Annotated in this window: 100 protein-coding genes, 3 tRNA genes and 1 pseudogene (2 of these 104 running past the window's edge); 43 read left to right on the forward strand and 61 right to left on the reverse strand. The window is 72.7% G+C overall.

Annotated features, from left to right (window positions below):
• Window positions 1-1,879: the 5' portion of an iron uptake transporter permease EfeU gene (gene efeU / locus SCATT_RS14215; protein ID WP_014143765.1), read on the reverse strand. 179 nt of this gene lie to the left of the window's left edge; only the first 1,879 of its 2,058 coding nucleotides appear in the window; the start codon lies at window positions 1,877-1,879; its stop codon lies off the left edge, out of view.
• 240 nt (window positions 1,880-2,119) lie between these two features.
• A complete protein-coding gene (aspS, locus tag SCATT_RS14220) occupies window positions 2,120-3,910 on the reverse strand; it encodes an aspartate--tRNA ligase (protein ID WP_014143766.1) in 1,791 nt (596 codons plus the stop codon).
• 147 nt (window positions 3,911-4,057) lie between these two features.
• On the opposite strand from aspS, the gene SCATT_RS14225 reads away from it, so the two are divergent.
• Window positions 4,058-6,205 (forward strand): ATP-binding SpoIIE family protein phosphatase, encoded by a 2,148-nt coding sequence (locus SCATT_RS14225; protein ID WP_014143767.1) that lies wholly within the window; start codon window positions 4,058-4,060, stop codon window positions 6,203-6,205.
• A gap of 6 nt (window positions 6,206-6,211) precedes the next feature.
• Here SCATT_RS14225 and SCATT_RS14230 read toward each other — a convergent pair whose 3' ends face one another.
• Entirely contained in the window at window positions 6,212-7,162 is a 951-nt protein-coding gene (locus SCATT_RS14230) for a pirin family protein (protein WP_014143768.1), read from the reverse strand.
• A gap of 125 nt (window positions 7,163-7,287) precedes the next feature.
• Window positions 7,288-7,743, reverse strand: coding sequence for an SseB family protein (locus SCATT_RS14235; RefSeq protein WP_014143769.1), 456 nt, complete (start codon window positions 7,741-7,743; stop codon window positions 7,288-7,290).
• 161 nt (window positions 7,744-7,904) lie between these two features.
• On the opposite strand from SCATT_RS14235, the gene SCATT_RS14240 reads away from it, so the two are divergent.
• The 3 genes from SCATT_RS14240 (at window position 7,905) to SCATT_RS14250 (ending at window position 11,451) form a co-directional block, all read left to right on the forward strand.
• Entirely contained in the window at window positions 7,905-9,731 is a 1,827-nt protein-coding gene (locus tag SCATT_RS14240; protein WP_014143770.1) for an acyl-CoA dehydrogenase, read from the forward strand.
• A 101-nt stretch (window positions 9,732-9,832) separates the two neighbouring features.
• Window positions 9,833-11,128 (forward strand): M18 family aminopeptidase, encoded by a 1,296-nt coding sequence (locus tag SCATT_RS14245; RefSeq protein WP_014143771.1) that lies wholly within the window; start codon window positions 9,833-9,835, stop codon window positions 11,126-11,128.
• A 101-nt stretch (window positions 11,129-11,229) separates the two neighbouring features.
• A complete protein-coding gene (locus tag SCATT_RS14250; protein ID WP_014143772.1) occupies window positions 11,230-11,451 on the forward strand; it encodes a DUF6458 family protein in 222 nt (73 codons plus the stop codon).
• 43 nt (window positions 11,452-11,494) lie between these two features.
• Here the strand turns inward: SCATT_RS14250 and SCATT_RS14255 are convergent, their stop codons facing one another.
• Both SCATT_RS14255 and SCATT_RS14260 read right to left on the reverse strand, forming a co-directional pair.
• Window positions 11,495-11,785 carry a hypothetical protein gene (locus SCATT_RS14255; protein WP_014143773.1) on the reverse strand — a complete coding sequence of 97 codons (291 nt, stop codon included), beginning with the start codon at window positions 11,783-11,785 and terminating at the stop codon, window positions 11,495-11,497.
• Between the two features lie 45 nt (window positions 11,786-11,830).
• Entirely contained in the window at window positions 11,831-13,672 is a 1,842-nt protein-coding gene (locus tag SCATT_RS14260) for an NHL domain-containing thioredoxin family protein (RefSeq protein WP_014143774.1), read from the reverse strand.
• Window positions 13,673-13,762: 90 nt separating this feature from the next.
• Here SCATT_RS14260 and SCATT_RS14265 point away from each other — a divergent pair, with 90 nt between their 5' ends.
• From SCATT_RS14265 to SCATT_RS14275, 3 genes are all read left to right on the forward strand, one after another.
• Window positions 13,763-14,233 carry an NUDIX domain-containing protein gene (locus SCATT_RS14265; RefSeq protein ID WP_014143775.1) on the forward strand — a complete coding sequence of 157 codons (471 nt, stop codon included), beginning with the start codon at window positions 13,763-13,765 and terminating at the stop codon, window positions 14,231-14,233.
• 140 nt (window positions 14,234-14,373) lie between these two features.
• Window positions 14,374-14,943 (forward strand): GntR family transcriptional regulator, encoded by a 570-nt coding sequence (locus tag SCATT_RS14270; protein WP_014143776.1) that lies wholly within the window; start codon window positions 14,374-14,376, stop codon window positions 14,941-14,943.
• A 49-nt stretch (window positions 14,944-14,992) separates the two neighbouring features.
• A complete protein-coding gene (locus SCATT_RS14275; RefSeq protein ID WP_014143777.1) occupies window positions 14,993-15,487 on the forward strand; it encodes an LURP-one-related/scramblase family protein in 495 nt (164 codons plus the stop codon).
• A gap of 22 nt (window positions 15,488-15,509) precedes the next feature.
• Here the strand turns inward: SCATT_RS14275 and SCATT_RS14280 are convergent, their stop codons facing one another.
• A complete protein-coding gene (locus SCATT_RS14280) occupies window positions 15,510-16,310 on the reverse strand; it encodes a carbon-nitrogen family hydrolase (protein WP_014143778.1) in 801 nt (266 codons plus the stop codon).
• A 174-nt stretch (window positions 16,311-16,484) separates the two neighbouring features.
• On the opposite strand from SCATT_RS14280, the gene SCATT_RS14285 reads away from it, so the two are divergent.
• Window positions 16,485-17,309: a maleylpyruvate isomerase family mycothiol-dependent enzyme gene (locus SCATT_RS14285; RefSeq protein ID WP_014143779.1), complete on the forward strand. Its 825-nt coding sequence runs from the start codon at window positions 16,485-16,487 to the stop codon at window positions 17,307-17,309.
• 18 nt (window positions 17,310-17,327) lie between these two features.
• Here the strand turns inward: SCATT_RS14285 and SCATT_RS14290 are convergent, their stop codons facing one another.
• The 5 genes from SCATT_RS14290 to pdhA (SCATT_RS14310) form a co-directional block, all read right to left on the reverse strand.
• Window positions 17,328-18,653 (reverse strand): MFS transporter, encoded by a 1,326-nt coding sequence (locus SCATT_RS14290; RefSeq protein ID WP_014143780.1) that lies wholly within the window; start codon window positions 18,651-18,653, stop codon window positions 17,328-17,330.
• Window positions 18,650-19,291: a GntR family transcriptional regulator gene (locus tag SCATT_RS14295; protein WP_014143781.1), complete on the reverse strand. Its 642-nt coding sequence runs from the start codon at window positions 19,289-19,291 to the stop codon at window positions 18,650-18,652. Before SCATT_RS14295 ends, SCATT_RS14290 begins: the two co-directional genes overlap by 4 nt.
• Window positions 19,292-19,457: 166 nt before the next feature.
• Complete coding sequence (locus tag SCATT_RS14300; RefSeq protein ID WP_014143782.1) at window positions 19,458-20,858, reverse strand: dihydrolipoamide acetyltransferase family protein; 1,401 nt, start codon at window positions 20,856-20,858, stop codon at window positions 19,458-19,460.
• A gap of 21 nt (window positions 20,859-20,879) precedes the next feature.
• Window positions 20,880-21,854: an alpha-ketoacid dehydrogenase subunit beta gene (locus SCATT_RS14305; protein ID WP_014143783.1), complete on the reverse strand. Its 975-nt coding sequence runs from the start codon at window positions 21,852-21,854 to the stop codon at window positions 20,880-20,882.
• Entirely contained in the window at window positions 21,851-23,008 is a 1,158-nt protein-coding gene (pdhA, locus tag SCATT_RS14310; RefSeq protein ID WP_014143784.1) for a pyruvate dehydrogenase (acetyl-transferring) E1 component subunit alpha, read from the reverse strand. Before pdhA (SCATT_RS14310) ends, SCATT_RS14305 begins: the two co-directional genes overlap by 4 nt.
• Window positions 23,009-23,491: 483 nt before the next feature.
• Here pdhA (SCATT_RS14310) and SCATT_RS14315 point away from each other — a divergent pair, with 483 nt between their 5' ends.
• Complete coding sequence (locus SCATT_RS14315; RefSeq protein WP_014143786.1) at window positions 23,492-24,610, forward strand: phosphotransferase; 1,119 nt, start codon at window positions 23,492-23,494, stop codon at window positions 24,608-24,610.
• 100 nt (window positions 24,611-24,710) lie between these two features.
• Here the strand turns inward: SCATT_RS14315 and SCATT_RS14320 are convergent, their stop codons facing one another.
• Window positions 24,711-26,456 (reverse strand): protein kinase domain-containing protein, encoded by a 1,746-nt coding sequence (locus SCATT_RS14320; protein ID WP_014143787.1) that lies wholly within the window; start codon window positions 26,454-26,456, stop codon window positions 24,711-24,713.
• 401 nt (window positions 26,457-26,857) lie between these two features.
• Here SCATT_RS14320 and SCATT_RS14325 point away from each other — a divergent pair, with 401 nt between their 5' ends.
• Window positions 26,858-28,480 (forward strand): protein kinase domain-containing protein, encoded by a 1,623-nt coding sequence (locus SCATT_RS14325; RefSeq protein ID WP_014143788.1) that lies wholly within the window; start codon window positions 26,858-26,860, stop codon window positions 28,478-28,480.
• Window positions 28,481-28,558: 78 nt separating this feature from the next.
• Here SCATT_RS14325 and SCATT_RS14330 read toward each other — a convergent pair whose 3' ends face one another.
• The 8 genes and pseudogenes from SCATT_RS14330 to pdhA (SCATT_RS14365) form a co-directional block, all read right to left on the reverse strand.
• On the reverse strand, window positions 28,559-29,122 hold the full coding sequence (locus SCATT_RS14330) for a bacterial proteasome activator family protein (RefSeq protein WP_014143789.1): 564 nt from the start codon (window positions 29,120-29,122) through the stop codon (window positions 28,559-28,561).
• 137 nt (window positions 29,123-29,259) lie between these two features.
• Window positions 29,260-30,297, reverse strand: a complete 1,038-nt coding sequence (locus tag SCATT_RS40335; protein WP_157894832.1) for a hypothetical protein — start codon at window positions 30,295-30,297, stop codon at window positions 29,260-29,262.
• A 148-nt stretch (window positions 30,298-30,445) separates the two neighbouring features.
• Window positions 30,446-31,438 carry an NAD(P)H-quinone oxidoreductase gene (locus SCATT_RS14340; RefSeq protein ID WP_014143791.1) on the reverse strand — a complete coding sequence of 331 codons (993 nt, stop codon included), beginning with the start codon at window positions 31,436-31,438 and terminating at the stop codon, window positions 30,446-30,448.
• 48 nt (window positions 31,439-31,486) lie between these two features.
• Window positions 31,487-32,875 (reverse strand): molybdopterin molybdotransferase MoeA, encoded by a 1,389-nt coding sequence (locus SCATT_RS14345; RefSeq protein WP_407696614.1) that lies wholly within the window; start codon window positions 32,873-32,875, stop codon window positions 31,487-31,489.
• A 398-nt stretch (window positions 32,876-33,273) separates the two neighbouring features.
• Window positions 33,274-34,206: pseudogene (locus tag SCATT_RS14350) on the reverse strand (NTP transferase domain-containing protein); the annotation flags it as partial.
• 53 nt (window positions 34,207-34,259) lie between these two features.
• Window positions 34,260-35,627, reverse strand: coding sequence for a dihydrolipoamide acetyltransferase family protein (locus tag SCATT_RS14355; protein ID WP_014143794.1), 1,368 nt, complete (start codon window positions 35,625-35,627; stop codon window positions 34,260-34,262).
• Window positions 35,627-36,655 (reverse strand): alpha-ketoacid dehydrogenase subunit beta, encoded by a 1,029-nt coding sequence (locus SCATT_RS14360; protein ID WP_014143795.1) that lies wholly within the window; start codon window positions 36,653-36,655, stop codon window positions 35,627-35,629. Before SCATT_RS14360 ends, SCATT_RS14355 begins: the two co-directional genes overlap by 1 nt.
• Window positions 36,652-37,800 (reverse strand): pyruvate dehydrogenase (acetyl-transferring) E1 component subunit alpha, encoded by a 1,149-nt coding sequence (gene pdhA / locus SCATT_RS14365; RefSeq protein WP_014143796.1) that lies wholly within the window; start codon window positions 37,798-37,800, stop codon window positions 36,652-36,654. Before pdhA (SCATT_RS14365) ends, SCATT_RS14360 begins: the two co-directional genes overlap by 4 nt.
• Before the next feature lie 201 nt (window positions 37,801-38,001).
• On the opposite strand from pdhA (SCATT_RS14365), the gene SCATT_RS14370 reads away from it, so the two are divergent.
• Entirely contained in the window at window positions 38,002-38,484 is a 483-nt protein-coding gene (locus SCATT_RS14370) for an Lrp/AsnC family transcriptional regulator (RefSeq protein WP_014628085.1), read from the forward strand.
• Window positions 38,485-38,545: 61 nt separating this feature from the next.
• Here the strand turns inward: SCATT_RS14370 and SCATT_RS14375 are convergent, their stop codons facing one another.
• Together SCATT_RS14375 and SCATT_RS14380 are read right to left on the reverse strand one after the other, a co-directional pair.
• Window positions 38,546-39,136 (reverse strand): TetR/AcrR family transcriptional regulator, encoded by a 591-nt coding sequence (locus tag SCATT_RS14375; protein WP_014143798.1) that lies wholly within the window; start codon window positions 39,134-39,136, stop codon window positions 38,546-38,548.
• A 2-nt stretch (window positions 39,137-39,138) separates the two neighbouring features.
• Window positions 39,139-40,845, reverse strand: a complete 1,707-nt coding sequence (locus SCATT_RS14380) for a 3-hydroxyacyl-CoA dehydrogenase (protein ID WP_014143799.1) — start codon at window positions 40,843-40,845, stop codon at window positions 39,139-39,141.
• Window positions 40,846-41,050: 205 nt separating this feature from the next.
• Here SCATT_RS14380 and paaN point away from each other — a divergent pair, with 205 nt between their 5' ends.
• Window positions 41,051-42,760, forward strand: coding sequence for a phenylacetic acid degradation protein PaaN (paaN, locus tag SCATT_RS14385; RefSeq protein WP_014143800.1), 1,710 nt, complete (start codon window positions 41,051-41,053; stop codon window positions 42,758-42,760).
• A gap of 52 nt (window positions 42,761-42,812) precedes the next feature.
• On the opposite strand, the gene SCATT_RS14390 is transcribed toward paaN, so the two are convergent.
• Genes SCATT_RS14390 through SCATT_RS14400 form a run of 3 tightly spaced genes read right to left on the reverse strand, consistent with a single transcriptional unit; the run spans window position 42,813 to window position 45,645 of the window.
• Window positions 42,813-43,475, reverse strand: a complete 663-nt coding sequence (locus SCATT_RS14390; protein WP_014143801.1) for a TrmH family RNA methyltransferase — start codon at window positions 43,473-43,475, stop codon at window positions 42,813-42,815.
• Window positions 43,472-44,758, reverse strand: a complete 1,287-nt coding sequence (locus SCATT_RS14395) for an HTTM domain-containing protein (RefSeq protein ID WP_014143802.1) — start codon at window positions 44,756-44,758, stop codon at window positions 43,472-43,474. The genes SCATT_RS14390 and SCATT_RS14395 overlap by 4 nt, the downstream gene beginning before the upstream one ends.
• On the reverse strand, window positions 44,755-45,645 hold the full coding sequence (locus SCATT_RS14400) for a DUF5819 family protein (RefSeq protein ID WP_014143803.1): 891 nt from the start codon (window positions 45,643-45,645) through the stop codon (window positions 44,755-44,757). Before SCATT_RS14400 ends, SCATT_RS14395 begins: the two co-directional genes overlap by 4 nt.
• Window positions 45,646-45,842: 197 nt before the next feature.
• Here SCATT_RS14400 and paaA point away from each other — a divergent pair, with 197 nt between their 5' ends.
• From paaA to SCATT_RS14430, 6 genes are all read left to right on the forward strand, one after another.
• Window positions 45,843-46,814, forward strand: a complete 972-nt coding sequence (gene paaA, locus SCATT_RS14405; RefSeq protein WP_042507658.1) for a 1,2-phenylacetyl-CoA epoxidase subunit PaaA — start codon at window positions 45,843-45,845, stop codon at window positions 46,812-46,814.
• Window positions 46,811-47,095: a 1,2-phenylacetyl-CoA epoxidase subunit PaaB gene (gene paaB / locus SCATT_RS14410; RefSeq protein WP_014143805.1), complete on the forward strand. Its 285-nt coding sequence runs from the start codon at window positions 46,811-46,813 to the stop codon at window positions 47,093-47,095. Before paaA ends, paaB begins: the two co-directional genes overlap by 4 nt.
• Entirely contained in the window at window positions 47,092-47,823 is a 732-nt protein-coding gene (paaC, locus tag SCATT_RS14415; RefSeq protein ID WP_014143806.1) for a 1,2-phenylacetyl-CoA epoxidase subunit PaaC, read from the forward strand. The genes paaB and paaC overlap by 4 nt, the downstream gene beginning before the upstream one ends.
• The gene (gene paaD, locus SCATT_RS14420; protein ID WP_014143807.1) at window positions 47,820-48,365 is read left to right on the forward strand and encodes a 1,2-phenylacetyl-CoA epoxidase subunit PaaD; all 546 of its coding nucleotides are present in this window, start codon (window positions 47,820-47,822) and stop codon (window positions 48,363-48,365) included. The genes paaC and paaD overlap by 4 nt, the downstream gene beginning before the upstream one ends.
• The gene (locus SCATT_RS14425; protein WP_014143808.1) at window positions 48,365-49,558 is read left to right on the forward strand and encodes a 2Fe-2S iron-sulfur cluster-binding protein; all 1,194 of its coding nucleotides are present in this window, start codon (window positions 48,365-48,367) and stop codon (window positions 49,556-49,558) included. The genes paaD and SCATT_RS14425 overlap by 1 nt, the downstream gene beginning before the upstream one ends.
• Before the next feature lie 128 nt (window positions 49,559-49,686).
• Entirely contained in the window at window positions 49,687-50,838 is a 1,152-nt protein-coding gene (locus SCATT_RS14430; protein ID WP_014143809.1) for an acyl-CoA dehydrogenase family protein, read from the forward strand.
• A gap of 416 nt (window positions 50,839-51,254) precedes the next feature.
• Here the strand turns inward: SCATT_RS14430 and SCATT_RS14435 are convergent, their stop codons facing one another.
• Both SCATT_RS14435 and SCATT_RS14440 read right to left on the reverse strand, forming a co-directional pair.
• On the reverse strand, window positions 51,255-51,587 hold the full coding sequence (locus tag SCATT_RS14435; RefSeq protein WP_014143810.1) for a rhodanese-like domain-containing protein: 333 nt from the start codon (window positions 51,585-51,587) through the stop codon (window positions 51,255-51,257).
• A 133-nt stretch (window positions 51,588-51,720) separates the two neighbouring features.
• Window positions 51,721-52,764, reverse strand: coding sequence for a J domain-containing protein (locus SCATT_RS14440; protein ID WP_014628087.1), 1,044 nt, complete (start codon window positions 52,762-52,764; stop codon window positions 51,721-51,723).
• A 354-nt stretch (window positions 52,765-53,118) separates the two neighbouring features.
• Between SCATT_RS14440 and SCATT_RS14445 the strand changes: the two genes are divergently transcribed.
• Window positions 53,119-55,881, forward strand: coding sequence for a SpoIIE family protein phosphatase (locus SCATT_RS14445; protein WP_231905089.1), 2,763 nt, complete (start codon window positions 53,119-53,121; stop codon window positions 55,879-55,881).
• 58 nt (window positions 55,882-55,939) lie between these two features.
• Here the strand turns inward: SCATT_RS14445 and SCATT_RS14450 are convergent, their stop codons facing one another.
• Entirely contained in the window at window positions 55,940-57,133 is a 1,194-nt protein-coding gene (locus SCATT_RS14450; protein WP_014143812.1) for a membrane protein, read from the reverse strand.
• A 116-nt stretch (window positions 57,134-57,249) separates the two neighbouring features.
• Here SCATT_RS14450 and SCATT_RS14455 point away from each other — a divergent pair, with 116 nt between their 5' ends.
• Window positions 57,250-57,696: a MarR family winged helix-turn-helix transcriptional regulator gene (locus SCATT_RS14455; protein ID WP_014143813.1), complete on the forward strand. Its 447-nt coding sequence runs from the start codon at window positions 57,250-57,252 to the stop codon at window positions 57,694-57,696.
• Window positions 57,697-57,724: 28 nt separating this feature from the next.
• On the opposite strand, the gene SCATT_RS14460 is transcribed toward SCATT_RS14455, so the two are convergent.
• Window positions 57,725-58,087 (reverse strand): winged helix-turn-helix transcriptional regulator, encoded by a 363-nt coding sequence (locus SCATT_RS14460; protein WP_014143814.1) that lies wholly within the window; start codon window positions 58,085-58,087, stop codon window positions 57,725-57,727.
• A gap of 116 nt (window positions 58,088-58,203) precedes the next feature.
• Between SCATT_RS14460 and SCATT_RS14465 the strand changes: the two genes are divergently transcribed.
• Window positions 58,204-58,857 (forward strand): FMN-dependent NADH-azoreductase, encoded by a 654-nt coding sequence (locus tag SCATT_RS14465; protein ID WP_014143815.1) that lies wholly within the window; start codon window positions 58,204-58,206, stop codon window positions 58,855-58,857.
• A 47-nt stretch (window positions 58,858-58,904) separates the two neighbouring features.
• On the opposite strand, the gene SCATT_RS14470 is transcribed toward SCATT_RS14465, so the two are convergent.
• Window positions 58,905-59,411 carry a MarR family winged helix-turn-helix transcriptional regulator gene (locus tag SCATT_RS14470; protein WP_014143816.1) on the reverse strand — a complete coding sequence of 169 codons (507 nt, stop codon included), beginning with the start codon at window positions 59,409-59,411 and terminating at the stop codon, window positions 58,905-58,907.
• A 79-nt stretch (window positions 59,412-59,490) separates the two neighbouring features.
• Complete coding sequence (locus SCATT_RS40340; protein ID WP_265736695.1) at window positions 59,491-59,625, reverse strand: hypothetical protein; 135 nt, start codon at window positions 59,623-59,625, stop codon at window positions 59,491-59,493.
• On the opposite strand from SCATT_RS40340, the gene SCATT_RS14475 reads away from it, so the two are divergent.
• On the forward strand, window positions 59,612-61,540 hold the full coding sequence (locus SCATT_RS14475; RefSeq protein ID WP_014143817.1) for an MFS transporter: 1,929 nt from the start codon (window positions 59,612-59,614) through the stop codon (window positions 61,538-61,540). The genes SCATT_RS40340 and SCATT_RS14475 overlap by 14 nt on opposite strands.
• Window positions 61,541-61,780: 240 nt before the next feature.
• A complete protein-coding gene (locus SCATT_RS14480; RefSeq protein ID WP_014143818.1) occupies window positions 61,781-62,326 on the forward strand; it encodes a hypothetical protein in 546 nt (181 codons plus the stop codon).
• Window positions 62,327-62,372: 46 nt separating this feature from the next.
• On the opposite strand, the gene SCATT_RS14485 is transcribed toward SCATT_RS14480, so the two are convergent.
• Window positions 62,373-62,456 (reverse strand) — tRNA-Leu (locus SCATT_RS14485).
• 431 nt (window positions 62,457-62,887) lie between these two features.
• Here SCATT_RS14485 and SCATT_RS14490 point away from each other — a divergent pair.
• The 6 genes from SCATT_RS14490 (at window position 62,888) to pknB (ending at window position 70,997) form a co-directional block, all read left to right on the forward strand.
• A complete protein-coding gene (locus SCATT_RS14490; protein WP_014143819.1) occupies window positions 62,888-63,763 on the forward strand; it encodes an FhaA domain-containing protein in 876 nt (291 codons plus the stop codon).
• A 10-nt stretch (window positions 63,764-63,773) separates the two neighbouring features.
• Window positions 63,774-64,277: an FHA domain-containing protein FhaB/FipA gene (locus tag SCATT_RS14495; RefSeq protein ID WP_014143820.1), complete on the forward strand. Its 504-nt coding sequence runs from the start codon at window positions 63,774-63,776 to the stop codon at window positions 64,275-64,277.
• Window positions 64,278-64,373: 96 nt separating this feature from the next.
• Entirely contained in the window at window positions 64,374-65,882 is a 1,509-nt protein-coding gene (locus SCATT_RS14500; RefSeq protein ID WP_014143821.1) for a PP2C family protein-serine/threonine phosphatase, read from the forward strand.
• 20 nt (window positions 65,883-65,902) lie between these two features.
• Window positions 65,903-67,303 (forward strand): FtsW/RodA/SpoVE family cell cycle protein, encoded by a 1,401-nt coding sequence (locus SCATT_RS14505; RefSeq protein ID WP_014143822.1) that lies wholly within the window; start codon window positions 65,903-65,905, stop codon window positions 67,301-67,303.
• On the forward strand, window positions 67,300-68,754 hold the full coding sequence (locus SCATT_RS14510) for a peptidoglycan D,D-transpeptidase FtsI family protein (protein ID WP_014143823.1): 1,455 nt from the start codon (window positions 67,300-67,302) through the stop codon (window positions 68,752-68,754). Before SCATT_RS14505 ends, SCATT_RS14510 begins: the two co-directional genes overlap by 4 nt.
• A 221-nt stretch (window positions 68,755-68,975) precedes the next feature.
• Window positions 68,976-70,997, forward strand: a complete 2,022-nt coding sequence (pknB, locus tag SCATT_RS14515) for a Stk1 family PASTA domain-containing Ser/Thr kinase (protein WP_014143824.1) — start codon at window positions 68,976-68,978, stop codon at window positions 70,995-70,997.
• Window positions 70,998-71,073: 76 nt separating this feature from the next.
• Here pknB and SCATT_RS14520 read toward each other — a convergent pair whose 3' ends face one another.
• The 6 genes from SCATT_RS14520 to SCATT_RS14545 are packed head-to-tail and all read right to left on the reverse strand — an operon-like array spanning window position 71,074 to window position 75,518.
• Window positions 71,074-71,829 carry a class E sortase gene (locus tag SCATT_RS14520; protein WP_014143825.1) on the reverse strand — a complete coding sequence of 252 codons (756 nt, stop codon included), beginning with the start codon at window positions 71,827-71,829 and terminating at the stop codon, window positions 71,074-71,076.
• A 38-nt stretch (window positions 71,830-71,867) separates the two neighbouring features.
• A complete protein-coding gene (locus SCATT_RS14525) occupies window positions 71,868-73,154 on the reverse strand; it encodes a class E sortase (protein WP_014143826.1) in 1,287 nt (428 codons plus the stop codon).
• The gene (locus SCATT_RS14530; RefSeq protein WP_014143827.1) at window positions 73,151-73,789 is read right to left on the reverse strand and encodes an aminodeoxychorismate/anthranilate synthase component II; all 639 of its coding nucleotides are present in this window, start codon (window positions 73,787-73,789) and stop codon (window positions 73,151-73,153) included. The genes SCATT_RS14525 and SCATT_RS14530 overlap by 4 nt, the downstream gene beginning before the upstream one ends.
• Entirely contained in the window at window positions 73,789-73,962 is a 174-nt protein-coding gene (locus SCATT_RS39000; protein WP_014143828.1) for a hypothetical protein, read from the reverse strand. Before SCATT_RS39000 ends, SCATT_RS14530 begins: the two co-directional genes overlap by 1 nt.
• Before the next feature lie 58 nt (window positions 73,963-74,020).
• Window positions 74,021-74,713, reverse strand: coding sequence for a class E sortase (locus tag SCATT_RS14540; protein WP_014143829.1), 693 nt, complete (start codon window positions 74,711-74,713; stop codon window positions 74,021-74,023).
• 40 nt (window positions 74,714-74,753) lie between these two features.
• The gene (locus SCATT_RS14545) at window positions 74,754-75,518 is read right to left on the reverse strand and encodes a DUF881 domain-containing protein (RefSeq protein WP_014143830.1); all 765 of its coding nucleotides are present in this window, start codon (window positions 75,516-75,518) and stop codon (window positions 74,754-74,756) included.
• A 136-nt stretch (window positions 75,519-75,654) separates the two neighbouring features.
• Here SCATT_RS14545 and crgA point away from each other — a divergent pair, with 136 nt between their 5' ends.
• Window positions 75,655-75,909, forward strand: a complete 255-nt coding sequence (crgA, locus tag SCATT_RS14550) for a cell division protein CrgA (RefSeq protein WP_014143831.1) — start codon at window positions 75,655-75,657, stop codon at window positions 75,907-75,909.
• Between the two features lie 213 nt (window positions 75,910-76,122).
• Here the strand turns inward: crgA and SCATT_RS14555 are convergent, their stop codons facing one another.
• Together SCATT_RS14555 and SCATT_RS14560 are read right to left on the reverse strand one after the other, a co-directional pair.
• Entirely contained in the window at window positions 76,123-76,971 is an 849-nt protein-coding gene (locus SCATT_RS14555) for a rhomboid family intramembrane serine protease (protein ID WP_014143832.1), read from the reverse strand.
• 128 nt (window positions 76,972-77,099) lie between these two features.
• Entirely contained in the window at window positions 77,100-77,627 is a 528-nt protein-coding gene (locus SCATT_RS14560; RefSeq protein WP_014143833.1) for a peptidylprolyl isomerase, read from the reverse strand.
• A 301-nt stretch (window positions 77,628-77,928) separates the two neighbouring features.
• On the opposite strand from SCATT_RS14560, the gene SCATT_RS14565 reads away from it, so the two are divergent.
• Window positions 77,929-78,681 carry a DUF5324 family protein gene (locus SCATT_RS14565; protein ID WP_161271875.1) on the forward strand — a complete coding sequence of 251 codons (753 nt, stop codon included), beginning with the start codon at window positions 77,929-77,931 and terminating at the stop codon, window positions 78,679-78,681.
• A 22-nt stretch (window positions 78,682-78,703) separates the two neighbouring features.
• On the opposite strand, the gene SCATT_RS14570 is transcribed toward SCATT_RS14565, so the two are convergent.
• Window positions 78,704-82,123, reverse strand: coding sequence for an AfsR/SARP family transcriptional regulator (locus SCATT_RS14570; protein ID WP_197541055.1), 3,420 nt, complete (start codon window positions 82,121-82,123; stop codon window positions 78,704-78,706).
• Between the two features lie 26 nt (window positions 82,124-82,149).
• The gene (locus tag SCATT_RS14575) at window positions 82,150-83,511 is read right to left on the reverse strand and encodes a helix-turn-helix domain-containing protein (RefSeq protein WP_014143837.1); all 1,362 of its coding nucleotides are present in this window, start codon (window positions 83,509-83,511) and stop codon (window positions 82,150-82,152) included.
• Window positions 83,512-83,685: 174 nt separating this feature from the next.
• Between SCATT_RS14575 and SCATT_RS14580 the strand changes: the two genes are divergently transcribed.
• Window positions 83,686-84,405: a DUF4232 domain-containing protein gene (locus tag SCATT_RS14580; protein ID WP_014143838.1), complete on the forward strand. Its 720-nt coding sequence runs from the start codon at window positions 83,686-83,688 to the stop codon at window positions 84,403-84,405.
• A gap of 424 nt (window positions 84,406-84,829) precedes the next feature.
• Here the strand turns inward: SCATT_RS14580 and SCATT_RS39545 are convergent, their stop codons facing one another.
• Window positions 84,830-85,081 (reverse strand): hypothetical protein, encoded by a 252-nt coding sequence (locus SCATT_RS39545; protein ID WP_239013308.1) that lies wholly within the window; start codon window positions 85,079-85,081, stop codon window positions 84,830-84,832.
• A 515-nt stretch (window positions 85,082-85,596) separates the two neighbouring features.
• On the opposite strand from SCATT_RS39545, the gene SCATT_RS14590 reads away from it, so the two are divergent.
• Entirely contained in the window at window positions 85,597-87,186 is a 1,590-nt protein-coding gene (locus tag SCATT_RS14590) for a translation initiation factor 2 (RefSeq protein WP_014143840.1), read from the forward strand.
• On the opposite strand, the gene SCATT_RS14595 is transcribed toward SCATT_RS14590, so the two are convergent.
• From SCATT_RS14595 to dnaA, 13 genes are all read right to left on the reverse strand, one after another.
• Window positions 87,183-89,174: a tetratricopeptide repeat protein gene (locus SCATT_RS14595; protein WP_014143841.1), complete on the reverse strand. Its 1,992-nt coding sequence runs from the start codon at window positions 89,172-89,174 to the stop codon at window positions 87,183-87,185. The two genes, SCATT_RS14590 and SCATT_RS14595, sit on opposite strands and share 4 nt — an antisense overlap.
• Before the next feature lie 189 nt (window positions 89,175-89,363).
• Window positions 89,364-89,903, reverse strand: a complete 540-nt coding sequence (locus SCATT_RS14600) for a Uma2 family endonuclease (RefSeq protein ID WP_014143843.1) — start codon at window positions 89,901-89,903, stop codon at window positions 89,364-89,366.
• A 69-nt stretch (window positions 89,904-89,972) separates the two neighbouring features.
• Window positions 89,973-90,045 (reverse strand) — tRNA-Ala (locus tag SCATT_RS14605).
• Between the two features lie 239 nt (window positions 90,046-90,284).
• Window positions 90,285-90,425, reverse strand: a complete 141-nt coding sequence (locus SCATT_RS39005; RefSeq protein ID WP_014143844.1) for a DLW-39 family protein — start codon at window positions 90,423-90,425, stop codon at window positions 90,285-90,287.
• A gap of 153 nt (window positions 90,426-90,578) precedes the next feature.
• A tRNA-Ile gene (locus SCATT_RS14610) sits at window positions 90,579-90,652 on the reverse strand.
• An 83-nt stretch (window positions 90,653-90,735) separates the two neighbouring features.
• Window positions 90,736-91,464 carry a DUF3566 domain-containing protein gene (locus tag SCATT_RS14615; protein WP_106433126.1) on the reverse strand — a complete coding sequence of 243 codons (729 nt, stop codon included), beginning with the start codon at window positions 91,462-91,464 and terminating at the stop codon, window positions 90,736-90,738.
• A gap of 2 nt (window positions 91,465-91,466) precedes the next feature.
• Window positions 91,467-94,067: a DNA gyrase subunit A gene (gyrA, locus tag SCATT_RS14620; protein ID WP_014143846.1), complete on the reverse strand. Its 2,601-nt coding sequence runs from the start codon at window positions 94,065-94,067 to the stop codon at window positions 91,467-91,469.
• A gap of 46 nt (window positions 94,068-94,113) precedes the next feature.
• Window positions 94,114-96,159 (reverse strand): DNA topoisomerase (ATP-hydrolyzing) subunit B, encoded by a 2,046-nt coding sequence (gene gyrB, locus SCATT_RS14625; RefSeq protein WP_014628098.1) that lies wholly within the window; start codon window positions 96,157-96,159, stop codon window positions 94,114-94,116.
• A gap of 386 nt (window positions 96,160-96,545) precedes the next feature.
• The gene (locus SCATT_RS14630) at window positions 96,546-97,079 is read right to left on the reverse strand and encodes a DUF721 domain-containing protein (RefSeq protein WP_014143848.1); all 534 of its coding nucleotides are present in this window, start codon (window positions 97,077-97,079) and stop codon (window positions 96,546-96,548) included.
• A complete protein-coding gene (gene recF, locus SCATT_RS14635; RefSeq protein WP_041824747.1) occupies window positions 97,076-98,206 on the reverse strand; it encodes a DNA replication/repair protein RecF in 1,131 nt (376 codons plus the stop codon). Before recF ends, SCATT_RS14630 begins: the two co-directional genes overlap by 4 nt.
• Before the next feature lie 68 nt (window positions 98,207-98,274).
• Window positions 98,275-99,168: a phosphogluconate dehydrogenase (NAD(+)-dependent, decarboxylating) gene (gnd, locus tag SCATT_RS14640; RefSeq protein ID WP_014143850.1), complete on the reverse strand. Its 894-nt coding sequence runs from the start codon at window positions 99,166-99,168 to the stop codon at window positions 98,275-98,277.
• 152 nt (window positions 99,169-99,320) lie between these two features.
• Window positions 99,321-100,451 (reverse strand): DNA polymerase III subunit beta, encoded by a 1,131-nt coding sequence (dnaN, locus tag SCATT_RS14645; RefSeq protein ID WP_014143851.1) that lies wholly within the window; start codon window positions 100,449-100,451, stop codon window positions 99,321-99,323.
• A 916-nt stretch (window positions 100,452-101,367) separates the two neighbouring features.
• Window positions 101,368-103,221 (reverse strand): chromosomal replication initiator protein DnaA, encoded by a 1,854-nt coding sequence (dnaA, locus tag SCATT_RS14650; RefSeq protein ID WP_014628100.1) that lies wholly within the window; start codon window positions 103,219-103,221, stop codon window positions 101,368-101,370.
• Between the two features lie 556 nt (window positions 103,222-103,777).
• Here dnaA and rpmH point away from each other — a divergent pair.
• From rpmH to SCATT_RS14695, 10 genes are all read left to right on the forward strand, one after another.
• Window positions 103,778-103,915, forward strand: a complete 138-nt coding sequence (gene rpmH, locus SCATT_RS14655) for a 50S ribosomal protein L34 (protein ID WP_003956500.1) — start codon at window positions 103,778-103,780, stop codon at window positions 103,913-103,915.
• Window positions 103,916-103,931: 16 nt separating this feature from the next.
• Complete coding sequence (rnpA, locus tag SCATT_RS14660) at window positions 103,932-104,342, forward strand: ribonuclease P protein component (protein ID WP_014143854.1); 411 nt, start codon at window positions 103,932-103,934, stop codon at window positions 104,340-104,342.
• Entirely contained in the window at window positions 104,339-104,665 is a 327-nt protein-coding gene (yidD, locus tag SCATT_RS14665; protein WP_014143855.1) for a membrane protein insertion efficiency factor YidD, read from the forward strand. The genes rnpA and yidD overlap by 4 nt, the downstream gene beginning before the upstream one ends.
• A gap of 4 nt (window positions 104,666-104,669) precedes the next feature.
• The gene (gene yidC, locus SCATT_RS14670; RefSeq protein ID WP_014143856.1) at window positions 104,670-105,842 is read left to right on the forward strand and encodes a membrane protein insertase YidC; all 1,173 of its coding nucleotides are present in this window, start codon (window positions 104,670-104,672) and stop codon (window positions 105,840-105,842) included.
• Between the two features lie 39 nt (window positions 105,843-105,881).
• Complete coding sequence (locus tag SCATT_RS14675; protein ID WP_014143857.1) at window positions 105,882-106,391, forward strand: Jag family protein; 510 nt, start codon at window positions 105,882-105,884, stop codon at window positions 106,389-106,391.
• 197 nt (window positions 106,392-106,588) lie between these two features.
• Window positions 106,589-107,350: a 16S rRNA (guanine(527)-N(7))-methyltransferase RsmG gene (gene rsmG / locus SCATT_RS14680; protein WP_078590744.1), complete on the forward strand. Its 762-nt coding sequence runs from the start codon at window positions 106,589-106,591 to the stop codon at window positions 107,348-107,350.
• Window positions 107,351-107,632: 282 nt separating this feature from the next.
• Entirely contained in the window at window positions 107,633-108,724 is a 1,092-nt protein-coding gene (locus tag SCATT_RS14685; protein ID WP_078590746.1) for an AAA family ATPase, read from the forward strand.
• On the forward strand, window positions 108,721-109,857 hold the full coding sequence (locus SCATT_RS14690; RefSeq protein WP_041824753.1) for a ParB/RepB/Spo0J family partition protein: 1,137 nt from the start codon (window positions 108,721-108,723) through the stop codon (window positions 109,855-109,857). The genes SCATT_RS14685 and SCATT_RS14690 overlap by 4 nt, the downstream gene beginning before the upstream one ends.
• Before the next feature lie 174 nt (window positions 109,858-110,031).
• Window positions 110,032-110,184, forward strand: a complete 153-nt coding sequence (locus SCATT_RS38600; protein ID WP_157894833.1) for a hypothetical protein — start codon at window positions 110,032-110,034, stop codon at window positions 110,182-110,184.
• A 4-nt stretch (window positions 110,185-110,188) separates the two neighbouring features.
• Entirely contained in the window at window positions 110,189-110,806 is a 618-nt protein-coding gene (locus tag SCATT_RS14695; protein ID WP_014143862.1) for a GNAT family N-acetyltransferase, read from the forward strand.
• A gap of 92 nt (window positions 110,807-110,898) precedes the next feature.
• Here the strand turns inward: SCATT_RS14695 and trxA are convergent, their stop codons facing one another.
• From trxA to sigM, 4 genes are all read right to left on the reverse strand, one after another.
• Window positions 110,899-111,234 carry a thioredoxin gene (gene trxA, locus SCATT_RS14700; RefSeq protein ID WP_014143863.1) on the reverse strand — a complete coding sequence of 112 codons (336 nt, stop codon included), beginning with the start codon at window positions 111,232-111,234 and terminating at the stop codon, window positions 110,899-110,901.
• Window positions 111,235-111,283: 49 nt separating this feature from the next.
• Window positions 111,284-112,264 carry a thioredoxin-disulfide reductase gene (trxB, locus tag SCATT_RS14705; protein ID WP_014143864.1) on the reverse strand — a complete coding sequence of 327 codons (981 nt, stop codon included), beginning with the start codon at window positions 112,262-112,264 and terminating at the stop codon, window positions 111,284-111,286.
• Window positions 112,265-112,478: 214 nt separating this feature from the next.
• Window positions 112,479-113,357, reverse strand: coding sequence for an anti-sigma factor (locus SCATT_RS14710; RefSeq protein WP_014143865.1), 879 nt, complete (start codon window positions 113,355-113,357; stop codon window positions 112,479-112,481).
• On the reverse strand, window positions 113,354-113,964 hold the 3' portion of the coding sequence (sigM, locus tag SCATT_RS14715; protein WP_014143866.1) for an RNA polymerase sigma factor SigM. It continues 124 nt past the right edge of the window; the window shows 611 of its 735 coding nt (coding positions 125-735); its start codon lies off the right edge, out of view — the gene reads right to left on this strand; the stop codon is at window positions 113,354-113,356. Before sigM ends, SCATT_RS14710 begins: the two co-directional genes overlap by 4 nt.

Raw genomic sequence — 113,964 nt, forward strand, 5'->3', positions numbered from 1 at the left:
CGGTGGTCAGCAGGGCGGCGTCGCGCTTGGCGATCAACGGGCGCAGCACGGTGAGGAGTTCACGGGTGCCCGACAGGTTGGCCGCGGCGGTGGCCAGGTTGGTGCCGCTGCCCTCGTCGGTGTCGGCGGTCAGCTCGAACTGGAGGGTGTTCTCCAGGATCTCGTGGGTGCGCAGCGGCAGGTCGGAGACGTCGAAGTCCTGGCTGGGGAACGCCTTGCGCAGCCCCTTGACGTCGGCGGCGAGCTGGTCGGCGGGGGCGCCGAGGGAGTCGGCGGACTCGCCGTGCCACAGGCCGTACTCGATGCGGTGGAAGCCGGTGAAGCCCTTGTCGTGGACGCCGTCGGGCAGACCGTCGGCGCGGCCGTTGATCTTCTTGTCGAAGTCCTCGAAGGTGCCGTAGGCGGCGCCCAGCGAGGAGTACGTCAGATGGGCGGTGAGCCAGTCCTTCTTCGCGGCGTCGAGGTCGCCGGAGTGGATGTCGTCGGCGAGCTTGCCGGTCTGGCCGATGAGGGTGGCCAGGCCTGCGTCGACGTACCCCTTGTACGCCTTCAGCGGCTGCTGGAGGTCGTCCTCGGAGACCGGGGCGACCGGCCTGGTGTTGCCGGAGCCGCTGACCCGGACCGCGGCGGAGGTGGTGACCTTGCCGCCGGTGGGGACGCAGCGCCAGGCGTACTGGCCGCCGCCGATGGTGGCGACCAGGCCGCGGGTGGTGCCGGGGGCGAGGCCCTCGATCTCGCCGAAGACGGCGTTGGTGCCCGGGTCGATCAGGTAGACCTCGGAGGTCTTGTTCCCGGTGTTGTGCATCTGGAAGGTCTGGCGGCCGGGCTTGGGGGCGGTGAACCCCTTGCCGCAGTCGGTCTCGGAGACGGAGACGGTCTGCGCCCCGGCGGGCTTGGAGCCGCCCAGCGCGATCACGGTGCCGGCGACGACCACCGGGACGGCGACGACGGCGGCCGGGACGACCCAGGCCGGACGCCTGCGCGAAGCGGCCTCGGCGGACTTGCCGGCCTCGGCGGCCCCGGCGGTCTTCCCGGACTCGGCCGGCGCCGCGGCCGGCTTGGGCTTCGCCGTCCGCACCCCGCGGACGAAGAGCGTCATCACCACGGCCAGGTAGGCCACGTACGCGACCACCTGGAGCCAGGTCATCTGCGGGGTGAGGTTGAAGACGCCCTGGAGCAGCGTGCCCCACCAGGAGCTGGCGTCGACGCTGTCGCTGAAGTGCACCGCGAAGGCGTGGGCGCCGGGCAGGACGCCGCCTTCCTGGAGGTCGCGCAGGCCGTAGCCGAGGACCCCGGAGGCGATGACGATCAGCACGATGCCGGTGCAGGTGAAGAACTTGGTGAGGTTGATCTTCAGTACCCGGCGGTACAGGCCCCAGCAGAGCCCGGCGGCGATCACCAGGCCGACCGCGGCGCCGATCAGCGGGCCGGTGGACTCCCCGGCGGCGCGGGCGGTGGTCCACAGGAAGAGCGCGGTCTCCAGGCCCTCCCGGCCGACCGCCAGGAACGAGGTGACCACCAGCATCCCGGCGCCCATGGAGAGCGCGGCGGTGACCTTCTCGCGGATCTCGCTGGAGAGGTTGCGGGCCGAGCGGCGCATCCAGAAGACCATGGCGGTCACGAAGCCCACCGCGATGACGCTGAGCGCGCCGCCGAACGCCTCCTGGGCGGTGGCCGGCATGTTGGCGGCGCTGAAGGTGAGGACGGCACCGAAGCTCATGGCCACCGCGATGGCGGCCAGCACCCCGGTCCACACCTGGGGCAGCCGGGACTTCTGGTCGGCGCGGACGATGGTGGCGACCAGGATCGACACGATGAGGCCGGCTTCCAGCCCCTCTCTGAGGCCGATCAGAAAGCTGGGAAACGCGTCGTCCCACATGGTGACTGCTGTGTCCTCCCCGGCGCGCCCGCCCTGGTACATCCCTGTATGCCGCGAGGTTCACCGCGCGGACGCGCCGCACGCGTCCGCCGCAAACGGCAGTTAGCTTAGGCGAACCTTAGTAAACCCCTCAAGGGGTCGGACACCCGGGGCGCAACGCGACGCGCCGGGGCGGACGCGAAAAGGCCCCGCAATCCCATGGATTCCGGGGCCTTCGCGCCAGCTGTGTCCGGTATTGCCCTACTTGGCGGGGTCGGACTTGGCCTCCGGCTTGGCCGGGGGCTTGCGGATGCTGAGGTGAAGCTCACGCAGCCGGGCCTCGTCCACCTCGCTCGGGGCGCCCATCAGGAGGTCCTGGGCGGTCTGGTTGAGCGGGAAGGCGATGGTCTCGCGGATGTTGGGCTCGTCGGCCAGCAGCATCACGATGCGGTCGACACCCGGGGCGATGCCACCGTGCGGCGGGGCGCCGAAGTGGAACGCGCGCAGCATGCCGCCGAACTCGCTCTCCACCTGCTCGCGGCTGTACCCGGCGATCTCGAACGCCTTGTACATGATGGCCGGCTCGTGGTTCCGGATGGCGCCGGAGGAGAGCTCCACACCGTTGCACACGATGTCGTACTGCCAGGCCAGGATGTCCAGCGGGTCCTTGGTCTCCAGCGCCTCCAGGCCGCCCTGGGGCATGGAGAACGGGTTGTGGCTGAACTCGATCTGCCCGGTGTCCTCGTTGCGCTCGAACATCGGGAAGTCGACGATCCAGCAGAAGCGGAAGACGTCCTCCTCGAAGTGGCCGGCCCGCTTGGCGGCCTCGACGCGCACCGCGCCCATGATCTTGGAGACCTCGTCGAACTCGCCGGCCCCGAAGAAGATGGCGTACCCCGGCTTGGCCTCGACCGCGCCGAGCAGCGCCTTGGTGTCGTCCTCGGTGAGGAACTTGGCGATCGGGCCGGTGAGCGTCAGGTCCTCGCCGACGCGCAGCCAGGCCAGGCCCTTGGCGCCCTGGGTGGTGGCGAACTCACCCATCTGGTCGAAGAACTTGCGCGGCTGCTCCGCGGTGTCCGGCACCGCCAGCGCCCGCACGTGCTTGCCCGCGAACGCCTTGAAGCCGGAGTCGGCGAAGACCGCGCTGACGTCGGTCAGCTCCAGCTTGGCCCGCAGATCGGGCTTGTCCGAGCCGTACTTGAGCATCGCCTCGCGGAACGGGATGCGGGGGAACGGCGAGGTGACGTGGCGACCGCCGCCGAACTCCTCGAACAGCTCGGTCATCACCTTCTCGATGACCCCGAAGACGTCCTCCTGCTCGACGAAGCTCATCTCGACGTCGAGCTGGTAGAACTCGCCCGGCGAGCGGTCGGCGCGGCTGTCCTCGTCGCGGAAGCAGGGGGCGATCTGGAAGTAGCGGTCGAAGCCGGCGATCATCAGCAGCTGCTTGAACTGCTGCGGGGCCTGCGGCAGCGCGTAGAACTTGCCGGCGTGCACCCGCGAGGGGACCAGGAAGTCCCGGGCGCCCTCGGGGGAGGTGGCCGACAGGATCGGGGTCGCCATCTCGTTGAAGCCGAGCGCGGTCATCTTCTCCCGGATCGACCGGATGACCGCGGAGCGCAGCATGATGTTGCGGTGCATGCGGGCGCGCCGCAGGTCGAGGAAGCGGTTGGTGAGCCGCATCTCCTCGTTGGCGTTGTCCTCGGGGAAGACCGGGAACGGCAGCGGGTCGGCGGCGCCGAGCACCTCGAACGCGGTGACCTCGACCTCGACCTCACCGGTGGCCAGCTCGGGGTTGACGTTCTCGGCGCTGCGCGCGAGCACCCGGCCGTCCACCCGGATGACCGATTCCTTGGACTGGCCGCTGAGCGCCTCGTAGGCCGGGTTGTCCGGGTGGGCGATCAGCTGGACGACGCCGTAGTGGTCCCGCAGATCGACGAAGAGGATGCCGCCGAGGTTGCGCCGGTTGTGCAGCCAACCCGCGAGGCGCACCTCGTTGCCGACGTCGGCGGCGCGCAGCTCGCCGCAGGTGTGGGACCGGTACCGATGCATCGTCCATCCAAGGGGGCTCCGGGGGCGCGCCCCCGGGATAAGGAAACAGCAGACCCCCCACAGCGTACCTTGGCACCTCGCGCCCTCTATTGGTATGGACATGTCCTACGGGTGCTCACGCGAACGAATCACCATAAAGTAGGGCCGATGCAGACAGAGGGTGCTCCCCAGCCGCTCCGGGCCGAGGACGTGCTGACGGCCGTAGGCACCGGCCTTTGGCGTTGGGAGAACTCCAGCGGCACGGTCACCGTGGACCGCCGGGCCGCGGCGCTGCTGGGCATGGCGGACGGCGCCGGCACCGTCCCGGCCACCGCGGTCCGCGCCTGCCTGGCCCCCGAGGACATGGTCGACCTCACCGCGGCGGTGGACCTGGGGCTCGCCGAGGAACGGGTGGCCGAGGCCCGGCTGCGGGTGATCGGCGAGGACGGGCGGGTGGTACGGCGGCTGCACACCCGGCTGCACGGCGAGCCCCATCCGTCCGGCGGAGCGCACACCGTGGTCGGCACCCTGGCCGAGCTGCCCGAGGACGGCGCCCTGCACCAGGTCAGCGACGGCGGACGGCGGGCCCGGGAGGCGTTCCTGCTGGACGCCGGGCGGGCGCTGGCCGAGGCCGACAGCACCGCCGAGGTGCTGCGGGTGGCCGCCTCGCTCTCCATGCCCGGCTTCACCCCGGACGGCCAGGCGATCTTCGCCGTCCAGGGCGACCAGCTGGTGATGATCGGCCACCACGGGCACCGGCACGGCGGCGAGCGCCCGTTCCTCCAGATGCCGCTGGCCACCGACTACCCGGCCGCCGAGGTGGCCCGTACCGGCCGGGCGATCTACCTGCCCGCCCCGGAGGCGTACCGCGACCGCTTCCCGGCCACCTGGCCGCTGGTGGAGCCGCTGGGCCGCCGGTCGTGGGCCTTCCTGCCGCTGGTGGTGGCGGGGTCGACCACCGGCGCGTGGCTGGCCGCGTTCCGGGAGCCGGTGCGGTTCACCCCGGACGAGCGCTCGGTGCTCACCACGGTCGCCCGGATGCTGGCCCAGGCGCTGACCCGGGCCCACCTCCAGGAGTCCGAACGCGAGCTCTCCGACGGCCTGCAGCGCACCATGCTGCCCACCCACAAACCCGAGATCGCCGGGATGACGCTGGCCGCCCGCTACGTCCCCACCGGCGGCGGCCTCCAGATCGGCGGCGACTGGTACGACGTGATCGACCTGCCCTCCGGGCGCACCGCCCTGGTCATCGGGGACGTCCAGGGACACGACGTGCGGGCCGCCGGGCTCATGGGCCAGCTGCGCATCGCGCTGCGGGCGTACGCCTCCGAGGGGCACCGGCCGGACGCGGTGCTCTCCCGCGCCTCGCGCTTCCTGGCCGGGCTCAACGACGCCGCCGACGCCCCCCGGCCGGCCGGCGCCGAGGTGGCCGGGGGCCGGCCGCACGGCTTCGGCGACCGCTTCGCCACCTGCCTGTACGTGGAGGTGGACCCGGCCACCGGGAACCTGGACATCGCCCGGGCCGGCCATCCGGACCCGGCGATCCGGCTGGGCGACGGCACCACGATCGTCCGCCACACCCCGGGCGGGCTGCCGCTGGGCATCGACCCGGACGCCGACTACCCGACCACCACGCTGGCGCTCGACCCCGGCGAGGTGCTGCTGGTCTGCACCGACGGGCTGATCGAGACCGGCGGCCACGACCTGGACACCGGCTGGCGCCGGCTCACCGACGTCCTGGCGGCCACCCCGGCGGACGACCTGGAGACGCTGGCCGACGCGCTGGTGGCCGCGGTGCACGGACCCCCCTCGCACCACACCCCCGGCCCGCTCGCCGACCGCCGCGAGGACGACGTGGCGCTGCTCCTGCTGCGGTGCGGCGAGGCCCGGGCGGAGCTGGCCTACCCGCCCCGCCGTACCGCGCTCACCGTCGGCCAGGACCAGCCGCAGGCGATCCGCGGCGCCCGGCACGAGATCCGGGCGCTGATGCACGACTGGGCCGACCCCGACCAGGTGGACTCGGCGGTGCTGATGGTCTCCGAGATGCTCACCAACGTGCTGGTGCACACCGACGGGGACGCCGGTGTCACCGCCGAGGTGCTGGGCCGGCCGGGGTCACGGCGGCTGCGGGTGACGGTGGCCGACCGCAGCGACGAGATGCCGCACCGCCGCAGCCCCGGCGAGATGGCCTCCTCCGGGCGCGGCCTGATCCTCCTCGACGAGCTCTCCGACGCCTCCGGGGTGGACCCGGCGGGCCAGGGCAAGTCGATCTGGTTCGAGCTGTACGAGGCGGACGCGCCCGGCACCCCGCACTGACCGGCGTCAGTGGCCGGCCGGTACCGTGCCCAGCCGTCCGGCCCTGAAGTCCTCGAAGGCCTGGGCCAGTTCGGCGTGCGAGTTCATCACGAACGGGCCGTAGTGGAAGACCGGTTCCCGGATCGGCAGCCCGCCGAGCAGGACCACCTCGAAGTTGGCCGTCCGCGACTCCTGGGTCCGGTCGGCCCGGATGGTGACCGAGTCGCCCGCCCCGAAGACGACCGCCTGCCCCATCCGGAAGGGGCGCCCCTCCTCGCCGGCCGAACCGTGCCCGGCGAGCCCGTAGGCCAGGGCGTTGAACTCCGGCCGCCAGGGCAGGGTCACCCGGGCGCCGGGGCTGACGGAGACGTGGGTCATGGTGATCGGGGTGTGCGTCGCCCCCGGCCCGGCGTGGCCGCCGAGGTCGCCGGCGATCAGCCGGATCAGCGCGCCGCCGTCCTCGGAGGCCAGCAGCTTGACGGTGCCGCCGCGGATGTCCTGGTACTTCGGGGCGATCATCTTGTCCTTGCGCGGCAGGTTGACCCACAGCTGGAGCCCGTGGAAGAGGCCGCCGCTGACGACCAGCTCCTCCGGGGGCGCCTCGATGTGCAGCAGGCCCGACCCCGCCGTCATCCACTGGGTGTCGCCGTCGGTGATGACGCCGCCGCCGCCGTGCGAGTCCTGGTGGACGAAGGTGCCGTCGATCAGGTACGTCACGGTCTCGAAGCCGCGGTGCGGGTGCCACGGGGTGCCGCGCGGCTCCCCGGCCGCGTAGTCCACCTCGCCCATCTGGTCCATCATGATGAACGGGTCGAGGTGCTGGTGGTCGATGCCGGCGAAGGCACGGCGCACGGGGAAGCCCTCGCCCTCGAAGCCGGACGGGGCGGTCGTCACGGCGAGCACCGGACGGCCGGCCGCGTCGGCGGCGGCCGTCACACGCGGCAGGGTCAACGGATTTTCTACGGTCACGGCGGGCATCGCGGCCTCCTCGGGGTCGTCCGTGTCCAGTTTAGTTGAACAGTGAACGACTTGCCGGGCGAACGTATTCCGGGCCGCCACGCGTGTCGCGCGGCGGCCCGGAAACGGTCGGGGCGGAGTCGGCCTCAGCCGTACATGCGGCGCATGGCGAACTCCACCATCTCCTCGACCGCCTTGGCGTCGAAGACCATCCGGTGGTCGCCCTCCATGTCGAGGACGAAGCCGTAGCCGGTGGGGAGCAGGTCGAGCACCTCGGCGCCGGTGATCACGAAGTACTTGGACTCCTTGCCGGCGTAGGCGCGCAGCTCCTTGAGGGAGGTGAACATCGGGATCACCGGCTGCTGGGTGTTGTGCAGCGCGAGGAAGCCCGGGTTGTCGCCGCGCGGGCAGTAGACCTTGGAGTTGTGGAAGATCGTCTGGAAGTCCTCCGGCGACATGGCACCGGTGGTGAAGGCGCGCACCGCGTCCCCCAGCGAGGGCGGCGAGGGCTCGGGATAGAGCGGCGGCTGCGCACCGTAGGCTCCGGGCGTTCCGGCGGGCGGCGCGCCACCCGTGGCAGCGGTCTGGTCGTAGCCGTACACGGGCAACAGGGTAGCGAGCCGGAGGGAGTGCCGGGTCACAGTCGGGCGGTTGGGGGTTGCTTCTTATTACCGACGGGTAGCATCATCGGGTACTACTAATCAGTAGATTCTGCGAGGCATGCCCCTTCTGGGTCCCCTCCCGAGCTGACGGAGCCTTCGTCATGGGTCACTACAAGGCGAACCTGCGCGACATCGAGTTCAACCTGTTCGAGGTGCTCGGGCGCGACACGATCTACGGCACCGGCCCGTTCGCCGAGATGGACGTGGACACCGCGAAGAGCGTCCTCGCCGAGATCGCCCGGCTGGCCGAGAACGAGCTGGCCGCCTCGTACGCGGACGCCGACCGCAACCCGCCGGTGTTCGACCCGGAGACCAACACCGCGCCGGTCCCGGAGAGCTTCAAGAAGAGCTTCGCCGCCTACATGGACGCCGAGTGGTGGCGGCTGGGCATCCCGGAGGAGATCGGCGGCACCACGACGCCGCGCTCGCTGCTGTGGGGCTTCGCCGAAACGATCCTGGGCGCCAACCCGGCGGTGTGGATGTACGCCTCCGGCCCGGCCTTCGCCGGGGTCCTCTACGAGGAGGGCACCGAGGAGCAGCACAAGATCGCCCAGCGGATGACCGACAAGCTGTGGGGCTCCACCATGGTGCTCACCGAGCCGGACGCCGGCTCGGACGTGGGCGCCGGCCGCACCAAGGCGGTCCAGCAGCCCGACGGCTCCTGGCACATCGAGGGCGTGAAGCGCTTCATCACCTCCGGTGAGCACGACATGGCCGAGAACATCATCCACTTCGTGCTCGCCCGCCCCGAGGGCGCCGGCCCCGGCACCAAGGGGCTGAGCCTGTTCATCGTGCCCAAGTACGACTTCGACTGGGAGACCGGCGAACTCGGCGAGCGCAACGGCGTCTACGCCACCAACGTCGAGCACAAGATGGGCCTGAAGGCCTCCAACACCTGCGAGATGACCTTCGGCGCCAACCACCCGGCCAAGGGCTGGCTGCTGGGCGAGAAGCACGACGGCATCCGCCAGATGTTCAAGATCATCGAGTTCGCCCGGATGATGGTCGGCACCAAGGCCATCGCCACCCTGTCCACCGGCTACCTCAACGCGCTGGAGTACGCCAAGGAGCGGGTGCAGGGCGCCGACCTCGCCCAGTTCAGCGACAAGACCGCGCCGCGGGTGACCATCACCCACCACCCGGACGTGCGCCGCTCGCTGATGACCCAGAAGGCGTACGCCGAGGGCATGCGCTCGCTGGTCCTCTACACCGCCGCCGTGCAGGACGACATCCTGCTCAAGGAGGCGGCCGGCGAGGACGCCTCCGCCGCCCACGCCCTCAACGACCTGCTGCTGCCGATCGTCAAGGGCTACGGCTCGGAGAAGTCCTACGAGCAGCTCGCCCAGTCGCTGCAGACCCTGGGCGGCTCCGGGTACCTCCAGGAGTACCCGATCGAGCAGTACATCCGGGACGCCAAGATCGACACCCTCTACGAGGGCACCACCGCCATCCAGGGCCAGGACTTCTTCTTCCGGAAGATCGTCCGCAACCAGGGTGCCGCGCTCACCGTGCTGTCGGAGGAGATCAAGAAGTTCCTGGCCGACGCCACCGGCGGCGAGGAACTGGCCGGCGCCCGGGAGAAGCTGGCCAAGGCCGCCGTGGAGCTGGAGGCGATCGTCGGCGCCATGCTGACCGACCTGGCCGCCACCGAGCAGGACGTCAAGGCCATCTACAAGGTGGGCCAGAACACCACCCGGCTGCTGCTCGCCTCCGGTGACGTGGTCGTCGGCTACCTGCTGCTGCGCGGCGCCGCGGTGGCCGCGGAGAAGCTGGCCACCGCCTCCGAGAAGGACAAGGCGTTCTACCTGGGCAAGATCGCCGCCGCCAAGTTCTTCGCGGACAACGTGCTGCCGGGCGTGAGCCTCCAGCGCCGGCTCGCCCAGGCGGTCACCAACGAGCTGATGGAGCTGCCCGAAGAGTCGTTCTGACCCGGAACGGCCCGGCCGGTCCCGGACCGGCCGCGTCAACCGTCGCGGCGGCGGCCCGCTCCCCTCGGGGACGGGCCGCCGCCCGCTTCTATGCTGGGGTCATGAGCGATCACCCCGCCGCGTTCGACCGAGGCCACACCGACGACCTGATGGCGTTCGTCACCGCCGCCCCCACCCCGTACCACGCGGTCGCCGCGGTGGCCGCGCGGCTGGAGAAGGCGGGCTTCCGGCAGGTGGCCGAGACCGACGCGTGGGACGGCTCGACGGGCGGGAAGTACGTGCTGCGCGGCGGCGCGGTGGTCGCCTGGTACGTGCCCCAGGGCGCGGCGCCGCACACCCCGTTCCGGATCGTCGGCGCCCACACCGACTCGCCCAACCTGCGGGTCAAGCCCCGGCCGGACACCGGCGCGGCCGGCTGGCGCCAGGTGGCCGTGGAGATCTACGGCGGCCCGCTGCTCAACTCCTGGCTCGACCGCGACCTCGGCCTGGCCGGCCGGCTCACGCTGCGCGACGGCACCACCCGGCTGGTCGACGTCGACCGGCCGCTGCTGCGCGTCCCGCAGCTCGCCATCCACCTCGACCGGCAGGTCAACGACGGCCTCAAGCTCGACCGGCAGCGCCACACGCAGCCGATCTGGGGGCTGGGCGAGGTGACCGACGGCGACCTGATCTCCTTCGTCGCCGAGGAGGCCGGGACGTCCGCCGCCGAGGTGGCCGGCTGGGACCTGATGGCCCACGACGTGCAGCCCCCCGCCTACCTGGGCCGGGACCGCGAACTGCTGGCCGCGCCCCGGCTGGACAACCTGCTGTCGGTGCACGCCGCCACCGCCGCCCTCGCCTCGCTGGCCGGCACCGACCTGCCGTACATCCCGGTGCTGGCCGCCTTCGACCACGAGGAGAACGGCAGCCAGGCCGACACCGGGGCGGAGGGCCCGCTGCTCGGCAACGTGCTGGAGCGCTCGGTGCACGCCCGCGGCGGCTCCTACGAGGACCGGGCCCGCGCCTTCGCCGGCACCGTGTGCCTCTCCTCCGACACCGGGCACGCCGTCCACCCCAACTACCCGGAGCGCCACGACCCCGGCCACCACCCGATGCCCGGCGCCGGCCCGATCCTCAAGGTCAACGTCAACCAGCGGTACGCCACGGACGGTTCGGGGCGGGCGGTCTTCGCCGCCGCGTGCGAACGGGCCGGGGTGGCGTGGCAGTCGTTCGTCTCCAACAACGCCATGCCGTGCGGCACCACGATCGGCCCGATCACCGCCGCCCGGCTCGGCATCAGCACGGTGGACATCGGGGTGGCCATCCTGTCGATGCACTCCACCCGCGAACTGTGCGGCGCCGACGACCCGTTCCTGCTCGCCGCCGCCCTCAAGGCGTTCCTCGCCGACGGCTCCTGACCCCCGTCCCCCAACGCCTCGGCCACGCATGGCCGTTGGTGCCCCGGGTAGGCGCAAGCCACGAGCCCGGGACACGCCAACGACCTTACGGAGGCACCACGATGGGTATCGGTGGATGCATCGGTCTGATGGCGGTGGGGGCTATCCTCACCTTCGCCGTCGACTGGCACGTCAAGGGCGTCAACCTCGCCCTGGTCGGCCTCATCATGATGGGTGTCGGAGCGATCGGCCTCGCGGCCTACGTCAGCATCTTCAAGCGCCGCCGCGTCCAGCCGCCGAGCCCGGCGGCCCCGGTGGTGGACGTCGAGGAGCACCGGTTCTGACCGGCCCCGGCGCGCCCCGCCCCGCCGCCCGGCGGCTGCCGGATCAGCCCGGCTCGCCGGGCAGGCGGTCGCCGATCGCCTGGACGGCGGTGAGGACGGTGGCGAAGCCGCGGCGCACCTCTTCGCGCAGCTCCGCAAGCTCCCGTCCCTGTTCCACCTGCGTCTCCCGCAACGCGTTCAGCACCTGTCGGTTCGCGCGCAGTTCCGTGCGGAACTCCGCCACGTCACGGTCGTTCATGGCCGCCAGGGCACGGGTCGCCGCGTCCTCGCGCAAGGTCGTCACTTCGGCCTCCAGCGCTTCGAGACGCCGACGGAGCTCTTCGATGTCGGTCACACATTCAGCCTAACCGATTCGTGATCACGATGCGAAGTCATATGATCACTCAGCGTCCAGCCCTGCCAGCACCAGCGGCAACCGGCTCGCGCCGTCGGGGGTGACGCGGACCGGGACGCCCCAGTCCTGCTGGTGGACGTGGCAGGCGGGGTATTCGTTGGCCGGGTCGTCGTCGCAGGAGGCGGCCATGGCGGAGACGTGCAGGACGCCTTCGCCGACGGCGGGGTCGAGGACGAGGTCGCGGGTGAGGTCGGTGCCCTGGCCGGCGCCGGAGGTGAGGAGTTCCGGCGGGGTGGCGGAGACCAGCAGGCGGGTGGAGGGGCCGTAGCGCTCGTCGAGCTTCTGGCCGGTGGGGGCGGTGAAGACCACGTCGAGGCGGAGCGCGCCGGGGGCGACCTCGGTGGCCGGCCGCCGGGTGCGGTGGGCGGCGCCGGCCACCGCGACGGCCTCCTCCGGCAGCCGCAGCCGGGTCAGCCGGTGCCGGGCCGACTCGACCACCACGATGTCCTCCCCGACCAGCACCGCGTCCGACGGCTCGCGCAGATCCGTGGCGAGCGTGGACACCTCGTCGGCGGCCGGGTCGTAACGGCGCAGCGCGTGGTTGTAGGTGTCGCTGACCGCCACCGAGCCGTCGGGCAGCGCGGTGACCCCGATCGGGTGCTGGAGCAGCGCCTGGCCGGCCGGGCCGTCGCGGTGGCCGAAGTCGAAGAGCCCGGTGCCCACGGCGGTGCGCACCTCGTACCCGTCCTCGCCCCGGGTCACGTACCGCAGCGCCGAGGTCTCGGAGTCCGCGACCCACAGCCGGTCGCCGGCCGCGGCCAGGCCGGACGGCTGGGCGAACCACGCCTGACCGGCCGGGCCGTCCACCAGGCCCTCGTTGGTGGTGCCGGCGGCCACCGCCACCGTCGCGTCCGCCGGGTCGTACGTCCACAGCTGGTGGACGCCGGCCATGGCGATCCACACCCGGTCGTCGTACCAGGCGACGTCCCAGGGCGAGGAGAGGGCCACCTCGCGGGCCGGGCCGGCGACGGGCGAGCCCTGCCACCACTGGCGTCCGGTGCCGGCCACCGTGGTCACCTCGCCGCTCGCCAGGTCCACGCGGCGCAGCGCGTGGTTGACGGTGTCGGCGACGATCACCGACTCCCCGTCCGGGAGCAGGGCGAGCCCCTGGGGTTCGCTGAACCGGGCCCGGTCGGCGGGGCCGTCGGCGAGGCCGCGTTCGCCGCTGCCGATCCGCCGGACCACGGTCTCGCCGTCCGGCGCCAGCTCCACCAGGGCGTGCCGGGTGGAGTCGGAGACCAGCAGGTTCCCGGTGGGCAGCAGCAGCGCCTTGCCGGGGAAGCGCAGGTCGGTGGGGACGGGCTCGGGCGGCACGTAGGGGCCGTCGCCGCGGCGCAGCGTGCCCTTGGCGGCGTGCTCCGCCTCCAGCTCCTCCACCAGCGTGGCGATGGCGTGCGCGTGCCCCTCGCCGGCGTGCTGGGCGACCACGTAACCCTCGGGATCGATCACCACCAGCGTGGGCCACGCCCGTACCGCGTACTGCTTCCAGGTGGCCAGCTCCGGGTCGTCGAGCACCGGGTGGTGCACCCCGTACCGCTCCACCGCGTCGACCACCGCGGCGTGGTCGGCCTCGTGGACGAACTTCGGCGAGTGGACACCGATGATCACCACGGTGTCACGGTGCTTCTCCTCCAGCTCCCGCAACTCGTCCAGCACGTGCAGGCAGTTGATGCAGCAGAACGTCCAGAAGTCGAGGATCACGATGGACCCCCGCAACTCCCGCAGCGTCGGCTCACTGCCACCGGTGTTGAGCCAGCCACCCTTGCCGATCAGCTCAGGGGCACGGACACGGGCACGGGCACGCGGGGCGGAAGAGGCGTCGGTCATGGGATCAAGGGTGCCACCCCGCCCGCGGGTCCCCGGCGGGGCGTACGTGTGAGCAGGGCCACGGCCCCGCCGGTGCCGGAAGGGTGAGCGATGGCGCGGACCGAGTACTACGACGATCCGGAGGCTCCGGTGCCGAACAGCCTCGTGGTCGCCGCCTCGGCGGTGGTCACCGACGAGGCGGGGCGGATCCTGCTCCAGCGGCGCTCGGACAACGGGCTGTGGGCGCTTCCCGGCGGGAGCATGGACATGAGCGATTCCCTCCCGGGCACCGCCGTCCGGGAGGTGAAGGAGGAGACCGGCCTGGACGTCGAGATCACGGGACTCGTCGGCACGTACACCGACCCCCGCCACGTGATCGCGTACAGCGACGGAGAGGTGCGGCGCCAGTTCAACGTGTGCTTCACGGCACGGATCACCGGAGGCTCGCTCGCCGTCTCCGCCGAGTCCACGGACGTGAGGTTCGTGGTCCCCGACGAGATCGACGCGCTGCCCATGCACCACACCCAGCGGCTGCGACTGAGGCACTACCTGGAGCGCCGGGAGCGGCCTCATCTGGGCTGAGCCGGCGAGGGCGGGGTATCAACCGCTCACCAACGCCACGGTGAGCCCCCGGGGATCGGGGCGTCACACGCGTCCGATCTCCGGTCGGCCCACGCTGGGTTCGGTCGCGAGGCCGCGGCAAAGGGAGCGAGGAGAGGCGCATGCACAGCGAGAACCCGGGTGGACGGCGGCCCGAGCGGGGGTTCCGGCCGGTGCGGCGGGTCGGGGGCCGGCGGGTCGCGCGGGCGAACTGGGGGGCCGGGCGGTCGGTGTCGGCGGGGGAGGTCGAGGGGCGGGATCTCGTGGTGGACCGGGTGCGGGTCACCGAGGAGGCCGCCGCGGGACGGGTCGCCGGGGCGCTCGGGGTGGCCGTGGGGGAGCCGTTGTGCGTGCGTCGGCGGCGGTACGTGCTGGACGGCGAGGCCGTGCTGCTCGCCACGTCGTACCTGCCCGCCGCGCTGGTCGCCGGTACGGCGGTCACCGAGGACGACCCGGGCCCGGGTGGCGTCTACGCCCGGCTGGCCGAACTGGGGGAGGCGCCCGCGCGGTTCCGGGAGATCCGGTCGAGGATGCCGTCGCGGGAGGAGGCCGACGGGCTCGGCCTCGGGGCCGGGACGCCGGTCGTCCTCGTCCGCCGGACGGCGTTCACCGCGTCGGGGCGGGCGGTCGAGGTGAACGACATGGTCCTCGACTCGGCCGCGTACGTTCTGGAGTACGAATTCGACGCCTGACGTGAGGTCGACGGGTTCCAGAATCGGCGGGCGGGGAAGGACAGGGGCCATGAAGTACCTGGTGCGCGAGAAGATGTTCTCGATCGGCGACGACTTCTGGATCGAGGACGAGCACGGCGACCGGGCGTTCTACGTGGACGGGAAGGTGCTGCGGCTGCGGGAGACGCTGGTGGTCAAGGATCCGCACGGGCGGGAGTTGGCGGTCGTCCACAAGAAGATGCTCAGCGTGCGGGACGCGATGACGGTGGAGCGCGACGGCCGGGTGCTGGCCACGGTGCGCAAGAAGCTGTTCACGCCGTTCCGGGACGTGTACCGCGCGGAGTTGGCGTCCGGCGGGGAGCTGGAGATCCGCGGCGACATCGTCGACAAGGAGTACGACATCGAGTACGGCGACGAGCGCCTGGCGCGGATCTCCCGCAAGTGGTTCCGGCTGCGTGACACCTACGCGGTGCACGTGGAGCGGGACGACGCCGACCCGGTGCTGCTGATCGCGGTCGCGGTCTGCGTGGACCGGCTCGTCGAGCACGAACACGAACGCGGCTGACGGCGCACCGGGTTCACCCGGCTCACGGGGTCGGCAGGCCGAGCACCCGGTCGCGCAGGACGGGGAAGTCGGCGCGGGTGGTGGCGACCCGGGCCGGGTCGAGGTCGGCCGAGAGCACCTGCTCGGCCGGGCCGGCCTCGGCGACCACCTCGCCCCACGGGTCCACGATCACGCTGTACCCGGCCTGCTCCACCCCGGCGTGGGTGCCGGCGGTGCCGCAGGCGAGGACGTACGCCTGGGACTCCACGGCGCGGGCGCGGGCCAGCAGCGACCAGTGGGCGCGGCGCCGGGCGGGCCAGCCGGCCGGGACCACCAGCAGTTCGGCGCCGGCGTCCACCAGGAGCCGGAACTGCTCGGGGAAGCGCAGGTCGTAGCAGGTGGCCAGGCCCACCGTGGCGGGGCCCAGATCCTCGGTGACGATCTCGTGGCCGGCCGCCATCAGCGTCGCCTCGCCCTTGTCGAAGCCGAACCGGTGGATCTTGCGGTAGGCGCGGCGCAGGGTGCCGTCGGGGGCGAAGAGCAGGGAGGTGTTGTAGAGCGCCTCGGCGCCGGAGCCGTCCGTACCGCGTTCCACGACGGAGCCGGCGTGCAGCCAGACCCCGGCGTCCCGGGCCGCGGCCGACATGGCGGTGGCGGTCGGGCCGTCCAACGGCTCGGCGGAGGCGGCGAATTCGTCGAAGGCGAAGGCACCGACCGGCCACAGCTCCGGCAGCACGACCAGATCGGCACCGCGTTCGGCACGGACCAGCGCGGCCACCCGTTCGCGCCGCACTTGACCGGGTTCGTCCGGGTTCACATCGATCTGGATCAGGGAAACACGCACAGTAGCACCGTCCATGGATGACCAGCCTGACGACAGCTCTACGATCGTCACACGAAAGGACTGCCATGGTGGCAGCACACGGCGTAATTTTGGGCGAGGTGCGCCCGCCGCGCCGCCCGTGCGGCCATCGCACCGCACCGCCACGACCGCGCACCGATCCGTTCGAGGGGTTTCGTGACCGTCCACAGCACCTTGCAGCCCGCCATCGACGCCTGGACGCACTCCATCGAGGCGATCTCTGAGCTGGTCGCGCCGCTCACGGAGGGCGAATGGAACCGGCCGACCGAGTGCCCCGGCTGGTCGGTGCGGGACGTCGTCTCGCACATCATCGGCTTCGAGTCGGAGATCCTCGGCGATCCGCGGCCGATCCACACCCTGCCGCGTGACCTGTTCCACGTGAAGGACGACTTCAGCCGCTACTGCGAAGTCCAGGTCGACGTACGCCGCTGCCACACCGGCCCGGAGATGACGGCGGAGCTGGAGTACACCGTGATCCGGCGCTCGCGGCAGCTGCGCGACGAGAGCCGGCCGCCGCACACCGAGGTCGCCGGGCTGATGGGGCGCCGGGTCTCGCTGGAGACGCAGTTGACGATGCGCGCGTTCGACGTGTGGGTGCACGAGCAGGACCTGCGCCGGGCGCTGGACGCCCCGGGCAACCTGGACTCGCCGGGGGCCCACCTCACCCGTGACTTCCTGCTGCCGCAGATGCCCAAGGTGGTCGCCGGCCGGGCCGGGGCGCCCGCCGGGTCCACCATCGTGCTCGACGTGCACGGCCCGGTGGAGTTCATGCGCACGGTGCGGGTGGACGAGCAGGGGCGGGCCGTCATCGACGGCAGCGTCCCGCTCGGCCCGACGGCGACGGTGGCCACCGACTGGGAGACGTTCGTGCGGCTGGCCTGCGGCCGGGTACGTCCGGAGGCGGTGGCGGACCGGGTGAAGACCGAGGGCGACCAGGAGCTGGCCCACGCGGTGCTGGCGCATCTGGCGCTGACCCCGTGAGGCCGGGCCGGCGTCGGGTCAGGCGGCGCCGGCCTCCACGGTGTGCACCGTCTCCACCCGGCTGACGGTGATCGTCTCGCGTTCCCGGCGGGCCGCCTTGCCGCGCAGCCGCAGGATCTGCGCCAGGCCCAGCAGTTGGACGACGAAGACGGTGCAGAACGAGAGCCGGTAGTCGTCCCCGGTGGCGTCCAGCAGCACACCGATGGCGAGCAGGGTGACCATCGAGGCGGTGAAGCCGCCCATGTTGACGATGCCGGAGACGGTGCCGAGGCGTTCGGGCGGGTTGGCCGGGCGGGCGAAGTCGAAGCCGATCATCGAGGCGGGTCCGCAGGCGCCGAGCACCACGCACAACACCACCAGCAGCCACATCGGGGCGTGGCCGGGCCACGGCAGCACCACCGCCCACACCGCGGCGGTGGCCCCGATCACGCCCAGCGTCAACGGGGTGCGGGCACCGTGGTGACGGGAGATGACCTGGCCGAAGACCATGCCGAGCACCATGTTGGAGGCGACCACCACGGTCAGCAGCGTCCCGGCGTCGGCCCGCGAGAGCCCCTCGGACTCGACCAGGAACGGCATCCCCCACAACAGCAGGAAGACCATCCCGGAGAACTGGGTGGTGAAGTGGACCCACATGCCCAGCCGGGTGCCCGGTTCCCGCCAGGCGGCGGCGAGTTGACGGCGGACGGCGGCCGGGGCCATCGGCTGCGCGGGCGGGGCCCGGTGCCCCTCGGGGGCGTCCTTCATGAAGAGCAGGATCAGGACCAGGACGAGGGCGCCGCCGAGCGCCGTGCCGGTGAACGTCCGCGCCCACCCGGCCGAGTGCAGCAGCCGGGCCAGCAGCAGGGTGCTGACCAGGTTCCCGGCCATGCCGAACAGGGCGGCGCCCTGGGCTATCAACGGGCCGCGGCGGGCCGGGAACCAGCGCGAGCCCAGCCGCAGCACGCTGATGAAGGTCATCGCGTCCCCGCAGCCCAGCACCGCCCGGGCGGCCAGCGCGAGCCCGTAGGAGTGGCACAGCGCGAAGCCGAGCTGGCCGGCGGTGAGCAGCACCACCCCGACGCTCAGCACCCGCTTGGTGCCGAACCGGTCGACCAGCAGGCCGACGGGTATCTGCATCCCGGCGTAGACGAGCACCTGGAGGATGGAGAACGAGGAGAGCGCGGAGGCGCCGATGTGGAAGCGGTCGGCGGCGTCGATGCCGGCCACGCCGAGGCTGGAGCGGTGGACGACGGCGATGAAGTAGACCAGCACGCCGATGCCCCACACCACGCCGGCCCGCGGCCCGCCGGGCGGGTCGCCGGGGAGCCGCAGCGGGTGCCTGCCGGTGTCGGTGGCGCTCATGCGTCCCCCCTCACGATGGCCTTGACGCGGCTGACGTGCCGCTGGACGACGGCCGCCGCCGCCTCGCCGTCGCCGTCCCGCAGCGCGGCCAGGATCTCGGCGTGCTCGGCGATGTTGCGCGCGACGCGGTCGGGCTCGGCGTGCATCACCGCCACGCCCATCCGCAGCTGCCGGTCGCGGAGCTGGTCGTAGAGCTGGGCGAGGATGGCGTTGCCGGCGGCGCGGACGATGGCGGCGTGGAAGCAGCGGTCGGTACGGGCGGCGGCGGCCAGGTCGCCGGTGGCCGCGTGCGTCTCGTGCTCGGCGAGCAACTCCTCCAGCCGGGCGACGAGTCGGGGCCCGGCCGGGGCCACCTTGCGCACCGCGTGCAGCTCGACCAGGAGCCGGGTCTCCACCACGTCCGCGATCTCCTGCGCGGAGACCGGCAGCACCAGGGCGCCCTTCTTGGGGTAGAGCTTGATCAGCCCCTCGGCCTCCAGCCGCAGCAGCCCCTCGCGCACCGGGGTACGGGAGACCCCGACCGCCTCGGCGAGACCGCCCTCGGTCAGCAGGGTGCCGCCCTCGTACCGCCGGTCGAGTACGGCCTGTTTGACGTGCGCGTAGACCCGCTCGGCGGCGGGCGGGCTGCTGGCTCTCATGATGCGCACAGCATAGATACAACGCGTATCCGTGAGGAGGGCTCGTCCGGGATGTGGACGGCGTCCAGTGCAGGAAACGCGGTCGGCCCCGGGCACGCGGTCGGCCCCGGAAACGCCCCGGCCGGTCCGTCCCCCTCGGGGGACGGACCGGCCGGTCACGCGCGGCTCACGCCCAGGTCATCAGGCGCTTGGGCTGCTCCAGTACGGCGGCCACGTCCGCCAGCACCTTGGAACCCAGCTCGCCGTCGACCAGCCGGTGGTCGAAGGAGAGCGCCAGCGTGGTGACCTGGCGGGGCTTCACCTTGCCCTTGTGCACCCAGGGCTGCTCCTTGACCGCGCCGAAGGCGAGGATCGCGGACTCCCCCGGGTTGAGGATGGGCGTACCGGTGTCGACGCCGAAGACGCCGACGTTGGTGATGGTGAGGGTGCCGCCCTGCATGTCGGCCGGGGAGGTGCGGCCCTCGCGGGCGGTGGTCACCAGGTCGCCGAGGGCCGCCGCCAGTTGCGGCAGCGTCTTGTCGTGCGCGTCCTTGATGTTGGGGACGATCAGACCACGCGGGGTGGCCGCGGCGATGCCCAGGTTGACGTAGTGCTTGTGGACGATCTCCTGGCGTTCCTCGTCCCAGGCCGCGTTGATCTGCGGGTTGCGCTTGACGGCGACCAGCAGCGCCTTGGCGACCAGCAGCAGCGGGCTCACCTTCAGCCCGGCGAACGCCGGGTCGCCCTTGAGCTCCTGCACCAGCCGCATGGTGCGGGTGATGTCGAAGGTGACGAACTCGGTGACGTGCGGCGCGGTGAACGCGCTGGCCACCATGGCCTGCGCGGTCGCCTTGCGGACGCCCTTGACCGGCACCCGGGTCTCCCGCGCCCCCGGCTCGACGGCCGACGGCGCCGGGGCGGGCGCCTGCGGCACCTCGGCGGGCTCGGGCGCCTGCGCCCGCCCGGCCGGCTCGGGCCGCGCCGCCGCCCGGACGTCCTCGCGGGTCACCGTGCCGTCCGGCCCGGTCGGCACCACGGCGGCCAGGTCGACCCCGAGGTCCTTGGCGAGCTTGCGCACCGGCGGCTTGGCCAGCGGGCGGACCGCCTCCTGGCCGCCCGGCCCGGCGGCCTTGGTCACCACGTCGGGGACCACGGGGGCCGGGGCGCCCTGCGGCTGCTGCTTGCGCGGCCGGCGCTTGGTGGACGAGGCGGCCACCCCGTAGCCGACGAGCACCGCCTGCCGCTTGGGCTGGGCGGGCTCCGGCTCCGGCTCGGGCGCGGGCTCCGGCTCGGCCGGCTCCGGCGCCGACTCGGCGGGGGCGCCCGCGCCGGGCTCGGTGTCCACCACGATCACCGGGGTGCCCACGTCCACCGTGGTGCCCTCGGGGAAACGGATCTCCGAGACCACCCCGTCGAAGGGGATGGGGAGTTCGACGGCGGCCTTGGCGGTCTCCACCTCGCACACGGTCTGACCGTCGGTCACCGTGTCGCCCACCGTCACGTACCACTTGAGGATCTCGGCCTCGGTGAGCCCCTCGCCCACGTCGGGCATCCTGAACTCACGGAAGCGCTGACCGGTTGCGGTCATGGTCACAGCTCTCCTCGCCCTTCAGAAGGCCAGCGCGCGGTCGACGGCGTCCAGCACACGGTCCAGATTCGGCAGGTACTCCTCCTCCAACCGGGCCGGCGGGTACGGCGAGTGGAAACCGCCCACCCGCAGCACCGGCGCCTCCAGGTGGTAGAAGCACCGCTCGGTGACCCGGGCCGCGATCTCCGCGCCCGCGCCGAAGAACACCGGTGCCTCGTGCACCACCACCAGCCGGCGGGTGCGCTCCACCGACGCCTGGACGGCGTCGAAGTCCACCGGGGAGACCGAGCGCAGGTCGAGCACCTCGATGCTGCGGCCCTCCTCCTCGGCGGCAGCGGCGGCCTCCAGGCAGACCTTGACCATCGGGCCGTAGGCCGCCAGCGTCAGATCCGTGCCGGAGCGCACCACCCGGGCCTGGTGCAGCGGGCCGGGGATCGCCCCGGTGTCCACCTCGCCCTTGTCCCAGTAGCGCCGCTTGGGCTCGAAGAAGATCACCGGGTCGTCGGACTCGATCGCCTGCTGGAGCATCCAGTAGGCGTCCGAGGAGTTCGCCGGCGAGACCACCTTCAGACCCGCCACGTGCGCGAAGAGCGCCTCCGGCGACTCGCTGTGGTGCTCCACCGCGCCGATGCCGCCGCCGTAGGGGATGCGGATCACCACGGGGAGCTTGACCTTGCCCAGCGCCCGCGCGTGCATCTTCGCCAGCTGGGTGACGATCTGGTCGTAGGCGGGGAAGACGAAGCCGTCGAACTGGATCTCCACCACCGGCCGGTAGCCGCGCAGCGCCAGCCCGATCGCGGAGCCCACGATGCCGGACTCCGCCAGCGGGGTGTCGATCACCCGCTCCTCGCCGAAGTCCTTCTGCAGGCCGTCGGTGACCCGGAAGACCCCGCCGAGCTTGCCCACGTCCTCGCCCATGACCAGGACCTTGGGGTCGGACTCCAGCGCCTTGCGCAACGAGTCGTTGATGGCCTTCGCCAGCGTCATCACCGTCATCGGGCCGCCCCTTCCTGGGTGTGCGCGGAGCTGTCGAAGGAGTCCAGGTACGCGGCGAACTCCGCGCGCTCCTCGTCGACCAGCGGGTGGCCGTCGGCGTAGACGTGCTCGAAGATCGCCATCGGGTCGGGGTCGGGCATGGCGCGGACGCCGTCCCGCACCCGCTTGGCGAGCGCGTCGCTCTCCGCCTCGACCTCGGCGTAGAAGGCGTCGTCGGCGAAGCCCTCCTTGGTCAGGTAGGTCTTCAGCCGGGCGATCGGGTCCTTCGCCGCCCACTCGGCCCGCTCCTCGTCCAGCCGGTAGCGGGTGGCGTCGTCGGAGGTGGTGTGGGCGCCCATGCGGTAGGTGAACGCCTCCACCAGCATCGGTCCGCCACCGCCGCGGGCCCGCTCCAGGGCGGCCCGGGTGACCGCGAGCACGGCCAGCACGTCGTTGCCGTCCACCCGGACGCCGGGGAAGCCGAAGCCGGCGGCGCGCTGGTAGAGCGGCACCCGGGTCTGCTTCTCGGTCGGCTCCGAGATCGCCCATTGGTTGTTCTGGCAGAAGAAGACCACCGGCGCGTTGTAAACGGCGGCGAACGTGAATGCCTCGGCGACATCGCCCTGGCTGGAAGCGCCGTCACCGAAATACGCGATCACCGCGGAGTCGGCGCCGTCCTTGGCGACCCCCATCGCGTAACCGGCTGCGTGCAGCGTCTGCGACCCGATCACGATGGTGTAGAGCTGGAAATTGTTCTCGTTCGGGTCCCAGCCGCCGTTGTTCACCCCGCGGAACATCCCGAGCAGGTTCAGCGGGTCCACCCCGCGGCACCAGGCGACGCCGTGCTCACGGTAGGTGGGGAACACGTAGTCGTCGGGGCGGGTGGCCCGGCCGGAGCCGATCTGGGCCGCCTCCTGGCCCAGCAGCGAGGCCCACAGGCCCAGCTCGCCCTGGCGCTGCAAGGTGATCGCCTCGCCGTCGAAGCGGCGGCTGAGGACCATGTCGCGGTAGAGCCCGCGCAGCTCTTCGGGCGTCAGGTCGATGGAGTACTCGTCGTGCTCGACGCGCTCACCCTCCGGGGTCAGCAACTGCACGAGATCGGGCTTGCGCCCGGCTCCCCCTCGACGCTTCGCGCCGCCGCGGCTGCTGCGCGCGGCAGTGCTCTTCACGCTCACGTCTGCTCCTCCGTCTGTCCGGCCCCCGGGATCCACCGGTGGCCTTTGGCGGCTCACCCGGCTGGGCACGGGCGCACGGGGTGGGTGCGGCACGGCCGGGCCGGGCGGTGACAGCGTCCCGGCGACGGCCTGCAAAAGAAGACGTTACCCACAACTCCCGCAATAGCGCGAAGGGGCATCTACCTGCGGTTTTGCTTGGATTTCCTAGTAAGTGGCAAGAGGCTGGCAAGACCGCGGCACCGGGACAACCGCACGGTATCCCGATGTGCCCGAACGCGTAAGAGGGTTGGAGATCGAATTGTGCGCGCGGTCGCCCGGCACCCATTTCGATACCGGGCGGACGAAACGCCCCGATCCCGGCACGGAACGACACGTCGCAGCGCGTTGATCGTTTCGCGCGCCCCGGCGTACGCCTGGAGCGCACCCCGTATGAGCGACGCTGCGAATGCATCCGGTGACGCTGAGTGATCTACCATTCGCGGCGTGTCCCTTCGTAGTCCGGCGACCACGCGGCCCTCCGACCGTCTGCTCGGCACCCTGCTGCGCCGGTACGAGGGGGCGGGGACCCCGCTGTCGTGCGAACCGGTCGCCGAGGGGCTGCTCAACCGCGGCTACCGGGTGGCCACCACCCGCGGGCGCTTCTTCCTCAAGCACTACCTCGACAAGCACCACCTGGAAGAGGGCTACTGCGACACCTCGCACCCGGCCACCATCGCCCGCCAGCACCGCGCCACGCTGCGGCTGGTGGCGCTGGGGCTGCCGGTGGCCGCGCCGCTGACGGACGCCGACGGCCGCACGGTGGCGGTGGTGGACGGACGGCGGTACGCGCTCTACCCGTGGGTGGAGGGCCACCACCGGGCGGGTACCGAGCTGAGCGCCGCGCAGTGCGTCCGCCTCGGGGCGCTGCTCGGCCTGGTGCACACCGCGCTCGCCGAGGTGCTGCCCCGGTCCCGTCCGCCGTGCGTGGTGCGTCCGCGCAACGGGGGCGCGCGGGGCCCGGGGGGCGTGCCCTGCGTACGGCCGCACCCCAGCGCCCGCCCGCAGGACACCCACGCGCTCATCGGCGAGCTGCTGCGGCTGGTCCGGGCGCACCGGCCGCGCGACCGGTTCGACGAACTCGCCGAGTTCCGCCTGCTGGAACGGCGCGCCCTGCTGGAGCACCACGCGCACCGCCGCCCCGCCGACCCGGCCGTCCGGCTCACCGGCTGGGTGCACGGCGACTTCCACCCGCTGAACCTGCTCTACCGGGGCGCCGAACCCGCCGCCATCGTCGACTGGGACCGGCTCGGGGTGCAGCCCCGCGCCGAGGAGGCGGTCCGGGCCGCGGCCATCTTCTTCCTGCGCGGCGGCGACGGCTCGCTGGACCTGGCCAAGGTCCGCGCCTACGCCCGCGCCTACCGGCGGACCGCCGGGGTGGGCGGCGCCGAGCTGGCCGCCGCCGTCCACCGGGTGTGGTGGGAACGGCTCAACGACTTCTGGATGCTGCGCTGGCGCTACGAGCGGCACGACCACCGCGCCGACCCGCTCTTCCCCGCCACGGCCGGCCTGGCGGTGTGGTGGACCCGGGAGTACCAGGCGGTGCTGGCGGCGTTCACCGAGTGACACCGGTGCCCGGACGCTCCCGCTCCGGTGTCACCCGAAGCGGCCCCGCACCGCGCGGGTGACGGACGAAGGGGCACGCGGCCCGTCCGTCCGTCACGTGTCAGCCGTTGCTCCCGGCCAGCGTGCCCTGACCGGCGTTCCCCGCCGAGCTGCCGACGGTCGATCCCGCGTTGCCGGAACCGTTGGACGCCCCGCTGTTGCCCGCGGAGGAACCGGTGGACGTGCCGCTGTTGCCCGCGGAGGAACCGGTGGACGTGCCGCTGTTGCCCGCGGAGGAACCGGTGGTCGTCCCGCTGTTGCCCGCGGAGGAACCGGTGGACGTTCCCGTGTTGCTCGAACCGGTGGTGGTGCCGCCGTTGTGCTGGCCGCCGTCGGCCGGCGGGTTGGAGGGGCTGTTGCCGGAGGTGGGCGGCGGGGAGCTGGGCTCGCGGCTGTGGTGGCCGTTGCTCGGCGGCTGGTTGTTCCAGCTGCTGCCGCCCTCGTCGCCGCTGTTCTGGTCACCGGTGGTCGGCTGGTCGCCGGCCGAGTCGCTCGCGCTGGGCTCGGTGCTCGGCGAGGAGCTGGACGACACGCTCGGGGAGACGGAGGTCGCCGGCGCCTGCTCGTGCTTCTTGGGGTTGGCCGCGGACACCGCGAACCAGACGCCGAGCGTGATCGCCACCAGCGCGGCCAGCACCAGCAGCACGGTGTTGCGGCCCCGGTTGCTGCCGCCCCGGCCGCCGCGCGGACCGCCGTCGTGGTAACCGCCGTCGCCCTCGGCGCCGCCCGGCCCCAGCAGCGTCGGCGGACGCATCTGCGCGGTCTGGCCGGCCGCCGCGTGCGGCAGCGCCGTGGTGGCCGCGGCGGCGCCGGGCAGCACGGTGGTGGCCGCCTGGACGTCCACGTAACCGGTGTCCCAGTTGCCCGTCCAGCCGCCGCGCTCGCCCAGCATGCGCAGCGCGTAGTGGAGCACGCCGAGCATCTCCTCGGCGCTCTGGAAGCGGTCGTCCGGGTCCTTGGCCAGCGACCGCAGCACCAGCCCGTCCAGCTCCGGCGGCACCCGCCCGTTGACCTGCGACGGGACCTGCGGGTTGTCCTGGACGTGCTGGTAGACCACCGACAGCGGGGTCTCACCGGTGAACGGCGGGCGCAGCGTCAGCAGCTCGTACAGCAGGCAGCCGGTGGCGTACAGGTCGCTGCGGTGGTCGACGGTCTTGCCGAGCGCCTGCTCCGGGGAGAGGTACTGCGGGGTGCCCATCACCATGCCGGTCTGGGTCATGGTGTTGGAGGCGCCGTGCAGGGCGCGGGCGATGCCGAAGTCCATCACCTTGACGTTGCCCGCGTCGGTGATGATCACGTTGGCGGGCTTGATGTCGCGGTGCACGATGCCGTGCTGGTGGCTGTAGGCCAGCGCCTCCAGCACCCCGGAGACGATGACCAGCGCCTGGTCGACCGGGGGTGCCTCGGACTCCAGCAGCAGGTCGCGGATGGTGCGCCCCTCGCACAGCTCCATGACGATGTAGGGGACGACGTTGCCGCCGATCCGGTCCTCGCCGGAGTCGTAGACGGCGACCACCGCGTGGTGGTTGAGCCCGGCCACGGACTGCGCCTCACGCGTGAAGCGCTTCTTGGAGACCGGGTCCTCGGCGAGGTCGCTGCGGAGCAGCTTGACCGCCACGGTACGCCCGAGGCGCACGTCCTCGGCCGCGAAGACCTCGGCCATGCCACCGCGCCCGAGGCGCCTGGTGAGCCGGTAGCGCCCGTCGCCGATCACCGCGCCCACGCCCAGCAGTTCCACCGAGTCGTACGATCGGGCCCGGTGAGCCGAGGACTCCTCAGGGTCGCCGGAGCCCCGCGTCTGGTCCATCAGTCCTCGCCGTCGCTCATCGCCTCGTACAGGTGCCGGTCCCTGTGCCAGTTCCTCGGTACAGCCTCGCACCGGATTCAGGGGTGGTACGAAGATGCACGCTACCGCGTCTTCGGCCACGGCAGGGAAGCCGAGGACCGGACAACCCCGCCCGTAAGGCGCTCACCTGCGCAAACCAAGCGGCGCCCGGATGCGGACGGAAAGCGCCGCGAACACGATGGCGCCGGGCCGCGCGCCGGTGCTTCACAGTTCCGAAACGGTTTGCCGGTCATCCGGTGACGGAACGGTCATGCAACTTGACGGCGGTGCCCTGACCGGCAGACTTGGCGGGCAGGCTGAAGATCGGTGTCTTGTGCGCACGGTTCCGCGACGGTCCGGTGCGCCCGAGGGGAAGCGGTTACATGAGCGGGGACGCGCCGGGCGGCTTCTCGGGCGCTACGGTGGGCGGTGGCCGCTACCGGCTGCGCAGCCTGCTCGGCGAGGGCGGGATGGCCTCCGTCCACTACGGCTACGACACCGTGCTGGAACGCCCGGTGGCGGTGAAGACCCTCCACAGCGAGCTGGGCCGCGAGGCGTCCTTCCGGGAACGCTTCCGCCGCGAGGCGATGGCCGTCGCCCGGCTCAACCACACCAACATCGTCTCGGTCTACGACTCCGGCGAGGACGAGTTCGACGGGCGCTCGGTGCCGTTCATCGTCATGGAGCTGGTGGACGGCAAGCCGCTGCGCCAGGTGCTCGACGAGGACGTGGCGCGGTACGGCGCGATGCCGGCCGAGAAGGCGCTGAAGATCACCGGTGACGTGCTCGCCGCGCTCTCGGCCAGCCACGAGATGGGCCTGGTCCACCGGGACATCAAGCCCGGCAACGTGATGCTGACCAAGCGCGGCGTGGTCAAGGTCATGGACTTCGGCATCGCCCGCGCCCTCCAGTCGGGGGCGGCCTCGATGACCCAGACCGGGATGGTGGTGGGCACCCCGCAGTACCTGTCGCCGGAGCAGGCCCTCGGGCGCGGCGTGGACGCCCGCTCCGACCTGTACTCGGTCGGCTGCATGCTCTTCGAGCTGGTCACCGGGGGGCTGCCGTTCGACGGCGACTCCCCGCTGTCCATCGCCTACCAGCACGTGCAGGAGGAGCCGCCGGTCGCCTCGTCGGTCAACCGGTCGCTGCCGGCCGCGGTGGACGCGCTGATCTCCCGGGCGCTGCGGAAGAACCCGGACGAGCGCTTCCCCAGCGCGGACGCGATGCAGGAGGAGTGCGAGCGGATCGCGGCGGCGCTCAAGGGCGGGGCCACGCCGCTGGTGATATCCGAGGGCCCGCGGGCGCACCACGGCACCCCGACGCCCGCCGCCCCGTTCGCCGGATTCCCCCCGGCCACGCCGACCGTGCCGTCGGCCGAGGTGCCCGCCCCGGCGCCGTACCCGGCCCCGCCGGGAGGGTACGGCCATCCGCAGCCCGGCTACCCGCAACCCGCCCAGCCCGGACCCGGTTACCGGACGCCGCCGCCCGCCCCGGGTCCCGGGGGGTACCCGACCGCACCGGTGGCCGGTCCGCGGTCCGGTGCCGGGTCCGGTCCCCGGTCCAGGGGGCTCCGCCTGCCGCTGGTCCTCGTCGGCGCCGTGGTGATCATCGTCGCCGCCGCCGTGATCGCGGCCGTCTCCTTCCTCGTCCCCGGCAAGAAGGCCGTCGCCCAGGACCCGGTGCGCAGCGCCACGTCGTCGGCCGGCGGCGACGACCAGGTCAAGCAGGGCGACCCCAGCCGCACCATCGAACAGGCGCAGTGCGCCAACCCCACCAAGAGCTTCACCACACCGGGCAAAGTGATCATCCCGGACTTCAGCCACCTGTACATCGACTCGGTGCTGGAGTGCCTGGACGCCGGGCACTGGGCCTACACCCTGAAGTCCACCAACGAACACCTGTGGGGCAAGGGCGTGGTGATCGCCCAGTCGCCGCTGCCCAACACCGACTTCAACCCGGACGGCAAGATCACGCTGTGGGTCTCCACCGGCAGGTCGTCGCAGTAGCCGGCGGACGACGCGGAACGTGGAAGGGCCGCCACCCGTGACGGGTGGCGGCCCTTCGCGTCACCGCGATCGGCTCGGTTACAGGTACGGACCGCTGCGGACGGCACCGGGGTGCTCGACGCCGTCCTCCTCACGGCCACCGGCCATCCCGGCGGGCAGCGCGCGGCGCATCTGCTCCAGCTGGGCGCGGGCCGCCATCTGCTGGGCGAAGAGCGCGGTCTGGATGCCGTGGAAGAGCCCTTCCAGCCAGCCGACCAACTGGGCCTGGGCGATGCGCAGTTCGGCCTCGCTCGGCACGTTCTCCTCGGTGAACGGCAAGGAGAGCCGCTCCAGCTCCTCGACCAGCTCGGGGGCGAGCCCCTGCTCCAGCTCCTTGACCGAGCTGGCGTGGATCTCCTTCAGGCGCACCCGGCTCGCCTCGTCCAGAGGTGCCGCGCGCACTTCTTCGAGCAGCTGCTTGATCATGCTGCCGATGCGCATGACCTTGGCGGGCTGCTCGACCATCTCGGTTACCGGCAGCTCCCGGGCCTCGCCGTCCTCGCCGCCGTTCCGGCTGCCGCCGCCAAGGGCCATTCCGTCCGGGCCGACGACCAGGACGTGCGGGCTCTCGGCTTGCGACCGTTCGTTCATCGGCATCTCCATGCGGCCATTGTCTCGTACACCTGACTCATCAAGGGTGTGCCCCGGGCAACCGGTGATCCACCCTCCGGTACGCCGGTGGACGCCCCCGCGCGCGAGCCCCGCGCGCCCCGCGCGGAGGCCGCCGGGAGCGGGACGGGTCAGGGGCGGCGCAACCGCAGGGCCATGGCGCCGATGCCCAGGCCGAGCAGGGCGAGCCCGGTGCCGAAGGGCAGCAGGCTGACCGGACGGCGCCGGGGCAGGGCCGCCTCCGCCCGCCCCTCGGCGGTGGCCGTCCCGGACTCGGGCGCCGCCGTACGCGGCTCGGCCGCCCCGCCCCCGGGGACGGGCTCGCGGGGGCGGGGCGGGGCGGTGGGGCCGGGGAGGGCGGGCTGCGGTTCCGCCGGGGCCGGCCGGACCACCCGGCCTTCCAGGGCGTCCGCGCCGGGGCCGCCGGGGGCGCCGTGCTCCCGGGCCGGACGGTGGTGGCGCCCGGTCACCGCGGCGGGGTCGTGCGGCTGCCGGCCGGTCCGGGCGGCCCCGTCGGCCGGAGGCTCCCGCCGCTGGTGGGGGCGGTGCGGAACGAGGTCGTCGTCAGGCGCCCGCTGCTCCCGGTCCGGCGCGTCGTACCGGGGGTCGTACCGGCCGTCGTCCGGATCGGCGCCGGGGTCGACGTCCGGGAGGATGACCGGGTCCTGGTCGGGGTCGGTGGGCGGATCGTCGACGGCCCCGGCGGCGTGGTGGTGGGGCATCCGTGGCGTGGCGGGGCGCGCGGGACGCCCCGGACGCGCCAGGTGCCGCGCGTGCTCCGGCCGCACCGCCGGCACGGCCGCCGCCAGCAACTCCGCCTCGTCCGCCCCGCGCCCGGGGTGGCTGCGCCCCTCCCCGGCCCGGTTCCCGGCGAGCCCGGCGTAGCCGCCGGTCAGGGCGCGGTCGGTGTGCTCGCGGTGGGCGGCGCGGGAGCCGTGCGTCCGGGGCGCCGCGAAGGCGCGTCCCGGAACCGGCTCCGGGGTCCGCTCCGGCACCGCCGCCCAGCTGCGCGGGGCCGGCCACGCCGTCACGGCCAGGGTGAGCAGCACCCCGATGACCGCGGCCAGCAGCCCGAGGTACCCGGCGGCGAGCCCGCCCCGGCAGGACCGGCACGGCCCCCGGAAGCGACACGAGCAACGCGTTCCGGACGCGGTCGCTGTCGTCCTCACGGCCACCACCACCGCCTTCCCGGGGGACGGGTCGTCCTGTGCCACGTGTGCTGGCAGCGTCACACGTGGTGACGGAGCCGGCATCCGGGAAGCGGCGTTCGGGGGAGGGGGAGGAGGCGGGGGGCGGCGAGGGTCAGCGGTCAGCGGGTCAGCGGTCAGCGGGCCAGCGGGTCAGGACGACCTTGCCGACGTGGTCACTGGCCTCCACCACCCGGTGGGCGTCGGCCGCCCGCGGCAACGGCAGGGTGCGGTCGACGACCGGCCGCACCCGGCCCTCCTCCACCAGCGGCCACACGTGCTCGCGTACGGCGGCCACGATCGCCGCCTTCTCCGCCAGCGGACGGCCGCGCAGCGAGGTGGCGGCGATCGCGGCGCGCTTGGCGAGCAGCTTGCCGAGGTCGAGTTCGGCCTTGCTGCCGCCCTGGAGGCCGATGACGGCCAGGCGGCCGTTGACGGCGAGCGCGTCGACGTTGGCGGCCAGGTACTTCGCCCCGATGATGTCGAAGATCACGTCGGCTCCGGCGCCGTCGGTGGCCTCGCGGATCTCGGCGACGAAGTCCTGTTCGCGGTAGTTGATCAGGATGTCGGCGCCGAGTTCGCGGCAGCGTTCCAGCTTGTCGGCGCTGCCCGCGGTGACCGCGACCCGGGCGCCGACCGCCTTGGCGAGCTGGATGGCCATCGTTCCGATGCCGCTGGCGCCGCCGTGCACCAGCAGGGTCTCGTCCGGACGCAGGTGGGCCACCATGAACACGTTGGACCAGATGGTGCAGACCACCTCCGGCAGCGCGGCGGCCCGCGTCAGGTCCACCCCGCGCGGCACCGGCAGCAACTGGCCGGCCGGGACGGCGACCTGCTCGGCGTAACCGCCGCCGGCCAGCAGCGCGCACACCTCGTCGCCCACGGCCCACCCCGACACGCCCTCGCCGAGCCGGGTGATCCGTCCCGCGCACTCCAGCCCCGGGTACTCGGGGGCGCCCGGCGGGGGCGGGTAGAAGCCCTGGCGTTGCAGGAGATCGGCCCGGTTGACGGCGCTGGCGGCCACCTCGACCACCACTTCGCCCGGACCGGGTACGGGGTCGGGCACCTCGGCCCAGACCAACGCGTCGGGACCGCCGAACTCGGGAATCGTGATCGCGTACATGTGCGCGAGGCTACTCCGGGCCGACGCGGGGCGCGGGGCGGCCACCGCTCACCAGCCCAGCCGCAGCACCTCCACCACCGCCCCGGCCGCCGCCCCGCCCGGCGGGATCACCGCCATCCCGTCCGCCGCGGCGAGACCGCGCAGCATGGCGGGCCCGTGGAACCCCAACGGCCTTGCCGTTCCGGCATGTTCGGGCACCGAGGCGACCGGCACCAGCCGGGTGTCGGTACGGTGGCCGGGAACCTCCTCGGCCAGACGCGCGGTGTGCTCGGGGTGCGGGTGGGCCGGCCGGCCGGCGAGGGCGCGCAGCACGGGTACGAGCAGCGTGACGACCCCGGCCACCGCCGCCAGCGGGTTGCCGGGCAGGCCGACCAGCGGACGCCCGTCCGGCAGCAGCGCCAGCAGCATCGGGTGGCCCGGACGCACCGCGACCCCGTCGACCAGCAGCCGGGCGCCGATCCGGCGCAGCACCGGGTGGACGAAGTCGACCGGCCCGGCGGCGGTACCTCCGGTGGTGACCACGACGTCGGCGGTGCTGCCGGTCACGGCGCGCCGGAGCGCCTCCGCGTCGTCGCCGACGGTACGCACCTGCCGTACCCCGGCGCCGAGCGCCGCGAGCCAGGGCGGCAGCAACGGCCCGAGCGCGTCCCGCACCCGGCCGTCCCGTGGCGGACCGGAGCGCAGCAACTCGTCCCCGAGCACGAGCACGTCCGCCTCCGGCCGGGGTACCACCGCCACCTCGTCGTACCCGGCGGCGGCGGCCAGCCCCGCGATCGCCGGGGTCACCATGCGGCCCGCGGCCATCAGGAGGTCACCGGCCCGGCACTCCTGGCCGCGCGGCCGGATGTCCTGGCCGGGACGGGGCGGCCGGCCGGCGTGCAGCGTCCCGCCGTCGGCGTCCGGCTCGACGCGGCCGTCCTCCCGGCGGACCACGGCGGTGGCCCCCTCGGGTACGGCGGCCCCGGTCGCGATCCGTACCGCCTCCCCCTCGCCCAACGCCCCGGCGGCCCGCTGCCCCGCCAGCACCTGCCCCCGCACCCGCCACGGCCCCGCCCCGGCCACCGCCCACCCGTCCATCGCCGAGGTGTCGAACGCCGGCAGATCGGTCCGCGCCGTCAACTCCCGCGCCAACACCCTCCCCACCGCCTCCCCCAACCCAACCCCCCGCCCCGCCAACACCCCGACCGCCCCGGAAGCCACCCGCCGAGCCTCCGGGAAGGGCAGTGCGCTTCCGTGATGCGGGGTGTCCGCTCCGCGGGGCGGCGCGGGTGACGGAGGGGGTGGGGCGGGGGCGACCGGGGTGGCGTCGGGGCGTACCGGGGCGGCGGGGCCCGCCGGGGCCGCCGGGGGGACGTCGGACGACGCCGGGACGGTCGGGACGCGGTCGGACGCTGCCGGAACGGCCGGTGCCACCGGGGGGTCGGGGCGGGGGTTCACGACCGGCGCCCGGTGCGACGAGTGGCCTCCGGCGCGGCGTGGGGTGGGAGGTTGGGGGTGTCGGAATCGGCAGCGGTGCGGGAGAACGCTTCGGCGGAGGAATCCGTAGAGCCCGAATCAGCCCCGGCACCGGAGTCCACCCCAGCCGAGGAATCCGTGGACCCTGAATCGGCCCCGGCACGGGAGATCACCTCAGCAGACGGACCCGTGGACCCCTCATCCGTCCCCGCACGGGAAGCCGGTCCGCCCGGCGATTCCGGCGCCGCCGCACTCGCACCGGTGCCGGAGAAAGCCTCAGCCGGCGATCCCGGGGAATCCGCGCCCGCCCCGGCGCAGGAGACCACCCCAGCCGAGCGATCCGCGGCGCCCGAATCCGCCCCGGCACCGGAGACCACCTCAGCCGAGGGATCCGTGGAGCCCGAATCGGCCCCGGCATCGGTAGCGGCCTTGGCCGAGGGGGCCGTTCTCGGGGTGGGGGGCTCGGTGGGCCAGTGGTGGGCGAGGGCGGTGGCCTTGCGGAGCGCTTCCGCCACCGCGTCGGGGCCGCCGCCGGCGTGGGCCGCGGCGTAGCCGACGAGGAAGGTGGTCAGCGGGGCGGCGGGGCGGGCGACCTGGTGGGCCGCGTCGCGGGCGAGGTCGAGCAGGGCGGCGGTGTCGACGTCCAGGTCGATCCCGAGTTCCGTCTTGGCCGCGGCGATCCATTCATCCAACACGCGTCCATGCTCCCTGATCCCCGTCCGGGCGACCGCCAGGTCCTCCCAGGTGTCGCAGTCGAACGAGGCCCGGCCGGGCGCGGCGATCCGCCGGAGCGTCAACCGGGCGGTGAGCCGCCGCAGCGGGAGCCCGGCGAGTCCGTGGCCGCCGTCCGCGGCCAGGGCGGCGAGGGCGCGGCGCAGCGGGGCGGTGCGGTAGACGGCGGTCAGTGGCTGGTCGCGGCCGTGCGGATCGGTGAGGAGCACGCCGTCGGGGGCGCCGGGGCCGTCCAGCGCGGAGCGCAGCGCGCGCAGCGTGGCGCGGGTCAGGAACGGCAGGTCGGCGGCGAGGAGCGCGACGGTGCCGGCGGTGGCTCGGGCCAGTCCGGCGGCGAGCGCGGGGAGCGGTCCGCCGCCGGGCGGGTCCTCGCGCACCACGACGACCGGGCGCGCGGTGCGGCGCGGCGGACCCACCACCACCGTGGTGGCCGCGTCCGCGCACGCGTCCAGCACCCGGTCGAGCAGCGTCACACCGCCGACCCGCAGCCCCGGCTTGTCGGCCCCGCCGAGCCGCCGCGCCGCGCCGCCGGCCAGCACGACGGCGTCGTACCCGCCCCCGGGGTCGTCACAGCTCGCCATGGCGCGAGTATGCCGTGCTCGCCCCGGGCCGTGCGCCCCCGGGGCGCCAGGACCTACACCCCGCGCAACAGCACCGCCGGCTGCTCGACGCAGTCGGCCACGTACCGCAGGAAGCCGCCCGCCGTCCCGCCGTCGCAGACCCGGTGGTCGAAGGTGAACGACAGCTGGACGACCTGCCGGACCGCCAACTCCCCTTGGTGGACCCAGGGTTTGGGGGATATCCGGCCGACGCCGAGCATCGCGGCCTCGGGGTGGTTGATGATCGGGGTGGAGCCGTCGACGCCGAAGACGCCGTAGTTGTTGAGGGTGAAGGTGCCTGCCGTGAGTTCGGCGGGGGTGAGGGTGCCGGCGCGGGCGGCCTCGGTGAGGCGGGCGATCTCGGCCGCGAGCGCTTCGGTGGTGCGGGCGTGGGCGTCGCGCACCACGGGGACGACCAGGCCGCGTTCGGTCTGGGCGGCGAAGCCGAGGTGGACCGCTTCCAGCCGCACGATCTCGTTGCGCCCGGTGTCGACGGTGGCGTTCAGCTCGGGGTACCGGGCGAGGGCGGCCACGCAGATCCGGGCGAGCAGCGCGAGCACCGACACCTTCTCCGCGCCCGGCACCGCGTTCATGGCCGAGCGGGCGGCGAGGAGCGCGGTGGCGTCGGCGTCCACCCAGCAGGTGGCGTCGGGGATCTCCCGGCGGCTGCGGGCGAGCTTCTCGGCGACCGCGCCGCGTACCCCGCGCAACGGGACCCGGGTGGCCGCGGCCTCGCAGGCACCGCCCGGCACGGGGGCCGGACGGACCGGCGCCTCGGCCGCCGCCGCGACGGCCCGTTCCACGTCGGCGCGGAGTATCAGCCCGTCGGGCCCGCTGCCGCGCAGCGCGCGCAGATCGAGGCCGTGCTCCTTGGCGAGCCTGCGGACCAGCGGCGAGATCACCGGAACGGGACCTTCCGCCCCGGCGGCCTCCTTCGGCGCGGACCGCACCACGTCGTCCACCGCCGGAGTCCGAACAGGCGCCGACGGCACAGGAGCCGCCGCCTGTCCGCCCGCCGGCGTCCTCACCCGCCGCCGCCTCGGCGCCGGCGCCCCGGTGCCGTACCCCACCAGCACGTTGCCGGAACCGCCCGGCTCCGACGACCCGGCCGGGGTCTCGTCCGGCGCCGGGGCGTCCGCGGCACCGGACCCCGCCGGTTCGCCGACGGCCACGGTGACCAGGGCCCGGCCGACCGGCACCTCCTCGCCCGGTTCGCCGAACCGGGCGGTGACCACGCCCGCGTACGGGCACGGCACCTCGACCATGGCCTTGGCGGTCTCCACCTCGACCACCGGCTGGTCGACGGCGACCACGTCCCCGACGGCGACGAGCCACCGGACGATCTCCGCCTCGGTGAGCCCCTCCCCCAGGTCGGGCAGGGTGAACTCCTTGACCACGGCCATCAGTCGGCCTCCCATTGCAGCCGCGCGACGGCGTCCAGGACGCGGTCGACCCCGGGCAGGTGGTGCCGCTCCAGCATGGGCGGCGGATAGGGGATGTCGAAGCCGGCCACCCGCAGCACCGGCGCCTGGAGGTGGTGGAAGCAGCGTTCGGTGATCCGGGCGGCGATCTCCGCGCCGGCCCCGCCGAAGCCGCTGGACTCGTGGACCACGACGGCCCGGCCGGTGGCCCGTACCGCGGCGCACACGGTCTCGTCGTCGAACGGCACCAGGGTGCGCAGGTCGACCACGCCGAGGTCCCAGCCCTCCTGCCGGGCGGCCTCGGCGGCCTGGAGGCACACCGGGAGCGACGGGCCGTAGGTGATCAGCGTCGCGGAGCGGCCGGGGCGCCGGACCACGGCCCGGCCCAGCGGCGGCACCGCCTCGGGCTCCTCGGCCGACCAGTCGGCCTTCGACCAGTAGAGCCGCTTGGGCTCCAGGAAGACCACCGGGTCGTCGGAGGCGATCGCGGCCCGCAGCAGCCCGTAGGCGTCGGCCACGGTGGCCGGGGTGACCACCTGCAACCCGGGGGTGTGCAGGTAGTACGCCTCGGAGGAGTCGCTGTGGTGCTCGACGCCGCCTATGCCGCCGCCGTAGGGGATCCGTACGGTGATCGGCAGCGGCAGCGTGCCCCGGGTGCGGTTGCGCATCCGCGCCACATGGCTGATCAGCTGCTCCAGCGCGGGGTAGGCGAAGGCGTCGAACTGCATCTCCACCACCGGCCGCAGCCCGTACATCGCCATGCCCACGGCGGTGCCCAGGATGCCCGCCTCGGCGAGCGGGGTGTCGGTGACCCGGGCGTCGCCGAACTCGGCCGCCAGGCCGTCGGTGACCCGGAAGACGCCGCCGAGGGTGCCGACGTCCTCCCCGAGGACGTGCACGGCGGGGTCGTCGGCGAGCGCGTCCCGCAGCGCGCGGCGCAACGCCTGGGCCATGGTGGCGGGTTTGCGGCCGGCGGCGGGGGCGGTGGGGGACGCGGTGGCGGTGGTCATCGGCGCGCCCCCGTCCCGGTGGCCGGGCCGGCCTCCGCCTCCGCCGCCAGCTCCGCTCCCAACAGGGCCTGCTGCTCGCGCAGTTGGGGGGTGGGTTCGGCGAAGACGTGCCGGAAGAGGTCCATCGGGTCGAGCTCCGGGTCGGCGTTCATCCGCTCGCGCAGGTCGGCGGCCATCGCCTCGGCGGCCTCCTCGGCGGCGCGTACCCGGGCCTCGTCGTACCGGCCGCGCTCGCGCAACTCCCGTTCCAGCAGCACCAGCGGGTCGTGCGCGCGCCAGGTCTCGACCTCGTCGGCGTCCCGGTAGCGGGTGGCGTCGTCGGCGTTGGTGTGGGCGTCGACGCGGTAGGTGACCGCCTCTATCAGCGTCGGGCCGCCGCCGGACCGGGCGCGTTCGACGGCCTCGGAGAGCACCGTCAGGACGGCCGGCGCGTCGTTGCCGTCCACCAGCCGGCCGGGCATGCCGTAGCCGACCGCCTTGTGGGCGAGGGAGGGGGCGGCGCTCTGCTTCTCCAGCGGGACGGAGATGGCGAAGCCGTTGTTCTGCACGAGGAAGACGACCGGGGCCTGCCAGACGGCGGCGAAGTTGAGCGCCTCGTGGAAGTCGCCCTCACTGGTGCCGCCGTCGCCGACGAGGGCCAGCGCCACCGTGTCGTCACCCTTGAGACGGGCGGCGTGGGCCAGGCCGACGGCGTGCGGGAGCTGGGTGGCGAGCGGGGTGGACAGCGGGGCGATGCGGTGTTCGCGCACGTCGTAGCCGTGGTGCCAGTCGCCGCGCAGCAGGGTGAGCGCCTGCGCCGGGTCGACGCCCCGGGCGACGACGGCCAGGGTGTCGCGGTAGCTGGGGAAGAGCCAGTCCTGCGGGCGCAGGGCGAGCGCCGCCGCGATCTGGCACGCCTCCTGGCCGGTGCTGGACGGGTAGACGGCGAGCCGGCCCTGCTGGGTCAGGGCGGTGGCCTGGCGGTTGTAGCGACGGCCGCGGAGCAGCTCGGCGTGGAGCCGGTGCAGCAGTTCCGGATCGAGGTCGCGGGCGGCGGGGGTGCCCAGCAGCCGGTAGGGCTCGGGGTCGGGCAGCAGTGACGCGGGGTCGACCCGGGGGTGCCACTGGGGCGGCGGAGTACGGCGGGGCTGCTCCAGGACGGTCATCGCGCACCTCCTCGTGGGCGGTGTCCACGCACCCGCGGATGGCGAGTGCCTCGCAGCGGCGAGCGGAGGTCCCGCTCACTCACCTACCGATTGTTCGGTCGATGACGGCATTTTGGCCACAGTCGGGTTCAGGCTGTGGACAAACGGTTCTCCACAGCCTGTCATGGAGGCAGTACGTCCATGGTAGGGAGGCCCGGGGGGATGGCGACTGAACATATGGCCGAGCCTGACCTGCCCGTTCGTCCGCTGGACGCCATCGACCGGGCCATCCTGCGGCTGCTCCAGGAGGACGGCCGGGCCTCGATACGGTCCGTGGCCGACCGGGTGCACATATCCCGCGCCAACGCCTACGCGCGGATCAACCGGCTCATCGACGACGGCGTGATCCGCGGTTTCACCGCCCGCGTCGACCACGAAAGAGCAGGTCAGTCTGCGTCCGCCTACATCACGCTGAAGATCGTCCAGAACTCCTGGCGCACGGTTCGGGACAAACTCCTCACTCTTCCGGGTGTTTCTCACATCGCGTTGGTGAGCGGCGACTTCGACGTGCTGCTCCTTGTCCACACGGCCGACAACCGCAGCCTGCGCGAACTGGTGCTCACCCGGATCCAGTCCATGGAGGAGGTGCTGAGCAGCCGGACGCTGCTGGTGTTCGAGGAGACCGACCGCGCGCTCCAGGAATGAGCCCGCGCAGGACGCCCGCCGGGGACGGGAGCGGGCCGCTCCCCCGTCCCCGGTGACGCCGCTACGACGTCCGCAGCCCGTCGAAGGCCAGCCGCACCACGGTGTCGGAGACCTCCGCGCCGGCGGCCGGGGCGCCGGCGTCCGGCCGGTACCACTCCACGATCGAGTTGATCATGCCGAAGAGCAGCCGGGTGGCGAGCCGCACGTCCACGTCCGCGCGCAGGTCGCCCTCGTCGACCGCGGCCCTGAGCAGCTCGGAGACCTGGTGGTCGAACTCCCGGCGGCGTTCGAGCGCCCACCGCTCGGTGCGGGTGTTGCCGCGCACCCGCAGCAGCAGGGTGACGTACGGCAGCTCGGCCATGAGCACGTCGGCGGTGCGGTGGACGACGTGCTCCAGCCGTTCGACGGCCCGGCCGCGACGGGCCCCGGGCTCGTCCAGGATGGCGAAGAGCCGGTCGAGCGCGCGGCCCACGGCGCGTTCGAGCAGTTCCTCCTTGCCGCGCACGTGGTGGTAGATCGACGACTTGGAGATCCCGGCGGCGCGCGACAGGTGCTCCATGGACGTGCCGTCGTATCCACGCTGGTTGAACACCTCGACGGCGACCGCCAGCAGGGTCTCGGGGGTGTACGTGTCGCGCTTGGCCATGGTCATGATTAGAACAGCTCTCCGCGGGCCGCCGTGACGTTTCCTCCCGGGTCGGCGGCCCCGGCCAGCGCCGGGCAGGGGGCGTAACGGCCGGTGGGGTACGCCGCGTGCAGGTTGCGCAGCACGGTGCGGACGTAGCCGGCGCCCAGCCGCCGTCCCCATTCGACCGGCCCCAGCGGGTAGTTGACGCCCAGTCGCATCGCGGTGTCCACGTCCGCCGCGCTCGCCACGCCCCGCCCGACCGCGTCGGCGGCGAAGTCCACCAGCATCGCCACGGTGCGGGCCACCACCATGCCGGGGACGTCGGCGACCACGGTGACCTCCTTGCCGAGCGCCTGGAAGAGCCCGACGGCCGCGCGTACCGCCGGTTCGGGCGCGGTGGCGGAGGGGGCCAGGGCGATCCGGGTGGCGGTGCGGTAGTCGAGGGCGAGGTCGAAGTGGATGACGGCGTTCCGCGTGCCGTCCGCCGCCGCGTCCGGGTCCGGGGTGGCCCGGGAGCCGTCGGTGAGGGCGAGCCGGGTGCCGTCGGGCAGGACGAGGTGGCCGCGGCCGGAACCGGAACCTCCGCCGGGCCGGGTGACGGTCACCCCGGCCGCCTCGATCAGCTCCGGCAGGACGGCCGCCGGGCCGAGGTCGCCGTGGACGGTGACGGAACGCGGCGCCTCGCACGGCGGCGCGGCCGGAACCGGCGCGGGCTCGGCCCCCTCCTCGTAGCGGTACCAGCCCCGCCCCGACTTGCGGCCGTGCAGCCCGGCCTCGACCAGCCGCCGCTGGGCCAGGGACGGGGTGAACTTCGGGTCGTGGAAGAACGCCTCCCACACCGAACGGGTGACCGCCTCGTTGACGTCCTGGCCGATCAGATCGGTGAGTTCGAACGGGCCCATCCGGAATCCGCCGCTGGCACGCAGCACCGCGTCGATCACGGCCGGCTCCGCGGCCCCCTCCTCGTACACCCGGAACGCCTCGGCGTAGAAGGGGCGGGCGACGCGGTTGACGACGAACCCGGGGGTGTCGGTGCACCGCACCGGGGTCTTGCCCCAGGCCGTGGCGAGAGCGTGGGCCTGGTCGGCGACGGCGGGGTCGGTGGCGTACCCGGAGACGATCTCGACCAGCGGCAGCAGCGGCGCGGGGTTGAAGAAGTGCATGCCGACGAAGCGGCCGGGCCGCCGCAGCGCGCCCGCGATCGCGGTGACGGAGAGGGAGGAGGTGTTGGTGGCCAGGACGCAGTCGTCGGCCACGATCTCCTCCAGCTCGGCGAAGAACCGCCGCTTGACCTCCAGCCGTTCGGCGATCGCCTCGATCACCAGGCCGGCTCCGGCCAGTTCGGCGAGGCCGGTGGCGGGAACGGTGGCGGCGCGCGCGGCGTCCCGGGCCCGCGGCGTCATCCGCCCCTTGGCCACCAGCCGGTCCAGCCGCGCCCCGATCGCCTCGGCCGCCTGCTCGGCCCGCCCGGCGACGGCGTCGTGCAGCACCACCCGGTGTCCGGCCACCAGCGCGACCTGGGCGATCCCCTGTCCCATGGTGCCGGTCCCGACGACGGCGACGGTACGGGGGTGGGGGGTGGCCGTTTCCGTGGCCGCTTCCGTGTCCGCCGGGGCGGGGGCGTCCGCGGACTCGTTCGCGGGCTCGTTCGCGGCCGGGAGGCCGGGGGTTCCGTTCGTCGGCGGGTGACCGCCGGTGCCGGTCCCGGTGGTCCGTGCGCTTGCTGCGTCCATCTCGCCCACTTCCCTTTCCTGTCGTGCCCTGGACCGGGCCGTCGCGCGGGGCTCGTCCCGGTGGCCGCGCCCGGTTGCGGCGGGCCGGTGGCCGGCGGAAGTTATCCACAGGCCGGATCTCCCTCTTGCCCCGACCGACCATTCGGTCAAGACTGGTTCCGCGACACCATATTGCCCGTCCCCGCTCGACGAGGAGTGGCCCAGCATGGCCGCAGACGTTTCCGCCGCGGAGCTTTCCGCCGCCCAGTTGACCCAACGGCACCGCGCGACGCTGGACCAGGCGCTCCAGGCGATCCGCACGCGTGAGTACTGGTCCCCGCACCCGGAGAACCCCAAGGCGTACGGCGACTCCGGCACCGGTCAGGGTCCCGCCGAGGGCAAGGCCGCCTTCGACGCGCTGTGCGGCACCGAGTTCGGCCTCGACCAGCCCGGTACGGACGGCCGGGTCGGCGACGAGGTCTCCCCGTACGGCGTGGAGCTGCGGATCAGCTACCCCCACCCCGACCCGGACGTGCTGATCCCGGCGATGCGCGCGGCCATACCGGCGTGGCGGGACGCCGGGCCCGAGACCCGGGCGCTGGTCTGCATGGAGATCCTGGCCCGGATCAACGCCCGGTCGCACGAGTTCGCGCACGCCGTGATGCACACCACCGGCCAGGCGTTCACCATGGCCTTCCAGGCCGGCGGCCCGCACGCGCAGGACCGCGGGCTGGAGGCGGTGGCCTACGCCTACGAGGAGCAGACCCGCGTCCCGGCCGGGGCGCACTGGGTCAAGCCGCAGGGCAAGCGCGACCCGGTCCGGCTGCGCACCACGTTCACCGCGGTGCCGCGTGGTGTCGCGCTGCTGATCGGCTGCAACACCTTCCCCACCTGGAACGGCTTCCCGGGCCTGTTCGCCTCGCTGGCCACCGGTAACCCGGTGCTGGTCAAGCCGCATCCGCGGGCGGTGCTGCCGCTGGCGCTCACCGTGCGGACGGCCCGCGAGGTGCTGGCCGAGGCCGGGTTCGACCCCAACCTGGTGTGCCTGGCCGCCGAGCGGCCCGGTGAGGGGCTCGCCAAGTCGCTCGCGGTCCGCCCGGAGATCCGGATCATCGACTACACCGGCTCCACCGCCTTCGGCGACTGGCTGGAGGCCAACGCCCGCCAGGCGCTGGTCTACACCGAGAAGGCCGGCGTCAACACGGTGATCATCGACTCCACCGACGACTACCGCGGCATGCTGGCCAACCTCTCCTTCACGCTCTCGCTGTACAGCGGCCAGATGTGCACCACGACGCAGAACCTGCTGATACCGCGGGACGGCATCACCACCGACGCCGGCCACAAGTCCTACGACGAGGTGGTGGCCGACCTCGCGGCGGCGTTGCAGGGTCTGCTCGGCGACGACCAGCGGGCCTGCGCGCTGCTCGGCGCCCTGGTCAACCCGCAGGTGCGGGAGCGGCTGGAGGCGGCGCCGTCGCTGGGCGAGGTGGCCCTGTCCTCGCGGGCCGTGGCCCACCCGGAGTTCCCGGACGCGGTGGTGCGCACCCCGGTGCTGATCTCCCTCGACGGTGCCAAGCCGGACGCCGAGGCGGCGTACCTGTCCGAGTGCTTCGGCCCGGTGTCCTTCGCGGTGGCCGTCGACTCGACGGCGGACGCGATCGCGCTGCTGCGCCGCACCATCCGCGACAAGGGCGTGATGACGGTGGGCGCGTACACCACCTCGGCGGAGGTGGAGCGGGCGGTGGAGGAGGTCTGCCTGGAGGAGTCGGCCAACCTGTCGCTCAACCTGACCGGCGGGGTCTACGTCAACCAGACGGCCGCGTTCGCCGACTTCCACGGCACCGGCGGCAACCCGGCGGCCAACGCCTCGCTGTGCGACGGCGCCTTCGTGGCGGGCCGGTTCCGCACGGTGGAGGTGCGCCGGCCGGAGTGAGGCGGATCCGGTCCCGTCCGGCGTCCGGTCCGGCCGGGCGGGGCCGCCGCGCTCAGATCCGCGCGTACCGCTGGATCCAGGCGTGCATGGCGATCGCCGCCGCCGCGCCCGCGTTGATCGAACGGGTCGAGCCGAACTGGGCGATCGAGCAGACCATGGCGGCGTGCTTGCGCGCCTCCTCGGTCAGCCCCGGGCCCTCCTGGCCGAACAGGAGCATGCAGCGCCGCGGCAGGACGGTGGTCTCCAGCGGGACGGCCCCGGGCAGGTTGTCGATCCCGACGATGGGCACGTCCTGCCCGGCCGCCCATTCGGCCAGCGACAGCACGTCCTCGTGGTGGCGCAGGTGCTGGTAGCGGTCGGTGACCATGGCACCGCGCCGGTTCCAGCGGCGACGGCCGACGATGTGCACCTCCTTGGCCGCGAAGGCGTTGGCGGTGCGCACCACGGAACCGATGTTGAAGTCGTGGCTCCAGTTCTCCACGGCGACGTGGAAGTCGTGGCGGCGGGTGTCGAGGTCGGCGACGATCGCCTCCCGCGTCCAGTACCGGTACCTGTCGACGACGTTGCGGCGGTCGCCCGCGGCCAGCAGGGCGGGGTCGTAGCGGGGATCGTCCGGCCAGGGCTCCGGGTGGGGGCCGACCCCGACCTGCGGCCCGAACCCGTCGTCGTACTGCGCCGGCAGCTCGGCGGCCGTCCGGTCCTCGGTGGTGCTCACCCCACGAGGGTAGAGGGTCGCCCCGGCAGCGGGTCGGGGCGGCGCTTCACCCGCAGCAGCCGGCCGGCCCGGTCGGCGACCCAGCGCAGGAAGCCGGTGGGCAGGAAGACGGCGTCGGCCGCGATCATCGCCAGCGAGAAGAAGGGGAGCCCCAGCACCACGGCGATCGCGGCGTGCTCGCACATCATCAGCACGAGCAGCACGTTCTTCACGGTGCGGTTGAAGAGCGTGAAGGGGAAGGCCACCTGCACGATCACGGTGCCGTAGGAGATCAGCATGATCATCAGGCCGCTGGTGGAGAGCAGGTGGGACAGGCCGGGCCAGGGGGTGAAGTCGTGCAGCCACAGCGGGTAGTACACCGCGGTGCCGTCCTCCCACCGCGACCCCTGGATCTTGTACCAGCCGGCCGTGGAGTAGATCAGGCAGACCTCGACCACGACGACGAGCATCGCCCCGGCGTGCACCAGGTTGGCGATCATGTCCAGTACGGTGCGCGGCTCGCCGGGGGCGTAACGGCGTACCAGCCACCACACGGCGGGCAGCAGCTGGGCGGTCCACAGGAGCACCGCCCACCCGGTGTCCAGCAGGCCGAGCGCGCTGACGGTCGCCAGGGCGGCGGCCGTCAGGAGCCACAGCGCGATCCCGGTCCGGTCGCGGTCGTCGGTGGTACCGGCCGCCGCGAGCCGCCGGGCGCGCCGGGCGTCCAGCGACCACACCCGGCCGCAGCGGGTGAAGACCAGGTAGATCGACATGATGTGCACCACGTTGTCGCCGCCGTCACCCATGAACACGCTGCGGTTCTGGAGCGACAGGACGCCGATCATGAAGAGCACGGAGGCGGTACGGGTGCGCCAGCCGAGCAGCAGCATCACGCTCGCGGCGATCGCGCCGTGGTAGACGATCTGGAACCAGACGCCGCTGCTGGACCACATCAGCGCGGTGAAGGCGTCGTTGGTGCCGATCAGGGTGTGCGCCAGGTCCCAGCCCCACGGGCTGTGCGGGCCGTACAGCTCGGCGCGGTGCGGCCACTCGCGCAGCAGGAAGACCAGCCAGGTGAAGGTGAAGCCGATGCGTATCACGGCGGACTGGTAGGGGGCGACCACGGCGCCGGTGACCTTGGCCAGCCCGGTGGTGACGGCCCGGTCCGCTGCGCGCCGCAGGCCGGTGAAGGGCGACGGTACGGGGGCGTCGGCCGCCGTCCGGCCGGGGGCTGCCGCGGTGGCGGACGCGGGGACGGATCCGGCGCCGTCCGGGCGTTCGGCGGTGGCGGGCTGTCGGGTCACTTGAAGTCCTCGTCGGTCACGGCCCACCAGGGCGCTACGTGGTAGGTGGTGCTGGTGTCCACGCGCTCGGTGCTCCACGGGGGCGCCGGCACGTTGCTGACGGCGGAGCGCACCTGGACGCGGTGGACGGCGCCGCCGTTGAGGCGGGGGCCGAACCGGTGGGCCACGATCCGCCGGACGTAGGCGGTGGACAGGTCGCCGCGTACGCCGACCGGCCGGCCCTGGTTGTCGTGCGAGTCGGTGAAGAACATCCACGCCCGCCGCAGTTCGTTCTGGGCGGTGTGGCTGGGCAGCGGGTCGTGCCGGATCCGCGCGAGGTCCATCGCCGTCAGGTCGACCCAGCCGGTGGTGCGCACGGTGCCGTCCGGCAGCCACACCTCGGCGCGCGCCTGGATGTCGGTGTTCTGCTGCACCGGGTTGGGCGCGAAGAGCTTCCAGTTCTGTTCGAACTCGGGGTAGATGTAGCCGTTGACCTGGGCGGCGTGCGTCTGCGAGACGGTGTTCGCCGGGGCGATGTGCAGGAAGACCATCGCGCAGTGCACCGCGGCGCCGACCACCACGGCCGCCACGGCGAGCGCGAGGACGATCCGCGAGCCGATGGAGAGCCCGGCTATGGCGCCGGCCCCGTCGTCGGGGGCCGCCTCGCCGGAGGGCGCCTGGTCGGGTGCCGTCCCGTCGTCGGGGGACGCGTCGCCCGCGGGGTCGTCCTGGCCGCTGCCGTCGGCCGGCCGGCCGTCGTCGGAGGCGTGGGGAGCCGGTTCGCCGACGGCTCCGGCGCGGCCGGGGGCGTCCTGGGGAACGGGTCCGGCCGGGGGGTTCCCCGTACCGCCGCCCGGGCCCGCCTTCGCCGCGCTGTCCTCCGCCGCCCTGTCCTCGGGTGGCTCCATGTCGTTCCCCGTCTCCTCGCCTGCGCCGTACGCACCGGAACGGTACTCATGCCGCCGTCCGCAGGACAGCCGTAGCGGGTTCTTCCCGAGTTATCCACAGGCCCGGGAATCCGCCTTGACACCCGCGCCGAGGCGACCGACGATTGAACCGAACGGTCGGTCGGGAGCAGGGAGGCTTCTGTATGACCACGGCACGGATGCCGGACGCGGCAGTGGAGACGGGCGACGAGGACTTCCGGCTGACGGAGTTCGAGGCCGAGGTGGCCGCCGACGGGCGGATCGAGCCACGCGACTGGATGCCGGACGCCTACCGGGCCACGCTGGTCCGGCAGATCGCCCAGCACGCCCATTCGGAGATCATCGGCATGCAGCCGGAGGCCAACTGGATCACCCGCGCCCCCAGCCTGCGCCGCAAGGCGATCCTGATGGCCAAGGTCCAGGACGAGGCGGGCCACGGGCTGTACCTGTACGGCGCCGCCGAGACGCTCGGCGTCGACCGCGCCGAGCTGCTCGACAAACTGCACGCCGGCCGCCAGCGCTACAGCTCGATCTTCAACTACCCCACCCTGACCTGGGCCGACGTCGGCGCCATCGGCTGGCTGGTGGACGGCGCCGCGATCACCAACCAGGTGCCGCTGTGCCGCTGCTCCTACGGGCCGTACGCCCGGGCCATGGTGCGCATCTGCAAGGAGGAGTCCTTCCACCAGCGCCAGGGGTACGAGCTGCTGTACGCGCTCGCGCACGGCACGCAGGCCCAGCGCGCCATGGCCCAGGACGCGGTGGACCGCTGGTGGTGGCCGTCCCTGATGATGTTCGGCCCGCCGGACGACGAGTCGGCGCACTCCGCCCAGTCGATGGCCTGGCGGATCAAGCGCCACTCCAACGACGAGCTGCGCCAGCGGTTCGTGGACATCTGCGTCCCGCAGGCCGAGTCGCTGGGGCTGCGGCTGCCCGACCCGGAGCTGCGCTGGAACGAGGAGCGCGGCCACTGGGACTTCGGCGCCATCGACTGGACGGAGTTCCAGCAGGTGCTCCGGGGCAACGGCCCGTGCAACGAACAGCGCCTGGCCCAGCGCGTCACCGCGCACGAGGAGGGCGCCTGGGTGCGGGAGGCCGCGGCGGCCTACGCCGCCAAGCACCGCGACGAGCAGGAGGTGATGGCCGGATGACCGCCGACTGGCCGCTGTGGGAGGTCTTCGTACGCAGCAGGCGCGGGCTGAGCCACAGCCACGCCGGGAGCCTGCACGCCCCGGACGCCGAGATGGCGCTGCGCAACGCCCGTGACCTGTTCACCCGGCGCGGCGAGGGGGTCTCCATCTGGGTGGTGCCGGCCGACCGGATCACCGCCTCCTCGCCGGACGAGAAGGACCCGTTCTTCGAACCCGCCGCCGACAAGCCCTACCGCCACCCGACCTTCTACCGGATCCCCGAGGGGGTGGAACACCTGTGACCGCGCTCGCCGGACTCACCCCGCTGCACCGGGCCGCCGTCACGCTGGGCGACGACGTCCTGGTCCTCTCCCACCGGCTGGGCGAGTGGGCCGGGCACGCCCCGGTGCTGGAGGAGGAGGTGGCGCTGGCCAACATCGCGCTCGACCTGCTCGGCCAGGCCCGCTTCCTGTACTCGATCGCCGGTGACGAGGACGGCTTCGCCTTCCGGCGCGACGAACGCGACTTCCGCAACGTGCAGTTGGTGGAGCACCCCAACGGCGACTTCGCGGAGACCATCGCCCGGCAGCTGTTCTTCTCCGTCCACCACGAGCTGCTCCACCGCGAACTGGAGCGGGGCGAGGGCGAGTTGGCGGCGCTGGCGGCCAAGGCCGTCAAGGAGGTGGCCTACCACCGGGACCACGCCGTGCAATGGACGCTGCGCCTGGGCGACGGCACGGAGGAGAGCCACACCCGGATGCAGCGCGCGGTGGACGGCCTGTGGCGTTACACCGGCGAGCTGTTCGAGCCGGTCGAGGGGCTGCCGGTGGAGACGGCGGCGTTGCGCGAGCCGTGGCTGGCCACGGTCGGCGACGTGCTGCGGGAGGCCACCTTGCGGATGCCGGAGGGGCCCGACCGGGTGGCGTGGGCCGCCGGAGCGGGCCGCCAGGGGATACACACCGAGCCGTTCGGCCGGATGCTCGCCGAGATGCAGCACCTGCACCGCGCCCACCCGGGGGCGTCGTGGTGACCGCCGGCCGCGCCCCGGCCGCCGACGCCGCCCGGCAGGGCGCCGGCTCCCCGGCGGACGGCGTCCCGGAGGCCGAGCTGCGCCGGGTGGCCGGCGAGGTGCCCGACCCCGAGCTGCCCATGGTCACCCTGGCGGAGCTGGGCGTCCTGCGGGACGTGCGGGTGCTCGGGCCGGGCCGCGTGGAGGTGGAGCTGACCCCCACCTACACCGGCTGCCCGGCGATCGAGGTGATGGCGGCCGACGTGACGCGGCGGCTGCGCGAGCGCGGGGTCACCGAGGTGGCGGTACGCACCGTGCTGTCGCCGCCGTGGACCACGGAGGCGATCAGCGCCGAGGGCCGCCGCAAGCTCGCCGAGGCCGGGATAGCCCCGCCGCGCCCCATGGCGGCGGGCGGGCCGGTGCCGGTCACGCTGTCGGTGCGCTGCCCGCACTGCGGCTCGCTGGACACCACGCTGCTCAGCCGGTTCTCGTCCACCGCCTGCAAGGCGCTGCGCCGTTGCGAGAGCTGCCGCGAACCCTTCGACCACTTCAAGGAGTTGTGATGCCGACGGCCCGCCACGCCGCCTTCCATCCGCTTCGGGTCCACGAGGTGGAGCGGCTCACCGATGACGCGGTGGCCGTCACCTTCGACGTGCCGCCCGAGTTGCGGGCCGCCTACCGCTTCCGGCCCGGGCAGCACATCACCGTGCGGCGCCGTACCACGGTGCCCGGTCCGCACGGCTCGGCCACGGGCAGCGAGATACGCCGCACCTACTCGGTGTGCGACCCGGCGCCCGCCGCGGAGGGGCCGCGGCGGCTGCGGATCGGGGTGCGCCTGGTGGAGGGCGGCGAGTTCTCGACCTACGCGCTCAAGGAGCTGTCGGCGGGGGACGTGCTGGAGGTGATGACGCCGGCCGGGCGGTTCACCCTGGACACCGCGCAGGCCAGGGCCGGGCTGGCGGCGGCGGAGGTCACGGAGGAGGCCACCGGGACGGCCGCCGGGCGCGGTGACGGCGGGGCGCGGCGCGGCGGGCGGTACGCCGCGGTCGTCGGGGGCAGCGGGATCACCCCGGTGCTGTCGATCGCGGCCACGGTGCTCGAAGGCCGGCCGGACACCCGGTTCTGCCTGATACGCAGCGACCGGACGGCCGGGTCGGCGATGTTCGTGGACGAGGTGGCCGACCTCAAGGACCGTTACCCGGCACGGTTCCAGCTGGTGCACGTGCTCTCCCGGGAGGTGCAGCAGGCGGGGGTGGACTCCGGCCGGCTGGACGAGGGCCGGCTGACCGGGCTGCTCCCGGCGCTGCTGGACACCGCTTCGGTGGACGCCTGGTTCCTGTGCGGGCCGCACGGGCTGGTGGCGGGCGCCGAGCGGGCGCTGCACCGGCTCGGGGTCGCCCCGGAGCGGGTGCACCAGGAGATCTTCCATGTGGCGGACGAGGGGTCGGCCACGGCACCGGCGCGGGAGCGCGGCGGCCCGGTCGGCACGGTACGGGCGGTCCTCGACGGCCGGGCCGGGAGCTGGCCGGCCCGGGAGGGCGAGTCGGTGCTGGAGACGGTGCTGCGCAACCGGGCCGACGCGCCGTACGCCTGCAAGGGCGGGGTGTGCGGCACCTGCCGGGCCCGGCTGCTCGGCGGCGAGGTGCGCATGGACCGCAACTTCGCGCTGGAGCAGACCGAGATCGACGCGGGTTACGTGCTGGCCTGCCAGTCCCACCCGGTCACCGAGGAGGTCGAGCTGGACTTCGACGCGTGAGCCCGTGACCGCGGCGGGAGCGGACGCGGCCGGGCGGGACGGCGGTGGCCGCCCGGGCTGTTCCCAGTTCGTAGAACCTGTTCTAACCTGACGCCCTGTCAGTTCAGGGGCGGCGGGAGGGACGGGCCGTGGACTTCAGCTTCAGCGAGGAGCAGCAGGCGGCGCGGGAGGCGGCCCGAGGGGTCTTCTCCTCGGTGGCCCCGGACGCGGTGCCGAGTCCGGTGGCCGCCGCGGGGCCGGTGGCCGACGACTTCGACCGGCCGCTGTGGCGGCGGCTGGCCGAGGCCGACCTGGTGGGCCTGGTGACCGGCCCGGAGTACGGCGGTGCGGGGCTCGACCCGATCGCGCTGTGCCTGGTGCTCGCCGAGGCGGGCGGGGTGCTGGCCAGGGTCCCGCTGCTGGAGACCGGCGCGGCGGCGCTGGCCCTCCAGCGGTACGCGCCCGACGAGCTGCGCCAGTCGCTGCTGCCCGAGGTGGGCCGGGGCGGGACGGTCCTCACCGTCGCCGCCGCCGGGCGCACCGGCCACGAGCCCGCCGAACGCGCCGTGCGCGCCCGTCCCGTACGAACGGGCGGAGGGGGCTGGCTGCTGGACGGCGTCCAGACCGCCGTTCCGTGGCCGGGGCAGGCCGATCACGTACTGGTGCCCGCGCACCCGGCGGACGACGAGGGCCGGGCGGTGCTCGCGGTGCTGCCCCGGGAGGCCGACGGGATGACCTGGGCCGACCAGCTCTCCACCAACGGCGAGCGCTACGGCGAACTCCGCCTGGAGTCGGTACGGGTGGACGCGGGACGGATGGTGGACGCCGCCGGCGCGTGGGAGTGGCTGCGGGATCTGCTCACCGTGGGCACCTGTGCGCTGGCGCTCGGGGTCGCGCGCCAGGTCGTCCGGATGACCGGCGAATACGTGGGCAAGCGGGAGCAGTTCGGCCATCCGCTGGCCACGTTCCAGGCGGTCGCGATGCAGATGGCCGACCGGTACATCGACACGCAGGCGATGGAGGCCACCTTGTGGCAGGCGGCCTGGCGGCTGGGGGACGGCGGCGCGACGGACGGGTTGCCGGTCGCCGCGGACGTGGCGGTGGCCAAGGTGTGGGCCTCGGACGGGGTGCGCCGGGTGACGCAGACCGCCCAGCACCTGCACGGCGGTTTCGGCGCCGACATCGACTACCCGCTCCACCGTTACCACGCCTGGGCCAAGCAGTTGGAGCTGTCGCTGGGCCCGGCCGCGGCCCACGAGGAGGCGCTGGGCGATCTGCTGGCCGCCCACCCGCCGGCCTGACGCCGCCCCCGTCGACCGGTCGGTGGCCGGCTCCCCGTCCGGGCCCGGCCCGGCCCCGACGCACGGTCCCGGCCCGTGGACCCGGCTCCGGCCGCGGTCGCGGCCTTGGGCTCGGCTCTTCGGTTCCCGAGCCGGCCGGCGTCGGCCCGGCGTCAGCCCCGGTCGCGGCCCAGAGCCGGCCTTCGCCCTGTTCCTGGACCCGGTCCCGGCCCGTGGGCCCGGCCCCGATCGCCATCCCGGCCCGTGGGCCCGTACCGTTCCGGCGCTGCCCCGGCCCCGGCCCCGGCGCGGCTCGGCGCGGGCCGGGTGTGGCTCCCGGAACGTGAGGCGGGTCCAGCCCGAGCCGGCCGGTCACGGTTCCCGGAACGTGACGCGGGAACCGTGCCGGACCCGTCGGCGGAGCCGGGCTCAGGCGGTCAGACGATCGTGGCGGGGGTGTCGTCGTCGGTGGTGAGGGGGAGGCCGGAGGCGGCCCAGTCGAGCATGCCGCCCGCGACGTTGACCGCGTCGTAGCCCTGGGCGATCAGGTACTGGGCGACCTGGGCGGAGCGTCCGCCGACCCGGCAGACCACGTGGACGCGGCGGTCGGTGGGGATCTCGGCGATCCGGGCCACCAGTTCGCTCATCGGGATGTGCACGGCCCGCTCGGCGTGTCCGGCGGCCCATTCGTCGGCCTCCCGTACGTCCAGCAGGTAACCGTCGGAGGGCACCGCGGCGGGGGCCACCTCGGGGAGCGGGGCGAAGTTCATCGATCGGCCTTCCTCGTCTCGTTGCGGCACGCGCGCCGTGCCCGGCGGCCAGGCCCGGCCAGGGCGGCCCATCGGCCAGTATCCCAGGCCGGCCCGTTCCGCCCACGGTCGCGGGAGAGCGCTCGTCCCCTCGTCACGGGCGGCCGTCCACCGGGCGGAGGAGGGATTCCAGACGGCGTTCGCGTTCGGCGACCTGGGCGAGGAGTTGTTCGGCGATCTCGTTGAGGAGGCCGTCGGGGTCGTCGGGGGCGATTTTGAGCATCTGGCCCACGGCGCTGCCCTCCAGCTCGGCGGCGACGGCGGCGAGCGTCTCCTTGCGGGCGGCGAGCCATTCGAGGCGGAGGTAGAGCTCCTCGGCCCGGGTCGGGGCCGGCGGCTCGGGGGGCGGGCCCGCCTCCCACTCCTCGGCGAGGGCACGCAGCGCCTCCTCGTCGCCCTGGGCGTACGCCTCGTTGACGCGGGCTATGAACTCGCCACGGCGTTTCTGCTCGGCCTCGTCCTGGGCCAGGTCGGGGTGGGCCTTGCGGGCCAGCTCACGGTAGAGGCGGCGGGCCTCCTCACCGGGGCGGACGCGGCGCGGCGCGGCCGGGTCCTCGGGGTACCGCACGCCGTCCGAGCCCAGCAGCCCCTCGAAGAGTTCCTCGACCCCGGGCATCGGCATCACCAGGGCACGGCGTTCCCAGGCGTGCCGGATGTCCTCCCGGTCACCGCTGTGCGCCGCGACGGCCTCGGCGATCAGCGCGTCCAGCTCGTCGAGGCGGGCGTACATCGGCCCGAGGCGCTGGTGGTGCAGGCGGGAGAAGTTCTCCACCTCGACCCGGAAGGTCTCCACCGCGATCTCGAACTCGATCAGCGCGCGCTCGGCCGCGGAAACGGCGCGTTCCAGCCGTTGCTCGGCCTCCAGGGCCCGCTCCTCGTCGACCACGGGGCCGTCGTCGGGGCCTTCGCCGTCGCCGGGCACAGCACCGTCCGGGCTCCCGCCGACGTCCTCGCCGTCACCGACGCCCGCACCGTCCCCGACGCCCGCGAGGCCGTCCGCCGCCGGGTACGCCGGCGGCGGGCCGGACGGCGGCCAGGTGTCCTGGTGTTCCCGTCCGGCCTGGTGCGGCTGGTCGTGCTGGCGCATGTGCTCGGTGTGCCGGTCATCGTCCGGTCGGCTGCCCTCCGCCTTCGTCACCCGACCAGCCTACGAGCCGCCGCGGCCCGCCCGTACCGTCCGCCGCCACGCGGCGAACGCCACCGCGCCGCGAACGCCCCGGGCGCACCACCCCGGCGCGTTCGGGGCCCTCGCACGCCCACGCGTCAACAACCGGGTTTCCGTCAACCCGGGTCAACGACTCGGGTGGCCAATCTCGCCATTTTCCCGCCCTCAGGGGATGTTTCATGCTTGCCTTGGCGCTGGACGTATCCGGCGCTGATACCTCCGGCGTTCCGGCCATCGCGGACCCAGCCGTCGCGGCCCGCGGGCGGACGGGACAACGACGACCTCGGCCCCTCTGACGAGAACCGCAGGTGCACGACGTTGGACGAGATGACCAGGCTCCCGGCCAGATCCGCGCAGCGAGCACAGGCAGCAGGTCCCGAAGGTCCGGCCGGCCCCGCGGGGCCGCCGGGTCCGGACGACGGGCGCCCCGGGCCCGCCGCCGAGGCGGACCCGGCCGAGCCGCCCGACCCCCCGCCCCTCCCCGGACCCGAGGCACCCGACACGGCCCCCGCCGGTGTCGCCGCGCTGCTGCGGCTCGCCGTCGTCGCGGTGGACCCGGACGGCCGCGTCTCGTACTGGAACCGGTACGCCGAGGAGTTGTTCGGACACCGCTGGGAGGAGGTCTTCAGCCACCGGGCCGCGGGGCTGCTGACCATCCCGGCGGCGACGCCGTTGCCCTCCGCGACCGGCGGCGCCCCGCCCCGGCCGCGCAGCGGACCCCGGGACGCCATCGGGCTGCTGGAGGAGCTGACCCGGCCGAGCTGGGCCGGCGAGTTCCCGGTGGCCGACCGGGACGGCACGCTGCGCGACACCCTGTGGTGGTCGTACCGGATCAGCGAGCCGTCCGGCACCGGGCTGCTCGTGCTGGCGGCGCACGCCAAACCGGTGCGCGCCGGCGCGTTCCGGCTCGGGATCGGCCCCCGGCTGCTGCCGTACGCGCTGGTGGGCACGGCGGGGTCGGAGGGGCTGCGGGTGGCCGCCTGCCTGGCCCCGTCCGGCGACCCGGCCGGCACCGCGTGGCCGGCGAACCGGCTCGGGGCGATACTGCCGAGGGTCGGCGCGGTACGCCAGCAGCGCATCCTGGGGCAGGTCGCCCCGCTCGGCCACCCCGCGATCGCGGTGGAGGGGGCGGCCCCGTTCACCGTCCTGCCCCACGAGAGCGCGCCACCGCACGAAGAACCGCGCGAGGAGGCGCACGCCACCGCGCCCCCGTACGAGACCGGGGCCCGCCCCGCCCTCACCCCGCTCACCCTCCCCGCCTCCTCCGGCGGGCGGCCCCGGCCGGATCTGCTGCCGGTGCCCGGCGGCACCCGTACCGCCGCGGCGAAGGGGCGGCCGGTCACCGTCCACCCGCACGGGCTGGTGCCGGTCTCCGGCTTCCCGCGGATCCCGCGGATCCCACCGGGGAACGCCCTGGACGAGCAACTCGCGCTGCTGCGGGAGACCGGCACCCGGGTCGGCTCCACGCTGGACCTGGGCACCACGGCGGCGGAGCTGTGCTCGGTGGCGGTGCCCCGGTTCGCCGACTTCGCCGGTGTGGTCATCGTCGACCGGCTCTTCTCGGACGGCGCCGGCGACCTGGCGGGCGAACGCGGCTCCGGGAGCGGGCCGCAGCGCTCCCCCGTCACCCTCCGCCGGATCGCGGTGGCCAACCGCCGTCCCGGCACGGCGTGGGACTCCGCGCTGCCGGAGGGGGAGTTGTTCACGCTGGCGGGGACGGCGGCGCCCGGGCTGCGCGAACCGTTCCTGCTGCCGGTGGTCGACCCCGCGGTCGCCGCGGACCTCGCCGCCGACATGGGCGTTCCGGCGCTGGCGCCGCTGCTGCCGGGGCGTTCGGTGCTGATGGCGCCGCTGACCGCGCGGGGCACCGTGCTCGGGATGATCTGCTTCGCCCGGGAGCCGCAGCGCCGCCCGTTCGACGCCCGGGACCTGGCCACCGCCGTGGAGTTCGCCGCGCGCGGCGCCGTCCACCTGGACAACGCGCGGCTGCACCGGCAGGAGTCCCGGGCCGCCGCGACCCTGCAACGCAGCATGCTGCCGACCAGCCCGCCGCGCATCCCCGGCGTCCGCATCGCCCACCACTACCGTCCCGGCGACCGGCAGGCGCAGGTGGGCGGCGACTGGTTCGACGCGATCCAGCTGCCCGGCGGCCGGGTGGCCCTGGTGGTCGGGGACGTGATGGGCCACGGGCTGCTGAGCGCCGCGGTGATGGGCCAGTTCCGTACCGCGGTGCAGACCATGGCGGCGCTCGACATCCCGCCCGCCCAGCTCCTGCGCCATCTGGACAACCTCGCCCAGCGGCTGGGCACCGACCACCTGGCGACCTGCGTGTACGCCATCTACGACCCGATCCACCGCACCCTCACCCTGGCCAACGCCGGCCACATCCCGCCGGTGCTCGCCCGCCACGACGGCCGCAGCGAACTCCTGCGGATCCCGAAGGGGGCGCCGATCGGGGTGGGCGGGGTGCCGTTCGAGACCGCGGAGATCGAGGTGCCGGACGGCAGTTGGCTGGTGCTGTGCACCGACGGCCTGATCGAGGTGCGCGGCCAGGGGATAGACGCCGGACTCGCCGCGCTGTGCGCCAACGTCATCGAGCCGGAGCACACCCCGGAGGACGTCTGCGAGCAGATCCTGTCCCGGGTCCACTCCGAGGACCGGGGTGACGACGTGGCGTTGCTGGTCGCCCGGTTCGAGGGGATCGACCCGGACGACGTGGCCGAGTGGCGGCTCGACCTGGACCCGTCGCAGGTGCGCCGGTCCCGCGCCCTCACCCGCGGTCAGCTCACCGCCTGGCGGCTCGGCCAACTCGCCGACCTGGCCGAGCTGTTGGTGAGCGAGCTGGTCACCAACGCGCTGCGGGTGGCGGGCCACGAGGTGCAGCTGCGGCTGATGCGGGTGGGCAAGCTCCTGGTCGAGGTGAGCGACGACGACCACAACCTGCCGCATCTGCGCCGCGCGGACGAGGACGACGAGGACGGCCGCGGCCTCGCCCTGGTCAGCAACCTCTCGCACCGCTGGGGCACCAGCCGCAAGGCGGTGGGCAAGGTGGTCTGGTTCGAGCTCCCGCTGCCGCCCGGCGACCGTTGAGGCACGCCGAGGGCCCGGTGCCGTACGCACCGGGCCTTCGCCCTCCGCTGGCGCGGGGTCAGACGCCGACCGTCTCCTCCATCTCCTCCTCCGGGTCCGTGCCGTCCCGCCGCAGTCCGGCCGCGTGCCGCCCGTGCGGGGAACGTCCCCGGGGCGTACCGCCGGCCTGGACGACCGCGGCGGCAGCGGCGGCGGCCACCGCGGTGGCGTCGGCGGCGGCCCGCCGCTGGGCCTCGCGGCGGGCGCGTTCGGTCAGCCCGGCCACGGTGACCACGAGTACGCCGGCGATCAGCCACAGGACGAGCTGGAGCACGTCGCCGCCGAGTCCGTGGTGGTCGAAGTAGACCAGGCTGCGGGCGCCCTCCACGAAGCCGGAGCCGTTCCAGAAGGCGTGCAGGGCGCGGAAGAACCCGTTCTGCATCTCCGGCCGGAAGACCCCGCCGGCGCTGGTGAAGTTGAGCATCACGAAGAGCACCATCACCCCGAGCGTGGTCCAGCGCTTGAGGAAGGTGTGCAGGCCGGTGCCGATCAGCACGATGCCGGCGCTGTAGAGCCAGGCCATCCCCCACACGCCCCACAGCCCGTGCTCGACGAGGTGGAAGACCGGGCCGGCGAAGACCGCCCCGATCACGCCGACCACCAGGGACATCCCGGCCGCGATCAGCGCCCGCAGCCGCATCGGCAGCACCGCGCCGGCCCCGCCGACCACCGCCACCGAGGCGTAGGAGCCGATGCTCACCGCGACCAGCAGGAAGAAGAGCCCCTGCCCGGTCGGGTCGTGCGGCGCGGGCGGCACCACGTCGGTGACCTTCAGCGGGGCGCCCTGGGCGGCGGCCACCGGGGTGAAGACCTTCTCGACCACCGTGGCGCTGGTGTCCGAGCCGGCGGTGGCCACCATCAGCTCGGGGGCGTGGCGGCTCATCACGTAGGCGCCGAAGACGTCGCGGTGCTTCAGCAGGTCCTCGGCGTCCGCGCGGGTGGGCACGGTACGCACGTCGAGGGCGTCGCCGGCGTGGTCCTTGAGGGTCTGGGCGAGCACCTGGGGCGCCGGTCCCTGGCCGACGACGGCCACCGGCATGTGGTGCGGGGAGGGGTCGCCGAACGCCCCGAGGTAGGCCAGGCCCATCCCGACGCACATCAGCAGCGGGGTGAGCAGATGGAGCAGGACGTGCCGTATCGCGCCCGGCGGCGTGCGGCGCGACTCGGCGGGGTGGACGGCCCCGGTCGGGGTACCCAGCGCGGGCGCGGTCATCGACGACCCTCCAACAAGCGTCGGCTGCCATGGACCGCCGGTCGGCGATCAGCAGTCGTTGGCGTTTACAACTTCCTTCACGTTGTACTATACAACCAAATGGAAGGGAGTCCACCATGCCGCCCACCCGGGAAGAATCCGTCGAGACGATCCAGCGCGAGCTGACGGCGTTCGCCCGGCGCGCCCGCGCCACGGCCGCCCGGATGCACCCCGAGCTGTCGCTGGTCTCCTTCACACTGCTGACCCACCTCGCCGACCAGCGAGGATGCCGTGCCACCGACCTGGCGGCGCACTACATGCTGGACAAGTCCACGGTCAGCCGGCAGGTCGCCGCGCTGGAGAAGCTGGGCTTCGTCGAACGCCGCCCGGACCCGGACGACCAGCGCGTCCAGGTGCTCCACCCCACACCGGCCGGGTACGAGACGCTGGCCGCGGTGCACGCCAGCCGGCTCGCCATCTTCCACGAGCGCCTCGCCGACTGGTCCGAGGAGGACCTGGCCAGGTTCGCCGGATACCTGGAGCGCTACAGCCGCACGTCGGCGGCGGAGCCGCCGGCGTCCTGACGGCCCCGCCCGGCCGTGGGGGCGCCGGTCAGGCCGCCGGGCCGCGCGGGCAGGGGGGCGCCTCGGGCATGTGGGTCGCCGCCCACTCGGCGAGCTCGTTCATGGCCGGGGCCAGCGCGTCACCCGCCGGGGTGAGCCGGTAGCCCACCCGCAGCGGCGGACCCTCGTCCACCTCCCGGGTGAGCAGCCCCGCGGCGGCCAGTTCGGTCAGCCGGTCGGAGAGCATCCGCTCGCTGATCCCGGGGATGCCGCGGCGCAGTTCGGCGAAGTACATCCGCCCGTTGGCCATGAGCACCGCGATGATCACGCCGGTCCACCTCTTGCCGAGCAGCGTGAAGACGCGGGTGATCCCGTGATCGATGCTCTGGCATTCATTGGGGTCCGGGCGCATGCGTCCATCCTAACCGTGGAGGTGCACTCTTGTTAGTCACTGCATTTTCGTAAGTAGGTGTGGTATCTATAGGTGCAGTACGGGTTTCAACCACTACTGACCTGCCGGAGACACCCATGGCCACGCTGCTGCACATCGACTCGTCGCTCTTCCCGCTGGAGGGCTCCACCTCCCGCCAGGTGACCGCCACCTTCCGCAAGGAATGGGAGGCCCAGCACCCGGAGGGCAAGGTGATCTACCGCGACCTCGCCGCCGAGCCCGTCCCCCACCTGGAGCTGCACGGCACCCTGGCCGGCTTCGCCCCGGCCGCCGAGCACACCCCGGAGCAGGCCGCCGCCTTCGCCCTGCGCGACCAGCTCGCCCGTGAGCTGGAGGAGGCCGACGCCGTGCTGATCGGCGCGCCGATGTACAACTTCACCATCCCCTCCACCCTCAAGGCGTGGCTGGACCACGTGATCCTGATGGGCCGCACCGTCGGCGAGCAGCGCTCCGCGGCCGGGAAGCCGACCGTCGTGGTGGCCAGCCGGGGCGGCGGCTACGGCCCGGGCACCCCGCGCGAGTCCTTCGAGTTCGTCACCACCTACCTCGACAAGGTGCTCGCCGAGAGCTTCGGCCTGAAGGTCGACTACATCGTCCCGGAGCTGACCCTGGCCCGCAGCAACCCGGCCATGGCCGACCTGGTCGAGCTGGCCGACGCCTCCAAGGCCAAGGCCCACGAGGAGGCCGCCGCCAAGGCCAAGGAGCTGGCCGTCCGGCTGGCCGCCAAGTGACCCCTGCGGCACGACCGCGCTGACCCGTCCCCGCACCCGGGGGCGGGTCAGTCCGCGTCACCGCCCGTATCGTCCTCGGCCCGGGGCCAGGGGCGGCCCTCCAGCGCCTCGACGCTGCGGTTGAGGCGGACGAGGACGTCCTCCAGCTCCCGTACCTCGCGCGGCGACCAGTCGGCGACCACCTTGGCCAGGCAGCCCCGGTGGAAGGCACGGTCGGCGGCGAGCCGGCCGGCGCCCTCCTCGGTGATCCGCAGCTTGCGGGCCATGCCGCCGTCCGGGTCGGGGACGCGTTCGGCGAGGCCGGCCCGCAGCAGCGCGGCGGTCTGCCGGTTGACCGTGGAGGTGTCGAGCCGGAACGCCTCCGCGAGCTGGCCGATGGTCATCGGCCCCTGGGCGTCGATCCGGTTGAGCAGCAGATAGGCGGAGCGCTCCAGGCGGGAGCCGGCCCGCTCGGGGCGCACCATCACCTGATGGCGCGAGAGCAGCATCAGCTCGCGTTCGAGTCGTTCCAGCACCGCGCCCGGCTCCTTCCACACCACGTCGGCGACGCGCAATGTGCACGATACACACCTTGTGTACGATGCACGTTCCCCAGCTCACGAAGGCGGACAGCGTGTCACACGGAATACCTGCTCACAGACGCCGCACCGGGGCGACGGCCACCGCGCCGGCGCCCGTCCCGGCCACGGTCGCCACCCCGGCACCGGCGCCCGACGATTCCGCGAAGGCGAGGACGGGCGGCGGGATCGTCGCCGTGCTCGCCTTCACCGGCATCGTCGTCGCGGTGATGCAGACGCTCGTCGTACCGCTCATCGCCGAGCTGCCCAAGCTGCTGCACACCTCGACCTCCAACGCCTCCTGGGTGATCACCGCGACGCTGCTCGCCGGCGCGGTGGCCACCCCGGTGATGGGCCGCCTCGGCGACATGTTCGGCAAGCGGCGGATCCTCTTCGTCAGCCTGGGGCTCCTGGTGGCCGGCTCGGCGATCTGCGCGTCCACCTCGTCGCTGGTCCCGATGGTGGTGGGCCGGGCGCTCCAGGGCGGCGCGATGGGCGTCATCCCGCTCGGCATCAGCATCATGCGGGACGAACTCCCGGCGGAGCGGATGGGTTCCGCGATGGCGCTGATGAGCTCGTCGCTCGGGGTCGGCAGCGCGCTCGGCATGCCGGCCGCGGCGCTGGTGGCCGAACACGCCGACTGGCACGTGCTCTTCATGGGGTCGGGCGGCCTCGCCCTGGTCGGGCTGGTGCTGGCCGCGTTCTTCGTCCCCGAGTCGCCGGTGCGGACCCCGGGGCGGTTCGACTTCGCCGGGGCGGTCGGGCTCTCCGCCGGGCTGGTCTGCCTGCTGCTGGCGATCTCCAAGGGGAGCGACTGGGGCTGGGGCAGCGCCACCACCCTCGGGCTCTTCGCCGCCGCCGTGATCGTGCTGCTCGGCTGGGGCGCCTACGAACTGCGGGTCGCCCAGCCCCTGGTGGACCTGCGCACCACGGCCCGCCGCCAGGTGCTGCTGACCAACCTCGCCGGGATCACCATCGGCTTCGCCATGTACGCGATGTCGCTGGTGCTGCCGCAGCTGCTGCAACTGCCCAAGGCGTCCGGCTACGGGCTCGGCCAGTCGATGGTGTCGGCCGGGCTGTGCGTGGCGCCCGGCGGGGTGGTGATGGTCTTCCTCTCGCCGGTCTCCGCCCGGCTGTCGGCGCGGCGCGGCCCGAAGGTCTCGCTGATGGCCGGCGCGGTGGTCACCGCCGTCGGGTACGCGCTGGGGCTGTGGCTGGTGCACCAGCCGTGGCAGACGCTGATCGTCTCCGCGGTGATCGGCGCCGGCATCGCGCTGGCGTACGCGGCGATGCCCGCCCTGATCATGGGCGCCGTGCCGCCGTCCGAGACGGCCGCGGCCAACGGTCTCAACACCCTGATGCGGTCGATCGGCACCTCCACCGCCAGCGCGGTCCTCGGCGTGGTCCTCACGCACATGACGCAGCCGCTGGGCGGCGTGCCGCTGCCGTCCATGAACGCCTTCCGCACCTCGTTCCTGATCGCGGTCGGCGGCTGCGTGGCCGGTCTGCTGATCGCCGCCTTCCTGCCCGGCCGCCGTCCCGCCCCGGCCGCCGTGGCCGCCGAGGTCCCCGAGGCCGCCGAGGAGGCCGCCCCGGCCGGCCCCGGCTTCCACGGCCGCGTCCGCACCGCGCAGGGCACGCCGCTGGAGCGGGCCGGCCTCACCCTGGTCTCCCCCGCGGGACGCCAGATCGGCCGCGCCCTGACCCGGCCGGACGGCGGCTACGCGCTCCAGGCGCCGCGGCCCGGCGGTTACGTGCTGATCGCCACCGCCGACGGCCACCAGCCGCAGGCCGTCACCGTCCGCACCGGCACCGCCCCCGTCCACCACGACATCGTGCTGGCCCCCACCGCCGTTGCCGCCGGCCTCGACGTGCACGGCACCGTACGGGCCCGCCGGGACGGACGTCCGCTGGCGGACGCGCGGCTGACCCTGGTGGACGCCACCGGCACCGTGGTGCGCACCGCGGTCACCGGCGACGACGGCGGCTACCGCTTCACCGGGCTGCCGGCCGGCGAGTACTCGCTGATCGCCGGCGGCTACCCGCCGGTGGCCACCGCGCTCGCCGTCGCCGGCGGCACCCGGGACCATGTCGACGTGGAGCTGCTGCACCCGGCCGACCACTGACCCGCCCACCACGCCCCGAGGGCCGCGTGACGAACCCCACGCGGCCCTCACGCGTTCCCGCGTCCCGCCACTCGCCCGGGGCCCCACCGGACACCGTTCACCCGTACGACTTGGGATGGAGTGCGGTGCGCGGGTCAGACCGGGGGCGTACGACCCGTTTGCACCGCAGGGTGACGACCGGGCGGGCGCGACGGGGAAAGCTGGTAACACGACGCCGAGGAGCCGAGGAAAGGACAGCGCATGCCCCCCAGGACGAGCCTGGTCATCGGGATCACCGGTGGCATTCTCACCGCGGGCACGCTGGCCATCGCGGCGCCGGGCATGGTCGACTGGTACCACACCCGCCACGAGCAGGAGAGCTCCTACGCCACCGGCCGGGCGGCCAAGACCGACCGCGCCTCGATGCCCCGCTGGCTGCCGGACGGCGCCACCTCGATCCGCTACCGGATGTCCACCACCGGCGGCGACCGGCTACTGAAGGCGACGCTGCCGGAGGGCCGGCTGCCCCACGACTGCCGGCCCGTCCACCGCCCGGTGGGTGAGGCACACCACCCCCGGCTGCACGCCTCCTGGTTCCCGCACTCCCGCACCCACCACACCAGCGCGATCTGCGGCGGCACCTACAACGTGGTGCTGCGCGGCACCGAGCTGTACGGCTGGCAGGACAACGCCACCTGGGTCGCGGCCAACAAGGCGGCGGACCACCCGGCCAACCGGAAGAAGAAGGGGGAGGAGGACGGCCGCCACAAGGAGGCGCGCCGCGCCGCGGACGAGGCGGTCCGGTGAAACGGGAAAGGTCCCGCAGACCTTCCGGTCTGCGGGACCTTCGCTGTGCGCGAGGGGGGAGTTGAACCCCCACGCCCTTTCGGGCACTGGAACCTGAATCCAGCGCGTCTGCCTATTCCGCCACCCGCGCATGGGTGCTGCCGTTCGATTCTCTCACAGGTCCCGTCCGGGCCTTCCGGCCTTTCGTTTCCTGCGGGATCGCCTCCCGACGTGAAGAACAGTAGCACGTGGCCAGGGGTGGTTTCGAATCCCTTCCCCGGCCGCCCGTCCGGAAGGCCGGTCGGGTGCGCGACACTGGTTCCGGGCCCCATCTACCATCCGTGGGGGACGCGGGCCCGGGCACCGACCGCACCCGCTGCCGCTGTGAGGGTCGACACTGTTGTAGTCGTTCCCGGAGGGGAACCACCGGATTACCCGCCGCGTGGATACGATCAGTAAGCAGTACCGAGCGGTATCGCAGCGCACCACCACAGCAGCACCGACGAGCAGTACGTACGAGCAGGACCGCAAAGCCAAGGACCCAGCAGGCAGGACGACGCCGGCCGAGGAAGGAGGTGTCCCGTGGGAGTTCTCAAGCGCTTCGAGCAGCGTCTCGAAGGTCTCGTCAACGGCACCTTCGCCAAGGTGTTCAAGTCCGAGGTCCAGCCGGTGGAGATCGCGGGCGCGCTCCAGCGCGAGTGCGACAACAACGCGACGATCTGGAACCGTGAGCGGACCGTCGTCCCCAACGACTTCATCGTCGAGCTGAGCAGCTCGGACCACGAACGCCTCAGCCCCTACGCGACGCAGCTCGGCGAAGAGCTCTCCGGGATGGTCGCCGACTACGCCAAGCAGCAGCGCTACACCTTCATGGGCCCGGTCAAGGTCCACCTGGACAAGGCGGACGACCTCGACACCGGGCTGTACCGGGTGCGCAGCCGCACCCTGGCCACCAGCGAGTCGCAGCCGCAGGCCGGCCACCACCGGCCGGAGCCGCAGGGCCACCACCCCGGCGCCGGCGCCCCGCCGCGCGCCGAGCGCCCCGGCTACGGCTACCCCGCGCAGGGCCCGGCCGTGCCGCCGATGCCCCCGGCGCCGCCCGGCCCGCCCGCGGCGCAGCGCACCGGCCCGGCACCGGTCACCCGGCTGCCCGGCACCGGCGACGCCCCCGGGGCCTCCGTCCGCCGCTGGATCGAGATCAACGGCACCCGCCACCAGATCTCCCGTCCGACCATGGTCCTGGGCCGCAGCACCGAGGCGGACGTCCGGATCGACGACCCCGGCGTGTCCCGCCGGCACTGCGAGATCCGGGCCGGATCGCCGTCGATGATCCAGGACCTGGGCTCGACCAACGGGATCGTGGTGGACGGACAGCACACCCAGCGCGCTACGCTCCGCGACGGTTCACGCATCGTCGTGGGCAGTACCACCATCGTGTACCGGCAAGCCGAAGGGTGAAGCGGGGGCAATGTCAGAGCTGACCCTGACGGTCATGCGGCTGGGTTTTCTCGCCGTGCTGTGGCTGTTCGTCATCGTCGCGGTCCAGGTCATCCGCAGTGATCTGTTCGGCACCAAGGTCACCCAGCGCGCCTCCCGGCGCGCCGAGGGCCAACAGCAGCGACCGCCGCAGCAGCGCCAGCAGCAGGCGCCGCCCGCCGCCCCCCGGCAGCGCCGCGGCGCACCCACCAAGCTGGTCATCTCCGAGGGTTCGCTGACGGGTACGACCGTCGCACTCCAGGGCCAGACCATCACCCTCGGCCGGGCGCACGACTCGACGATCGTCCTCGACGACGACTACGCGTCCAGCCGGCATGCCAGGATCTATCCGGACCGCGACGGTCAGTGGATCGTCGAGGACCTCGGATCCACCAACGGCACCTATCTGGACCGGACCCGGCTCACCGCCCCGACCCCGGTCCCGCTCGGTGCCCCGATCCGCATCGGCAAGACCGTCATCGAGCTGCGGAAGTAGTCGCACAATGGGCGAGCGAGTGAGGCCGCGCGTGGGCAGGTTCACAAAACGGACACCGTGCGCAGCAGCCCGGGGCCGAGGGGTGAGGTGCGCCGGATGAGTCTCTCCCTGCGCTTCGCCGCCGGATCGCACAAGGGCATGATCCGCGAGGGCAACGAGGACTCCGGCTACGCCGGGCCCCGGCTGCTCGCCATCGCCGACGGGATGGGCGGCCAGGCGGCCGGTGAGGTCGCCAGCTCCGAGGTGATCTCCACCCTCGTCACCCTCGACGACGACATCCCCGGCTCCGACCTCCTCACCTCCCTCGGCACCGCCGTGCAGCGCGCCAACGACCAGCTGCGGGTGATGGTCGAGGAGGACCCGCAGCTCGAAGGCATGGGCACCACGCTGACCGCGCTGCTGTGGACCGGGCAGCGCCTCGGCCTGGTGCACGTCGGCGACTCCCGCGCCTACCTGCTGCGCGACGGCGCCCTGTCGCAGATCACCCAGGACCACACCTGGGTGCAGCGGCTGGTGGACGAGGGCCGGATCACCGAGGAGGAGGCCGGCACCCACCCGCAACGCTCGTTGCTGATGCGCGCGCTCGACGGCCGCGGCCAGGTGGAGCCGGACCTGTCCATCCGCGAGGTGCGCCCCGGCGACCGCTACCTGGTCTGCTCGGACGGGCTGTCCGGGGTGGTCAGCCACCAGACGCTGGAGGAGACCCTCGCCGGTTACCGGACGCCCTACGAGACCGTGCAGGAGCTGATCCAGCTCGCGCTGCGCGGCGGCGGCCCGGACAACATCACCTGCATCGTGGCCGACGTCTACGACACCGACGGCGGCGACGCCTACACCGGGCAGCTCGACGAGAACCCGGTGGTGGTCGGCGCCGTCGCGGAGAACCAGCACGCCCTCGCCGACCAGCGGCACCTGCAGACCCCGGCCGGCCGCGCCGCCGAGCTGGGCCGCTCGGTGCCCGCGCAGGGCGGCGCGGCGGACGGCGCCTTCGGCCCGGGGCCGGACGGCGACCTGACCATGGCCGGGGCCCCGGGTGCCTTCGGCGACCTCGACGGTCCGACCGAGGGCCACGCCAAGCCGCGCCGCAAGCGCCGCTGGCTGCGCTGGACGATCACCGGTGTGCTGGTGGTCGGCGTGATCGGCGGCGGGCTCTACGCCGGCTACCGCTGGACGCAGACCCAGTACTACGTGGGCACCAACGGTGACCACGTCGCCGTCTACCAGGGGCTCAGCCAGAACCTGCTCGGCCTGAACCTCTCCAAGGTCCACCAGGACTACCCGGACATCGAACTCAAGTACCTGCCGACCTACCAGCGCGACCAGGTGCGCGGCACCATCGGCGTCGGCGGCCTGCCCCAGGCCGAGACGAAGGTGCAGGAACTCGGCAAGCAGGTCACCGTCTGCAAGACGGTGGAGACCACGCGGACCAGGACGACCGGCGCGGGCCACCCGGCGACCGGCGGCAACGGCACCGGCACCCGTACGGGCACCGGCACCGGCACCGGCGGCAAGGGCACCAAGCCCACCACCACCCCGTCGCCCGGCCCCACGCTCTCCGCCGACGAGCAGAAACTCGCCCAGCAGTGCGGCAGCGGCCAGCAATAGCAGGAGGAGGGCGGCCTGCCGTGAGCAGCGTCAGCAACACCACCACGATCTCGTCCATCGGCGCACCCAACCGGCGCAACACCGAGCTGTTGCTGCTGCTCTTCGCGGTCGCCGTGCCCGTGCTGGCCTACGCCAACGTCGGGCTGGCCAAGAACGGCTCGGTGCCCTCCGGGATGCTCGGGTACGGGCTCGGGCTCGGTCTGCTGGCCGGGGTCGGCCACCTGATAGTGCGCAAGTTCGCGCCCTACGCCGACCCGCTGATGCTGCCGATCGCCACCTTGCTCAACGGCCTCGGGCTGGTGCTGATCTACCGGCTGGACCTGGAGCACTCGGTCACCACCAAGGCGCTCGGCGGCCCCCGCGCGCCCGGTCAGCTGATGTGGTCGGCGCTGGGCATCGCGCTCTTCGTGGCGGTGCTCTTCTTCCTCAAGGACCACCGCATCCTCCAGCGCTACACCTACATCTCCGGCCTGGTGGCGCTGCTGCTGCTGGTGGCGCCGATGTTCTTCCCGGCGGTCAACGGCTCCAAGCTGTGGATCGTCATCCCCGGGCTGGGCTCGATCCAGCCGGGTGAGTTCGCCAAGATCATCCTGGCGGTCTTCTTCTCCGGCTACCTGATGGTCAAGCGGGACGCGCTGGCGCTGGCCAGCCGCCGCTTCATGGGGCTGTACCTGCCGCGCGGCCGGGACCTCGGCCCGATCCTGGTGATCTGGGCGCTCAGCATGGGCATCCTGGTGGTCGAGACCGACCTGGGCTCGACGCTGCTGTACTTCGGGCTCTTCGTGCTCATGCTCTACGTGGCCACCGAACGCACCAGCTGGGTCGTCTTCGGCCTGCTGCTCGCGGTCGGCGGGGCCACCGCGGTCGGCGCCACCTCCTCGCACGTGATGGTCCGCGTCCACCAGTGGCTCGACCCGTTCGCCGGCATCGACAAGACCGGGGCCACCGAGGCCGCCCAGGTGGCCTGGTCGTTCGGGTCCGGCGGGGTGCTCGGGTCGGGGCTGGGCCAGGGGCTCTCCCGGCTCATCGGCGGCATCGGCGTCAAGTCCGACTACATCCTCGCCACGGTCGGCGAGGAGCTGGGGCTGGCCGGGCTGATGGCCATCCTGCTGCTGTACGGCCTGCTGGTGGAGCGCGGCATCCGTACCGCGCTGGCCGCCCGCGACCCGTTCGGCAAGCTGCTGGCGATCGGGCTGGCCAGCGCGATGGCGTTGCAGGTCTTCGTGGTCGCCGGCGGCGTCACCGGGCTCATCCCGCTGACCGGTATGACCATGCCGTTCCTCGCCCAGGGCGGTTCCTCGGTGGTCGCCAACTGGGCGCTCGTCGCCATCCTGCTGCGGATCAGCGACACCGCCCGCCGTCCCGCCCCGGCGCCCGCCTCGTCCCCCGACGCCGAGCCGACCCAGGTGGTACGCCTGTGAACAAACCGCTGCGCCGCGTCGCGATCTTCTGCGGTCTGCTCGTCTTCTCCCTGCTGCTGCGGGACAACTGGATCCAGTTCGTCCGGGCCGACACGCTCAAGAACGACCCGCACAACCGCCGGGTCCAGATCAACGAGTACGCCAAGCCGCGCGGCGACATCATCGTGGACGGCAAGGCGATCACCGGCAGCACCGTCACCGCCGGCAGCGACTTCAAGTACAAGCGCACCTACACCGACGGCCCGATGTGGGCGCCGGTGACCGGCTACGCCTCCCAGTCCTACGGCTCCACCTCGCTGGAGAACCTGGAGGACAAGGTCCTCACCGGCGACGACGACCGGCTGTTCTTCAACCGGACGGTCGACATGCTCACCGGCCGGAGCAAGCAGGGCGGCGACGTGGTCACCACGCTCAACGCCAAGGCGCAGCAGGCGGCCTTCAAGGGGCTGGGCAGCCGCAAGGGCGCGGTCGCCGCGATCAACCCGCAGACCGGGGCCATCCTGGCGCTGGCCAGCACGCCCAGCTACGACCCGGGCTCCTTCGGCGACTTCTCCAAGAGCTCCGGGGAGAACTGGAAGAAGCTCAACGCCGACCCCGACCAGCCGACGCTGGACCGCGCGCTGAAGGAGACGTACCCGCCCGGCTCCACCTTCAAGGTGGTCACCGCGGCGGCGGCGCTGGAGAACGGGCTCTACGGCGGCATCGACGAGCCCACCCGCTCCCCGCTGCCGTACATCCTGCCGAACACCACCACGCCGCTGAACAACGAGGGCCCGCTGCCCTGCAAGAACGCCACCTTGATGGTGGCCATGCAGGTCTCCTGCAACACCGTGTTCGGCAAGATCGGCGCGGACCTCGGCAAGGAGAAGATGCTGGCCCAGGCCAAGAGGTTCGGCTTCGACCAGCCGGTCGACACCCCGGTGCTCGCGGTGCCCAGCGTCTTCCCCACCCGGATGGACAAGCCGCAGACCGCGCTGTCGTCCATCGGCCAGTTCGACACCGCGGCCACCCCGCTGCAGATGGCGATGGTGGCGGCGGCGGTGGCCAACGACGGCAAGCTGATGCAGCCGTACATGGTCGACCAGCTCCGGGCGCCCAACCTCAACGTGATCGACCAGACCCAGCCCAAGGAGTTCAGCCAGGCGGTCTCGCCGCAGACCGCGCAGAAGCTCCAGCAGATGATGGAGGCCGTGGTCGAGAAGGGCACCGGCACCAGCGCCCAGATCCCCGGGGTGACGGTGGGCGGCAAGACCGGCACCGCCCAGCACGGCCTGCACAACAGCGCGCTGCCGTACGCCTGGTTCATCTCCTACGCCAGGACCGGCAGCGGTTCGCCGGTGGCGGTGGCCGTGGTGGTGGAGGACGGCAACGCCAACCGCGACGACATCTCCGGCGGCGGTCTCGCCGCCCCGATCGCCAGGGATGTGATGAGGGCCGTACTCAACAAGTGACGTGCCCCTGGCGGGCCGGGCCGAGGGGAACGTGACTCCGGTCACGCGCGGTTTCCCGAAACCGACCGTTTTCGCACGTCACGGTACCGGTCGTGTATCGGCTCGCGGCGGGGGCCGGGATCGGCCGGAAGTGCCCGGTACGGTAGCCCCGAGCAGCACACAGCCGCGTACGCACCGCCGCGCGAGATCACGGACGGTCGGATAAGGGAGAGGCTGGAACTATGGAAGAGCCGCGTCGCCTCGGCGGCCGGTACGAGCTGGGCTCGGTGCTCGGCCGCGGCGGCATGGCCGAGGTGTACCTCGCCCATGACACCCGCCTGGGGCGCACCGTCGCTGTGAAGACGCTGCGGGCCGATCTCGCCCGCGACCCGTCGTTCCAGGCCCGGTTCCGCCGGGAGGCCCAGTCGGCCGCCTCGCTCAACCATCCCGCGATCGTCGCGGTCTACGACACCGGCGAGGACTACGTCGACGGGGTGTCGATCCCGTACATCGTCATGGAGTACGTGGACGGCTCGACCCTGCGTGAGCTGCTGCACAGCGGTCGCAAGCTGCTGCCGGAGCGCTCGCTGGAGATGACCGTCGGGATCCTCCAGGCGCTGGAGTACTCGCACCGCAACGGCATCGTGCACCGCGACATCAAGCCGGCCAACGTCATGCTCACCCGCACCGGACAGGTGAAGGTGATGGACTTCGGCATCGCCCGCGCCATGGGCGACGCCGGGATGACCATGACGCAGACCGCGGCGGTGATCGGCACCGCCCAGTACCTCTCCCCGGAGCAGGCCAAGGGCGAGACCGTGGACGCCCGCAGCGACCTGTACTCCACCGGCTGCCTGCTGTACGAGCTGCTGACCGTGCGCCCGCCGTTCATCGGCGACTCGCCGGTCGCCGTGGCCTACCAGCACGTCCGCGAGGAACCGCAGCCGCCGAGCGTCTTCGACCCCGAGGTCACCCCCGAGATGGACGCCATCGTCCTCAAGGCGCTGACCAAGGACCCGGACTACCGCTACCAGTCGGCCGACGAGATGCGCGCGGACATCGAGGCGTACCTCGACGGGCAGCCGGTGGCCGCCGCCGCGATGGGCGCCGCCGGCTACGGCTACGGCGGCGGTTACAGCGACGGCGCCCCCACCACGGCGCTGCCGCCGCAGGACGGCGGGCCCAAGACGTCGATGCTGCCGCCGATGGGCGACGAGCCGGGCGGATACGGCTACGACGAGCGTCCGGACCGGCGCCGCGGCAAGAAGAGCAACACCTCGACGATCCTGCTGGTGGTCGCCGGGGTACTGGTGCTGATCGGCGCCATCTTCATCGGCAAGTCGCTCTTCGCCGACAACCCCAACGCCAACCGGATCAAGGCCCCCGACCTGCGCGGCGAGACCCTGCAGGACGCGCGCTCCTCGGTGGACAACGTGGGGCTGAAGGTCACCAAGGGCGGCGACGACTACTGCGACCAGGACAAGGGCAAGATCTGCTCGCAGGATCCGCAGTCGGGCACCGCGATGGACAAGGGCCAGACCATCACGGTGGTGATCTCCAAGGGCGCCAAGCCGGTGGAGATCCCGGACGAGAGCGGCAAGTCCTTCTCCGACGCCCAGCAGGACCTGCAGAGCAAGGGGTTCACCAACATCGCCCGCAAGGACGACTCGGGCAACTCCGGCAAGAGCCCGGGCACGGTGCTCAGCCAGGACCCGTCGGCCGGTTCCAGCGTGGCCAAGGACACCAAGATCACGCTGACCGTGGCCGCCGCGCCGCAGCAGCTCACCGTCCCGGACGTGACCAACAAGCCGGTCTCCGACGCCCAGGCGCAGCTCCAGGGCATGGGGTTCCAGGTGCAGACCAAGACCCAGGAGTCGACCACGGTCGCCCCGGACACCGTGATCAGCCAGAGCCCGGGCCCCAACAACCAGGCGCCGGTGAACTCCACGATCACCCTCACGGTCGCCAAGGCCCCCTCGGGCGGCGGCACGGTCCCCGGTGACATCCTCGGCCACAAGCTCTCCGACGTGCAGTCCGAGCTCTCCTCGCTGAGCGGGGTGACCGTCAACGTCCAGGGCCCGCAGGACGAGAACGCCGTGGTGGTGGGGAGCGACCCCAAGCCCGGCAGCCAGGTGCAGCCCGGCCAGACGATCACCCTGCAGACCCTGGACAACCCCATGGGCGGCGGCGGTGACCAGAACAACAACGGCGGCAAGGGCAAGGGCCACGGCGGTGGTGGCTGGGGCGGCATCTTCGGCGGCTGACCCGGGGCCACCCCCGTGACGGCGAGGGGCCGCGGACGGATCTTCCGTCCGCGGCCCCTCGCCGTCGCCGTACCGCTCAGCCCAGCTCGGGCGGCGGGGTGCGGTGGGCGTCCACCTTCTGGGTGCGCACCAGCTCGCCCCAGACGATGTAGCGGTACTCGGAGGTGAAGACCGGTGTGCAGGTGGTCAGCGTGATGTAGCGGCCGGGGCGGCGGACGCCGGACTCCCTGGGCACCGGGTCCAGGACGTGCACGTCGTACTTGGAGGTCTGGTCGAGGACGGCGAAGACCCGGTAGACGTACCAGGTGTCGCGGGTCTCGAAGACGACCGCGTCGCCCTTGCGCACCTTGTCGATGTTGTGGAACTTGGCGCCGTGGCCGTCCCGGTGGGCGGCGGTGGTGAAGTTGCCCGTCCTGTCCCACGGCATCGCCGATGCGACCGGGTCGGTGTAGTAGCCGGCCACGCCCTGGTTGAGGACGTCGGTGGAGGTGCCCTTCTTCACCAGCACCTCGAAGTTCCGGCCCATCGCGGGGACGTGCAGGAAGCCGATGCCGTCGGCGGTGTCCAGGGCGCCCGGGCCGCTGGGGGCCGCCCACTGCCGGCGCACCGTGTCGCCCTCGCGCCGCGCCTGGCGGTCGGCCAGGACGTTGGTCCACCACAGCGAGTAGGCGACGAAGAGGGCGAGGACCACGCCCAGGGTGATCATCAGTTCGCCGATGACCGAGAAGGCGGTGGCGACCGGGCCGCGGCCCCGTGCGCGGTGCGGCCCGGCCGCCGGGTGCGGGGCCGTCGCGTGGGTCCCGGTGTCGTCGTCGTGCTCGGTGGTCGTCACCGGTCACCCCCGTTTCCGTAGGTCTGCCGAGTTCCGGCTCATTGCACCAGCGCGTCCGGCTTGCCCTGGCTGCGCGGCCGGGCCTCGACCATCTTGCCCCAGACGATCATCCGGTAGGTGCTGGTGAACTCCGGGGTGCAGGTGGTCAGCGTGATGTAGCGGCCGGGCCTGGTGAACCCCGAGCCGGCCGGCACCGGTTTGATGACCCCGATGTTGGACGGCGAGGTCTGCGGCAGGAAGCTGGTGACCTCGTAGGTGTAGTACGTGGAGCTGGTCTCCACCACGACCTTGTCGCCGGGGACGAGCTTGTTGATGTAACGGAAGGGCTCGCCGTGGGTGTTGCGGTGGCCGGCGAGCGCGAAGTTGCCGGACTTGTCCCACGGCATGGCGGTCTCCAGCGCGCCCGAGTAGTGGCCGACCATGCCCCGGTCCAGGACGCCGTGCTTGTCCACGCCCTCGGCGATCGGGGCCTTCACGTCGAGCTTGGGGATGTAGATGATGGCGAACCCCTGGCCGGGCGAGAAGGCGCCGGGGTCCCGCGCGTCACTCCTGCCGTGCTCGCCGGCCCATTCGTGCTGGAGGGTGCTGGCGGCGCCGTTGGCGGCCTCGTGGGCCAGCACGTTGGTCCACCACAGCTGGTAGGCGACGAAGAGCAGCATCAACGCGCCCAGGGTAATGAAGAGTTCACCGACCACGCGGCTGACCACCACGCCCAGCGGGTCCTTGGCGGCCCGGGCGGCGCGGCGGGCCTCCAGCCGGGAGGCGGGCGGCCGGTCCGGCGCCGGGGGGCCGGCGGCTCTTCGCGGGCGGGCGCGTCTGCCGCCCCGCTTGGCGGCCTTGCGCCGGGCCGCCCGGCCGCCGGTGACCGCCGCCTCCGTCACGACCGGCCCGGCGTCGACCACGGGCAGTTCGGCGGTGGCCGTGGGGGAGGACGGTATGCGGGGGGCGGGCGGACGCCCCGCGGGCGCGGGACGGGGGCGCGGGCGTGGCGCGGACGGCTGCGGGGGCGTGCCGGAGGGCACCCCGGGCGCCGGGCGCGAGCGGGGCGCGTACGGCTCGTACGCGGGCGCGGACACCTGCCGGGGCACGCCGGCGTACGGCGCGGCGGGCGCGCCGTAGGGCGTCGGGTACCCGGAGGCGGCGGGCGGGGGCGGTGCCGGCCGCTGCTCGGCGGGGGGACGGAACCAGGGCGAGCCGGCGCCGTCCGCGCCCGGCAGCGGGTCGTTGAGCGGATCGGCGAGCCGGTCCACCGCCGCGGCGAAGGCGGCGTCGTCCTGGTACGCGGGGCCGTCCCCCGCCGCGTGCTCCGGGCCTGCCCCGGTCACGCCCCGGCCTTGCCGACCACGGGCGCCAGCCCGGCCGACCGCTCGACGGCCCCGGGGTCCCCGCACACGGTCAGCCAGTTGGCGAGCATGCGGTGGCCCCCCTCGGTGAGCACCGACTCGGGGTGGAACTGCACGCCCTCGACCGGGAGTTCGCGGTGGCGCAGCCCCATCACGATCCCGGAGTCGGTCCAGGCGGTGATCTCCAGCTCCGGCGCCACGGTGTCCCGTTCGACCGCCAGCGAGTGGTAGCGGGTCGCGGTGCAGGGCGAGGGGAGCCCGGCGAAGACGCCCGCGCCCTCGTGGGCGACCAGGGAGGTCTTGCCGTGCAGCAGCTCGGGCGCGCGGTCCACCACGGCGCCGTGGGCCACCGCGATGGACTGCAGGCCCAGGCAGACGCCGAACAGCGGGATCCCGCCGGCCGCGCAGTGCTTGACCATCTCCACGCAGACCCCGGCCTCCTCGGGGGTGCCCGGTCCGGGGGAGAGCAGTACGCCGTCGAAACCGTCCCCGGCGTGCTCCAGGGTCACCTCGTCGTTGCGCAGCACCTCGCACTCGGCGCCCAGTTGGTACAGGTACTGGACGAGGTTGTAGACGAAGCTGTCGTAGTTGTCGACGACCAGAATCCGTGCGTTCATCAGCCCGCGTTGCCTCCGCCGTTGACGGTCACGTCGTTGAAGGGGAGCAGTGGCTCCGCCCACGGGAAGACCCACTGGAAGAGGACGAAGACCACCAGCAGGACCAGTACGAGGGAGATGACCGCCTTCACCCACGCGTTGCCCGGCAGATGCCGCCAGATCCAGCCGTACATGCGGTGCCTTCCTTCCGATTCGGCACAAGAGTAAAGGGCGCGGGGACGTCGGCGCGGATCAGCCGGGCAAAGCTGTGGGCATCCCTTCGCCGACGGGCCGGGTGGCGTCCAGGTGTCCCCAGACGATCAGCCGGTGGCTGTGGCCCCATTCCGGGTCGCAGGTGGTCAGGGTGAGGTAGCGGCCGGGCGCGGAGTACGGGGTCGCCGAACGGTCCAGCGGGGCCGGCAACGGCTCGATCACCCCGGTGTCGTCCGGCAGGGTGAGGTAGGCGGGCTTGTCGATCACGTAGGTGTACCAGGTGACGCCGTCGGTGAGCAGGACCTCGTCGCCCGGGCGCAGTCGGGGCAGGTCCTTGAAGGGGTCGCCGTAGGTGCGGCGGTGGCCGGCCACCGCGAAGTTGCCGGTGGCGCCGAGCCGGGCGGTGCCCGCGTAGTGGCCGAGTCCGCGGCGCAGGGTGCCGGTGGCGGTGCCCTCCAGGACGGGCTTGTGCCAGTCGGCGCCGAGCCGGGGGATGTACATGATGGCGAAGGGCCGGCCGTCCCGGTAGGCGGGGGCGGGGGTGGCGGCGGCCCGGGTGGCCGCCGGGGGCGCGGTGGCCCAGGTGTCCTGGAGCGCGGCGACCTCGTGGTCCATCGCCCGGTCGGCCCGCACCCCGGTCCACAGCAGCAGGTGGACGACGAGGAGCACGGTCAACGCCCCGGCGGTCAGGCACAGTTCGCTGAGCGTCCGCAGGATCAGCCGTCCGGTCACGCCGTCCCCTCCCGCCGCGGCGGCCCCGGGGCGGGCGCGGTCAGCCCAGGGGCTGTGCGTAGTGGAGATCCACTGTGCCGGAGTAGCCGGGAAGAGTCACGTGGTGGAGCGGGTCGACTTTCCAGCCGAGGCCGTAGGCGGTGACGTACTGCTTGTAGTTGGTGATCGACGGGTCCTGGTCGACCGCGTGGCGCAGCGCGTCCGGGTCGCCCACCGCGGTGATGGTGTAGGGCGGGGAGTAGACGCGGCCCTGGAGGATGAGCGTGTTGCCCACGCAGCGCACCGCGCTGGTGGAGATCAGCCGCTGGTCCATGACCTGGACGGCCCGCGCCCCGCCCCGCCACAGCGCGTTGACCACGGCTTGCAGGTCCTGCTGGTGGATGACGAGGTCGTTGGGCTGCGGCTGCGGCACGCCGGGGACGCGGGCGGTGGCGCCGGGTGGCGCGTCGTTGAGGGTGACCGCGAGGGCGTCGCCGGTGACCGGGCGGACGCCGGCGGCCTCGGCGAGGGCGTCGTCGCGGCGCCGCGGGCCGGAGCCCTCGCCGCTCTCGGCGTGGGCGAGGGCGTCGGCGCGGGTGCGCAGATCGGCCAGTTCCTCTTCCAACTGGGCGTTCTTGTGGCTTTTCGCGCGGATCAGGTCGGAGGTGCGCAGCAGGGATTCGTCGCTGCGGATGTTGGTGCCGTGCGCGGTGTCGTAGCTGGCCCAGAAGAGCAGCCCGGCGGCGGCGAAGACGGCGGCGGAGAGGACCTTGGGCAACGCGCCGCGGGCGGTGCGGCCCACGCTGCCACCGGCGGAATCGCTCATGGGATCCTTATCTCCTTCGCACCCGCGGAAGCACTACGCTAACGGACGCCCAGGGGCGTGATCCGTCCGCTCCCCGCCCGGCGACAACGATCAATCAGCCTGCGCGTCCCGCAGCGCATCGACAGGAGAGTCCCTCGTGCCGAAGTCACGGATCCGCAAGAAGGCCGACTTCACCCCGCCGCCGGAGAAGACCGCCACCTTCAAACTGCACAGCGGGCGCCGCTGGGTGGCCCCGCTGATGCTGGCGCTCTTCCTGATCGGCCTGGCGTGGATCGTCATCTTCTACGTCACCACCGGCAGCATGCCGATCGAGTCGTGGGGCAACTGGAACATCGTGGTCGGCTTCGGCTTCATCGCCGCGGGGTTCGTGGTCTCCACCCAGTGGAAGTGACCCGGCCGTCACGGGGGCCGGGGCGGCGCGGTGACCGGAACGCGGTCGTCAACATCGCGCCTCGCTTGTCCACAGAGTTATCCACAGGTGGGCCCGGCTGGGGAAAAGGTCGGAAGATCTGTGGATAACCCCTGTGCGGACAAGCACACGCCGTGCACAACGTTCCCCACGGTCTGTGGATAAGTATGAAGAACGGTGGCGTCGCTCGTCCGGTCAGTGGTTGATCCGGTACGTACCGACGACCACCAGCGCCACGATGACCACGGCCACCGCGACGCAGGTGCCCCACTGCACCAGCGCCCGCCGCTCCCGCGGCGCGTGCACCATCCCGAAGGCCACCACGGCCCCGGTGACCAGGCCGCCGATGTGGGCCCGCCAGTCGATGGTGCCCGTCTGCGCGAACGTGAAGAACAGGTTGAGCACGATGATGGCGACGATCGGCCGGGAATCGTACCGCAGCCTGCGCATCAGCACGAACGTCGCGCCCAGCAGCCCGAAGACCGCCCCCGACGCGCCCAGCGAGCCGGCGTTCGGATTGGCCAGCAGGAACGACAGCGCGCTGCCGCCGAGCGCCGACAGCAGGTAGACGGCGAGGAAGCGGACCCGGCCGAGTGCCACCTCCAGGCCCGGGCCTATCCACCACAGCGACAGCATGTTGAACCCGATGTGCATCACGTTCTGATGCAGGAACGTCGCGGTCAGCAGCCGGTACCACTGGCCCTCGGCGACCCCGCTGGTCGGATCCACCGGGGGCCAGGCGCCGTAGAGGATCAGGTCCTGCACCAGCGAGTCGCCCACCGCCTGGACGGCGAGGAAGACGGCCACGTTGATGCCGATGAGGATCATGGTGATCAGCCGGGGGTTGGCCGCCACCGCCCCGCCGGTCATGGTGCGGGGCCGCTGCGCCTGCCGCTCCGGCCGCGCCTGGCCGACGCACTCCGGGCACTGGAAGCCGACCGACGCGCTGACCATGCACTCCGGGCATATCGGCCGCTCGCAGCGCGAGCAGCGCACCCCGGTCTCGCGATCCTGGTGCCGGTAGCAGCAGACCGCCTGCTCCATGGTCCCTCTTCCTGTGCCTGGTCCGTGCGCCGCCGCTGGTGAACCAGGCGCGCCCCGCTGTCCTGAGGTACGGACGAGCGGGGCGCCGAGTTCCCGTCGCGGGCCCTGGGCCGGTCGGACGGTGCGGGTCAGCCCTCGCGGCTGATGGTGACCGACTCGATGACCACGTCGTTGACCGGGCGGTCGCCGGGCTTGGTGTCCACGCTCGCGATCGCGTCCACCACGCGCTTGCCGGCATCGTCGGCGACCTCACCGAAGATGGTGTGCTTGCCGGTCAGCCAGCCGGTGGGGGCGACGGTGATGAAGAACTGCGAGCCGTTGGTGCCCGGGCCGGCGTTGGCCATGGCCAGCAGGTACGGCTTGGTGAAGGCCAGCTCCGGGTGGAACTCGTCGGCGAACTTGTAGCCCGGGCCACCGGTGCCGTTGCCCAGCGGGTCACCCCCCTGGATCATGAAGCCGGCGATCACCCGGTGGAAGACGGTGCCGTCGTACAGCCGGGCGTTGGTGGGCTGCCCGGTTTTCGGGTCGGTCCACTGCCGGGTGCCCTCGGCGAGCTCGACGAAGTTCTTCACGGTCTTCGGAGCGTGGTCCGGCAGCAGCCGGACCTTGATGTCTCCGTGATTGGTCTTGAGGGTGGCGTAGAGCTGCTCGGCCACGACGTACCTTCCATAGACTTCACTGACGACGACAAATCCTCCCACGGGCCGTCGCCGGACACGTAGCCACGCCCGCGACGGACCCGGGGCCATTCGCACGGCGGACAGATCCGGCCGCCATCACGGCATTCCCGGCGCCACGGCGGTTCCGCACCGTAATCTCCCGGGTACCCGCCCCGGGAGACAGCAGGCACTGCACCCCGGTTGCCTCGCGCACGCCGTCCGGCGGGCGGGCAGGCAGCATGATCTCTATTCGGGTGGAAAGGCGACATGTCGTACGCCACCGAGGAGGAGGTTCCCCGTGACCCGCGCAGAAAACGTGCGCCACGCAGCCGCTACGACGAAGGAGAATGTGCGGCACGCGGCGGAGTTGGTGGCGCCGTACGCCGGTACGGCCAAGGACACGGCGGCACACTACGCCGATGAGGCCCGTCGGCGGATCGCCCCCAAGGTGTCCTCCGCCGCCGATCAGGCCCGCACCGCGGCCCTGGCGCAGTACGGCTGCCATGTCGTGCCCCGGATCGCCCAGGCCCGGCACGCGGTGCCGCCCAAGCTGGCCGCCTCGGTGGACGCGGCGGCCAAGCGCACCCGGGAGACCGCGCGCCAGGCCGCCGACTACACCGCCCCCCGGGTCGGCCAGGCGGTGGAGGCCGCCCGCTCGGCCGCCGAACCGGTACGTGAGGAGGCGCTGGCCCGCGGCGCGGCGGCGCTGGCCGCGCTGCGCGGTCAGGTCCCCGCCGCCGAGCTGGACAAGCTGCTGCGCCGCGGACGGCGCCGGGCGCGGACGGGACGGGCCGTCAAGTGCGTGCTGTGCGCCGGGCTCGTGGCCGGCGCCGGGGTGGCGGCCTGGCGCTGGTGGCGGCGGCAGACCAACCCCGAGTGGCTGGTCGAGGCGCCCTCCCCGACCGAGGTCGTCAGCACCGACTCGCACGACGCGGCCGGCTCCGCCCGTCCTCCGCTGACCGCCGTGGACGGCTCGGGGGACTCGCTGGACCCGGAGGTCCGCGCCAAGCAGGCCGAGGCGGACGAGGAGAAGCCGGAGGACGAGTTCTGACGTCCTGAGCCGGGCCGCGCCCTCAGTCCGGCGATCCGGCGCGGTCGTCGGTGAACAGCTCCCGGACGCGGCCGAGGGCGCCGGCCAGATCGCGGGCGCTGCCGCGTCCGAAGGCCTCCGCGAAACGCTCCTCGCCGAGTGCGGCGCACACCTCGGCGAGGAGCGTCGCCATGTCGGGCGGCAGTGGCTCGGGGGAGGCCCGCAACACCGTGAAGGCGCCGAGGAGTTCGGCCGCTTCGGCGGGCCTGCCGTCCAGCAGGGCGAGCAGCGCCAGCACCTCGGCGGCGTAGGTGGCGGCCATCCGGATCTCCGGCCCGGAGCCCAGGGCGCACGCCTGCCGCAGCCGGCGCCGGGCCCGCTCCGCGTCACCGAGGGCCAGCGCGACCCGGCCGTGGGCGATGAGAACGGCGGAACGGGTGCCGTCGCCGGAGAAGGAACGGGCCGGGCACTGGGCCAGCGCCAGCTCGCACAGCCGGTCGGCCTCGGCCAGGTCACCGGTGCGCCGGGCCACCTCGGCGAGGGCGAGATGGCCGCGGGCGGCGAACTCCGGGGCGCCGCAGCGCCGCGCCAGTTCCAGCGTGCGCCGTGCGTCGGCCCGCGCCTCCTCGTACCGCCCGGTGTCCAGCAGGAAGCGGGACCGGTTGACCACCAGCTCGGCCATGTCCTCCACCGAGCCCAACTCGGCGGCCAGGGCGAGCGCTTCGTCGGAGAGCGCGACGGCCCGCGCGTTCTCGCCCCGGAAGCCGGCCAGTTCGGCGAGGACTCCGAGCGAGGTGATCATGCCCCACCGGTCGCCCAGCGCGCGGAACGCCTCCAGCCCCTCGGTGAACTCCTCGGCCGCCCCGGCCGCGTCCCCCTCCATCCACCACCGCTGGTAGGCCGAGCCGACGTACAGCAGCGCCCGGAACCAGGGATCGGGGTGGTCGCGCAGCGGCGCCGCGGCCCGCTCGGCCATCTCCGGGCCGGTCGGCAGCCCGGCGAACGGCGCCCACAGCAGCGTCAGCCCGGGGTAGTCCGGGGTGATGCCGCCGGAGGCCTCCATCACGGCGCGGCACGCGGCCACATGGTCGGCGTACCCGCCGATGTCCCGCATGCCGAAGACCGCGGCGAGCACCAGCCCGACGTACTCCTGCCCCAGACCGTCGGGCGGCTGGGGGCCGAGCTTGCCGAGCAGGTCGCGGGCGGGGGCGGCGCCCTCGTAGCGCAGCCCGCGCAGGATCCAGTAGGTGGAGAGCACGCCGAAGAAACGCAGGGCGGTGACGGTGTCGCCGTCGGCGATGCTGCGGCGCAGGGCGGCGTGGAGGTTGTCGTGGTCGGTGAAGAGCGCTTCCAGGCCGGCGAGTTGGCGGTGGCCGCGCAGTTCCGGTTCGGTCTCGGCGGCGAGGCGCAGGAAGTGGCGGGCGTGGGCGCGGCGCACCGCCTGTTCCTCGCCGGCCTCGGAGAGCCGTTCGGCCGCGTAGGCCCGGATGGTCTCCAGCATGCGGTAGCGCACGGACGTGCCGGGGTGCCGGTGGTCGTGCCGGTGGTCGTGCTGGTGGTCGGCGACGACCAGCGACTTGTCCACCAGTGACTCGACCAGGTCGAGGACGTCGGCGGGGTCGATGACCGGGCCGTCCCCTGGGGCGCGGGCGGGGTCCGGTGACGGGTCGGCGCAGACCTCCTCGGCCGCCGCCAGCGACCAGCTCCCCGCGAAGACCGAGGCGCGCCGCAGCACGGCCCGCTCGTCCTCCGGCAGCAGCCCCCAGCTCCAGTCCACGACGCCGCGCAGCGTGCGCTGGCGCGGCTGCGCGGTACGGCTGCCCCGGGAGAGCAGCCGGAAGAGTTCGGCGGGACGCACCCCGGGGCGGTACCCCAGCTCGCCGCCGATGGCCGGTATCCCCAGCCGTTCGGCGATCTCGGCGGCCGACAGCGACCGCAGCCGCGCCGCCGCCAGCTCGATGGCGAGCGGCAGTCCGTCGAGCGCGGCACAGATCCCGCGGACGGCGTCGAGGTCGCGGGCGAGGTCGAAGTCCGGGCGCACCGCGCCGGCCCGTTCGGCGAAGAGCCGCACCGCCGGGGAGTCCATCGCCTGCCGCGGCGCGGCCTGGACGGTCGGCAACGGAAGCGGGGGCACCGGGCAGAGCACCTCGCCGGTGATGCCCAGCGCCTCCCGGCTGGTGGCGAGGACGCTCAGCCCGGGGCAGTCGGCGAGCACCCGGTCCACCAGCGTGGCCACCGAGGCCACCACGTGCTCGCAGTTGTCCAGCACCAGCAGGAGCCGGCGGCCCGCCAGCGCCGCCGCGAGCCGTTCCAGCGGCTCGTGCCGCGCCCCGGCTCCGGCGCCGGAACGCAGCGCGGACTCCCGCAGCCCCAGCGCGGCCAGCACCGCCTGGGTCACCCCGCCGTCGTCCGCCACGCCGGTCAGGTCGACGAAGGCCCGGTCGCCGACGTGGCGTCCGGCGGCCTCCACCGACAACCGCGTCTTGCCCGAACCGCCCGGGCCGAGCAGGGTCACCAGGCGTGCGCCGCCGAGCAGTTGGGCCAGGCGGTCGAGCTCTTCGGCGCGGCCTACGAAGCTGGTGAGCTGGGCGGGGAAGCGGCCGTAGGGGGGCGGCGGTGTTTCACCTGAAACGGCGGCGGGGGCGGGGGCTGTTTCACGTGAAACAGTGACCGTTTCACGGCTGGGGGTTCCGCCGTCGGCTTCGCGGCCGGGTGTTTCACGTGAAACACCGACGGGCTCACCCCGGAGGACGGCCAGGTGGGCGGCGGTCAGCTCAGGGCCCGGGTCGGCCCCGAGGGTGTCGGCGAGTTCGCGTCGCGCCTCCTCGTACACGCGCAGCGCATCGGCCTGCCGTCCGGCGCCGTGCAGGGCGCGCATCAGCTGGGCGCGCAGCCGTTCGCGCAGTGGGTGGGTGGCGGTCAACTCGGTGAGTTCGGCGACGAGTTCGCGGTGACGGCCGAGGGCGAGGTCGGCCTCCACGCGGTCCTCCACGGCGGTCGTCCGCAGTTCCTCCAGGCGGGTGATCTGCCCGGCCGCGAAGGGGGCGGCGCCCACGTCGGCCAGCGCGGCGCCCCGCCACAGCGCCAGCCCTTCCCGCAGCGCCTCCGCCGCGCGCGGGAACTCCCCCGCCGCCAGCGCCTCCCGCCCCCGCGCGGCCAACCGGGTGAACCGGTGGACGTCCACCTCGTCCGGTTCCACCACGAGCCGGTAGCCGGCCGGATGGTTCTCGATCGGCGCCCCCAGCGCCGACCGCAGCCGCGACACCTGGGACTGGAGCGCGTTGCCGACCCCGGCCGGCGGCTCGTCCCGGTACAACCCGTCGATCAGCCGCTCCAGCGGCACGATCCGCCCGGCGTCCAGCAGGAGCATCGCCAGCAACGCGCGCCGCGCCGGCCCGCCCAGGCCCACCGCCCCGCCCGTGGCCGACCGGGCCCACGTCTCCCCCAGAATCCCGAAGCGCACCCAGCGATTCTGCCGTACACCCCCGGTCATCCCTCCCGGCGGATCCACTCGCCGCCGCCCAGGGGATAGTCGTATCCGGGACGTCCCGCGCCCGCGCTGGTACGGAACGGGATGCCGTTGTCGTCGATGTGGACGGTGCCGTGGCGGACACCGCTCGACCAGTCCAGGGCGAGGTCCCAGCGGACGTCGTGCGCCTTGGTGTGGGCGGTGACGTAGAAGACCTCCGGGTCGGACTCGCTGACCTTGTACGGGAAGTCGCGCTGGCCGTTCTTGACGGTGACCGTGGGGCTGCCGTTGTCCAGGTCGATGTCGAACGACTTGGTGTCCACGCCACCGCCGCAGCCGACGCCCATCGAGTAGTCGTTCCAGGCGAGCGGGGCGCCCTTGGTCACGACGCGGACGTGCAGCGCCTCCAGGACGACGGTCTCCGCGCCGGTGCCCTGGACGGTCAGGCCGACCCGCTGCTCGCCCGAGGAGACCGCGCCGTAGGCGGCGGACCAGCGCGGGGCGTCCTGCTCGCTCGCGGGCGGGCCCATCTGCGCGGGGCCGCTGTCGACGAGGAAGTGCTGGCTGCACGGGCTGTCGTAGACGTACGGACGCACGCCGACGACCGGCGCGGTGGCGCCGCTGCCGGTGTCCGCCCCGCCCGCGCTCCGCCCACCGCCGCCGTCCTGGCCGGCGCCGGGCGTACCACTGCTGGAGCCGGGGGCGGTGGGGGCGCGGTGCGACGCGCCCGGGGAGGCGGAGGCCGACGCGGACGCCCCGCCGGTGACGGCCCGGCTGCTCACCGGCGCGGCCGAGCCGACGGCCCGCTCGTCCCCCGCGGTCCTCTCGCCTCCGTCGAACGGCGCGTTGGCGACGAGCACCACGGCCGCCAGCACGGTGGCCGCGGCGGCGGAGGCGATCAGCGCGGTACGGCGGCGCCGTGGCGAGGCGGAGTCGCCGGGTGCGTCGGTGACGACGAGTTCGTCGCCCGCGTCCCTGCCCCGGTCCGGGTCCCCGCTCACCGACGGGGCGACGACCGGACGCGGCGGCCCGGCCGGTTCCGGACCATCACCCTCGGCCGCGTTCTCCTCCCGCGCGGACTCCGCCACCGTCGGCCGGTCCGCCCTGCGCCCGCGCTCCGCGTCCGCCAGGATCCAGCGCCGGTGCAGCTCCACCAGTTCCTGCGGCGTCCCCCCGCACACCCGCGCCAGGCGCTCCACCGGGGCGTACTCGTGCGGCACCGCGGTGCCGTTGCAGTAGCGGTGCAGCGTCGACGTGCTCATGTGCAGCCGCTTGGCGAGGGCCCCGTAGCTCAGCCCCGAGCGGTCCTTGAGTTCCCGCAGCAGCTGCGCGAAAGCTTCCGGCCCTTCGGCCCCGGTCGCCCCAGACACCCGTTCCTCCATCCCCCCGTGTCCCGTTCCAGCGTTCCAGGGCACCCCCATATCCCCTGGCCGGAGCCGAAGTTGGCGTTCCAACGTACCCAACTCGCCGCCGACTGTGGCGGCTGGGACGGATCGCCTCCCAAGCTTCGGTCATCCAAGCATCAACCCGATCCGTGACCGAGGGGAAACGACCACATGTCCAGGATCCGCACCACCTCCCGCACCCGTCTGCTCGTCGCCGCCGCGACCGTCGCGCTGGCCGGGTTCTCCCTGACCGCGTGCGACAACAACACGGGCCTCCACGTCGAGGGCGCCGCGCCGGCCGCCTCCGTGACCACGCCGTCCTCTCCCAGTGCCCCGTCTCCCAGTGCCCCGTCTCCCTCGGTCGCCGTCTCCGGTTCCGGTCCGGTCGCCGGCAAGACCACGTCCACCGGTTCCCGGCCGACCGCGCACGGGACCACGGCGAAGGCACCCGTCTCCTCCGGCAAACCGGTCACCTGCGAGGGGTCCAACACCAAGACCGTCGCGGCCCTGCTCAACCGCCCCCTGAACCACATGCTGCTCACCGTCACCAACACCGGCAGCAAGCGGTGCTACCTCTACGGCTACCCGGCGGTGGCCTTCGGCGAGGCCCAGTCCGTGCCGCCGGTCATCGAGGAGTCCAAGCCGCAAGCCGTCGTCACCCTCGAACCGGGCCAGTCCGGCTACGCCTCCGTCAGCCTCTCCACCGGCGACGGCAGCGCCGAACACGGCCACACCGAAAAGTCCCTGGCCGTCTACTTCCAAGGCCGCTCCGGCAACGAAAGCGTCGGCTCCGGCGCCCACCCCTCACTCCCCTCCCAGGGCGTCTACATCGACGACTCCCTCAAGGTCACCTACTGGCAGCCGTCCCTCGACACCGCCCTCGACTGGTGACCCCCGCGCCCCCTGCCAGGGGCCGCGGGCTCCCCTGGCGGGTGGTTCGAACCGTAAGCTGTCGTTCCGTGCGACCCCTGTCATGGCGGAGGAGGGACGCCCGGTATGCCGGAGTGTGCGGAAGTCTGCGGAAACGGCGTGCTGCGCTGAGGAAGTCCGAGGTGGCGGCGTGTGGTCCCCGCGCGTGCGGGGGTGGTCCCCGCGTCCGCGGGGACGCGGAAACCAACCCGTCCGACGTCAACTCCATCGAGCGCGAACGACGAGGGCCACGGGCGCCCGACGCGTCAGCAACGCGACTGGGCGAATCGCATACGCCCCTGACCGCGGCGTCGCCTTGTCCGCCCTGCCGACGTTTCAGGAATGGGGAAAGGCATATCCCGCTGCGAGGCGGTCGAGCCTCGGTGTTCTCCAGCGGAAAGGCTTGTCAGCTCTCACCGGCCTTCTGCAAAGCAACTCGCGCCGCTTCGACGAAGCCGGCTCTCGCACTCTCGAGGTCGTCCCACGAAAGGTCGGCGCGGAGGGCGTCGACCATCTTCCTGGCCGCCCGGGCCACCTCACTCGGCCCTTCCAGGAGGACAGCGGAGAACGCGCGTTGCAAAGCCAGGCGGTCGTTGCCCTCCCCTTCGCCGGCTCGCAGTGTCAGAATCGCCGACTCAGCCGCATGCAAGAACTGCACTTAGGTCTGCCTGCGCAGGTCGAGCAAGCGTATGGTTCGCTGCTCCCCAAGCGTTGCCCGAACCGTGTCCAGCAGTGCGTCGGCCTGCCGGTCACCGGCGTGCCGGGCCGCGGCGGCCTGTGAGCTGCCCGCTCTGCCGGTGAACCACCCGGTGATCAAGCTGCCGGCAAGCGCTGAGCCTGCCGCGATCAACGCGACTCCCCATTCACCCATGAGGCACATTGTTCACGCGGTGCCCGGATCAGGCCGGGCATACGGAGACTGCGCAGCAGGACTGTTCCCACAGCGCGCGATCGTCCCGCCGACAGCCATCGATACGATCGATTCATGCCGTCGGACGACTTCCCTTCCTCTGCCTTCGCCCATATGAATCGGACATCTTCGACCCAACATCCTGGTAAAATGGAGAGTTACGAACGGGCGACGGGCGACGGGCGACGGGCGACGGGCGACGGGCGACGGGCGACGGGCGACGGGCGACGGAGGTCCTGTTCGCCGCCAGGTCGGCGAACGCGTTGCACCGGCTTCTCGACGTGCTTCCGGTGTTCGCCGGTGACGATCGTGTCACCCGTGTGTTCACCCTGGTTCCGGGCTCGGACTTCGGCATCGACGCGCTGGCCGCGATCGAGCGGGTCGGCGCGCGTACCGTTCCGTGGGAAGAGGCGTGCCGACGCTCCTACGACCTGATCGTCGCGGCCAGTCCCAAGGGTGAGCTGCGGCTGCTGCGCGGCAGACGTGTGCTGCTGCCGCACGGGGCGGGGTTCAACAAGACGGTGCGCGGGGAGGGCTCGGACGACTCCGCTTCGGGGCTCGATCCGGCGTTCCTGGTGCGGGACGGCGAGGTGCTGGCCGCCTTGTACGCCCTCGCCCATCCCAGCCAGGTGGACCGTCTGGCCGCCGTGAGCCCGCGGGCGGCGGAGCACGCCGTGGTGGTCGGCGACCCGACGCTCGAGCGGATCCTCGCCTCCCGCTCCCGGCGCGAGGCCTATCGGGCGGCGCTCGGCACCGGCGCCCGCAAGCTGATCGTCATGACCTCCACCTGGGGCCCCGAGTCGCTGCTGCGGCGGCGGCCGGAGCTGCCCGCGGAGCTGGCGGCCCGACTGCCCTACGACTCCTACCAGTTGGCGCTCGTCGCGCACCCCAACGAGCGCAACCGCACCAGCCCCTTCGACCTGGTCGAGCAGCTGGCCCCCGCCCTCGACGCCGGAATGGTGCTCGCCGGGGCGTACGAGGAGTGGGGGGCGGTGCTGATCGCCGCCGATGCCGTGATCACCGACCACGGATCGACCGCGCTGTACGCCGCGGCGTTGGACCGGCCGCTGATCGGGGCCTGCGACGGCGGTGCGGAGCTGATCCCCGGCAGCCCGATGGGTGAGGTGCTGGCGCACTGTCCCGGACTCGACGACCCCGGCGGCGTCGAGGGGGCGATCGCCGCGCACCGGCCCGGTGCCGTACGGGCTCTCGCGAAGGCGGCCTTCGCCGAGCAGGGCCGCGCGCTGGACAGGCTGCGGGAGGAGCTGTACGCGCTGCTCGGGCTGGAGCCGCCGGACGGGCCGGCCACCGTCCGTCTCCTGCCGGACCCCCGCCCGCCCGTACGCGCCCCGGCCGCCTTCGCCGTCCGCACCCGGGTCGGTGACCACACGGTGCGGGTCGAGCGCTTCCCGGCGCACACCGGCGCGTCCGGGCAGCACCTGGCCGTCGAGTACGACGCGGCGGACGAACGACACGCGCAGAGCGCCGGGTTGCTCTACCGCCGGGCCGGCCAGGCCCCCGTACGCCCGTATTCCGCGACGTGGACGGCGGACGGGTGGATCGCGCACGTCCTGGACCAGTACCCCGGCTGCCGCACGGCCGGGGTCGTGATGTCGCCGTCGTGGTGCCTGGTCCGTGACCGCCGCGGGCCGTTGCTGTCGCTGCGTGTCGGGCCCTGCCGGGAAGACGGTCTCCTGTTGCGTACCGACCCGGCCGCGGTGCTCAGTGGCGTCCACGCCTGGCCGGCCGCCCACCGGGACCTGCCCGCCGAGGTCACCTGCGTCATCGGGGACCGTTCCTACCCCGTCCGCGTCGAGCCCGCCACCGCGGGCGAGGCGACGGCGGCGCTCTAGACGGCGGAGTTGCGGGTACGGATGGCGTGCGCCGCCTCCCGGTGCCGCCGTGCCTCGGCCGGGTTCCCGGTCTCCTCGGCCAGCGCGGCGAGCGCGTCGAGGATCCGCGCCTCGTCGTGATCGGATCCCCGGCGGCGGGCACTGGTCAGCGCGGCCGTGTACAGCCGCCGTGCCTCCGCGGAGCGGCCGAGCCGGTGGAGCACCCCGCCGAGGGCGAACCCGGTGCGGGCGGTCATGCGTTCCCGCTCAAGGCCGGCGGCCTCCGCGTGCGCCTGCTCCAGCACGGTGGCGGCACGCTCCAGGTCGCCGAGTGCGGCGAGCGCCTCTCCCAGCCGGTAGGTCAGCAGCATGACACCGTAGGCGTTGGCGATCTCCCGGTGCATCCGGCAGGACATCTCGAAATCGGGCGCCGCGGCGGCCCAGTCACCCTGCGCGCTGTGCAGCATGCCGCGGAACTCGACGACCGAGGCGCGCAGTTTGCGCTCCTTGCCCGACTCCCCCAACGACGGCGCCGCGCTCAGCGCCTGTTCCACCTCGCGGGCGGCCTCTTCCATCCGTCCGCTCTCCCACAAGGCCCGGGCGAGTTGGCAGCGCATACGCACCAGGGCCGGCAGGTGCCCGGCACGCTGTGCCGCCGCCACACCGGTGCGGAAGACTTCGATGGTTTCCGCGCTGCCGGGGTGGTCGAGGTGATGCGTCCACAACGGCTCGCACAGCGCCCACGCCTCGGCGTCGAGCCCGTGCGCGTACGCCAGGCGGACACACGCGTACAGGGCGTGCCGCTCGACATGGAGCCAACCGGCCGCCGAGCCCGTTCGCCCGGCGTCGTCCGCGGCGTTGCGGAACGGGACGTCAGGGACACCGTCAACAGCGGGGAACAGCGTGGCGAAGGTCATGCGTCCGCCCGCCACCACCGCGTCGGCGCGCTGGGCCTGCCGCACGTACCAGCGCACGATCCGCTGCCGCGCCTCGGCCCGCTCCTCGTCGCCGCCGTCCTCACGGGCCCGGCGCGCGGCGTGGGCACGCAGCAGTTCGGGCAGGCGCTTGCGGTCGTCCTTGGTGTTGAGGACGTCCCGGTCGTCGAGCAGGCCGGCGGCTTCCAGCTCCTCCAGCGCGGCGTCGGCGCCGTCCCGGTCACAGCCGAGCGCCGCCGCCGCGACCGCCGGGGTGAAGGAGGGCCCGGGCACCACGGCGAGCAGCCGGTACAGCCGGGCCGCGCCCGGTCCGAGCCCCCGGTAGGCGGCGTCCCAGACCCGCTCGACCATCGGCAGCCCCTTCCCGTGGAGTTCCGTGGTGAGGTCGGCGAGCAGATGCGACAGGGAACGGCGCCGGTGCTTGCGCAGCCAGCGGGCCGCGACGTGCAGGGCGGCCGGCAGACCGGAGCACAACCGCAGCAGCGAGGCGGCGGCGTCGGGCTCGGCGACCAGTCGCGCGTCGTCGACCGCGCGCCGCAGCAGTTCCATGGCGTACCGGTCGTCCAGCGGGTCGAGCACGACATCGACCGCCGCGCCGTCCTCCAGGTCGTACAGGGGACCGTGGCTGGTGACGATGGCCAGTCCGGCGCCGGAGGCCGGGAGCAGCGGCACCACCTCGGAGCCGTACCGGGCGTTGTCGATGACGACGATGAGCCGCTTGCCGTCCGTCTGCGTCCAGTACTGCTTGCAACGGGCCTTGAACGTCTGCCCCATCCAGTCGCGCCCGACCCCGAGCGAGCGGAGCAAGTCGCCCAGCGCGTCGGCGACTTCCACCACGCCGTCCCGCCGCAGATCGTCCAGGTCCACGTAGAGCACCTGATCGGGGTAGCGTTCCCGCAGCGTGCGGGCGAGGCGGAAGGCCAGCTCCGTCTTGCCCGTCCCGCCCAGCCCTCTGAGCGCCACGCACAGCGGCCGGGAACCCCCGCTCCACTCGGCGACCGCCCGGAAGATCCGCGCCTGCTCGGCTTCCCGGTCGATGAACTGGACCGTCTCGGGCGGAATCTCATAAGCCATGGCAGGACAGCTCCGATACCTGACACCACTGTGGACGGGCATGGTGCGGCGGGATCTCGGCGACCGCCCACCTCTGTGGCGCACAACCCTACGGCAGCCCAACGGACTTGGGGTGTCGGTCGGGCGAGGATTCGTCAACCGGAACGCTTAGGACATTCCCCCGTCCAGCGCGCACCCGCACTTCGCCTCTCAGGAGCCGTAGCGCGGCAGGACGCCCGTGTCCAGTGGTGACGGCAGCGGAGCGGGCAATTCGACGGCTTCCCCGTACACACCGTGGAGCTGTCCGCGGTACTCCCCGTCCTTGGGCCGGGTGTGCAGGGTCCAGCGGCCGGTACGCGGGTCCAGGACGAGCAGGACAGCGACCCCCGCGCGGGCGTACCAGCCGTTCTTGTCGGTGATGTCCTTGGCCTTCTCGGACTGGGAGATCACCTCGACGGCCAGGGCGACGTCCCTGGGATCGGCGAGCCACGAATCGTCCTCGTCCCACGCGACGGGGAGAACGGTCAGGTCGGGCGTGGCGTAGTCGTCCGGATCCTCCGGCATGGCGACCGAGGACGTCGCGTACGGAGCCGGCCCCTCGGGCAGGCCGGGCTCGATCTGGACCCGCAGACGGCGGACGGTACCGGCGTGCTTGCCGCGGAGGGGAGGGGACATGACGAGGCTGCCTCCGATGATCTCGGCCCGCAGCCCGGTGGCGGCTTCGACGATCCCGCCGACCTCGTTGGCCACCAGGTGCGGACTCGCACCAAAAAAGCCCCCTGAAACCGCGTTTCCGCAGGTCAGAGGGCATAGATGGAGTGGAGCCTAGGGGAGTCGAACCCCTGACATCTGCCATGCAAAGACAGCGCTCTACCAACTGAGCTAAGGCCCCTCGGCGTGACCGGAGCTACGCCGCGGACCAGGGTACCCGGTGAGCCGGGGGTTTATGTACTCCGAATCGGGGCGGGAGGGCAGGCCCGCCGCGCACGGCGTCCGGGTGCGCCGTACCGCCCCGTCGGCAGGTGGACGGTCGAGGAGGCGTCCAGGGCCCCCACGTAGCCCCTGACGGGCCTCCGGGAACAGCGGGGCCCCGACCGCTCGGGCGGTCGGGCCGACTGGAATCTGCGGGTCTCAGGCGCTCGTGCCGGAACCTGCCGGTACGGAGTCGGTCGCCTCCGTCCACAGGTCCTGCTCGGCGCGGTCCGCCTGGATCTGGCGGTACACGAGGAGCCCGCCGATGGCGGCCAGTGCGACCAGGAGAAGCTTCTTCACCGCGCGACCTCGTCCTTCTTACGTTAGGAGTGCTCCGACGCGCCCGATGATACACACCGGCCGATATCGAACGGTTACCTCGCCCGTCCCAACTCCCGCCCGGGAACGAAAGAACCGGCCCACTAACCGAGTGGACCGGTTCTTTCTCGCCGGTGGGGCTAACAGGACTTGAACCTGTGGCCTCTTCCTTATCAGGGAAGCGCTCTAACCGTCTGAGCTATAGCCCCGCGCTGCACCGAAAGATTAGCGCACCTGCGCCGTTCTCCCAAAATCGGCCGCCCGGACCGGCGCGGGCCGGGCGGCCGGAGGGTCACTCGTCCTCGGCGAGCGTCAGCTCCACGCCCCCGGTGAACCCGGCGGTCAGGTTGTAGATGAACGAGCCGAGCGTGGCCAGCGCGGTCAGCAGCACCACGTCGATCACCGCGATGACCACGGTGACCAGCATGACGTTGGAGAACGACAGGAACGACTGGAGGTCGAAACCGCTCTGCTGGCCGGAGCCGGTGGCCTCGCTGATGGTGCCGCCGACGGTGGTGAAGACCCCCAGCGCGTCCAGGACCAGCCACAGCACCGCCACCGCCACGATGGTGCAGATGCCCAGCGCGATGGAGAACAGGAAGCTGACCTTCATCACCGACCACGGGTCGGCCTTGGCCACCCGCAGCCGGGCCTTGCGGGTGCGCGGCAGCGGGCGGGCCGCCGGACGCGGCCGGCGCACCGCCTGCGCGGCGGAACCGCCGCCCGGACCGTCCGGCTGCTGGGCCGGGCCGGGCTGCGGCGGCGGGGCGTACCCCGTCGCCTGCTGGTGCGGCTGGGGCGGGCGTGGCCCCCGGGTCTCTGTCACGGTCGTACCCCCACGGTGAGCACCTTGCGCGTCGCCTGGCTGCGGGCCTGCTGGGACGGAGCCACGGCCCGCCGTCCGCCGCCCGTCCGGCTCGGCGGCGGGCGGCGATCCGGCCGACGGGCCGCCGCCTGCGGTACCGGACGCCGGGCTTCCCGTCCCGGCGTCACCTGTGGCGGCGTCCGTGGCTCCACTCACGTCTACTCCTCAGGGTCACCTGCCGGGGGCTGCTCGCCCTCGGCGCCGTCGGCGTCGACCTCCTCGGCCTCCGCCCCTGCCTCGGCGTTGCGCGCGATGCCGACCACCGCGTCCCGCTTGCCCAGGTTGATGAGTTGGACGCCCATGGTGTCACGACCGGTTTCCCGGATCTCGTTGACCCGCGTACGGATCACTCCGCCGCCGAGGGTGATCGCGAGGATCTCGTCGGTCTCCTCGACCACCAGGGCGCCGACGAGCGAGCCCCGGTCCTCGACGATCTTGGCCGCCTTGATGCCCAGGCCGCCACGGCCCTGCACCCGGTACTCGTCCACCGGGGTGCGCTTGGCGTAGCCGCCGTCGGTGGCGGTGAAGACGAAGGTGCCCGGCCGGACGACGTTCATCGACAGCAGTTCGTCGCCCTCGCGGAAGCTCATGCCCTTCACGCCGGAGGTGGCCCGGCCCATCGGGCGCAGCGACTCGTCGGTGGCGGTGAACCGGATGGACTGCGCCTTGCGGCTGATCAGCAGCAGGTCGTCGTCGGGACCGACCAGCTCGGCGCCGATCAGCTCGTCCTCCCGGCCGTCCGCCATCTCCCGCAGGTTGATGGCGATCACGCCGCCGGAGCGCGGCGAGTCGTAGTCCTTCAGCGGGGTCTTCTTCACCAGGCCCGACTTGGTGGCGAGCACCAGGTAGGGGGCGGCCTCGTAGTCGCGCACCGCCATGATCTGGGCGATGTGCTCGTCCGGCTGGAAGGCCAGCAGGTTGGCCACGTGCTGGCCGCGGGCGTCCCGGCCGGCGTCCGGCAGCTCGTACGCCTTGGCCCGGTAGACCCGGCCCTTGTTGGTGAAGAACAGCAGCCAGTGGTGGGTGGTGGTGACGAAGAAGTGGTCGACGATGTCGTCTTCCTTCAGCTTCGTGCCGCGCACGCCCTTGCCGCCGCGCTTCTGGGAGCGGTAGTCGTCGGTCTTGGTGCGCTTGACGTAGCCGCTGCGGGTGATGGTGACGACGATGTCCTCTTCGGCGATCAGGTCCTCGATGGACATGTCGCCGTCGAACGGCACCAGCTGGCTGCGCCGGTCGTCACCGAACTTCTCGACCAGCGCGGTCAGCTCCTCGCTGATGATGCCGCGCTGCCGCTCCGGGGAGGCGAGGATGGCGTTGTACTCGCTGATCTTGGCCTGGAGTTCGTCGTGCTCGGCGACGATCTTGCGGCGCTCCAGGGCGGCGAGCCGGCGCAGCTGCATCTCCAGGATGGCGTTGGCCTGGATCTCGTCGATCTCCAGCAGCCCCATCAGGCCGTCCCGGGCGACCTCGACGGTGTCGCTGCGCCGGATCAGCGCGATGACCTCGTCGATGGCGTCGAGCGCCTTGAGCAGACCACGCAGGATGTGCGCCCGCTCCTCGGCCTTGCGCAGCCGGAACCGGGTGCGGCGGACGATGACCTCGACCTGGTGGGTCACCCAGTGCCGGATGAACGCGTCCAGCGACAGGGTGCGCGGCACGCCGTCGACCAGCGCCAGCATGTTGGCGCCGAAGTTGGTCTGCAGGTCGGTGTGCTTGTAGAGGTTGTTGAGGACGACCTTGGCGACCGCGTCCCGCTTGAGGACGATCACCAGGCGCTGGCCGGTGCGCGAGGAGGTCTCGTCGCGGACGTCGGCGATGCCGCCGACCCGGCCGTCCTTGACCAGGTCGGCGATCTTCTGCGCGAGGTTGTCCGGGTTGACCTGGTACGGCAGCTCGGTGACGACCAGGCACTGGCGGTTCTGGATCTCCTCGACCTCGACCACGGCCCGCATGGTGATCGAGCCGCGCCCGGTGCGGTACGCCTCCTCGATGCCGCGGCGGCCGACCACCAGGGCGCCGGTGGGGAAGTCCGGGCCCTTGATGCGTTCCATCAGGGCTTCCAGGAGTTCCTCGTTGGAGGCCTCCGGGTTGGCCAGGTACCACTGGGCGCCCTCGGCCACCTCGCGCAGGTTGTGCGGCGGGATGTTGGTGGCCATGCCGACCGCGATGCCGGCCGAGCCGTTGATCAGCAGGTTGGGGAAGCGCGACGGCAGGACCGTCGGCTCCTGGTTGCGGCCGTCGTAGTTGTCCTGGAAGTCGACGGTCTCCTCGTCGATGTCCCGGACCATCTCCATCGACAGCGGCGCCATCTTGCACTCGGTGTACCGCATGGCCGCCGCCGGGTCGTTGCCCGGGGAGCCGAAGTTGCCGTTGGAGTCGACGAGCGGCATGCGCATCGCCCACGACTGGGCGAGGCGCACCAGGGCGTCGTAGATGGAGGCGTCGCCGTGCGGGTGGTAGGTACCCATCACGTCGCCCACCACGCGGGCGCACTTGTAGAAGCCCTTCTCCGGCCGGTAGCCGCCGTCGTACATGGCGTAGAGCACGCGGCGGTGCACCGGCTTGAGGCCGTCGCGGACGTCGGGCAGCGCGCGGGAGACGATCACGCTCATCGCGTAGTCGAGGTAGCTGCGCTGCATCTCCGTCTCGAGCCCGACGGGCTCGACCCGCAGCCCGACACCTTCCACGGTGGCGGGTCCGCCCTGCGGGGTGACGGGGGTGGGGGAACCCTCAGGGGTGATGGGGGTCTCGTCGGCCATCGCTGGTCAAGGTCCTTTCGTACGGCAGGGGCTGCTGGGGGCCGACTCAGATGTCGAGGAAGCGGACGTCCTTGGCGTTGCGCTGGATGAACGAGCGCCGGGCCTCGACGTCCTCGCCCATCAGCACCGAGAACAGGTCGTCGGCCTGGGCGGCGTCGTCCAGCGAGACCTGGCCGAGCACGCGGTGGTCGACGTCCATCGTGGTGACCCGCAGTTCCTCGGCGTTCATCTCACCGAGACCCTTGAAGCGCTGGACGGAGTCGTCCCTGATGCGCTTGCCCTGCTGGCGCCCGAGTTCGATCAGGGCGTCGCGCTCGCGGTCGGAGTAGGCGTACTCGAAGTCGTCCCGGCCCCACTTGATCTTGTACAGCGGGGGACGGGAGAGGTACACGTGGCCGGCCTCGACCAGCGGGCGCATGAAGCGGAACAGGAAGGTCAGCAGCAGCGTGTTGATGTGCTGGCCGTCGACGTCGGCGTCCGCCATCAGGATGATCTTGTGGTAGCGGAGCTTGGAGATGTCGAAGTCGTCGTGGACCCCGGTGCCGAAGGCGGAGATCAGCGCCTGGATCTCCTGGTTCTGCAGGATCTTGTCGATCCGGGCCTTCTCCACGTTGAGGATCTTGCCGCGGATCGGGAGGATCGCCTGGTACTCGGGGTTGCGGCCGGCCTTGGCCGAACCGCCCGCGGAGTCACCCTCGACGATGAAGATCTCGCACTTGCTGGGGTCGTTGGACTGGCAGTCGCTGAGCTTGCCGGGGAGCGAGGCGCTCTCCAGCAGCCCCTTGCGCCGGGTCAGGTCGCGGGCCTTGCGGGCGGCGACCCGGGCGGTGGCGGCCTGGATCGCCTTGCGGACGATGTCGGCGGCCTCGTTGGGGTTGCGGTCCAGCCAGTCGGACAAGTGCTCGTGGACCACCTTCTGCACGAAGGTCTTGGCCTCGGTGTTGCCCAGCTTGGTCTTGGTCTGCCCCTCGAACTGCGGCTCGCCGAGCTTGACCGAGATGATCGCGGTCAGACCCTCGCGGATGTCCTCGCCGCTGAGGTTGTCGTCCTTCTCGCGCAGCAGCTTCTTGTCGCGCGCGTAACGGTTGACCAGGCTGGTCAGCGCGGCGCGGAAGCCCTCCTCGTGGGTGCCGCCCTCGTGGGTGTGGATGGTGTTGGCGAAGGAGTAGACACCCTCGGTGTACTGGGTGTTCCACTGCATCGCGAGCTCCAGCGAGAGCATCCGCTCCTTGTCCTCGGCGTCGATGCTGATCACCGAGGGATGGATCACCTCGCCCTTGCGGGAGTTGAGGTACTTGACGAAGTCGACGATGCCGCCTTCGTAGTGGTACCGCACCGACAGCGGCTTGCCGTCCTCGTCCACGTGCTCGGCGCGCTCGTCGGTCAGCGAGATGGTCAGCCCCTTGTTGAGGAAGGCCATCTCCTGGAAGCGCCGCGAGAGCGTCTCGAAGGAGTAGTCGGTGGTCTCGAAGATGTCCGGGTCGGCCCAGAAGGTCACCGTGGTGCCGGTCTCGGCGGTGGCCTCGACCTGGGCGAGCGGTGCGGTCGGCACGCCCATCTTGTAGTCCTGCGTCCACCGGTGGCCGTCGCGCTTCACCTCGACGGAGACCTTGGTGGACAGCGCGTTGACCACCGAGACGCCCACACCGTGCAGACCGCCGGAGACGGCGTAGCCGCCGCCGCCGAACTTGCCGCCCGCGTGCAGCACGGTGAGCACGACCTCGACGGCCGGCTTGCCCTCGGAGGGGACGATGTCCACCGGGATGCCGCGGCCGTTGTCGACGACGCGGACGCCGCCGTCCGCCAGGATCGTCACCTCGATGGTGTCGGCGTGCCCGGCCAGCGCCTCGTCGACGGAGTTGTCCACCACCTCGTAGACCAGGTGGTGCAGGCCGCGCTCACCGGTCGAGCCGATGTACATGCCGGGGCGCTTGCGGACCGCGTCGAGCCCTTCGAGGACAGTGATCGCGCTGGCGTCGTACGACGGGGAGGCCCCGCCGGAGCCGGCTGTGGCTCCCTGCGTCGTAGAAGCGGTGTGGTTCTCGTTGGGGTTGCCGGAATCGGCCACGAAGCGCCCTTTCTGGCACAGCACGAGCCGTCTCCGGGCGCCCCGGAGCGGCTGCGTCGTTCGACATGATCCGCAGGTTCCCCCGTGCCGTTGGCCAGGGGCGGGCGGTTGTCCCCCAGTCTACCGGTAGCGGCGGGTCAGATGGGGGTTTGGCGGTGCCTGAGTTCCCATGTGCCGCCCGAAGAGGGCTTCCGCCTAATCCCCATACGCGGACCTGGGCTCCAAGCGGCTCACACGGGCGCTCAGGGCTTCCACCCGGTTACCGCCCGGTTGACCGCGGCGCGTCGCCGCCACGGGCCGCGGCGCCATTACCACAGCCCTGCGAATCGGACCTACTTCACAATGGTCGCGCGCGAACGGCCCGGGTCGGCGCGATGAGACGAACGTCACCCGATGGTCCGGCCGACGCGTCAGCCGTAGGTGTCCCGGGGGCCGGAGCTGCCCGGGGCGCGCAGCCTGCCGTACGAGCGCGGCGGACCGGCCGGGCCGAGCACCTTGATCAGCTTGACGGTGCCGTGGCCCAGGTCCGCGTTGAGCCGGGCCACCAGCGCCGCGGCGAGCAGCCGCACCTGGGTCGCCCACGCGGTGGAGTCGCACCGCACAGTGAGGACCTTGGCCTCCTCGTCGTAGCCGACCGGCTCGCAGTGCTTGGCCAGGTCCTCCCCGACGATCTGCGGCCAGCGGCCCATCACCCCGCCGACCGCGGCCGGCGCCTCCCAGCCGCGTTCGGTGATCAGCCGGCTGATCGCGGCGCCCAGCGGCAGCGGGTCGCGGCCGTCGGCCCGGGCCCCGGAACGCAGCCCGCCGCGCCGCGCCTGCTTCTTCGCCTGCGCCGCGGCGCCCCGGGCCCGCGCCTGCTCCTTGGCGGCGCGCAGCGCGACCCGGGCCAGGTCGACGCCGGTGGGCGCGGGGGTGGGGGTGGGGCTGGGGGGCTGTTCGGTCATCGCCGGGTCACGCTCCCGTCGGCCACCGTGTACCGCGCGCCGGCCAGCGCGGCGGGTACGTCCTCGTCCACCGCCGCGGTCACCAGCACCTGCTCACCGGGGGCGACCAGCTCGGCCAGCCGGTCGCGCCGGGTGGCGTCCAGCTCGGCGAAGACGTCGTCCAGGACGAGCACCGGCTCCCCGCCGTGCCCCTCGGAACGCAGCAGGTCGTAGGAGGCCAGCCGGAGCGCCAGCGCGTACGACCAGGACTCGCCGTGGCTGGCGTACCCCTTGGCGGGCAGCGGGCCCAGCTTGAGCAGCAGCTCGTCGCGGTGCGGCCCGACCAGGGTGACGCCGCGCTCGATCTCCTGCTTGCGCGCCTCGGCCAGGGCGGCCAGCAGCGCCTCGTACCACTGGTCGCGGCCACCGGTGACCACCTCGCCGGTGGAGGGGCGGTACTCCAGCTCGACCGGCCCGCCCTCGGGGGCGAGCTGGTGGTACGCCTTGTCGGCCAGCGGACCCAGCGCGGCCACCGTCTCCAGCCGCTGGGCCAGCAGTTCGGCCCCGGAGCGGGCCAGGTGCTGGTCCCACACGTCCAGGGTGGACAGGTCGGCCGTCCGGCCGCCGTGCCGGCGGGCCAGCGCGGCGCTCTTCAGCAGCGTGTTGCGCTGTCTGAGCACCCGGTCGTAGTCCTGCCGGACCCCCGCCATGCGCGGCGCGCGGGAGGTGAGCAGTTCGTCGAGGAACCGTCGGCGCTCCCCCGGGTCGCCCTTGACCAGCGCGAGGTCCTCGGGGGCGAAGAGCACGGTGCGGACGATGCCGAGCACGTCACGGGGGCGGGACTGGGCGGACCGGTTGACCCGGGCGCGGTTGGCGCGGCCCGGGTTGATCTCCAGTTCGACCAGCTGGCTGCGGTCGCCGTGGGCGACGGCGGCCCGGATCACCGCCCGTTCGGCGCCGAGCCGCACCAGCGGCGCGTCGGAGGCGACCCGGTGGCTGCCCAGGGTGGCCAAGTAGCCGACCGCCTCGACGAGGTTGGTCTTGCCCTGGCCGTTGGGGCCCACGAAGGCCGTGACGCCCGGGTCGAGCGGGACCTCGGCCCGGGCGTAGGAGCGGAAGTCGGCAAGCGACAGGTGCGTCACGTGCATCGCCTTGCTGTGGCGCGGGGCCGCGCCGACCTCCCCTGGGTTGCTTCCGCCGGTTAGGGCGCCTGGTCCTACTTGGTGTCCGACGAGCCGGCCGCCTCGACCGCGTGGCCGCCGAACTGGTTGCGCAGCGCGGCGATCATCTTCATGGCCGGCGAGTCGTCCTGCCGGGAGGAGAAGCGGGCGAAGAGCGACGCGGTGATCGCGGGCAGCGGCACCGCGTGGTCGATGGCGGCCTCCACCGTCCACCGGCCCTCGCCGCTGTCCTGGGCGAAGCCGCGCAGCTTCTCCAGGTGCTCGTCCTCGTCCAGCGCGTTGACCGCGAGGTCGAGCAGCCAGGAGCGGATCACGGTGCCCTCGCGCCAGCTGCGGAAGACCTCGCGCACGTCGGTGACCGAGTCCACCGCCTCCAGCAGCTCCCAGCCCTCGGCGTACGCCTGCATCATCGCGTACTCGATGCCGTTGTGGACCATCTTGGCGAAGTGGCCGGCGCCGACCTTGCCGGCGTGCACCGAGCCGAAGTCGCCGGCCGGCTTGAGCGCGTCGAAGACCGGCTGGACCTTGGCGACGTTCTCCTCGTCACCGCCGTACATCAGCGCGTAGCCGTTCTCCAGGCCCCACACGCCGCCGGAGACGCCGCAGTCGACGAAGCCGATGCCGCGCTCGGCCAGTTCCGCGGCGTGCTTCTCGTCATCGGTCCACCGGGAGTTGCCGCCGTCGACCACGACGTCGCCGGGGGAGAGCAGGCCGGCCAGCTCGTCGATGGTGGCCTGGGTGGGGGCGCCCGCCGGGACCATCACCCACACCACGCGCGGGCCCTTGAGGCTTTCCACCAGCGCCTGCAGGCTGGGTACGTCCGACAGCTCCGGGTTGCGGTCGTACCCGACGACGGTGTGACCCGCGCGGCGGATGCGCTCGCGCATGTTGCCGCCCATCTTGCCGAGACCGATGAGACCGAGCTCCATCACAGATCCTTCGTTCGAAGCGTGCCTGACCTAGCCCCGAGCCTACGTCGGCCCGCTCGGCGCGGCTCAGCCGGACGCCGCCGCCGCGGACGGTCCCGGTGGGCGGGCCGGAGCCGCCCGGGAGCGCCCGGACGGCCCGCCGCCGGGCGGTCTCAGCCCGACAGCCGCACCGGCATGATCAGGTACTTGTAGCTCTCCACGGCCTCGGCGTCCACGGCCGGCTTGCCGCTGAGCAGCGCGGGCTTGGTGGAGGTGGTGAAGGAGAGCTGGGCCACCGGCGAGTCGATCGCGCTCAGGCCGTCCAGCAGGAACGTCGGGTTGAAGGCGATGGAGATGTCGTCGCCCTCCAGGTGGGCGTCGACCCTTTCCACAGCCTGTGCGTCGTCGCTGGAGCCCGCCTCCAGGGTGAGCACGCCCTCGGTGAAGCTCAGCCGGATCGGGGTGTTGCGCTCGGCCACCAGGGCGACACGCTTGACGGCCTCCACGAAGGGGGCGGTCTCGATCACGGCGACGGAGGCGAACTCGGTCGGGAAAAGTGTGCGGTACTTCGGCAGGTCGCCCTCGAGGAGGCGGGTGGTGGTGCGGCGGCCGGCGCCCTCGAAGCCGATCAGGCCCTCGCCGGCGCCCGAGCCGGACAGCGCCAGCGAGACGGTGTCGCCGCCGGTGAGCGCCTTGGCGGTGTCGAGCAGGGTCTTGGCCGGGACCAGGGCGACCGCGGAGAGGTCGGGGGTCTCCGGCTTCCACAGGAACTCGCGGACGGCGAACCGGTAGCGGTCGGTGGCGGCCAGGGTGACGGTGTCGCCCTCGATCTCGATGCGCACACCGGTCAGCACGGGCAGCGTGTCGTCACGGCCGGCGGCCACCGCGACCTGGGAGACGGCGGCGGCGAAGACCTCGCCGGGGACGGTGCCGGAGGCGGTCGGCATCTGGGGCAGCGCGGGGTACTCCTCCACAGGCAGGGTGTGGAGTGTGAATCGCGAGCTGCCGCAGACCACGGTGACCCGGACGCCGTCGGTGGCGATCTCCACCGGACGGTTGGGCAGCGCGCGGGAGATGTCGGCGAGCAGGCGGCCGGAGACGAGGACGGTGCCCTCCTCGTCGACGTCCGCGTCCACCGAGACCCGGGCGGAGACCTCGTAGTCGAAGGCGGACAGGCTCAGCTGGCCGTCCTCGGCCTTCAGCAGCAGGCCGGCGAGCACGGGCGCCGGCGGGCGGGCCGGGAGACTGCGGGCCGCCCAGGCCACTGCCTCCGCGAGTACGTCGCGTTCCACCCGGAACTTCACCGGAACCGCCTCCTGCTGTTGCTGGCTGTCTGTGCCAGGCCGTCCTGCGGCCTTCTGCGTCCTTACGGCCATCTGCCGGAGAACAGTCTGACGCACACCACCGACAACGGATGCGGTTCCGGGTCAAGCCCGGGCGTCCACCCGAGGGCGGCCCGCGGCTCGGTTGTGCACAGGCCCCACTTCGATCTTGGCTTCCCGGACTCTATGTGTAGTCGTAGTAATAGGGGTTGTGGATACCGTGGATAACCGGTTCCGCCGCAGGTCAGCCCAGGTTTTTTATCCACCGGGCCTGTGGGTGGCGGCGGTGGACAACCCGGGTCCGCTGTGGACAGCCGGAAGTTGTGCACACCCCATACACAGGGAGAGGGCAGTTCTCCCCATCGTTGTCCCCAGGAATACCCAGGTTCTCCCCAGCCCAACCCACCCCCTGGGTGTGACGCCTTTCACTCCATCCGGCGATGGGGGGTGGCGAGTTGCCGAACAGTGGACAGCGCTGTGGAGAAGCTGTGGGTAACCGCCCGGACCCTGTGGGCAGCCGGTGGACAACGCTCGGCGCGGGTTGTGGGCGAAGTGGTTGTCCACAGGCTGTGGAGAACCTTTTCCCACAATTCCACACCCCGCTGACCTGCGATGATCCTTCCGTCGCCATCCCCCTTGTGGAGGGGGTCGGGACAACTTCGTCCTCCCCAGCCTGTGGATGGCGGATCGGCGGCGAACCTGTGGAGCAGTGTGCCGCCGGAGGGTGAATTCGAACAGCGGGTGTGGACGTGTCGGGGCGGCGGAACGGGCGCGGACGGCCCGGCCCTCCGGGCGCGCACGGCGAGGAGGACGCCGCAGGCCCCCGGAAGACGCCTTCCGGGGGCCTGCGGGGACGCGTACGGGGCCCGTGGAGCCGGGGACGGGGCCGTTGCGGCGGTCAGCTCTTGATGCGGTTGGTCAGCTCGGTGACCTGGTTGTAGATGGACCGCCGCTCGGCCATCAGGGCGCGGATCTTGCGGTCGGCGTGCATCACCGTGGTGTGGTCGCGGCCCCCGAAGAGGGCGCCGATCTTCGGCAGCGACAGGTCGGTCAGCTCCCGGCACAGGTACATGGCGATCTGCCGCGCGGTCACCAGCACCCGGCTGCGGGAGGAACCGCACAGGTCCTCCACGGTGAGCCCGAAGTACGCGGCGGTCTCCGCCATGATCGCGTTGCCGGAGATCTCCGGTACCGCGTCCTCGCCGCCCGGGATCAGGTCCTTCAGGACGATCTCGGTCAGCTGGAGGTCCACCGGCTGGCGGTTGAGGCTGGCGAACGCGGTGACCCGGATCAGCGCCCCCTCCAGCTCGCGGATGTTGCGCGAGATCCGGGAGGCGATGAACTCCAGCACCTCCGGCGGGGCGTTGAGCTGCTCCTGCACCGCCTTCTTGCGCAGGATGGCGATCCGGGTCTCCAGCTCGGGCGGCTGGACGTCGGTGATCAGGCCCCACTCGAAGCGGTTGCGCAGCCGGTCCTCCAGGGTCACCAGCTGCTTGGGCGGCCGGTCCGAGGAGAGCACGATCTGCTTGTTGGCGTTGTGCAGGGTGTTGAAGGTGTGGAAGAACTCCTCCTGCGTCGACTCCTTGCTCGCCAGGAACTGGATGTCGTCGACCAGCAGGATGTCCATCTCGCGGTAGCGCTTGCGGAACGCGTCGCCCTTGCCGTCGCGGATGGAGTTGATGAACTCGTTGGTGAACTCCTCCGAGCTGACGTACCGCACCCGGGTGCCCGGGTACAGGCTGCGGGCGTAGTGCCCGATCGCGTGCAGCAGGTGGGTCTTGCCCAGCCCTGACTCGCCGTAGATGAACAGCGGGTTGTACGCCTTGGCGGGGGCTTCGGCGACGGCCACCGCGGCGGCGTGCGCGAAGCGGTTGGAGGCGCCGATGACGAAGGTGTCGAAGAGGTACTTGGGGTTGAGCCGGGCGGTCGGCTCGCCGGGGCCGGGCGCCGGGGCCGGCTGCGCGGCGAGCGGGCCGGGGGCGCCGCTGGACGCCGGGAGCGCGTCGGCCGGCCGGACCCCGCCACCGGGGCGCTCGGGCGGCTGCGGCGCCGGGTAACCCGTCTGCTGGCCGTAGTCGGGCTGCCCGAACTCCTGCTGGGTGTACTCCTGTTGCTGCCCGTGCTGGCCGTACTCCTGCTGCTGGCCGTAGTCGCGCTGGCCGCCGCCGTACGGGTCGCGGTCGGGGTAACCGCCGCGCCGGGGCTGCTGCCAGGCGTCGGTGCCCTCGGGTCCGCCGTGGCCGTGCTCCTGCGGGCGGCCGTGGGCGTACGGGTCGGAGTGGGCCGGGGGCGGCCAGCCGCCGGACTCGTGGCCGGAGGGGTAGTCGGGGTACGCCCGGCGGATCACCGGACCGTCCTCCGCGGAACGCGGGTAGTCCTCGTAGTCGCGGCGCTGCTCGGCGTAGCGCCCCGGGGCCGGGGCGGGCGGCTGCTGGGGCGCGGGCTGCCGGTCGGCGGCGGGGGCCTGCGGGGCCGCGGCGGCCGTGCTGGAGTCCACGGTGATCGCGATGCGGATCGGGCGGCCGAACTCCCGGGTCAGCCCCTCGGTGATCACCGGCAGCAGCCGGCCCTCCAGGACGCCCTTGGCGTACTCGTTGGGCGCGGCCAGCAACGCGGTGTCGGCCACCAGCGCCAGCGCCTGGCAGGCCTTGAGCCACCGCTGGTCCTTGGCCTCGACACCCTGGCCGTCGGCGAGGAGGTGATCCAGCACACGCGGCCACACTGCGGCAAGATCGGCAGTTACATCAGCCACAGTGCACGCTCTCTCGCTTGATCGTCGACTCGCTGGTGGAAATGGCCCGCCCGTGGGATGCGAAGGGCGCCGAGGTGTCCCGCGAAGGGGTGGTTCTGCGAATAGATGGGGGATTGCAGAGTTCAGCCACGGTAGTCAGCGCGCCGCGCGCGGTTCAAGTCGTTGTCCACAGGGTGTGTACAAATGTGCCACGGGAGCGCCCGCGATGCGTCCCCAGGGGGCGGCGGCCCCCTTCGCGGGAGGGAACGGGCTGGTCAGCCACGCCGTCTAGGGCGCCGGTACGGGCGCCGGGAAGGCCCGCAATGGTACGGTCGGGCGGCCTGCCGGGGCCCTGGACGGGCTCGGTTTGACCGGATGGCGTAGCCGCGCGTACCGTGACGAGGTCGAGTTGTCGATGGCTGCTGCCGCCTGCCTGTCGAAGGGCACAGGTCACCCCGGGTGAGCTGGACAAGCGGTACACCTAGGGCGGACGCGAGCTTCGTGGGCGCACGGTGACAGCCAAGCGACGCCCCACACCTCGTCTTTCCAAGACGACAAGCATTCCTGGAGTCCCCGAGTGAGCAAGCGCACCTTCCAGCCGAACAACCGCCGCCGCGCGAAGACCCACGGCTTCCGGCTGCGCATGCGCACCCGTGCCGGGCGCGCCATTCTCGCGTCGCGCCGCAGCAAGGGCCGCGCGCGCCTGTCCGCCTGATCGCACGGGTCATGCCGTGCTGCCCTCCGAGAATCGGCTGAGGCGGCGCCAGGACTTCGCGACGGCGGTACGACGGGGGCGTCGGGCCGGACGCCCGCTCCTCGTCGTGCACCTGAAACACAAGGGGCCGTCCCTTCCGCCCACGGTGGCGGAGGGCGGCACCACGGACCCGCACACGGCGGGGGGGAGCCCTCCCCCGGCGCGTGCGGGTTTCGTCGTGAGCAAAGCTGTGGGCGGCGCCGTCCAACGTAACCTGGTCAAGAGGCGTCTGCGGCATCTCGTCCGCGACCGCCTGCCGGACCTCCCGCCCGGTAGCCTGGTGGTGGTACGGGCACTGCCCGGCGCCGCCGCGGCGGACCAGGAAACCCTGGCCCGCGACCTGGACGCCGCCCTGCGGCGCCTGCTGGGCGGAGGTGTCGCGCGATGAAATACCCGCTGCTGTGGCTGATCAAGCTCTACCAGTGGACCATCAGCCCGCTGCTCGGACCCGTCTGCAAGTACTACCCCTCCTGTTCCCACTACGGGTACGAGGCCATCGCGGTGCACGGAGCGGTCAAGGGGACGGCCCTGACCGCCTGGCGCATCCTGCGGTGCAACCCGTGGTCCCTCGGCGGTGTCGACCATGTGCCGCCACGCAAACGCCCCCCGTGGCACGTCCGGCTGCGCCAAGCGCTGCGGAAGACCCCGGGGGCTCCCACCGCTGACGCCCACCGGGCCACCGAGACCCAGCCCACTGCCCAAGGAGCCTGATTAAGTGGGAACGATCCTGAGTCCCCTCTACACCGCTGTTTCCTGGATCATCGTCCAGTTCCACTCGTTCTACAGCCTGATCTTCAAGCCTGACAGCGGCTGGGCGTGGGGTCTGTCCATCGTCTCGCTGGTGATCGTGATCCGGATCTGCCTGATCCCGCTGTTCGTCAAGCAGATCAAGGCGACGCGGAACATGCAGGTGCTCCAGCCGAAGATGAAGGCGATCCAGGAGCGCTACAAGCACGACAAGCAGCGTCAGTCCGAAGAGATGATGAAGCTGTACAAGGAGTCGGGCACCAACCCGCTCTCCAGCTGCTTGCCGATCCTTGTACAGTCCCCCTTCTTCATGTCGCTGTACGGCGTGCTGCACAACATCGCCACCGGCCACGAGGTCGGCGTCATCCACAGCCAGCTGCTGGACAGCGCCCGGCACGCGCACATCTTCGGTGCCCCGCTGTCGGTGACCTTCACCGACAGCGCCAACAAGATCGCCTCCCTCGGCGCCTCGGCGACCGATGTGCGGATCGTCACGGTCGTGATGATCGTCCTGATGTCGGCGTCGCAGTTCTACACGCAGCGCCAGCTGATGACGAAGAACGTCGACATGACGGTGAAGACGCCGTTCATGCAGCAGCAGAAGATGCTGATGTACGTCTTCCCGGTGATGTTCGCCGTCTTCGGCATCAACTTCCCGGTCGGTGTCCTCGTGTACTGGCTCACCACCAACGTGTGGACCATGGGTCAGCAGATGTTCGTCATCCGCCGCAACCCGACCCCGGGCAGCATCGCGTTCAAGGAGCGCCAGGAGCGGCTGCGCGCCAAGGGCAAGCTCGCCGAGGAGCCGGCCAAGGGTGCCGCCGCCAAGACCGCGGAGAGCGGCCAGCCGGTGCGCCGTCAGCAGCCCAAGCGGCAGTCCAAGTCCCAGCGGCAGACCGGCCCGGCCACGGCGAAGGGCGGCAAGGTCACGGGTACGGACGAGGAGCGGCCCGCCGAGAGCGGTGGCGCCGAGGCGTCCGACGAGGGCGCCGAGCAGCCGGCCAGGAGCGCCCAGGCCAAGCCGGGCCAGTCCGGGCAGCCGAAGTCCGGTCAGGGGAAGGGCGGCCAGGCCAAGGGCGGGCAGCCCAAGGCGGGCCAGCGCAAGGGCCCGCAGCGGTCCAAGTCTCCCTCGAAGAAGTAGCGCGAAGCGCACAGAGCGCACATGGATAGGAGTCCATCCGTGACGGAAGGCACCACCCCCGTTGTCGAGGGCGAGGACGCCCTGACCCGCCTCGAGCAGGAAGGGGAGATCGCCGCCGACTACCTTGAGGGTCTGCTGGACATCGCCGACCTCGACGGTGACATCGACATGGACGTCGAGGGCGACCGGGCCGCCGTCTCGATCGTCGCCGAGTCCTCCACCCGTGACCTGCAGAAGCTGATCGGCCGGGACGGCGAGGTGCTGGAGGCGCTCCAGGAGCTCACCCGGCTCGCGGTGCACCGGGAGACCGGCGACCGCAGCCGGCTGATGCTGGACATCGGCGGCTACCGGGCGCGCAAGCGGGCGGAGCTGACCGAGCTGGGCGCCAAGGCCGCCGAGGAGGTCAAGGGCACCGGTCAACCGGTCAAGCTGCGCCCGATGACCCCGTTCGAGCGCAAGGTCGTGCACGACGCGGTGGCCGCCGCCGGGATGCGCAGCGAGTCCGAGGGCGAGGAGCCGCAGCGCCGGGTCGTCGTCCTTCCGGCCTGACGCCGGAACCGGCCCGTACCCGCCCGGTTCCACCTCGATGATCGGCCCCGTCTGGGGCCCGCGGACGAGTTCCGGGGGCCGAAGCAGACGGGGCCGATAGCTGTCAGCCTGGTAATGAGCGCCGGATGCCGTTGCCGAGCAGCGCCGAAGGCCGTTGCCGAATGCTGAAGGCGGTCACCACTCAAGAGGGTCATGACATGACTGCAAGTGAAGGGACGGTCCCCGTGACGGAGGCAGCCGAGCTTCCCCCCGCGCCCGAGGAGGCGCGTGCCGTCTTCGGTGAGCGCTTCGCCGACGCGGTGCGTTACGCAGAGCTGCTCGCCGACGCCGGGGTGCGCCGTGGGCTGATCGGCCCCCGTGAGGTTCCCCGGCTGTGGGCACGGCACCTGCTGAACTGCGCCGTCCTGTCCGACGTGGTGCCCAAGGGCGTCTCGGTGTGTGACGTGGGCTCCGGTGCCGGGCTGCCCGGGATCCCGCTGGCGCTGGCCCGGCCGGATCTGCGGATCACCCTGCTCGAACCGCTGCTGCGCCGGACGACCTTCCTCCAGGAGGTCGTCGATCTGCTGGGGCTGGAGAATGTCACCGTGGTGCGCGGCCGGGCCGAGGAGATGATCGGCCACCTTCAGCCGGTGGACGTGGTGACCGCCCGCGCGGTCGCGCCGCTGGACCGGCTGGCCGGCTGGGGCCTTCCGCTGCTCCGCCCGCACGGCGAGATGCTGGCGCTCAAGGGCGACACGGCCGAGGAGGAGCTGACCCACGCCCGGGCCGCGCTCGACCGGCTCGGCGCGGTGGACACCTCCGTGGTCCAGGCGGGTGTCGGCCTGGTGGATCCGCCGTCCACGGTGGTACGGGTACTGGTGGGGGAGAGCCCCGGCGGGGTACGGGCGGCCGCCCGCAGGGCCCGGGTGGCTCGGGCCAACCGCCCGGTGCGCAGCGGCGGGGGACGTCGGCGCCGCTGAGGCGGTTCGGGGGACGGCGGGGCGGTCGGCGTACGCCACGCGAGGTAGCCTCGTGTGCTCCATACAAACGGCCAAAACGACATATTTCGGAGTGTCGTGACCTCGGTGCACGGGCCGCTGTGCATCGTGTTTCACGTGAAACGTCGCTCCCTTCTGCCAGGAATCCTCAGCCGTGGCCGCGCAGCGGCCGAAGCGCGTGCACGTCGGCCCGCCCCCTCTGTGGCGTCATCCACAGGTTCATCCACAGGGGAGCGGGCCTCACTGGTTCATGACGCCGAAAGCATGGCAGGCTCTGAGCACTGTGAGCCTCCAGCCGAGGAGAGTGAATCCTTGCGTCCCGACGCCAGTACCGCGGGACCGATGACCGACCCGGTCCCCGGCCCCCGAAGTGAAACGACAGCGGAGGATGTTTCACGTGAAACACTGCCTCCCATGGACGACACCCCTATCGGCAGGGCCGCCCAGATGGCGGTGGAGGCCCTGGGGCGGGCAGGCGAGGGACTGCCCAGGCCCGAAGAGACCAGAGTCATCGTGGTCGCCAACCAGAAGGGCGGCGTGGGCAAGACCACGACCACGGTGAACATCGCCGCGTCACTCGCCCTGCACGGCGGACGGGTTCTCGTCGTCGACCTGGACCCGCAGGGCAACGCCTCCACCGCGCTGGGCATCGACCACCACGCCGAAGTCCCGTCCATCTACGACGTGTTGGTGGAGAGCAAACCACTCTCCGACGTGGTCCAGCCGGTACGGGACGTGGAGGGGCTCTTCTGCGCCCCGGCCACCATCGATCTGGCCGGTGCCGAGATCGAGCTGGTCTCGCTGGTGGCCCGGGAGAGCCGGCTGCAGCGCGCCATCGCCGCCTACGAGCAGCCGCTGGACTACATCCTCATCGACTGCCCGCCGTCGCTGGGCCTGTTGACGGTGAACGCGCTCGTCGCCGGCGCCGAAGTGCTCATCCCGATCCAGTGCGAGTACTACGCCCTGGAGGGGCTGGGCCAACTGCTGCGCAACGTGGACCTGGTGCGCGGTCACCTCAACCCCAAGCTCCACGTCTCCACGATCCTGCTGACCATGTACGACGGCCGGACCCGGCTGGCCGCCCAGGTCGCGGACGAGGTGCGCAGCCACTTCGGCAAGGAGGTGCTGCGGACCAGCATTCCGCGCTCGGTCCGCATCTCCGAAGCCCCCAGCTACGGGCAGACGGTGCTCACCTACGACCCGGGCTCCAGCGGGGCTCTCTCCTATCTGGAGGCGGCCCGGGAGATCGCGCTGCGGGGGGCCGGCATCTCCGTCGGCTATGAGGCGCAGGAAGCCCATATCGCTCGCCAGAACAATGAGTACGGCCAGCACACCATGTCGGAGGGGATCAAGTGACCGAGCGACGCAGGGGGTTGGGCCGAGGTCTCGGTGCGTTGATCCCCGCCGCGCCCACCGGAGCGGAACCCGGCCCCGCTGTCGGGGCACCGGTGACCTCACCGTCCGCGGTGCCGGTGCTGACGGCGGAACGGGGGGTGGCCGCCGCCAAGGTGGCCGGGCTGACGGAGAGCGGCGTACGAACCGCCGATCCCGCACCGCAGATCCCTGTTTCACGTGAAACCGAGGCCCCGAGCCCCAAGAAGGCCGAGCCCGAGCCGGCGTTGAACGAGGTGGTCGGCGCCCACTTCGCGGAGATTCCGCTCGACGCGATCGTCCCCAACCCACGCCAGCCACGGGCCTACTTCGACGAGGACGCCCTGGACGAACTGGTCACCTCCATCAAGGAGGTCGGCCTCCTCCAGCCGGTCGTGGTCCGTGAGACAGGCCCCGGCTCCTACGAGCTGATCATGGGGGAGCGCCGCTGGCGGGCCTGCCGGGAGGCGGGGCTGAAGCGGATCCCGGCGATCGTCCGGGCCACCGAGGACGAGAAGCTGCTGCTGGACGCCTTGCTGGAGAACCTCCACCGGGCCCAGCTCAACCCGCTGGAAGAGGCCGCCGCCTACGACCAGTTGCTCAAGGACTTCCGCTGCACCCATGAGGAACTGGCGGACCGGATTGGCCGCTCCCGCTCCCAGGTCTCCAACACCCTGCGGCTGCTGAAGCTCTCCGCGCCGGTGCAGAGCAAGGTCGCCGCCGGGGTGCTCTCGGCCGGCCACGCCAGGGCGCTGCTGGGCCTGGACGACGTGGAGGCGCAGGACCGGCTGGCCCGGCGGATCGTCGCCGAGGGGTTGTCGGTGCGCTCGGTCGAGGAGATCGTCAATGTGATGGCCTCGGCGGCCAAGTCCGCCAAGCGCTCCAAGGGGCCACGGGCCGGCAAGCGGCTCTCCCCCGCCCTCAGCGATCTCGCCTCCCGCCTCTCCGACCGCCTCGACACCAGGGTCAAGGTGGACCTGGGGCAGCGCAAGGGAAAGATCGTGGTGGAGTTCGCCTCGATAGAGGATCTGGAGCGCATCCTCGGCTCGATCGCCCCCGGGGAGGGCAAGGTTCTCCAGAAGGGACTGGCCGCGGAGACCGAGGACCCCGCGTCCTGACCGGCGCCGCCGTCGGCACAGCACGGAAGAAGGCGGGTCGCGCCCCACCAGCACGGCGCGACCCGCCTTTGTCCTGTCTTCGGTATCGGCCGGGTCTCGGCCCGGTTACGATGCGGGTGGGTATGGCGCATCCACGGTGAAGGGTAGCCCATGCGATCGGTGATCCCCGGTGGGATGAAACACGAGTGGCGCCCAGCGGCGTTGGTGGCCGCCGGACTGGGCCTGGGGGCGATGGGGGGCTTCCTCGTCGGCCTGCTGCGGGACCGGGGAACGCTCAAGGACGCCGGGTTCTCGAAGAGCTGCATGGTCACGAAGGCGAGGGCCTGACTCCATGGGCCGACGGCTGGTCCCGCTGACGCTGGACAACCTCCCCGACCTCCCCAAGCGGTGCCGGTCCTGCGTCTTCTGGGAGCTCGATCCGGTCAGCGGTGAGGCCGCCACCCAGGCCGGGAAGCCGGAGCTGGAGAAGGAGGCGTGGATCTCCGCGGTGCTGCTGGAGTGGGGTTCGTGCGGCAGGGTCGTCTACGTCGACGACGTACCGGCCGGCTTCGTGCTCTACGCGCCCCCCGCCTACGTCCCCCGCTCCACCGCCTTCCCCACCAGCCCGGTCTCCCCCGACGCCGTACAGCTGATGACCTCGCGGATCCTGCCCGGCTTCCAGGGGCAGGGGCTGGGCCGCGTACTGGTGCAGACGGTGGCCAAGGACCTGGTGCGCAGGGGGTTCAAGGCCATCGAGGCGTTCGGCGACGCCCACTGGGAGGAGCCGAGCTGCATCCTGCCCGCCGACCATCTGACGGCGGTGGGCTTCAAGACGGTACGACCGCACCCGCGCTTCCCACGGCTGCGGCTGGTTCTGCGCTCCACGTTGTCGTGGCGGGAGGATGTGGAGATGGCGATCGACCGGCTGCTCGGAGCGGTGCAGAAGGAGCCGGCGCTGCGGCCGTTGTAGGGCGACGGCTCCCTGGAGGTTTCACGTGAAACACGAGGGCGGAACACCCGAACGGGTGCTCCGCCCTCGTCGTTCGCGCGGTGCGCCGCGGTTCAGCCCTTGGCGGCGAGGAAGTCGGCCAGGTCGCGCTCGATGGCGGCCTTCGGCTTGGCGCCGACGATGGTCTTGGCGACCTCGCCACCCTGGTAGACGTTCATCGTCGGGATCGACATGACGCCGTACTTGGTGGTGGTCTCGGGGTTCTGGTCGATGTTGAGCTTGGCGATCAGGATCTCGTCGTGCTCGGCCGCGATGGCCTCCAGCGAGGGGGCGACCTGACGGCACGGGCCGCACCACTCGGCCCAGAAGTCCACGAGCACGGGCTTGTCGCTGTTGAGGACCTTCTCCTCGAAGTCGGCGTCGGTCACGGTGATGATGGCACCGGCCATGGTCAATCTCCTTCAGCGGTGGGTCGGGGGAGAGGGAAAGGGGGGTGGGTCAGAGGGCGGCTGCGGCCTTCTCCGGCTCGGCGGTCTCCTCCGGGCGGTCGCTCAGCGCCGCCAGGTAGCGCTCGGCGTCCAGCGCGGCCGAGCAGCCGGTGCCGGCGGCGGTGATCGCCTGCCGGTAGGTGTGGTCGACGACGTCACCGGCGGCGAAGACACCCGCGAGGTTGGTGCGGGTGCTGGGCGCCTCCACCTTCAGGTAACCCTCCTCGTCGAGGTCGAGCTGGCCCTTGAAGAGCTCGGTCCGCGGGTCGTGGCCGATCGCGATGAACAGGCCGGTGACCGGGAGCTTGGAGGTGGCGCCGGTGCGCACGTTGCGCAGCGTGAGGCCGGACAGCTTGCCGTCGCCGTGGATCTCGGAGACCTCGCTGTCCCAGATGAAGGAGATCTTCGGGTCGGCGAAGGCGCGCTCCTGCATCGCCTTGGAGGCACGCAGGGTGTCACGGCGGTGGACGATCGTCACCGACTTGGCGAAGCGGGAGAGGAAGGTGGCCTCCTCCATGGCGGTGTCGCCGCCGCCCACCACGACGATGTCCTGGTCCTTGAAGAAGAAGCCGTCGCAGGTGGCGCACCACGAGACGCCACGGCCGGAGAAGGTGTCCTCGTTGGGGAGGCCCAGCTTGCGGTAGCCGGAGCCGGTGGCGACGATCACGGACTTGGCGCGGTGCACGGTGCCGGCGGAGTCGGTGACCAGCTTGATGTCACCGGTGAGGTCGACCTCGACCACGTCGTCCGGGATCAGCTCGGCGCCGAAGCGTTCCGCCTGCGCGCGCATGTTGTCCATCAGGTCGGGGCCCATGATCCCGTCGCGGAACCCGGGGAAGTTCTCCACCTCGGTGGTGTTCATCAGCGCACCGCCCGCGGTGACCGCGCCTTCGAACACCAGCGGCTTCAGGGAGGCACGGGCGGTGTAGAGCGCGGCCGTATAGCCCGACGGACCGGACCCGATGATGATCACGTTGCGGACGTCGCTCACGACTACTTCCTCGTCTCTGCCGACTGTGTTGGTCCCTTGCGGGGATGGTGGCCCCTGGCGGGGGATCACCCGGCGGGAATCTCACCCCGCCTAACGGATCCTACGGCCCTGGCATTCCCGCCCCTTCGGTTCGCGTGTCCCGCGGGGCGGCGGCCCATGCTTCGGCAAGCGCGTCCGCGCAGGCCACGACGGATTCACCGGGCGGGGGCGGGCTTCAGGAACGGTCGTACGTCTGCCGCGTGAGCACCGTGCCGGGGCCCGGCGACCCGGAGGAGACACAGGAGGCGTCGACCACGTAGGCGTCCACTTTGGCGCCGTCGCCGGGGTGCGGGAACACCACCAGGTAGGAGGCGTGCCCCTGGTAGCTGCCCCCGGCCGAGGCGAGCGGTGCTTCACCGCGGCCGGTGCCCTTGAGCACGCAGCCCGGGACACCCGGCGCGACGTGTGCCGTAAAGGGCGTGTTGACGCCGGTGTGCGGGGCGGCGGTCCCGGCGCCCGTACCCGGGGTTCCGGCGAGCAGTTGGTGCACCCGTACCGGCAGCTCGGTGCCGGAGAAGGCGGCGGCCTGCCGCGAGGTACCGGTGACCGCGGGGCCCGAGGTCAGGGAGTAGGTGAGGAGTCCACCGAAGGCGAGCACCGCGGCACCCGCCGCACCGGTGAGCGCCAGACGGGCCCGGCGCCGACGCGGCCGACCGCGCCCCGGACCCGTGGCGGCGGTGGGGTGCCCCTCGGGCCGACGTCCCGCCGTGGCCGCTGTTTCACGTGAAACAGCGCCCGCCGCCCCATCGGTTTCACGTGAAACAGGCTCGGTCGCGGGGGCTTCCGGGGCCGGGGTGGTGGCGCTGATCAGTGCCTCGGCGGCCAGCGCGGCGTCGATGCGGCCGGCGATCTCCTCGGGCATGCGCGGCGGACCGGGCAGGGTGCCGAGGAGGCCGCGGATCTCGTCGAGGGAGTCGCGGACCTCGGTGCACAGTACGCAGACGGCGAGGTGACCGCGGAGATCGGCGGAGCGCTCGGGCGGCAGGATGCCCTCGGCGAGCGCGGAGATCTCGGCCACCTCCGGGTGGCCGTTCGTGTCGGGCGGGGATGTCACCGCTGCCCACCTCCGCCCTTCACGACGTCCTGGTCCTTGGCTGCCGTCTGTGGGACGGATGTCGCCTCCGCCCGGTTCCTTCCCCCCGGTGGGCTGCCGTTATCCCCTCGCCCGCTCCTCAAGTGGGTGAGGAGCGGCAGCAGCCTGGCCCGGCCACGGGCGCACCGGCTCTTGACGGTGCCCGGCGGCACCCCGAGCACCTCCGCGGCCTCGGCGACCGGGTAACCCTGCATGTCCACCAGCACCAGCGCGGCCCGCTGGTCGGGCGGGAGGGCGCCCAGGGCGCGGATCAGCTCGCGGTGGAGCTCGTCGCGTTCCGCGGGGGCCTCCGCGGACTCATGCGGTTCGAGGAGCGTGTCGAAGCGCTCCTCGTCGGGAACGGGTGCCGTGCGCCGGGCGGCGGACTTACGGGCGCGGTCCAGGCAGGCGTTGACGGTGATCCGGTGCAGCCACGTGGTGACCGCCGACTGCCCGCGGAAGGTGTGGGCCGCGCGGAACGCCGAGACCAGCGCGTCCTGCACCGCGTCCGCCGCCTCCTCCGGATCGCCGAGGGTGCGCAGCGCCACCGCCCACAACCGGTCCCGGTGGCGGCGCACCAGCTCACCGA

This window comes from Streptantibioticus cattleyicolor NRRL 8057 = DSM 46488 (assembly GCF_000240165.1).
GTDB classification, from domain to species: Bacteria; Actinomycetota; Actinomycetes; order Streptomycetales; family Streptomycetaceae; genus Streptantibioticus; species Streptantibioticus cattleyicolor.

Excerpts from the sequence above, each read along its gene's own strand:
- SCATT_RS14305 (WP_014143783.1), bottom strand. The coding sequence starts at position 21,854 with ATGACGGTGATGACGCTGGCGAAGGCCATCAACGACTCGTTGCGCAAG.
- recF (WP_041824747.1), bottom strand. The coding sequence starts at position 98,206 with ATGCACGTGACGCACCTGTCGCTTGCCGACTTCCGCTCCTACGCCCGG.
- SCATT_RS14435 (WP_014143810.1), bottom strand. The coding sequence starts at position 51,587 with ATGAACTTCGCCCCGCTCCCCGAGGTGGCCCCCGCCGCGGTGCCCTCC.
- SCATT_RS14580 (WP_014143838.1), top strand. The coding sequence starts at position 83,686 with ATGTCCAGGATCCGCACCACCTCCCGCACCCGTCTGCTCGTCGCCGCC.
- SCATT_RS14260 (WP_014143774.1), bottom strand. The coding sequence starts at position 13,672 with ATGACCGACGCCTCTTCCGCCCCGCGTGCCCGTGCCCGTGTCCGTGCC.
- SCATT_RS14270 (WP_014143776.1), top strand. The coding sequence starts at position 14,374 with ATGCACAGCGAGAACCCGGGTGGACGGCGGCCCGAGCGGGGGTTCCGG.
- SCATT_RS14375 (WP_014143798.1), bottom strand. The coding sequence starts at position 39,136 with ATGACCATGGCCAAGCGCGACACGTACACCCCCGAGACCCTGCTGGCG.
- SCATT_RS14595 (WP_014143841.1), bottom strand. The coding sequence starts at position 89,174 with ATGGCTTATGAGATTCCGCCCGAGACGGTCCAGTTCATCGACCGGGAA.
- trxA (WP_014143863.1), bottom strand. The coding sequence starts at position 111,234 with ATGGCCGGTGCCATCATCACCGTGACCGACGCCGACTTCGAGGAGAAG.
- SCATT_RS14230 (WP_014143768.1), bottom strand. The coding sequence starts at position 7,162 with ATGCCCGCCGTGACCGTAGAAAATCCGTTGACCCTGCCGCGTGTGACG.
- SCATT_RS14330 (WP_014143789.1), bottom strand. The coding sequence starts at position 29,122 with ATGGAGATGCCGATGAACGAACGGTCGCAAGCCGAGAGCCCGCACGTC.
- SCATT_RS14545 (WP_014143830.1), bottom strand. The coding sequence starts at position 75,518 with ATGAGCGATTCCGCCGGTGGCAGCGTGGGCCGCACCGCCCGCGGCGCG.
- SCATT_RS14460 (WP_014143814.1), bottom strand. The coding sequence starts at position 58,087 with ATGCGCCCGGACCCCAATGAATGCCAGAGCATCGATCACGGGATCACC.
- SCATT_RS14380 (WP_014143799.1), bottom strand. The coding sequence starts at position 40,845 with ATGGACGCAGCAAGCGCACGGACCACCGGGACCGGCACCGGCGGTCAC.
- aspS (WP_014143766.1), bottom strand. The coding sequence starts at position 3,910 with ATGCATCGGTACCGGTCCCACACCTGCGGCGAGCTGCGCGCCGCCGAC.
- SCATT_RS14325 (WP_014143788.1), top strand. The coding sequence starts at position 26,858 with ATGAGCGGGGACGCGCCGGGCGGCTTCTCGGGCGCTACGGTGGGCGGT.
- SCATT_RS14320 (WP_014143787.1), bottom strand. The coding sequence starts at position 26,456 with ATGGACCAGACGCGGGGCTCCGGCGACCCTGAGGAGTCCTCGGCTCAC.
- SCATT_RS39000 (WP_014143828.1), bottom strand. The coding sequence starts at position 73,962 with ATGTACGGCTGGATCTGGCGGCATCTGCCGGGCAACGCGTGGGTGAAG.
- paaA (WP_042507658.1), top strand. The coding sequence starts at position 45,843 with ATGCCGGACGCGGCAGTGGAGACGGGCGACGAGGACTTCCGGCTGACG.
- SCATT_RS14455 (WP_014143813.1), top strand. The coding sequence starts at position 57,250 with ATGCCGCCCACCCGGGAAGAATCCGTCGAGACGATCCAGCGCGAGCTG.
- SCATT_RS38600 (WP_157894833.1), top strand. The coding sequence starts at position 110,032 with ATGAAACACGAGTGGCGCCCAGCGGCGTTGGTGGCCGCCGGACTGGGC.
- SCATT_RS14445 (WP_231905089.1), top strand. The coding sequence starts at position 53,119 with ATGACCAGGCTCCCGGCCAGATCCGCGCAGCGAGCACAGGCAGCAGGT.
- SCATT_RS14480 (WP_014143818.1), top strand. The coding sequence starts at position 61,781 with ATGCCCCCCAGGACGAGCCTGGTCATCGGGATCACCGGTGGCATTCTC.
- SCATT_RS14400 (WP_014143803.1), bottom strand. The coding sequence starts at position 45,645 with ATGGAGCCACCCGAGGACAGGGCGGCGGAGGACAGCGCGGCGAAGGCG.
- SCATT_RS14530 (WP_014143827.1), bottom strand. The coding sequence starts at position 73,789 with ATGAACGCACGGATTCTGGTCGTCGACAACTACGACAGCTTCGTCTAC.
- SCATT_RS14240 (WP_014143770.1), top strand. The coding sequence starts at position 7,905 with ATGGGTCACTACAAGGCGAACCTGCGCGACATCGAGTTCAACCTGTTC.
- SCATT_RS14575 (WP_014143837.1), bottom strand. The coding sequence starts at position 83,511 with ATGGAGGAACGGGTGTCTGGGGCGACCGGGGCCGAAGGGCCGGAAGCT.
- SCATT_RS14685 (WP_078590746.1), top strand. The coding sequence starts at position 107,633 with ATGGCAGGCTCTGAGCACTGTGAGCCTCCAGCCGAGGAGAGTGAATCC.
- SCATT_RS14630 (WP_014143848.1), bottom strand. The coding sequence starts at position 97,079 with ATGACCGAACAGCCCCCCAGCCCCACCCCCACCCCCGCGCCCACCGGC.
- SCATT_RS14555 (WP_014143832.1), bottom strand. The coding sequence starts at position 76,971 with ATGGAGCAGGCGGTCTGCTGCTACCGGCACCAGGATCGCGAGACCGGG.
- SCATT_RS14265 (WP_014143775.1), top strand. The coding sequence starts at position 13,763 with ATGGCGCGGACCGAGTACTACGACGATCCGGAGGCTCCGGTGCCGAAC.
- rsmG (WP_078590744.1), top strand. The coding sequence starts at position 106,589 with ATGACTGCAAGTGAAGGGACGGTCCCCGTGACGGAGGCAGCCGAGCTT.
- SCATT_RS14495 (WP_014143820.1), top strand. The coding sequence starts at position 63,774 with ATGTCAGAGCTGACCCTGACGGTCATGCGGCTGGGTTTTCTCGCCGTG.
- SCATT_RS14295 (WP_014143781.1), bottom strand. The coding sequence starts at position 19,291 with ATGAGAGCCAGCAGCCCGCCCGCCGCCGAGCGGGTCTACGCGCACGTC.
- SCATT_RS14695 (WP_014143862.1), top strand. The coding sequence starts at position 110,189 with ATGGGCCGACGGCTGGTCCCGCTGACGCTGGACAACCTCCCCGACCTC.
- SCATT_RS14425 (WP_014143808.1), top strand. The coding sequence starts at position 48,365 with ATGCCGACGGCCCGCCACGCCGCCTTCCATCCGCTTCGGGTCCACGAG.
- pknB (WP_014143824.1), top strand. The coding sequence starts at position 68,976 with ATGGAAGAGCCGCGTCGCCTCGGCGGCCGGTACGAGCTGGGCTCGGTG.
- SCATT_RS14250 (WP_014143772.1), top strand. The coding sequence starts at position 11,230 with ATGGGTATCGGTGGATGCATCGGTCTGATGGCGGTGGGGGCTATCCTC.
- SCATT_RS14300 (WP_014143782.1), bottom strand. The coding sequence starts at position 20,858 with ATGACCGCAACCGGTCAGCGCTTCCGTGAGTTCAGGATGCCCGACGTG.
- SCATT_RS14275 (WP_014143777.1), top strand. The coding sequence starts at position 14,993 with ATGAAGTACCTGGTGCGCGAGAAGATGTTCTCGATCGGCGACGACTTC.
- SCATT_RS14355 (WP_014143794.1), bottom strand. The coding sequence starts at position 35,627 with ATGGCCGTGGTCAAGGAGTTCACCCTGCCCGACCTGGGGGAGGGGCTC.
- SCATT_RS14290 (WP_014143780.1), bottom strand. The coding sequence starts at position 18,653 with ATGAGCGCCACCGACACCGGCAGGCACCCGCTGCGGCTCCCCGGCGAC.
- SCATT_RS14370 (WP_014628085.1), top strand. The coding sequence starts at position 38,002 with ATGGCGACTGAACATATGGCCGAGCCTGACCTGCCCGTTCGTCCGCTG.
- gyrA (WP_014143846.1), bottom strand. The coding sequence starts at position 94,067 with ATGGCCGACGAGACCCCCATCACCCCTGAGGGTTCCCCCACCCCCGTC.
- SCATT_RS14245 (WP_014143771.1), top strand. The coding sequence starts at position 9,833 with ATGAGCGATCACCCCGCCGCGTTCGACCGAGGCCACACCGACGACCTG.
- SCATT_RS14465 (WP_014143815.1), top strand. The coding sequence starts at position 58,204 with ATGGCCACGCTGCTGCACATCGACTCGTCGCTCTTCCCGCTGGAGGGC.
- gnd (WP_014143850.1), bottom strand. The coding sequence starts at position 99,168 with ATGGAGCTCGGTCTCATCGGTCTCGGCAAGATGGGCGGCAACATGCGC.
- paaN (WP_014143800.1), top strand. The coding sequence starts at position 41,051 with ATGGCCGCAGACGTTTCCGCCGCGGAGCTTTCCGCCGCCCAGTTGACC.
- SCATT_RS14340 (WP_014143791.1), bottom strand. The coding sequence starts at position 31,438 with ATGTACGCGATCACGATTCCCGAGTTCGGCGGTCCCGACGCGTTGGTC.
- SCATT_RS14360 (WP_014143795.1), bottom strand. The coding sequence starts at position 36,655 with ATGACCACCGCCACCGCGTCCCCCACCGCCCCCGCCGCCGGCCGCAAA.
- yidD (WP_014143855.1), top strand. The coding sequence starts at position 104,339 with ATGAAATACCCGCTGCTGTGGCTGATCAAGCTCTACCAGTGGACCATC.
- pdhA (WP_014143796.1), bottom strand. The coding sequence starts at position 37,800 with ATGACCGTCCTGGAGCAGCCCCGCCGTACTCCGCCGCCCCAGTGGCAC.
- SCATT_RS14450 (WP_014143812.1), bottom strand. The coding sequence starts at position 57,133 with ATGACCGCGCCCGCGCTGGGTACCCCGACCGGGGCCGTCCACCCCGCC.
- SCATT_RS14500 (WP_014143821.1), top strand. The coding sequence starts at position 64,374 with ATGAGTCTCTCCCTGCGCTTCGCCGCCGGATCGCACAAGGGCATGATC.
- SCATT_RS14225 (WP_014143767.1), top strand. The coding sequence starts at position 4,058 with ATGCAGACAGAGGGTGCTCCCCAGCCGCTCCGGGCCGAGGACGTGCTG.
- paaB (WP_014143805.1), top strand. The coding sequence starts at position 46,811 with ATGACCGCCGACTGGCCGCTGTGGGAGGTCTTCGTACGCAGCAGGCGC.